This window comes from Jannaschia sp. W003, assembly GCF_025144335.1.
GTDB lineage: Bacteria > Pseudomonadota > Alphaproteobacteria > Rhodobacterales > Rhodobacteraceae > Jannaschia.
Genome location: NZ_CP083539.1, coordinates 2,406,275 through 2,517,645, shown reverse-complemented (window position 1 = coordinate 2,517,645; position 111,371 = coordinate 2,406,275). Strand labels below are relative to the sequence as shown.

Annotated in this window: 107 protein-coding genes and 4 tRNA genes (2 of these 111 running past the window's edge); 75 read left to right on the top strand and 36 right to left on the bottom strand. The window is 72.4% G+C overall.

Going from position 1 to position 111,371, the window contains the following annotated elements; all coding sequences use genetic code 11:
• From murC to K3554_RS12285, 11 genes are all read left to right on the top strand, one after another.
• Positions 1-806, top strand: the 3' portion of a protein-coding gene (gene murC / locus K3554_RS12335; RefSeq protein WP_259940655.1) for a UDP-N-acetylmuramate--L-alanine ligase. The gene continues 604 nt to the left of window position 1, outside the view; only the last 806 of its 1,410 coding nucleotides appear in the window; the start codon falls outside the window, past its left edge; it ends in the stop codon at positions 804-806.
• A 10-nt stretch (positions 807-816) separates the two neighbouring features.
• Entirely contained in the window at positions 817-1,059 is a 243-nt protein-coding gene (locus K3554_RS12330; RefSeq protein WP_259940653.1) for a DUF2484 family protein, read from the top strand.
• Positions 1,056-1,979 carry a UDP-N-acetylmuramate dehydrogenase gene (murB, locus tag K3554_RS12325; RefSeq protein WP_259940652.1) on the top strand — a complete coding sequence of 308 codons (924 nt, stop codon included), beginning with the start codon at positions 1,056-1,058 and terminating at the stop codon, positions 1,977-1,979. Before K3554_RS12330 ends, murB begins: the two co-directional genes overlap by 4 nt.
• A gap of 72 nt (positions 1,980-2,051) precedes the next feature.
• A complete protein-coding gene (locus K3554_RS12320; RefSeq protein WP_259940651.1) occupies positions 2,052-2,957 on the top strand; it encodes a D-alanine--D-alanine ligase in 906 nt (301 codons plus the stop codon).
• On the top strand, positions 2,945-3,835 hold the full coding sequence (locus tag K3554_RS12315; RefSeq protein ID WP_259940650.1) for a cell division protein FtsQ/DivIB: 891 nt from the start codon (positions 2,945-2,947) through the stop codon (positions 3,833-3,835). The genes K3554_RS12320 and K3554_RS12315 overlap by 13 nt, the downstream gene beginning before the upstream one ends.
• Positions 3,832-5,160 carry a cell division protein FtsA gene (gene ftsA, locus K3554_RS12310; protein WP_259940649.1) on the top strand — a complete coding sequence of 443 codons (1,329 nt, stop codon included), beginning with the start codon at positions 3,832-3,834 and terminating at the stop codon, positions 5,158-5,160. Before K3554_RS12315 ends, ftsA begins: the two co-directional genes overlap by 4 nt.
• Positions 5,161-5,297: 137 nt before the next feature.
• Positions 5,298-6,899 carry a cell division protein FtsZ gene (ftsZ, locus tag K3554_RS12305; RefSeq protein ID WP_259940648.1) on the top strand — a complete coding sequence of 534 codons (1,602 nt, stop codon included), beginning with the start codon at positions 5,298-5,300 and terminating at the stop codon, positions 6,897-6,899.
• 315 nt (positions 6,900-7,214) lie between these two features.
• Positions 7,215-8,129 carry a UDP-3-O-acyl-N-acetylglucosamine deacetylase gene (gene lpxC / locus K3554_RS12300; protein WP_259940647.1) on the top strand — a complete coding sequence of 305 codons (915 nt, stop codon included), beginning with the start codon at positions 7,215-7,217 and terminating at the stop codon, positions 8,127-8,129.
• A gap of 109 nt (positions 8,130-8,238) precedes the next feature.
• Positions 8,239-9,063 carry an outer membrane protein assembly factor BamD gene (locus K3554_RS12295; protein ID WP_259940646.1) on the top strand — a complete coding sequence of 275 codons (825 nt, stop codon included), beginning with the start codon at positions 8,239-8,241 and terminating at the stop codon, positions 9,061-9,063.
• A gap of 104 nt (positions 9,064-9,167) precedes the next feature.
• On the top strand, positions 9,168-10,814 hold the full coding sequence (gene recN / locus K3554_RS12290; protein WP_259940645.1) for a DNA repair protein RecN: 1,647 nt from the start codon (positions 9,168-9,170) through the stop codon (positions 10,812-10,814).
• A 76-nt stretch (positions 10,815-10,890) separates the two neighbouring features.
• Positions 10,891-12,567 (top strand): chloride channel protein, encoded by a 1,677-nt coding sequence (locus tag K3554_RS12285; protein WP_409197314.1) that lies wholly within the window; start codon positions 10,891-10,893, stop codon positions 12,565-12,567.
• A 33-nt stretch (positions 12,568-12,600) separates the two neighbouring features.
• Here the strand turns inward: K3554_RS12285 and K3554_RS12280 are convergent, their stop codons facing one another.
• The 5 genes from K3554_RS12280 to K3554_RS12260 form a co-directional block, all read right to left on the bottom strand.
• On the bottom strand, positions 12,601-13,989 hold the full coding sequence (locus K3554_RS12280; RefSeq protein ID WP_259940642.1) for a nucleotide disphospho-sugar-binding domain-containing protein: 1,389 nt from the start codon (positions 13,987-13,989) through the stop codon (positions 12,601-12,603).
• Positions 13,990-14,009: 20 nt separating this feature from the next.
• The gene (locus K3554_RS12275) at positions 14,010-14,537 is read right to left on the bottom strand and encodes a polymer-forming cytoskeletal protein (protein WP_259940641.1); all 528 of its coding nucleotides are present in this window, start codon (positions 14,535-14,537) and stop codon (positions 14,010-14,012) included.
• Positions 14,527-15,828, bottom strand: coding sequence for a DUF5930 domain-containing protein (locus tag K3554_RS12270; RefSeq protein ID WP_259945928.1), 1,302 nt, complete (start codon positions 15,826-15,828; stop codon positions 14,527-14,529). The genes K3554_RS12275 and K3554_RS12270 overlap by 11 nt, the downstream gene beginning before the upstream one ends.
• 193 nt (positions 15,829-16,021) lie before the next feature.
• Complete coding sequence (locus K3554_RS12265) at positions 16,022-16,810, bottom strand: ferritin-like domain-containing protein (RefSeq protein WP_259945926.1); 789 nt, start codon at positions 16,808-16,810, stop codon at positions 16,022-16,024.
• A gap of 17 nt (positions 16,811-16,827) precedes the next feature.
• Positions 16,828-17,295 carry a peroxiredoxin gene (locus K3554_RS12260; protein ID WP_259940640.1) on the bottom strand — a complete coding sequence of 156 codons (468 nt, stop codon included), beginning with the start codon at positions 17,293-17,295 and terminating at the stop codon, positions 16,828-16,830.
• 56 nt (positions 17,296-17,351) lie between these two features.
• On the opposite strand from K3554_RS12260, the gene K3554_RS12255 reads away from it, so the two are divergent.
• The 5 genes from K3554_RS12255 to lpdA all read left to right on the top strand — a co-directional run bounded on the left by K3554_RS12255 (position 17,352) and on the right by lpdA (position 25,174).
• Complete coding sequence (locus K3554_RS12255) at positions 17,352-20,570, top strand: DUF3971 domain-containing protein (RefSeq protein ID WP_259940639.1); 3,219 nt, start codon at positions 17,352-17,354, stop codon at positions 20,568-20,570.
• A 9-nt stretch (positions 20,571-20,579) separates the two neighbouring features.
• On the top strand, positions 20,580-21,644 hold the full coding sequence (gene queA / locus K3554_RS12250) for a tRNA preQ1(34) S-adenosylmethionine ribosyltransferase-isomerase QueA (protein ID WP_259940638.1): 1,065 nt from the start codon (positions 20,580-20,582) through the stop codon (positions 21,642-21,644).
• Between the two features lie 114 nt (positions 21,645-21,758).
• Positions 21,759-23,045, top strand: a complete 1,287-nt coding sequence (locus tag K3554_RS12245) for an MFS transporter (protein ID WP_259940637.1) — start codon at positions 21,759-21,761, stop codon at positions 23,043-23,045.
• A 53-nt stretch (positions 23,046-23,098) separates the two neighbouring features.
• Positions 23,099-23,677, top strand: coding sequence for a DUF924 family protein (locus tag K3554_RS12240; protein WP_259940636.1), 579 nt, complete (start codon positions 23,099-23,101; stop codon positions 23,675-23,677).
• 120 nt (positions 23,678-23,797) lie between these two features.
• Positions 23,798-25,174, top strand: a complete 1,377-nt coding sequence (gene lpdA / locus K3554_RS12235; RefSeq protein ID WP_259945924.1) for a dihydrolipoyl dehydrogenase — start codon at positions 23,798-23,800, stop codon at positions 25,172-25,174.
• A gap of 52 nt (positions 25,175-25,226) precedes the next feature.
• Here the strand turns inward: lpdA and K3554_RS12230 are convergent, their stop codons facing one another.
• Complete coding sequence (locus K3554_RS12230; RefSeq protein WP_259940635.1) at positions 25,227-25,529, bottom strand: hypothetical protein; 303 nt, start codon at positions 25,527-25,529, stop codon at positions 25,227-25,229.
• Between the two features lie 175 nt (positions 25,530-25,704).
• Here K3554_RS12230 and K3554_RS12225 point away from each other — a divergent pair, with 175 nt between their 5' ends.
• Entirely contained in the window at positions 25,705-26,865 is a 1,161-nt protein-coding gene (locus K3554_RS12225; protein WP_259940634.1) for an MFS transporter, read from the top strand.
• A 120-nt stretch (positions 26,866-26,985) separates the two neighbouring features.
• Complete coding sequence (gene uvrA / locus K3554_RS12220) at positions 26,986-29,844, top strand: excinuclease ABC subunit UvrA (RefSeq protein WP_259940633.1); 2,859 nt, start codon at positions 26,986-26,988, stop codon at positions 29,842-29,844.
• Between the two features lie 3 nt (positions 29,845-29,847).
• On the opposite strand, the gene K3554_RS12215 is transcribed toward uvrA, so the two are convergent.
• Positions 29,848-30,174 (bottom strand): hypothetical protein, encoded by a 327-nt coding sequence (locus K3554_RS12215; RefSeq protein WP_259940631.1) that lies wholly within the window; start codon positions 30,172-30,174, stop codon positions 29,848-29,850.
• Positions 30,175-30,288: 114 nt separating this feature from the next.
• Between K3554_RS12215 and K3554_RS12210 the strand changes: the two genes are divergently transcribed.
• The 5 genes from K3554_RS12210 (at position 30,289) to K3554_RS12190 (ending at position 37,350) form a co-directional block, all read left to right on the top strand.
• Positions 30,289-31,098 carry a PHB depolymerase family esterase gene (locus K3554_RS12210; protein ID WP_259940630.1) on the top strand — a complete coding sequence of 270 codons (810 nt, stop codon included), beginning with the start codon at positions 30,289-30,291 and terminating at the stop codon, positions 31,096-31,098.
• A gap of 251 nt (positions 31,099-31,349) precedes the next feature.
• Positions 31,350-31,997 (top strand): hypothetical protein, encoded by a 648-nt coding sequence (locus K3554_RS12205; RefSeq protein ID WP_259940628.1) that lies wholly within the window; start codon positions 31,350-31,352, stop codon positions 31,995-31,997.
• The gene (locus K3554_RS12200) at positions 31,945-33,420 is read left to right on the top strand and encodes a DNA polymerase Y family protein (RefSeq protein ID WP_259940627.1); all 1,476 of its coding nucleotides are present in this window, start codon (positions 31,945-31,947) and stop codon (positions 33,418-33,420) included. The genes K3554_RS12205 and K3554_RS12200 overlap by 53 nt, the downstream gene beginning before the upstream one ends.
• A complete protein-coding gene (locus tag K3554_RS12195; protein ID WP_259940625.1) occupies positions 33,417-33,983 on the top strand; it encodes a hypothetical protein in 567 nt (188 codons plus the stop codon). The genes K3554_RS12200 and K3554_RS12195 overlap by 4 nt, the downstream gene beginning before the upstream one ends.
• The gene (locus K3554_RS12190; protein ID WP_259940623.1) at positions 33,976-37,350 is read left to right on the top strand and encodes an error-prone DNA polymerase; all 3,375 of its coding nucleotides are present in this window, start codon (positions 33,976-33,978) and stop codon (positions 37,348-37,350) included. The genes K3554_RS12195 and K3554_RS12190 overlap by 8 nt, the downstream gene beginning before the upstream one ends.
• Before the next feature lie 69 nt (positions 37,351-37,419).
• Here K3554_RS12190 and K3554_RS12185 read toward each other — a convergent pair whose 3' ends face one another.
• The gene (locus tag K3554_RS12185) at positions 37,420-38,592 is read right to left on the bottom strand and encodes a cytochrome P450 (protein WP_259940621.1); all 1,173 of its coding nucleotides are present in this window, start codon (positions 38,590-38,592) and stop codon (positions 37,420-37,422) included.
• 121 nt (positions 38,593-38,713) lie between these two features.
• Between K3554_RS12185 and K3554_RS12180 the strand changes: the two genes are divergently transcribed.
• The 3 genes from K3554_RS12180 to K3554_RS12170 all read left to right on the top strand — a co-directional run bounded on the left by K3554_RS12180 (position 38,714) and on the right by K3554_RS12170 (position 41,980).
• The gene (locus K3554_RS12180) at positions 38,714-39,715 is read left to right on the top strand and encodes a DctP family TRAP transporter solute-binding subunit (RefSeq protein WP_259940619.1); all 1,002 of its coding nucleotides are present in this window, start codon (positions 38,714-38,716) and stop codon (positions 39,713-39,715) included.
• 69 nt (positions 39,716-39,784) lie between these two features.
• Positions 39,785-40,531 (top strand): TRAP transporter small permease, encoded by a 747-nt coding sequence (locus K3554_RS12175; RefSeq protein WP_259940617.1) that lies wholly within the window; start codon positions 39,785-39,787, stop codon positions 40,529-40,531.
• Between the two features lie 18 nt (positions 40,532-40,549).
• The gene (locus tag K3554_RS12170; protein ID WP_259940615.1) at positions 40,550-41,980 is read left to right on the top strand and encodes a TRAP transporter large permease; all 1,431 of its coding nucleotides are present in this window, start codon (positions 40,550-40,552) and stop codon (positions 41,978-41,980) included.
• Between the two features lie 32 nt (positions 41,981-42,012).
• Here the strand turns inward: K3554_RS12170 and tpiA are convergent, their stop codons facing one another.
• The 5 genes from tpiA to K3554_RS12145 form a co-directional block, all read right to left on the bottom strand.
• The gene (gene tpiA / locus K3554_RS12165) at positions 42,013-42,759 is read right to left on the bottom strand and encodes a triose-phosphate isomerase (protein ID WP_259940614.1); all 747 of its coding nucleotides are present in this window, start codon (positions 42,757-42,759) and stop codon (positions 42,013-42,015) included.
• Positions 42,760-42,796: 37 nt separating this feature from the next.
• A complete protein-coding gene (locus K3554_RS12160) occupies positions 42,797-43,177 on the bottom strand; it encodes an iron-sulfur cluster assembly accessory protein (protein WP_259940612.1) in 381 nt (126 codons plus the stop codon).
• A 62-nt stretch (positions 43,178-43,239) separates the two neighbouring features.
• Positions 43,240-44,937 carry a mechanosensitive ion channel family protein gene (locus K3554_RS12155; RefSeq protein WP_259940610.1) on the bottom strand — a complete coding sequence of 566 codons (1,698 nt, stop codon included), beginning with the start codon at positions 44,935-44,937 and terminating at the stop codon, positions 43,240-43,242.
• 35 nt (positions 44,938-44,972) lie between these two features.
• Entirely contained in the window at positions 44,973-45,332 is a 360-nt protein-coding gene (locus K3554_RS12150; protein WP_259940608.1) for an SUF system Fe-S cluster assembly protein, read from the bottom strand.
• 134 nt (positions 45,333-45,466) lie between these two features.
• Complete coding sequence (locus K3554_RS12145; RefSeq protein ID WP_259940606.1) at positions 45,467-46,231, bottom strand: LuxR family transcriptional regulator; 765 nt, start codon at positions 46,229-46,231, stop codon at positions 45,467-45,469.
• A gap of 231 nt (positions 46,232-46,462) precedes the next feature.
• Between K3554_RS12145 and tgt the strand changes: the two genes are divergently transcribed.
• Both tgt and lon read left to right on the top strand, forming a co-directional pair.
• Complete coding sequence (gene tgt / locus K3554_RS12140) at positions 46,463-47,599, top strand: tRNA guanosine(34) transglycosylase Tgt (protein ID WP_259940604.1); 1,137 nt, start codon at positions 46,463-46,465, stop codon at positions 47,597-47,599.
• A gap of 169 nt (positions 47,600-47,768) precedes the next feature.
• Complete coding sequence (gene lon, locus K3554_RS12135; RefSeq protein WP_259940603.1) at positions 47,769-50,168, top strand: endopeptidase La; 2,400 nt, start codon at positions 47,769-47,771, stop codon at positions 50,166-50,168.
• A gap of 43 nt (positions 50,169-50,211) precedes the next feature.
• On the opposite strand, the gene K3554_RS12130 is transcribed toward lon, so the two are convergent.
• The gene (locus K3554_RS12130) at positions 50,212-51,123 is read right to left on the bottom strand and encodes a glutaminase (protein ID WP_259940601.1); all 912 of its coding nucleotides are present in this window, start codon (positions 51,121-51,123) and stop codon (positions 50,212-50,214) included.
• Positions 51,124-51,227: 104 nt separating this feature from the next.
• Between K3554_RS12130 and K3554_RS12125 the strand changes: the two genes are divergently transcribed.
• From K3554_RS12125 to mmsB, 3 genes are read left to right on the top strand one after another with little or no spacing between them, the layout of a single operon-like run.
• The gene (locus K3554_RS12125) at positions 51,228-52,367 is read left to right on the top strand and encodes an acyl-CoA dehydrogenase family protein (RefSeq protein ID WP_259940599.1); all 1,140 of its coding nucleotides are present in this window, start codon (positions 51,228-51,230) and stop codon (positions 52,365-52,367) included.
• A gap of 60 nt (positions 52,368-52,427) precedes the next feature.
• Positions 52,428-53,471, top strand: coding sequence for an enoyl-CoA hydratase/isomerase family protein (locus K3554_RS12120; protein WP_259940598.1), 1,044 nt, complete (start codon positions 52,428-52,430; stop codon positions 53,469-53,471).
• Positions 53,468-54,340 (top strand): 3-hydroxyisobutyrate dehydrogenase, encoded by an 873-nt coding sequence (gene mmsB / locus K3554_RS12115; protein ID WP_259940597.1) that lies wholly within the window; start codon positions 53,468-53,470, stop codon positions 54,338-54,340. Before K3554_RS12120 ends, mmsB begins: the two co-directional genes overlap by 4 nt.
• An 80-nt stretch (positions 54,341-54,420) precedes the next feature.
• On the opposite strand, the gene K3554_RS12110 is transcribed toward mmsB, so the two are convergent.
• The 3 genes from K3554_RS12110 to K3554_RS12100 all read right to left on the bottom strand — a co-directional run bounded on the left by K3554_RS12110 (position 54,421) and on the right by K3554_RS12100 (position 54,950).
• A tRNA-Asp gene (locus K3554_RS12110) sits at positions 54,421-54,497 on the bottom strand.
• 26 nt (positions 54,498-54,523) lie between these two features.
• Positions 54,524-54,600, bottom strand: a tRNA-Asp gene (locus K3554_RS12105).
• An 89-nt stretch (positions 54,601-54,689) separates the two neighbouring features.
• On the bottom strand, positions 54,690-54,950 hold the full coding sequence (locus K3554_RS12100) for a hypothetical protein (RefSeq protein WP_259940596.1): 261 nt from the start codon (positions 54,948-54,950) through the stop codon (positions 54,690-54,692).
• 29 nt (positions 54,951-54,979) lie between these two features.
• Between K3554_RS12100 and K3554_RS12095 the strand changes: the two genes are divergently transcribed.
• On the top strand, positions 54,980-55,744 hold the full coding sequence (locus tag K3554_RS12095) for an SDR family NAD(P)-dependent oxidoreductase (protein WP_259940595.1): 765 nt from the start codon (positions 54,980-54,982) through the stop codon (positions 55,742-55,744).
• A gap of 108 nt (positions 55,745-55,852) precedes the next feature.
• Here K3554_RS12095 and K3554_RS12090 read toward each other — a convergent pair whose 3' ends face one another.
• Both K3554_RS12090 and K3554_RS12085 read right to left on the bottom strand, forming a co-directional pair.
• Positions 55,853-56,587, bottom strand: coding sequence for a LuxR family transcriptional regulator (locus K3554_RS12090; RefSeq protein ID WP_259940594.1), 735 nt, complete (start codon positions 56,585-56,587; stop codon positions 55,853-55,855).
• 26 nt (positions 56,588-56,613) lie between these two features.
• Positions 56,614-56,689, bottom strand: a tRNA-Val gene (locus tag K3554_RS12085).
• A 136-nt stretch (positions 56,690-56,825) separates the two neighbouring features.
• Here K3554_RS12085 and K3554_RS12080 point away from each other — a divergent pair.
• Both K3554_RS12080 and K3554_RS12075 read left to right on the top strand, forming a co-directional pair.
• Positions 56,826-57,887 carry a cysteine synthase A gene (locus K3554_RS12080; protein ID WP_409197354.1) on the top strand — a complete coding sequence of 354 codons (1,062 nt, stop codon included), beginning with the start codon at positions 56,826-56,828 and terminating at the stop codon, positions 57,885-57,887.
• Positions 57,884-58,591 carry an alanyl-tRNA editing protein gene (locus K3554_RS12075; protein WP_259940592.1) on the top strand — a complete coding sequence of 236 codons (708 nt, stop codon included), beginning with the start codon at positions 57,884-57,886 and terminating at the stop codon, positions 58,589-58,591. The genes K3554_RS12080 and K3554_RS12075 overlap by 4 nt, the downstream gene beginning before the upstream one ends.
• 17 nt (positions 58,592-58,608) lie before the next feature.
• Here the strand turns inward: K3554_RS12075 and K3554_RS12070 are convergent, their stop codons facing one another.
• A complete protein-coding gene (locus K3554_RS12070; RefSeq protein ID WP_259940591.1) occupies positions 58,609-59,058 on the bottom strand; it encodes an outer membrane protein assembly factor BamE in 450 nt (149 codons plus the stop codon).
• Between the two features lie 133 nt (positions 59,059-59,191).
• On the opposite strand from K3554_RS12070, the gene K3554_RS12065 reads away from it, so the two are divergent.
• From K3554_RS12065 to K3554_RS12030, 8 genes are all read left to right on the top strand, one after another.
• Positions 59,192-59,734, top strand: a complete 543-nt coding sequence (locus K3554_RS12065; RefSeq protein WP_259940590.1) for a DUF177 domain-containing protein — start codon at positions 59,192-59,194, stop codon at positions 59,732-59,734.
• Between the two features lie 189 nt (positions 59,735-59,923).
• A complete protein-coding gene (gene rpmF, locus K3554_RS12060) occupies positions 59,924-60,127 on the top strand; it encodes a 50S ribosomal protein L32 (protein WP_259940587.1) in 204 nt (67 codons plus the stop codon).
• A 50-nt stretch (positions 60,128-60,177) separates the two neighbouring features.
• On the top strand, positions 60,178-61,260 hold the full coding sequence (plsX, locus tag K3554_RS12055) for a phosphate acyltransferase PlsX (RefSeq protein WP_259940586.1): 1,083 nt from the start codon (positions 60,178-60,180) through the stop codon (positions 61,258-61,260).
• Positions 61,254-62,228, top strand: a complete 975-nt coding sequence (locus K3554_RS12050; protein ID WP_259945922.1) for a beta-ketoacyl-ACP synthase III — start codon at positions 61,254-61,256, stop codon at positions 62,226-62,228. The genes plsX and K3554_RS12050 overlap by 7 nt, the downstream gene beginning before the upstream one ends.
• 132 nt (positions 62,229-62,360) lie before the next feature.
• Positions 62,361-62,678 (top strand): integration host factor subunit alpha, encoded by a 318-nt coding sequence (ihfA, locus tag K3554_RS12045; protein ID WP_259940583.1) that lies wholly within the window; start codon positions 62,361-62,363, stop codon positions 62,676-62,678.
• Positions 62,675-63,652, top strand: a complete 978-nt coding sequence (locus K3554_RS12040) for a MerR family transcriptional regulator (RefSeq protein ID WP_259940580.1) — start codon at positions 62,675-62,677, stop codon at positions 63,650-63,652. Before ihfA ends, K3554_RS12040 begins: the two co-directional genes overlap by 4 nt.
• A gap of 44 nt (positions 63,653-63,696) precedes the next feature.
• Positions 63,697-63,773, top strand: a tRNA-Pro gene (locus K3554_RS12035).
• Between the two features lie 68 nt (positions 63,774-63,841).
• The gene (locus K3554_RS12030; RefSeq protein WP_259940578.1) at positions 63,842-64,912 is read left to right on the top strand and encodes a 2'-deoxycytidine 5'-triphosphate deaminase; all 1,071 of its coding nucleotides are present in this window, start codon (positions 63,842-63,844) and stop codon (positions 64,910-64,912) included.
• On the opposite strand, the gene K3554_RS12025 is transcribed toward K3554_RS12030, so the two are convergent.
• Positions 64,909-65,667, bottom strand: a complete 759-nt coding sequence (locus tag K3554_RS12025; protein ID WP_259940576.1) for a DUF3445 domain-containing protein — start codon at positions 65,665-65,667, stop codon at positions 64,909-64,911. The two genes, K3554_RS12030 and K3554_RS12025, sit on opposite strands and share 4 nt — an antisense overlap.
• Positions 65,668-65,738: 71 nt before the next feature.
• Between K3554_RS12025 and dddP the strand changes: the two genes are divergently transcribed.
• Entirely contained in the window at positions 65,739-67,079 is a 1,341-nt protein-coding gene (gene dddP, locus K3554_RS12020; protein ID WP_259940574.1) for a dimethylsulfonioproprionate lyase DddP, read from the top strand.
• Positions 67,080-67,237: 158 nt separating this feature from the next.
• Here the strand turns inward: dddP and msrB are convergent, their stop codons facing one another.
• Entirely contained in the window at positions 67,238-67,639 is a 402-nt protein-coding gene (gene msrB, locus K3554_RS12015) for a peptide-methionine (R)-S-oxide reductase MsrB (RefSeq protein WP_259940572.1), read from the bottom strand.
• 62 nt (positions 67,640-67,701) lie between these two features.
• Here msrB and K3554_RS12010 point away from each other — a divergent pair, with 62 nt between their 5' ends.
• On the top strand, positions 67,702-68,379 hold the full coding sequence (locus K3554_RS12010; protein ID WP_259940570.1) for a GNAT family N-acetyltransferase: 678 nt from the start codon (positions 67,702-67,704) through the stop codon (positions 68,377-68,379).
• 10 nt (positions 68,380-68,389) lie between these two features.
• Positions 68,390-70,201 carry an ABC-F family ATP-binding cassette domain-containing protein gene (locus K3554_RS12005; RefSeq protein ID WP_259940568.1) on the top strand — a complete coding sequence of 604 codons (1,812 nt, stop codon included), beginning with the start codon at positions 68,390-68,392 and terminating at the stop codon, positions 70,199-70,201.
• A 94-nt stretch (positions 70,202-70,295) separates the two neighbouring features.
• Here K3554_RS12005 and K3554_RS12000 read toward each other — a convergent pair whose 3' ends face one another.
• The 4 genes from K3554_RS12000 to parE form a co-directional block, all read right to left on the bottom strand.
• Positions 70,296-71,048 (bottom strand): hypothetical protein, encoded by a 753-nt coding sequence (locus tag K3554_RS12000; RefSeq protein WP_259940567.1) that lies wholly within the window; start codon positions 71,046-71,048, stop codon positions 70,296-70,298.
• Positions 71,049-71,752: 704 nt separating this feature from the next.
• Entirely contained in the window at positions 71,753-72,520 is a 768-nt protein-coding gene (locus K3554_RS11995) for a DUF1194 domain-containing protein (RefSeq protein ID WP_259940566.1), read from the bottom strand.
• A 95-nt stretch (positions 72,521-72,615) separates the two neighbouring features.
• Positions 72,616-73,407: a hypothetical protein gene (locus tag K3554_RS11990; RefSeq protein WP_259940565.1), complete on the bottom strand. Its 792-nt coding sequence runs from the start codon at positions 73,405-73,407 to the stop codon at positions 72,616-72,618.
• Positions 73,408-73,410: 3 nt separating this feature from the next.
• Positions 73,411-75,363, bottom strand: a complete 1,953-nt coding sequence (gene parE / locus K3554_RS11985) for a DNA topoisomerase IV subunit B (RefSeq protein ID WP_259940564.1) — start codon at positions 75,361-75,363, stop codon at positions 73,411-73,413.
• Between the two features lie 155 nt (positions 75,364-75,518).
• On the opposite strand from parE, the gene galE reads away from it, so the two are divergent.
• On the top strand, positions 75,519-76,541 hold the full coding sequence (galE, locus tag K3554_RS11980; protein ID WP_259940561.1) for a UDP-glucose 4-epimerase GalE: 1,023 nt from the start codon (positions 75,519-75,521) through the stop codon (positions 76,539-76,541).
• A 65-nt stretch (positions 76,542-76,606) separates the two neighbouring features.
• Positions 76,607-77,200, top strand: coding sequence for a 2-hydroxychromene-2-carboxylate isomerase (locus K3554_RS11975; RefSeq protein ID WP_259940558.1), 594 nt, complete (start codon positions 76,607-76,609; stop codon positions 77,198-77,200).
• 90 nt (positions 77,201-77,290) lie between these two features.
• On the opposite strand, the gene tkt is transcribed toward K3554_RS11975, so the two are convergent.
• Positions 77,291-79,318 carry a transketolase gene (gene tkt / locus K3554_RS11970; RefSeq protein ID WP_259940555.1) on the bottom strand — a complete coding sequence of 676 codons (2,028 nt, stop codon included), beginning with the start codon at positions 79,316-79,318 and terminating at the stop codon, positions 77,291-77,293.
• 123 nt (positions 79,319-79,441) lie between these two features.
• Here tkt and K3554_RS11965 point away from each other — a divergent pair, with 123 nt between their 5' ends.
• Entirely contained in the window at positions 79,442-79,978 is a 537-nt protein-coding gene (locus tag K3554_RS11965) for a hypothetical protein (RefSeq protein WP_259940553.1), read from the top strand.
• A complete protein-coding gene (locus tag K3554_RS11960) occupies positions 79,971-80,384 on the top strand; it encodes a cell division protein ZapA (protein ID WP_259940550.1) in 414 nt (137 codons plus the stop codon). Before K3554_RS11965 ends, K3554_RS11960 begins: the two co-directional genes overlap by 8 nt.
• A gap of 210 nt (positions 80,385-80,594) precedes the next feature.
• On the opposite strand, the gene purL is transcribed toward K3554_RS11960, so the two are convergent.
• From purL to K3554_RS11945, 3 genes are read right to left on the bottom strand one after another with little or no spacing between them, the layout of a single operon-like run.
• The gene (gene purL, locus K3554_RS11955) at positions 80,595-82,751 is read right to left on the bottom strand and encodes a phosphoribosylformylglycinamidine synthase subunit PurL (RefSeq protein ID WP_259940547.1); all 2,157 of its coding nucleotides are present in this window, start codon (positions 82,749-82,751) and stop codon (positions 80,595-80,597) included.
• Between the two features lie 29 nt (positions 82,752-82,780).
• Complete coding sequence (locus K3554_RS11950) at positions 82,781-83,530, bottom strand: DUF1638 domain-containing protein (protein ID WP_259940545.1); 750 nt, start codon at positions 83,528-83,530, stop codon at positions 82,781-82,783.
• A gap of 13 nt (positions 83,531-83,543) precedes the next feature.
• Complete coding sequence (locus K3554_RS11945) at positions 83,544-84,161, bottom strand: glutathione S-transferase family protein (protein ID WP_259940543.1); 618 nt, start codon at positions 84,159-84,161, stop codon at positions 83,544-83,546.
• A 115-nt stretch (positions 84,162-84,276) separates the two neighbouring features.
• Here K3554_RS11945 and K3554_RS11940 point away from each other — a divergent pair, with 115 nt between their 5' ends.
• The 7 genes from K3554_RS11940 (at position 84,277) to K3554_RS11910 (ending at position 90,353) form a co-directional block, all read left to right on the top strand.
• Positions 84,277-85,467 (top strand): ABC transporter substrate-binding protein, encoded by a 1,191-nt coding sequence (locus K3554_RS11940; RefSeq protein ID WP_259940540.1) that lies wholly within the window; start codon positions 84,277-84,279, stop codon positions 85,465-85,467.
• 65 nt (positions 85,468-85,532) lie between these two features.
• Positions 85,533-86,312, top strand: a complete 780-nt coding sequence (locus K3554_RS11935) for an ABC transporter ATP-binding protein (protein WP_259940539.1) — start codon at positions 85,533-85,535, stop codon at positions 86,310-86,312.
• Complete coding sequence (locus K3554_RS11930) at positions 86,309-87,145, top strand: ABC transporter ATP-binding protein (RefSeq protein WP_259940537.1); 837 nt, start codon at positions 86,309-86,311, stop codon at positions 87,143-87,145. The genes K3554_RS11935 and K3554_RS11930 overlap by 4 nt, the downstream gene beginning before the upstream one ends.
• Positions 87,138-87,626, top strand: coding sequence for a hypothetical protein (locus K3554_RS11925; RefSeq protein ID WP_259940534.1), 489 nt, complete (start codon positions 87,138-87,140; stop codon positions 87,624-87,626). Before K3554_RS11930 ends, K3554_RS11925 begins: the two co-directional genes overlap by 8 nt.
• Positions 87,626-88,045 (top strand): hypothetical protein, encoded by a 420-nt coding sequence (locus K3554_RS11920; protein WP_259940530.1) that lies wholly within the window; start codon positions 87,626-87,628, stop codon positions 88,043-88,045. The genes K3554_RS11925 and K3554_RS11920 overlap by 1 nt, the downstream gene beginning before the upstream one ends.
• A complete protein-coding gene (locus tag K3554_RS11915) occupies positions 88,045-89,055 on the top strand; it encodes a branched-chain amino acid ABC transporter permease (protein ID WP_259940528.1) in 1,011 nt (336 codons plus the stop codon). Before K3554_RS11920 ends, K3554_RS11915 begins: the two co-directional genes overlap by 1 nt.
• Complete coding sequence (locus K3554_RS11910; protein ID WP_259940525.1) at positions 89,052-90,353, top strand: branched-chain amino acid ABC transporter permease; 1,302 nt, start codon at positions 89,052-89,054, stop codon at positions 90,351-90,353. Before K3554_RS11915 ends, K3554_RS11910 begins: the two co-directional genes overlap by 4 nt.
• A gap of 238 nt (positions 90,354-90,591) precedes the next feature.
• Here the strand turns inward: K3554_RS11910 and K3554_RS11905 are convergent, their stop codons facing one another.
• Positions 90,592-91,245: an SDR family oxidoreductase gene (locus tag K3554_RS11905; protein ID WP_259940523.1), complete on the bottom strand. Its 654-nt coding sequence runs from the start codon at positions 91,243-91,245 to the stop codon at positions 90,592-90,594.
• Positions 91,246-91,346: 101 nt separating this feature from the next.
• Here K3554_RS11905 and K3554_RS11900 point away from each other — a divergent pair, with 101 nt between their 5' ends.
• Entirely contained in the window at positions 91,347-91,919 is a 573-nt protein-coding gene (locus tag K3554_RS11900) for a biotin transporter BioY (RefSeq protein ID WP_259940521.1), read from the top strand.
• A 55-nt stretch (positions 91,920-91,974) separates the two neighbouring features.
• On the opposite strand, the gene K3554_RS11895 is transcribed toward K3554_RS11900, so the two are convergent.
• Positions 91,975-92,376: a DUF1284 domain-containing protein gene (locus K3554_RS11895; protein WP_259940518.1), complete on the bottom strand. Its 402-nt coding sequence runs from the start codon at positions 92,374-92,376 to the stop codon at positions 91,975-91,977.
• A complete protein-coding gene (locus K3554_RS11890; RefSeq protein WP_259940515.1) occupies positions 92,373-93,551 on the bottom strand; it encodes a cytochrome b/b6 domain-containing protein in 1,179 nt (392 codons plus the stop codon). Before K3554_RS11890 ends, K3554_RS11895 begins: the two co-directional genes overlap by 4 nt.
• A 91-nt stretch (positions 93,552-93,642) precedes the next feature.
• Here K3554_RS11890 and K3554_RS11885 point away from each other — a divergent pair, with 91 nt between their 5' ends.
• The 8 genes from K3554_RS11885 (at position 93,643) to K3554_RS11850 (ending at position 100,639) form a co-directional block, all read left to right on the top strand.
• On the top strand, positions 93,643-94,458 hold the full coding sequence (locus K3554_RS11885; RefSeq protein WP_259940512.1) for a TIGR00282 family metallophosphoesterase: 816 nt from the start codon (positions 93,643-93,645) through the stop codon (positions 94,456-94,458).
• 13 nt (positions 94,459-94,471) lie between these two features.
• Positions 94,472-96,253, top strand: a complete 1,782-nt coding sequence (locus K3554_RS11880) for an SLC13 family permease (protein ID WP_259940510.1) — start codon at positions 94,472-94,474, stop codon at positions 96,251-96,253.
• 28 nt (positions 96,254-96,281) lie between these two features.
• A complete protein-coding gene (locus tag K3554_RS11875) occupies positions 96,282-96,809 on the top strand; it encodes a hypothetical protein (protein ID WP_259940508.1) in 528 nt (175 codons plus the stop codon).
• 79 nt (positions 96,810-96,888) lie between these two features.
• Positions 96,889-97,629 carry a YebC/PmpR family DNA-binding transcriptional regulator gene (locus K3554_RS11870; protein WP_259940505.1) on the top strand — a complete coding sequence of 247 codons (741 nt, stop codon included), beginning with the start codon at positions 96,889-96,891 and terminating at the stop codon, positions 97,627-97,629.
• Between the two features lie 73 nt (positions 97,630-97,702).
• Positions 97,703-98,362, top strand: coding sequence for a DUF998 domain-containing protein (locus K3554_RS11865; RefSeq protein ID WP_259940502.1), 660 nt, complete (start codon positions 97,703-97,705; stop codon positions 98,360-98,362).
• 31 nt (positions 98,363-98,393) lie between these two features.
• The gene (locus K3554_RS11860) at positions 98,394-98,990 is read left to right on the top strand and encodes a LysE/ArgO family amino acid transporter (protein WP_259940501.1); all 597 of its coding nucleotides are present in this window, start codon (positions 98,394-98,396) and stop codon (positions 98,988-98,990) included.
• Positions 98,991-99,021: 31 nt separating this feature from the next.
• Positions 99,022-99,918 (top strand): DMT family transporter, encoded by an 897-nt coding sequence (locus tag K3554_RS11855; protein ID WP_259940500.1) that lies wholly within the window; start codon positions 99,022-99,024, stop codon positions 99,916-99,918.
• A gap of 55 nt (positions 99,919-99,973) precedes the next feature.
• A complete protein-coding gene (locus K3554_RS11850) occupies positions 99,974-100,639 on the top strand; it encodes a thermonuclease family protein (protein ID WP_259940497.1) in 666 nt (221 codons plus the stop codon).
• A gap of 4 nt (positions 100,640-100,643) precedes the next feature.
• Here K3554_RS11850 and K3554_RS11845 read toward each other — a convergent pair whose 3' ends face one another.
• The gene (locus K3554_RS11845; protein WP_259940495.1) at positions 100,644-101,099 is read right to left on the bottom strand and encodes a CoxG family protein; all 456 of its coding nucleotides are present in this window, start codon (positions 101,097-101,099) and stop codon (positions 100,644-100,646) included.
• A gap of 72 nt (positions 101,100-101,171) precedes the next feature.
• Positions 101,172-102,389, bottom strand: coding sequence for a multidrug effflux MFS transporter (locus K3554_RS11840; protein ID WP_259940493.1), 1,218 nt, complete (start codon positions 102,387-102,389; stop codon positions 101,172-101,174).
• Positions 102,390-102,588: 199 nt separating this feature from the next.
• On the opposite strand from K3554_RS11840, the gene K3554_RS11835 reads away from it, so the two are divergent.
• The 8 genes from K3554_RS11835 (at position 102,589) to K3554_RS11800 (ending at position 108,706) form a co-directional block, all read left to right on the top strand.
• Positions 102,589-104,121 (top strand): acyl-CoA carboxylase subunit beta, encoded by a 1,533-nt coding sequence (locus K3554_RS11835; protein WP_259940492.1) that lies wholly within the window; start codon positions 102,589-102,591, stop codon positions 104,119-104,121.
• A gap of 50 nt (positions 104,122-104,171) precedes the next feature.
• Positions 104,172-104,327, top strand: a complete 156-nt coding sequence (locus tag K3554_RS11830) for a hypothetical protein (RefSeq protein WP_259940490.1) — start codon at positions 104,172-104,174, stop codon at positions 104,325-104,327.
• Between the two features lie 226 nt (positions 104,328-104,553).
• Entirely contained in the window at positions 104,554-104,685 is a 132-nt protein-coding gene (locus K3554_RS11825) for a hypothetical protein (protein WP_259940487.1), read from the top strand.
• A 204-nt stretch (positions 104,686-104,889) separates the two neighbouring features.
• Entirely contained in the window at positions 104,890-105,033 is a 144-nt protein-coding gene (locus K3554_RS11820; protein WP_259940485.1) for a hypothetical protein, read from the top strand.
• Positions 105,034-105,081: 48 nt separating this feature from the next.
• Positions 105,082-105,465: a hypothetical protein gene (locus K3554_RS11815; RefSeq protein WP_259940482.1), complete on the top strand. Its 384-nt coding sequence runs from the start codon at positions 105,082-105,084 to the stop codon at positions 105,463-105,465.
• A 307-nt stretch (positions 105,466-105,772) separates the two neighbouring features.
• On the top strand, positions 105,773-105,964 hold the full coding sequence (locus K3554_RS11810) for a hypothetical protein (RefSeq protein ID WP_259940480.1): 192 nt from the start codon (positions 105,773-105,775) through the stop codon (positions 105,962-105,964).
• A 99-nt stretch (positions 105,965-106,063) separates the two neighbouring features.
• Positions 106,064-108,082 (top strand): acetyl/propionyl/methylcrotonyl-CoA carboxylase subunit alpha, encoded by a 2,019-nt coding sequence (locus tag K3554_RS11805; protein WP_259940478.1) that lies wholly within the window; start codon positions 106,064-106,066, stop codon positions 108,080-108,082.
• A 3-nt stretch (positions 108,083-108,085) separates the two neighbouring features.
• Complete coding sequence (locus K3554_RS11800) at positions 108,086-108,706, top strand: hypothetical protein (protein ID WP_259940477.1); 621 nt, start codon at positions 108,086-108,088, stop codon at positions 108,704-108,706.
• 79 nt (positions 108,707-108,785) lie between these two features.
• Here K3554_RS11800 and K3554_RS11795 read toward each other — a convergent pair whose 3' ends face one another.
• Positions 108,786-109,259 (bottom strand): DUF4174 domain-containing protein, encoded by a 474-nt coding sequence (locus tag K3554_RS11795; protein WP_259940476.1) that lies wholly within the window; start codon positions 109,257-109,259, stop codon positions 108,786-108,788.
• A gap of 147 nt (positions 109,260-109,406) precedes the next feature.
• Here K3554_RS11795 and K3554_RS11790 point away from each other — a divergent pair, with 147 nt between their 5' ends.
• Both K3554_RS11790 and scpA read left to right on the top strand, forming a co-directional pair.
• Positions 109,407-110,348: a hypothetical protein gene (locus tag K3554_RS11790; RefSeq protein WP_259940475.1), complete on the top strand. Its 942-nt coding sequence runs from the start codon at positions 109,407-109,409 to the stop codon at positions 110,346-110,348.
• A protein-coding gene (gene scpA / locus K3554_RS11785; RefSeq protein ID WP_259940473.1) for a methylmalonyl-CoA mutase crosses the window boundary here: on the top strand, positions 110,290-111,371 show its 5' portion. It continues 1,063 nt past the right edge of the window; 1,082 of the gene's 2,145 nt are visible here — the first part of the coding sequence; it begins with the start codon at positions 110,290-110,292; its stop codon lies off the right edge, out of view. Before K3554_RS11790 ends, scpA begins: the two co-directional genes overlap by 59 nt.

Below are 111,371 nucleotides of genomic sequence, written 5' to 3'. Positions count from 1 at the left end.
GGGGCTTCACTGACTTCGTGTCGAACATTCCGTTCTACGGCCTGGCCGTGCTGTGCACCGACCACGCCGAGGTCCGCGCCCTCGTGCGCCGCGTCTCGGACCGCCGGGTCGTGACCTACGGGTTCAATGCCCAGGCCGACATCCGCGCCGTGAACCTGCACTACGAGGCGGGCATCGCGCGGTTCGACATAGCGCTGCAGGCCGAGGACGCGGTGATCGAGGGCTGCTCGCTGCCTATGCCGGGCGACCACAACGTCTCGAACGCGCTGGCCGCCGTGGCCGTGGCGCGCGAGCTGGGCGTGGCGCGCGACGTGATCCGCGAGGGGCTGGCGAGCTTCGGCGGGGTGGGGCGGCGCTTCACCCGCGTGGGCGAATGGCGCGGCGTGCCGATCATCGACGACTACGGCCACCATCCGGTGGAGATCGCCGCCGTGCTGAAGGCCGCGCGGCAGGCCATCGGCGACGGGGGCCGGGTGATCGCGGTGCACCAGCCGCACCGCTACTCGCGCCTCTCCACCCTCTTCGACGACTTCTGCGGCTGCTTCGCGGAGGCCGACGTGGTGGGCATCGCCCCGGTCTACGCGGCAGGCGAGGAGCCCATCGAGGGCGCCGACCAGGCGAGCCTCGTCGCCGGGCTGATCGGAACCGGTCACCGCCACGCCCGCGCGGTCGACGGCGAGGACGACCTCGAGCGCCTCGTGCGCGAGCAGGCGCGCCCCGGCGACATCGTGATCTGCCTCGGCGCCGGCACCATCTCGGCCTGGGCCACCGGCTTGGCCGATCGGCTCGCCAGGGTCGCCGCCTGAGCGGCCGCCCGTGGCCCTCGCCGCGCTCTGCCTCTGGGTCGTGCTGGCCTGGGTGCTGCAGTCGGTTCTGACCGCGCGGCAGTCCTGGCCCGCGGCCTACGGCCTCGTCGCGCTGCTCGTGCCGCTGATCGCATGGCTCGGCGCCGAGGCGGGGGCGGGCGGGGCGCTCGCCGGCCTCGCCGTCGCCGCTCTGGTGCTGCGCTGGCCGCTGCGCTACGGGCTGCGCTGGCTCAGGCGGAGGATCATCGGATGACCTACCCCGAGGTGCGCGGCACCCTGACCGAGGGGCGCGATCTGGCGTCGCTGACCTGGCTGCGCGTGGGCGGGCCGGCCGACGCGCTGTTCCAGCCGGCGGACCGCGCCGACCTCCAGGACTTCCTCGCCGCGCTGCCCCCGGAGGTGGACGTCTTCCCCATGGGCGTCGGCTCGAACCTCATCGTGCGCGACGGCGGCATCCGCGCCGTGGTGATCCGGCTGGGCCGCGGCTTCAACGAAATCGCCATCGACGACGGCCTCGTCCACGCCGGCGCCGCCGCGCTCGACGCCCATGTGGCGCGCCGCTGCGCGGGCGTGGGCCGCGACCTGACCTTCCTGCGCACCATCCCCGGCTCGATCGGCGGCGCGGTGCGGATGAACGCGGGATGCTACGGCGCCTACGTCTCTGACGTGCTGGTCGAGGTGGAGGCCGTCATGCGGGCGGGCGCCGCGGTGACGATCCCCGCCGCCGATCTGGATCTGCGCTACCGGTCCTCCGCGCTGCCCGACGGCTGCGTGATCACGCGAGCCACGTTCCGCCCGCCCGAGGACGACCCGGAGGCTCTGGAGCGGCGCATGCAGGAGCAGCTCGCCCGGCGCGACGCCTCGCAGCCCACGAAGGAGCGCAGCGCCGGCTCGACGTTCCGCAACCCGGCGGGCCACAGCTCCACGGGCCGGGCCGACGACGTGCACGATCTCAAGGCGTGGAAGGTGATCGACGACGCCGGCATGCGCGGCGCCCGCCACGGCGGCGCGGTGATGAGCGAGAAGCACCCCAACTTCCTCGTCAACGATGGTGGCGCCACGGCATCGGACCTCGAGACGTTGGGGGAAGAGGTCCGGAAAAGGGTTTTCCACAAGGCGGGAATACGCCTAGAGTGGGAAATCAGACGGGTCGGAGAACCCGCAAAGCCCTAGGCGGTCCAGCAGAGACCGCGGGCAGGTGACAAGGGGCCCACGAAGGCTCCGGGCAGAGGCGGTAGAACGGGCATGGCGGGCGAATCCCCCCAGCATATCGTCGTCCTCATGGGCGGCTGGTCGTCGGAGCGCGAGGTGTCGCTGTCGACGGGACGCGGCTGCGCTTCGGCGCTGCGCGGCGAGGGCTTCCGCGTCACCGAGGTCGATGCGGACCGGGACCTCGCCGCGCGCCTCGCCGAGCTGCGTCCCGACGTGTGCTTCAACGCGCTCCACGGCCGCTGGGGCGAGGACGGCACGGTGCAGGGCCTGCTGGACTGGATGGGCCTGCGCTACACCCATTCCGGCGTGCTGGCCTCTGCGCTGGCCATGGACAAGACCCGCACCAAGGACGTGCTGGCCGCGGCCGGACTGCCGGTCGCCCGGAGCGTGATCGTCCCCCGCGCGGAGGCGCAGGCGCGCCACGTGCTGCCGCCGCCCTACGTGGTCAAGCCCAACGACGAGGGCTCCTCGGTGGGCATCTACATCGTCGCCGAGGGTGCGAACAGGCCGCCCGCGCTGGCCGACACCATGCCGGACAGCGTGATGGTGGAGGCCTACGTCGCGGGCCGCGAGCTGACCTGCACCGTGCTGCGCGACCGCGCCCTAGCGGTGACCGAGATCGTCACCGACGGCTGGTACGACTACGAGGCGAAGTACGCCGAGGGCGGCTCGCGTCACGTGATCCCGGCCGAGATCCCCGCGGACGTGGCCGAGGCCTGCCGCGACTTCGCGCTGCGCGCCCATGCCGCGCTGGGCTGCCGCTCCGTCAGCCGCACCGACTTCCGCTGGGACGAGGGCGGCGCGGGCCTCGTGATCCTGGAGACCAACACCCAGCCCGGCATGACGCCGACCTCGCTGACCCCCGAGCAGGCCGCCGAGGCCGGCATCTCCTTCGGCGCGCTCTGCCGGATGCTGGTGGAGGACGCATGGCACGGGTGAGGGGCGCGGGCGATCCGGCGCCGTCGAAATGGTCCTACCGGCTGGAGCGGCTCTGGCTCACGCCGCTGTTCCGCGCGCTGATCCGTACCGGCATCCCGTCGTTCGGCTTCGTCTTCCTGTTCACATGGTACGTGAACGACGAGACCCGCATCGAGGCCATCGCCCAGGGCTGGACCGACGCCGTGAACGCCGTGCAGGACCGGCCCGAGTTCATGGTCGGGCTCCTGCGGATCGAGGGCGCCTCCGAGCAGCTCCAGGCGGACATCGGCGAGGCGCTGCCCATCGAGCTGCCCCTGAGCCAGTGGAAGATCGACACCGCCCAGGTGCGCGCCGCGCTCGAGCAGCTCGACCCGGTGCGACAGGCCGAGGTGCGGGTGCGGGCGGGCGGGGTGCTGCTGCTGCGCGTCACCGAGCGCACGCCTGCCGTCGCCTGGATCACGGAGCAGGGCGTTGACGTGCTCGACGCCACCGGAACGCGCGTCGCCACGCTCGAGGACGTCTCCTCGGCCGGCGCGCTGCCCCTCATCGCGGGCGAGGGCGCGGGCGACCACGTGCCCGAGGCCCTGGCGCTGATCGAGGCGGCCCGCCCGGTGCAGGACCGCTTCGTCGGGCTGGTGCGCGTCGGCGGGCGCCGCTGGGACGTCAAGATGACCGGCGGGCAGCGCATCCTCCTGCCCGAGGCCGCGCCCGCCGAGGCGCTGGACCGGGCGCTGGCCATGCACGCCGCGAAGGACGTGCTCGGCCGCGACGTCGCCGCGCTGGACCTGCGCCTGCGCCACCGCCCCACGCTGCGGCTCTCGGCCGCCGCACGCACCGAACTCGTGCGCCTCCAGGAGCTGGAGCGCCTGAGCTACGACACCGAGGGAGATCAGGAATGAGCCGACTGTACCATGCCCAGCGCGCCATGCGGCGCAAGCGCATGGCCGCACTGCAGCGAGGCGTGATCGCCATCCTCGACGTCGGCACCTACAAGACCGCCTGCCTCGTGCTGCGCTTCGAGGAGAACACGCCCCAGGGCGAGGGCGTGGGTCACATGGCGGGGCAGTCGAACTTCCGCGTGATCGGCGCCACCACCACCCGCTCGCGCGGGGTCGCCATGGGCGAGGTCGACTCCATGCCCGAGACCGAGCGCGCCATCCGCACCGCGGTGCAGGGCGCGCAGAAGATGGCCGGCGTGCGCGTGGATCACGTGATCGCCTGCTTCTCGGGCGGACGCCCCGGCTCCTACGGTCTGTCGGGCGAGGTGATGCTGGAGCATGGGCCTTGCACGGTTCACGACGTGGGCCGCGTGCTCGCCTCGATCGACACGCCTGACCTCGGACCGGGCCGCGAGGTGCTCCACGCGCAGCCCGTGAACTTCGGCCTCGACCACCGCACCACCCTGCGCGATCCGCGCGGCCAGACCGGCGAGATGCTCCGCGCCGACATGCACCTGCTGTCGGTCGACGACCACGCGATCGAGAACCTCCTGACCTGCCTGCACCGCTGCGACCTGGAGGTCGCGGGCCTCGCCTCCGCGCCGTATGCGGCCGCGACCTCGGCGCTGGTCGAGGACGAGAAGGAACTGGGCGCCGCCTGCATCGACCTCGGCGGGGGCACCACCGGCGTGTCGATCTTCTGCCGTCGCCACATGGTCTATGCGGACACCGTCCGCATGGGCGGCGAGCACGTCACCTCCGACATCAGCCAGGGCCTGCGCGTGCCGCGCGAGATGGCCGAGAGCATCAAGTGCCGCTTCGGCGGGGTCCACGCGACCGGCGTGGATGATCGCGAGGTCATCCCTCTGGAGGCCGAGACCGGCGACTGGCACCACGACCGTCGCTCGGTCACCCGCACGGAGCTGATCGGCATCATCCGCCCCCGGGTCGAGGAGATCCTCGAGGAGGCGCGCATGCGGCTCGACCGCGCGGGCTTCGGATCGCTGCCCGGCCAGCGCATCGTGCTCACCGGGGGGGCGAGTCAGCTGCCCGGGCTCGACGGGCTGGCCGCGCGCATCTTCGGCAACCAGGTGCGCCTCGGCCGCCCGCTGCGGGTCCAGGGCCTGCCCGAGGCCGCCAAGGGGCCGGCCTTCGCCGCCGCCGTGGGCCTTTGCATGCAGGGCGCCGAGCCGCAGGACGAGTTCTGGGACTTCGACGCGCAACCCGCACGCCACTCCCACCGGAGTCTTCGCCGCGCAGTGCGGTGGTTTCGCGACAACTGGTGAGGTTTTCGCAACACAGCGATTCGTTCCGGGGTGACGCGCCGCCTTAGGCGGGTTACGGTCTGGGGATAACAACGCGGAAAAGCGGTTAGGCAGTTGGACGCTAGGCGGTGTCCGGGACAACACAGGTGGATCGAGCGATGACATTGAACCTCTCCATGCCGGGCGGCGCGCCCGAGCACGACTTGCGTCCGCGCATCACGGTCTTCGGCGTCGGCGGCGCCGGCGGGAACGCGGTCAACAACATGATCGAGAAGGACCTGGAGGGGGTCGAGTTCGTCTGCGCGAACACCGATGCCCAGGCCCTGCAGCAGAACAAGGCGCCCGCGCGCATCCAGCTCGGCGTCCGCGTGACCGAGGGCCTCGGCGCGGGCGCCCGTCCGTCGGTCGGCGCCTCCGCCGCCGAGGAGACCATCGAGGAGATCGTGGACCGCCTCGCCGGCGCCCACATGTGCTTCATCACCGCCGGCATGGGCGGCGGCACCGGCACCGGCGCCGCGCCGATCATCGCCCAGGCCGCCCGCGAGCTGGGCATCCTCACCGTGGGCGTCGTGACCAAGCCGTTCGCCTTCGAGGGCTCCAAGCGCATGCGCCAGGCCGAGGAGGGCGTCGAGGCGCTCCAGAAGGTCGTGGACACCCTCATCATCATCCCGAACCAGAACCTGTTCCGCCTCGCCAACGAGCGCACCACCTTCACCGAGGCGTTCAGCCTCGCCGACGACGTGCTCTACCAGGGCGTGAAGGGCGTGACCGACCTCATGGTCCGGCCCGGCATGATCAACCTCGACTTCGCCGACGTGCGCTCGGTGATGGACGAGATGGGCAAGGCCATGATGGGCACCGGCGAGGCCGAGGGCGAGGACCGCGCCGTGCAGGCCGCCGAGAAGGCCATCGCCAACCCGCTGCTCGACGAGCTGTCGCTCAAGGGCGCGCAGGGCGTGCTGATCAACATCACCGGCGGCTACGACCTCACCCTCTTCGAGATGGACGAGGCCGCCAACGCCATCCGCGAGCAGGTCGACGAGGACGCCAACATCATCGTCGGCTCCACGCTCGATCCGTCGATGGAAGGCGTGATGCGCGTGTCCGTGGTCGCCACCGGCATCGACGCCGTGGCCTCCTCCGAGATGCCGCTGCCGCGCCGCCGCCTCGCCGGGTCCGCCGCGCCCGTCGCCGCCCCGGTGGCCGTCGAGGAGCCCGAGCCGGCCCCCGCGCCGATGCCCGCCGCGCCGCGCCCGATGGTCGAGGCCGGCCGCACGATGACCGCCCCCGAGGCGGTCGCCCCGGCCGCCGCCGGCGCCCCGGCCTCGTTCTTCGACGCGATGGAGGCCCAGCACGCCGCCGAGGAGGAAGCCACCGCGGCGTCCTTCTTCGACCGCGAGCCCCGCAGCGCCCCGGCCGAGGCTGCCGAGGCGCCCGCGCCCGCGCCGCAGGCCCCCGTGGCCGCGCCCCGGGCCGGCGTGCCCACCGCCGAGGCCATGGACCGCCTGCGCGCGGCCGTGCAGAAGGGCGAGGCGCGCGGCGACGCGCCCCGCGCCCCGGCAGCGCCCGAGGCCGCCCATCGCGGGCAGGACCCGGCGCGCTTCGGCATCGGCAGCCTCATCAACCGCATGACCGGCGCGCCCGATCACGGGCACGCGGCGCACCAGCCCGCCGCGCCGGCCCCCCGCGCGCCCGAATCGCGCGACGGCGACGAGGAGCGGATCGAGATCCCCGCCTTCCTGCGCCGCCAGGCGAACTGACGGCAGACGCGTTCTCCCTCGCGTCGCACGGCGGCGGCCTCCGGATCGGAGGCCGCCGCTTCGCGTTTCGGCCCATTCGCGCGTTCACGAATTGACCGGCGTCCGGCGGGACGCGCCGGCGCGTGTTGCCCGGCAAACCCCTTGATCCATTGGCGGAATCGGCCGTCGCGCCTTCGTACGCGCGATCTGGCCGAAGCGCCGGGCGCCAACGTTTCAACCCGTAACCGAGGTTGAATTGAGTGGAATGCCCCCTGCGCCTACCTGACCCTTGCAGCGACCCGGCGGGACGCTCGCACCCTACGGGAAGGCAGCACCATGCAGACCACGGTCAACGCTCCGATCCATCTCTCCGGCACCGGCCTCCACACCGGCCGCCCGGCGCGTCTGTCGATTCATCCCGCGGGTGCCCACCACGGCATCTGGTTCCGCCGCTCCGACATGTCGGGCAACACGATGATCCCCGCGCGCCACGACGCGGTGGTCCGCTCGCCGCTCTGCACGCTGCTCGTGAACGAGGCCGGCGTTTCGGTCTCCACCGTGGAGCACGTCATGGCCGCCCTCGCGGGCTGCGGCGTCCTCAACGCCATCGTCGAGGTCGACGGCCCCGAGGTTCCCATCCTCGACGGCTCTGCGGTCGGGTTCGTGCGCGCGATCCTCGCCGTTGGCGTCCGCCGCCTCGCGGCCCCGGTCCACGCCATCGAGGTGCTGCGCCGCGTGGCCGTGCACGAGAACGGCGCCTCCGCTGCGCTCATGCCCGCCGACGAGCTGGAGATCGACTTCTCGATCGACTTCGCGGACCGCGCCATCGGCCACCAGCACAAGGTGCTGCGCCTGTCGAACGGCACCTTCGTGCGCGAGCTGTGCGACAGCCGCACCTTCTGCCGCCAGGCCGACGTGGACGCCATGCGCGCCGCCGGCAAGGCGCTCGGCGGCACGCTGGCCAACGCGGTGGTGGTGGACGGCGACCGCGTCCTCAACCCCGGCGGCCTGCGCCACGGCGACGAGGCGGTGCGCCATAAGATGCTCGACGCCCTGGGCGACCTCGCGCTCGCCGGCGCGCCGATCCTCGGCCGCTACGAGGGCATCCGCGCGGGCCACGCCATGACCAACAAGCTGCTCCACGCCCTGTTCGCCGACCCGCTGGCCTACCGCATCCGCACGCTCTCGACCGAGGAATGCCGCATCCTTCCGGGCGCCGGGCTGGAGCACGACCGCTTCGCCCACGTCTGACGGGCATCAATCGGCCCCGGCCTTCGCGGACGTGACGCCACCCCGCTTCACACCCCCGGCGGGCGGGGCTAGGGTGCGCGCCGGGACGGACGGACGGGGGCCGGGACGCATGGCAACGATCAAGCTCGCCGCGGCGGGACTCGCGCTCGCCGCGCTCGCCGGATGCGGCGGCGGAGACGCCGACGTCGCGCTCGAGGACACCGCGCCCGACGTGATCTTCGTGCGCGCCGAGGCCGAGCTCGCACAGAACGACCCCGAGGGCGCGGCGCAGCTCTTCTCGGAAGTGGAGCGCCTCTATCCCTACTCGGACTTCGCCCGGCGCGCGCTGATCATGCAGGCCTTCGCCTACCACGAGGCGCGCGATTATGAGAGCGCCCGCGCCGCCGCCCAGCGCTTCCTCGACTTCTATCCCGCCGACGGGGACGCAGCCTACGCGCAGTACCTGCTCGCGCTCAGCTACTACGACCAGATAGACCTCGTCGGCCGCGACCAGGGCCTGACCTTCCAGGCGCTCCAGGGCCTGCGCGAGGTGATCGAGCGCTACCCGGACTCGGAATACGCCCGCTCGGCGATGCTGAAGTTCGACCTCGCCTTCGACCACCTCGCGGCGAAGGAGATGGAGATCGGGCGCTACTACCTGAAGCGCGGCCACCACGCGGCCGCCATCAACCGCTTCCGCGCCGTGGTCGAGGAGTTCGAGACGACCTCGCACACCCCCGAGGCGCTGATGCGGCTGGTGGAGGCGTACCTGTCGCTCGGCCTGAACGCCGAGGCGCAGACCGCGGGCGCGATCCTCGGCCACAACTTCCGCGGCTCGCCATTCTACCAGGACGCCTACGGGCAGCTCACCGGACGCGGGCTGCCGCTCGAGGCGCGCGGCTCGAACTGGCTGGCGGAGATCTATCGGCAGACCATCGCCGGCAACTGGCTCTAGCGGGGGGCCTATCGCCCCCGCCCGTGCATCCGCGCTCGCTTTCCGGGGCGCACGGATGCGCTCGGCGCTGGCAGCGGTGCCGCCGCGCCGCTATGTGGATGCCGATGCTCCGCTCCCTCGACATACGCGACATGCTCATCATCGACCGGCTCTCGCTGGAGCTCGGTCCAGGCCTCAACGTGCTCACGGGCGAGACCGGTGCGGGCAAGTCGATCCTTCTGGATTCGCTCGGCTTCGTGCTGGGCTGGCGGGGCCGTGCGGCCCTCGTGCGCGCTGGCGCCGCGCAGGGCGAGGTGACGGCGGGCTTCGACCTGCCCGAGGGCCACGCGGCGCGCGCGGTGTTGGCCGAGGCGGGCATCGAGGCCGAGGACGGCGAGCTGCTGCTGCGCCGGGTGAACACCGCCGAGGGACGCAAGACCGCCTGGGTCAACGGCACCCGCGTCACCGGCGAGGTGCTACGCCAGCTTTCCGACACGCTGCTGGAGCTGCACGGCCAGCACGACGATCGCGGGCTGCTCGATGCGGCTGGCCACCGCGCGCTGCTCGACGCCTTCGCGGGCGTGGACCTCGCTTCGGTGCGCGCCGCCTGGGCCGAGCTGTCCGCCGCCCGCAAGGCGCTCCGGGCCGCGCAGGCGCAGGTCGAGGCGACCCGCTCCGAGGAGGAGTTCCTGCGCCACGCGGTGGACGAGCTGGACGCGCTCGCCCCCGAGCCGGGCGAGGAGGGCACGCTCGATGCCCGTCGCCGCCTGATGCAGGGCGCCGAGAAGATCCGCGGCGACGTCGCGCGCGCGCTGGAGGCCATCGGCGGCAACGGGGCCGAGGGGCGCATGGTGGACGCCCTGCGCTGGATGGAGGGGGCAGGGGAGGCCGCCGACAGCCTCGCCCCGGCGATTGCCGCTCTGGAGCGCGCGCTCAACGAGCTGGGCGAGGCGCAAGCGGGCGTTGAGTCGACGCTCGATGCGCTCGACTTCGATCCCTCGGAGCTGGAGCGCACCGAGGAGAGGCTGTTCGCCATGCGCGGGCTCGCGCGCAAGCACGGCGTGGCCCCCGACGATCTCGCCGCGCTGGTTGAGGATCTGCGCGGGAAGCTCGACCTGCTCGATTCGTCGGGACCGGGGATGCGCAAGCTCTCCGAGGCGGTGGCCGCGGCCGAGGCGCGCTACGACGCCGCCGCCAGCGCGCTGACCGAGGCGCGTCGCGAGGCGGCGGGCCGGCTGGATGCGGCGATGGCCGGCGAGCTGGGGCCACTCAAGATGGAGCGCGCCGTCTTCGTCACGCGCGTCGCCCCCGGCACGCCCGGCCCCGAGGGGCGCGACGAGGTGGCCTTCGAGGTCGCCACCAACCCCGGCGCGCCCGCGGGCAAGCTCGACAAGATCGCGTCGGGGGGCGAGCTGTCGCGCTTCCTCCTGGCCCTGAAGGTCTGCCTCACGGGCGGCGACCGCTCCATGACGCTGATCTTCGACGAGATCGACCGCGGCGTCGGCGGCGCCACCGCCGACGCCGTGGGCCGCCGGCTCAAGGCGCTGGCCGAGGGCGGGCAGGTTCTGGTCGTGACCCACTCGCCGCAGGTGGCCGCATTGGGTGCGCGGCACTGGCGCGTCGAGAAGCGGGTGGAGGGCGAGGTGACCCTCAGCCGCGTGGTGCCCGTGGACCGGGCCGACCGCGTCGACGAGCTGGCGCGGATGCTGGCTGGCGACACGGTCACGGACGCCGCGCGCGCCGCCGCGCGCGCCCTGCTGCGCGCCGCCTGAGGTCCCGTCCCTGCGGGGGCGCCTTGTTCCCGCCCCGGCGCGCTCCTAGCATCGCCCGCGACCCGCGAGGCACCCCGTGACCGACCGCCCCGATTCCCAGCCCATCGCCGCGCGCATCTCGGCGCGGCTCCACCGCGCGTGGGCGGTGGTGCTGGAGAAGGGGCCGAGCCAGGTCCAGTTCTGGTTCATCGCCCTCGCGATCGGGGTCGCCTCGGGCTACATGGCCGTGGGCTTCATGCTTTCGATCGCCGCGCTCCAGTCGCTGTTCTACGGCTCCGGCGACGTGCGTGGCCTCCATAGCTTCGCCGAGACGATGCCGTGGTGGTGGGTGCTCACGTTGCCCTGCATGGGCGGTCTCGCGGTCGGCTTCATCCTCCAGCGCTTCACGCCCGACGCCCGCGTGCGCGGCGTGGCCGAGGTGATCGAGGCCGCCGCCCTGCGCGAGGGCCGGGTGGAGCGCCGCGCCGGCCTCGCCTCGATCGCCGCCTCGCTCATCACCTTGGGCTCCGGCGGATCCTCGGGGCGGGAGGGCCCCGTCGTCCACATGGTGGGACTGATCGCGGGTTGGGTCTCGAACCGCATCAACGCCGGCGGCGTGACCGGGCGCGAGCTTCTGGGCTGCGCCGTGGCCGCCGGCGTCGCCGCCTCGTTCAACGCGCCCCTCGCTGGCGCGCTCTTCGCGCTGGAGGTGGTGCTGCGGCACTTCGCCGTGCACGCCTTCGCGCCCATCACCATCGCCGCCGCCGCGGGGTCGGTGGTCAGCCGCGTCCACTTCGGCGACGTCACCGAGTTCGTGCTGCCCTCGACCTCGCACCTCGCGTTCTACGCCGAACTGCCGGCCTTCGTGCTCTTGGGTCTGACCTGCGGCGTGGTGGGCTACGCGCTCATGCGCTCGATCTTCCTGGCCGAGGATGTCGGAAGCTGGATCCAGCGCCGCCTGCGCCTGCCGGTGATCCTGCGGCCCGCCCTCGCGGGGCTGATGCTGGGGGCCATCGCCATCGCCTTCCCGCACATCATCGGCGTCGGCTACGAGACCACCTCGGCCGCGCTGTCGGGTACGCTGCTGCTGCACGAGGCCATCGTGTTCGCGGTCGTCAAGGTCGCCGCGGTGTCGATCACCGTGGGCGGACGCATGGGCGGGGGCGTGTTCTCGCCCGCGCTGATGACCGGGGCGCTCACGGGCCTCGCCTTCGGCATGATTGCGACCGCGGTGTTCCCCGAGGTGTCCGGCGCCGAGACGCTCTACGCGCTGGCCGGCATGGGCGCCGTGGCCGCCGCCGTGCTGGGCGCGCCGATCTCGACCACGCTGATCGTGTTCGAGCTGACGGGCGACTGGCAGACCGGCCTCGCCGTCATGGTCACGGTGTCGATCGCCTCCACGCTGGCCTCGCGGCTTGTGGCGCGCAGCTTCTTCCTCACGCAGCTCGAGCGGCGGGGCATCCACCTTGCCGACGGGCCGCAGCGCTACCTGCTCGCGACGATCCGCGTCTCGGCGGTGATGAAGGCCCCCGAGCACCCCCAGGCGCCCGGTTCAGAGCGGGTCCGCGCGGCGGTGCACGAGGCGCTGTTCGTCGGCGCCTCCGACACGCTGGAGCGGGCCATGCCGCTGTTCGAGCGGGGTGGCACGGATTTCCTTCCGGTGGTGCGCCTGCGCGACGACGGACCCGAGGTGGTGGGGGTGCTGCTGTTCGTGGACGCCCTGCGGGTCTTCAACCGGGCGCTCTCTGCGACCGCGGCCGAGGAGCACGCCTGACCCGGCACGCGTCCCCGCCCCGCGGCGGCGGCCTCAGGCGGCGGTGGCCGGGCGGCCCATCCGGCGGTCGCGCGAGGCGAGGGCGATGCGCGCGAGATGCAGCGCGGCCTCGCCGGCGCCGTTGCGGTCCGCGACCGCCTCGCCGAGCTTGGCGGCGGCGGCGTAGTCGAACCGCTCCAGCAGGTCGCCGAGCATCTGCTGCGCCCGCCGCACGCCGAAGCGGCGTACCGGCAGCACCGCGGCGAGGTCCATCCGCTCCAGCCGCGCGGCGTTGTCGGGCTGGTCGCCGCCCACGGGCAGCACCAGTTGCGGGCGCGCCGCGCGGACCGCCTCGGCGGTGGTGCCGATGCCGCCGTGGTGGACGATCGCGGCGGCTAGCGGGAACAGGCCGGAATGGGGGGCATAGGGCAGGGCGAGGACGTCGTCGCCCTCGGGCACCTCCGCCTGACCGTGTAGCAGCACGACCCTTAGTCCGAGGCTGCGCCCGAGGTCGACCGCGCGCTGCCAGAACTTCGGCCCGCCGAGCCCGTGGGCGATCGATCCCATCGTGACCACCAGCGGCGGCGGTCCTCCGGCGATCCAGCGGCGCACCTCGGGGTCCAGCATCCCCTCGGGGCGCGGCGGGAAGCCCACCGCGCGCAGGCCCTCAGGGGCATCGTCGGGGATCGGCGCGAAGTGCTCGTCCCACAGGGCGAGGCGCATGGGCACCTCGCCGCCGTGATCGAGCAGCGGCGTGCCCGGCTGCGGCGGCAGGGCCAGCCGGTCGCGCACGTCCGAGAGGTCCGAGGCGTGGCGCGAGCGCAGGACGGCGCGGGCGCAGGACAAGAGCGCGCGGTTCCAGACCTGCCCCGCGGTGCCGGGGTTCTGCCGCGCGAGCTTGAACAGGCGCCCCGTGGGCGGGTCGATGGCCGAGAACATCATCATCGGCTGCAGCAGCAGGGGTACGTAAGGCACACCCGCCTGCTCGGCCGCCAGCGGCGCGGCGAGCGCGAAGGTCGTGCCCGCGGCCACGGAGACGCCGGGCATCAGCGGGGCCATCTGCTCGATCAGGGCGGGCAGCATGGGGATCATCACGTCGCGCATCAGCGGGCCGGGATCGCGCAGGATCGAGGCGGCGATCTCGTCGCGCGAGACGCCGAGTCGCTCGCACAGCTCGGCCTGCGTGGGGCCGACGGGGGTCGCCAAGAGGCCCCAGGAGCGGGCGATCTCGCAGTCGTCGGGCGATAGGGCGAGGCGCGGCTCCAGTCCGGCCAGCTCGATCGCGCGGGCCACGGAGAGGACGGGGTAGAGGTCGCCGAGCGAGCCGATGGTCGACAGCAGCACGGCGCCCCGGTTCGGCAGGTGGATGCGCCCTTCGAGGCCGGGCAGGCGGCGCACGCCGCTCCAGGCGAGGGGAGGCGACGTGGTGTCGATCTCGGTCATGCGCCGCCTTCCCCCGGCCGTCAGGCCTTGGCCTGGCCCGCGGGCTTCGGCGCCGGGGCGGCGGACTTGCCGGTCCCGATCGGGTCTTCCTGCCGCTGAACGGCGCCCTCGAAGTGGGCCCCCGACTCTATGGCGATCGTCTTGTGGATGATGTCGCCCTCGACGCGCGCGGTCGAGGTGAGGCGGACCTTGATGCCGCGCACGCGCCCGATCACCCGGCCGTTGACGACGATGTCGTCGGCCACGATCTCGCCGCGCACCACGGCGCCCTCGCCGACGGTCAGCAGGTGGGCGTGGATGTTGCCCTCGATCTCGCCCTCGACGGTGATGTCGCCCGACGTCTTGATGTCGCCCTTGATCATCAGGTCCTGGCTCAGGACCGAGGCGGGCACCTTCTGCTTGGGCGCCGAGGACGGCTGCGGGCTGCTGTCCATGCCGGCGGGGCGGGACGGCGGGGTCTGGCCGCCGGAAGGGGGGCCGGCGGGCCGCGGCGGCGCTTCGCCCGGGGTCGGCTCGCCGTGGGGGTTCATCTTGTTCTTAGAAAACATCTTGCCCTGCCGTGATGAAGGTTGCCGGGTTGATGGCCGACCCGTTGCGCCGGACCTCGTAGTGCAGGTGAACGCCGGTCGACCGACCGGTGGTTCCCATATCACCGATGCGTTCGCCGCGCGAGACCCGTTGGCCCTTGGTCACCCGGATCTGATTGAGGTGCGCGTAGCGCGTCTCGAAGCCGAAGGCGTGCCGGATCTTGACCAGCTTGCCGTAGCCCGACTGCCAGCCGGCGTAGGTCACGACGCCGTCGGCGGTGGAGTGGATCGGCGTGCCCCGCGCGCCGGCGAAGTCCATGCCGGAATGCATCCGCCCCCAGCGCGGACCGAAGCCCGAGGTGCGGCGATGGGCGCCCCGGACCGGATGGTCGAGGGGCAGGCTCTCGGCGACGATGCGGTGGAGGTCGATCTCCTCCATCTCGTTCAGGAGCCGGTTGGCCCGCGAGGTGTCGCGGTCCATCACCGACGCGTCGCCGCGCGTCGAGATCGTGGGCTCCAGCGGGCCGCCCTGTCCGGAGTAGCCGCGGCGGACCTCCTGCAGCATGGAATCGGGCGAGACGCCGGAGCGCTCGAACACCTGCCGCAGGGGCTTCAGCGAGGTCTCCATCGCGTCCTCGAGCCGCCCGAAGATGCGGTCGTTCCGCTCGGCGACGCGCTCGGCGGCAGCGGCCATGCGGGCGATCTCGGCATCCGCGGAACGGGCCACGCCGATCGCCTCGTCGCGCTCCAGCGCAGTGTGCCCGAGCACCTCGGCGAGGGCGGTCGCGGTGTCCTCGGCGTCGGCGCGGGCGGCCTGCGCCGCGGCGGCGGCGGCGGGCGCGTTCTCGAGTTGGGCCAGCGCAACGCGGCGTTCCTCGCGGGCGGTGTCCCTCTCGGCCACGGCGCGGCGCAGGGTGCGCTGGATCACCTCGACGCCGGTCTCCAGCTCGCGCACGCGCTGCTCGGAGGCCAGCAGCGCCTCCTGCATCTTCGAGACCTCCTCGAGCGCGACGTAGAAGCGCTCCAGCGCCTGCTCGGCCTCGCCGGCCCGGGCGTCGCGCTCCTCGCTCAGGGCCTCGAGCCGGCCCTCGTAGGCCAGCTGCGCCCGCTCGGACTGGTCGCGCGAGTTCCCGGCGGCGATGTTGTCGAGGAGGAAGAACGCGGTGACGATCACCGACCAGCCCACGAGGAGGGCGCCGCCCATCAGGAGGCCGATCTGGGTGCCGGCGCGGAGGCGGAAGAACCGCGTGCCTTCGTCGGATTTGAGGTAAAGGCGCTGCTCGGGCAGCACGCGATCGAGGCGCAAGGCCATCTTCTCGGACAAGCGCGTCACGCGTGTCTCCCCGTTTCGCGGCACGCCGTGCTGCGGTTCCCCGTGATCGCCGGCCCCCTTCGTCCCACCGGGGCCCGAGGCGATAGCGAGTTTGATAGGGGGGCGGGGGGAAGGGGACAACCGGCCCCCCCCGTCCGCAGCCCCGAAATCGGCGTGATCCTGCCCGTTTCCGTCAGGGCTCGTCGGCCAGCGGCCAGTAGAAATCGGGTGGAAGCCCCGCCTCGGCGCGCTTCTCCTCGTTGAACGGCGGCTTCAGGGGGCCGCGGAAGTGCCGGCGCACGAGGTCGCGGAACGTGGGCGCCGGGTCGAGATCGTGGCGCCCGCACAGGAAGTGGAACCACTTCGAGCCGTAGGCGACGTGATGCACCTCCTCGGCGTAGATCGTCTCGAGCGCGGCCACGCTCTCGGCATCTTCGGCACGCTGAAACAGCGCGATCATGCCCGGCGTCACGTCGAGGCCGCGCGCCTCCAGCACCATCGGCACCACGGCGAGGCGGGCCATGAGGTCGTGCGCAGTGTCCTCGGCGGCGCGCCACATCCCGGCGTGGGCGGGCAGGGCGCCGTAGCGCGAGCCGCCGGCCTCGAGCCGGTCGCACAGGAGGCCGAAGTGCTTCGACTCCTCATCGGCCGCCTTCACCCAGTCGTCGAAGAAGCCCACTGGCAGGGGCACGTGGGCGAAGCGGGCGATCACGTCCCAGTGAAGGTCCACGGCGTTCAGCTCGATGTGGGCGACCGCATGGAGGATCGCCTGTCGGCCCTCGGGCGTGCCGGGGCGGCGGCGCGGCACGTCGCGGGGCGCGACCAACGGCGGCTCGGCGGGACGGGCGGGCCGGTCCGGGGGCGAGGCGGTGCCGACCGCCGCCTCACCGCTCGCGCGCATCTCGCGCCACCGGGCGGCGGAGGCGCGGCTGAGGGCGCACTTCTCGCGGCTGCCGGCGGTGCGCAGCACGGCCTCGGCCATGGCGGCGAGCGTGGCGGTCACGCCTCCACGGCGGCCAGCACCGCCTCGGCGTGGCCGTCGACGCGCACGCGGCGCCAGATCTCCGTGATCGTGCCGTCCGCGCCGACCAGCACCGTGGTGCGCTCGATCCTCATGGAGGTGCGGCCGTACATCGTCTTCTCGCGCCACACGCCGTAGGCCTCGCAGACCGCGCCGTCCTCGTCCGACAAGAGCGGCACCGCCAGATCGTGCTTGTCGCGGAACCGCTCGTGCTTCGCCACGGTGTCGCGCGAGATGCCGAGCACGCGGGCGCCCGCGGCCTCGAAGCGCGGCAGGAGCGCCGTGAAGGCGGTGGCCTCGCGGGTGCAGCCGGGCGTGTCGTCGCGGGGGTAGAAGAACAGCACGACGGGCGCGCCGCGCAGCGCGGACAGGCGCACCGTGTCGCCGCCGTCGCGGGGCAGCTCGAAGTCGGGGGCCGGCTGGCCGGGTGCGAGGGTCATGGGCATCTCCCGAAAGGTGGTGGCGGTCTTGGAACCCCGGCGGGCGGGCGTCAAGAAGGCGCATGGTCCGCCGCTCCGCCCTCCATCTGCTGCGCCTCGCGCTTCTGCTCGCGCTCGTGGCGGCGGGGCTGGCGGCGGGCACGGCGGTGCGGCTCGCCCACGCGCCCGCCGCGCTGCCGCGCTGGGCGGTGGAGCGGATCGAGGCGCGCGCGAACCGCGGGCTCGGCGACGCCTCCGTCAGCGTGGGTGGCGTTGCCCTAGCCTTCGACCGCGACGCGGCGGCGCTGCGGCTGGTGGTGCGCGGGGCGGTGTTGCAGCGCGGGGGCACGCCGGTGCTGGCGCTGCCGGCGCTGCGGGTTGCGCTGGACGGAGGCGCTCTGCTGCGGGGCCGGGTGCGGCCCCGCGCGGTGGTGATCGAGCGGCCCGAGGCGGCGCTCCGGCGCGGCGCGGACGGGCGGTGGTCGCTGGCCTTCGGGGGCGGCGGGGGGCGGCTGCCGGCGAACGGCGCGGAGGCGCTGGCAGCGCTGGACGCGGCGCTCGCCTCGCCGCTGGTGGAGGCGCTCGAGATGGTGCGGCTCGACGGAGCGCGCCTTCTCGTCGACGCTCCGGCCCTCGCGGGGGAGCAGATCGTCGCGCTCGACGCGGCGATCCGCCGGCGCGGCAGCACCGTGCAGCTGGAGGCGGAGGCCGAGTCGTCCGGCGCCGTCTTGCGATTGGATGCCACACGCGACGCCCGCGGCGTGCAGGCGCGGTTGGCGCTGGAGGAGACCGCTCTCGCGACGCTGATGGCGGCGCTACCCGGCTCGGGCACGCCTCCGGACATCGCGGGACGCGTACGGGTCGACGCGCGGATGCGCCTCGCGCCCGACGGCACGCTCCTGCCCGTGACGGCGCGGGCCGAGGCGAGAGACGTCGCCGCCGCGGGCCGCGTGCTCGACCGGACGCGACTGCGCATGCGGTGGATGCCGGGCGCCACCGCGGTCGAACTGCCGGAGATCGCCGCCCGGGGGCCGGGCCTTTCGCTCGACGCGTCGGGCCGGCTGATCCTGCCCGAGCGTCTCAACGGTCCCGTCTCGGCGCAGGCGCGGATCGGGGCGTTGCGGCTCGACCCCGACGGCCTGCTGAAGCAGGCCGCCCGGTTCGACGACGGCGCGCTGTCGCTGCGGATCACCCGCGCGCCGCTGCGGGTGGAGTTGGGCCGGGCGACCCTGTCCGGTCCGTCGGGCGCGCTCACCGCGCGCGGCACGGCGCGGCAGGAAGCGAATGGCTGGCACGTGGGCGGCGAGGCGGCGATCCCGCGCATGGCGGTGGAGCCGCTGCGCGCGCTCTGGCCCCCCGCGGTGGCACCGGGTGCGCGGCGGTGGTTCGCGGAGAACGTCGCCGAGGGCACCGCGCGCTACGTGCGCGCCTCGCTGCGGGCCGTGCCGGGCGCGAAGCCCGTGCTCGCGGCAAGCTTCGGGTTCGAGGATGCTACCGTCCGCTGGATGCGTACCATGCCCCCCGCCACGGGCGGGCGCGGCGCGTTGCAGCTCCAGGACGGACGCCTCGCGGTGCGTCTGGATAGCGGGACCGTGCAGGCCGACGAGGCGGGCGGTGTGCTCGACGTGGCGGGCACGCGGCTGGTGCTGCCCGATGTCGCCGTGAAACCGATCCGCGCCGAGATCGCGCTGCGCGCGTCGGGCGCCGTGGGCGACGTGCTGCGCGTGCTCGACCGCCCACCGTTCCGGCTGATGGAGCGGATCGGCCGCACCCCCGCGCTGGTGTCGGGCCGGGCCGAGGCCGCCGTCGCGATCGCTCTGCCGCTGCGGCCAGGCAATGCCCCCGCCGACGTCGCGTGGAACGCGGAGGTGCGCCTGGCGGATGTCGTGTCCGAGCGTCTGATCCCTGGCCGTCGCATCGAGGCCGACGCGCTGGACCTGCGGGCGAGCTGGGAGGCGGTGGAGATCGCGGGCGACGCGCGCTTCGAGGGCGTCCCGTTCCGGGGCACGTGGCGCCAGCCGTTGCCGCCGCCCCGCGCGACGCCCGGGCCGGGAACGCCCCCGCGGATGCCGCCCGGACGGCTGCGGGGCACGGCCACGGCCACGCCCGAGGGGCTGGCGCGGCTGGGGATCGCGCTCGATGCGGTGGCGCTGTCGGGGCGCACGGCGGTCGCGCTCGACGTCGCTCTGCCGCCCGGCGGGCCGCCCCGCCTGAGCGCGCGCAGCGACCTGCGCGGCATGGCCGCCCGCATCCCGGCGATCGGCTGGCGCAAGGCGGCGGGCACCGCCGCCACGCTGGAGGCCGAGGCGACCCTGGGGTCGGTGCCCGAAGTCACGCGCCTCTCGCTGGAAGCGCCGGGCCTGCGCGGCGCGGGGCGGGTCACCCTGCGCCCCGGCGGCGCGCTGGAAGCGGCGCGGTTCGAGGGGGTCCGCACGCCCTGGTTCCGCGGCGCGGTCGCGTTCCAGGGGCGCGGGCGGGGCAAGCCGCCCGAGATCCGCGCGAGCGGCGCGAGCGCGGACCTGCGCGGCGCGCTGGCCGCACTGGGCGAGGCAGGCGGCGGCGGGAGCGGCGAGGGAGCGCCCGTCGCCGTGACGCTGGACCGCCTCCAGATCACCGATGGAATCGCGCTGGGCGACCTGCGCGCGCGGCTGGGGGGCGGAAGCGGTGAGTTCTCGGGCCGTGTCAACGGCGGACCACTGGTTGCGGGGACGCTGGAGCCGGACGCGGGCGGCACGGTGGTCCGGGTGCGGTCCGACGACGCGGGCGCGGTGCTGCGGGCGGCGGGGCTGTTCCGCGACGCGCGCGGCGGCGCGATGCGCCTGACGCTGGCGCCGTCCGACACCGCGGGCGTGCTGCGAGGCCGCATCGTGGGCGGCGGCATCCGCGTGCGCGACGTGCCCGCGGTGGCCTCGCTGCTGCAGGCCCTCTCGGTGGTGGGGCTGGTGGAGCAGCTCGGCGGGCAGGGGCTCCCCTTCGAGACCGTGGAGGCGGACTTCACGCTCGGCCCCTCGCGGATCGACGTCCGCCGCGCCGCCGCCGTGGGGCCGAGCATGTCGATCACCGCCGACGGGGTGTTCGACATGGGCGCGAAGCGCATGGACATCCGCGGCGTGGTCTCGCCGATCTACTTCGTGAACGGCCTGTTCGGCGCCCTGTTCGCGCGGCGCGGCGAGGGCCTGTTCGGCTTCACCTACCGCCTCGCGGGGGCGACCGCCGCCCCGTCCGTCTCGGTCGACCCGCTGTCGATCCTGACGCCGGGACGGTTCCGCGACATCTTCCGCCGCGCCCCGCCTTCGCAGTAGGGGCGGGCCATGAAACTGAGCGACTTCGACTTCGCGCTGCCCGACGCGCTGATTGCCACCCGCCCCGCGCGGCCCCGCTCCGCGGCGCGGCTGCTGGTGGTGGAGCCGGACCGGCTGACGGACGGCCGGGTGACCGACCTCGTGGACTGGCTGCGCCCGGGCGACCGGCTGGTGCTGAACGACACGCGGGTGATCCCGGCGCGCCTGACGGGCGAGCGGGTGCGCGCGAGCCGCGACGGCTCGGGGCGGGCGAAGGTGGAGCTGACCCTGACCGAGGCGCGGCCCAATGGCGCATGGGAGGCGCTGGCCAAGCCCATGCGAAAGATGCGCGTGGGCGACCGGCTCGTGTTCGACGGGCTGGAGGCGGAGGTGCTGGAGACCGGCGCGCGCCTCGCGGTGCGCTTCGACGCCGAAGGCGAGGCGCTCGATCGGGCCATCGAGCGCGCCGGCGCCATGCCGCTGCCGCCCTACATCGCCTCGAAGCGCGCGCCCGACGCGGCGGACCGCGACGACTACCAGTCGGTCTGGGCGCGTCACGCGGGCGCGGTGGCCGCGCCCACCGCCTCGCTCCACTTCGACGAGCCGCTGCTGGAGGCGCTGCGCGTACGCGGAGTGCAGTTCACCGAGGTCACGCTCCACGTCGGCGCGGGCACCTTCCTGCCCGTCACGGTGGGGGACGTGGAGACCCACCGCATGCATGCCGAGTGGGGCGAGGTGCGCCCCGAGGCCGCCGAGGCCATCGCCGCCACGAAGGCGGCGGGAGGCCGCGTGATCCCCGTCGGGACCACAGCGCTGCGCCTCGTCGAGAGCGCCGCCGCGGACGGCGCCATCGCGCCGTTCCGGGGCACCACCGACATCTTCATCCGCCCCGGATACCGGTTCCGCGTGGCCGACGGACTGATCACCAACTTCCACCTGCCGCAGTCCACGCTGCTGATGCTGGTCAGCGCGATGATGGGGCGCGAGCGGATGCTGGCCGCCTACGCCCACGCCGTGCGGGAGGGCTACCGCTTCTTTTCCTACGGCGACGCCTCGCTGCTGCTGCCCGGCGGGGGTGCCCCCGAGGGGGCCTGAGGCGGGAAACCGCGCCTTTGCGACGGTGCCGTCCGGGGGGGCGTCGTTTCGGGGATGGCTGCGCGCCGGGGCGAGGCGTAGGGGCGGGCCGAGTCATCCCCGCGAGGCACCGCCATGCTCTCTGTCGTCCGATCCTCCTGGGCCCTGCTGCTCGGGATCCTGCTGATGATGATCGGCAACGGCATGCAGGGCACGCTGCTCGGCGTGCGCGGCGAGCTGGAGGGCTTCTCGACGCTGTCCATGTCGGTGGTCATGACCGGCTACTTCGCGGGCTTCCTGCTCGGCAGCCGCATCGTGCCCGAGTTGATCCGCACCGTGGGCCACGTGCGCGTGTTCGCGGCCCTCGGCAGCCTCGTTTCGGCGGGGCTGATCCTGTTCCCTCTCCTGCGCGACCCGATGGCCTGGACGGCGCTTCGCTTCGGCCTCGGCTTCTGCTTCTGCGGCGTCTACATCGTCGCCGAGAGCTGGCTGAACAACTCGACCACCAACGAGACGCGGGGCCGGGCCCTGTCACTCTACATCATCGCTCAGATGGTGGGGATCGTGATCGCGCAGGCGATCTTCGCCTTCGGCGACGCCTCGGGCTACACGCTGTTCGTGCTGATCTCGGTGCTTGTCAGCCTCGCCTTCACGCCGATCCTCTTGGCCGCCACCCCGGTGCCGCCCTTCGAGACCACCAAGCCCATGAGCTTCCGCGAGATCTACCGCGTCTCGCCCTTGGGCTGCGTGGGCATCTTCCTGCTCGGCGCGGTGTTCTCCGCGGTGTTCGGCATGGCCGGCGTGTTCGGCGCCATCGCCCGCCTCACGCCGTCCGAGATCGCCGCCTTCGTGTCGGCCATCTACACCGGCGGCATGCTGCTGCAGTACCCGATGGGCTGGGCCTCGGACCGCTACGACCGGCGCAAGCTGGTGATCGGCGGGGCCGTCATCGGCGTCGCGGGCTGCGCCCTGGGCTTCGCCGGCGTCGGCGGCTTCGGGGGCCTGCTGCTCGCGGCCTTCCTGATCGGCGGCATGGCCAACCCCCTCTACGCGCTGCTTCTGGCCTACACCAACGACTACCTGGAGCCCGAGGACATGGCCTCGGCCTCGGCGCGGCTGCTGTTCATCAACGGCCTCGGCGCGATCTCGGGGCCGTTGGTCACGGGCTGGGTGATGGGGCTGGTCGGCCCCGGCGGTTTCTTCCTGTTCATCGGCGTGCTGATGGCTGCGCTGGCCGCCTACGCCGCCTACCGCATGACCCAGCGTCCCGCCTACGAGGGCGATTTGGCGCCGGTTCTGCCGATGTCGGCCGCTGCCGCCACGCCCGTGACCATGACCGCCATGGCCGAGGAGTGGGAGGAGCAGGCGGCCGACGGGGACGGGACCGAGCCCGAGGGGGCGCCGGCGGCATCCGCGGCCTGAACGGGAACCGTCGGGCCGGCCCGGGGCGTTGGGAATGCAGGGGGAAGAACAGCATGACCGAGACCGCCGAGACCGTCTGCCGCTTCTGGCTCGAGGAGTGCGAGCCGAAGGACTGGTACGTCGCCGACGACGCGCTGGATGCGCGCATCCGCGAGCGCTTCCTGCCCACGTGGGAGGCGGCGATGGCGGGGGCGCTCGACGACTGGCCCGCCACCGCGCGCGGCGCGCTGGGCTTCCTGATCCTTACCGACCAGTTCCCGCGCAATATGTTCCGCGGCTCGGGACGGGCCTTCGCCTCGGACCCGCTCGCCCTCGCCGTCGCCAAGCAGGCGATCCGCGCGGGACAGGATCGCGAGATCCCGAACCCCGGGCGGCAGTTCTTCTACCTGCCCCTTGAGCATTCCGAGACCGGGCCCGATCAGCACCGCGCCGTGCGGCTGATCCTCGGGCGGATGGAGTCCACCGAGACGCTGCTCCACGCCCGCGCCCACCGCGAGGTGATCCGCCGCTACGGGCGCTTCCCCTACCGCAACGAGGCGCTTGGCCGCGAGAGCACCGAGGCCGAGCGCGCCATGGTCGAGGCCGGCGGCTACGGCGCCGTGCTGCGCGAGTTGCAGGCCCAGGCCGCCTGAGCCCACGCTTGCGCGCGGCGCATCGCCGCCTTGCCGTCCCGGACGCTGGCCTGACACGCGCTTTGCGGGTAGTTCGACGTTGAACGAGTTCGGGAGGATGCCGCAGTGGCTTCATACGACATGATCGTGATCGGCGCGGGCCCCGGCGGCTACGTGGCCGCCATCCGGGGCGCGCAACTGGGCCTGAAGGTCGCCTGCATTGAGCGCGAGCACCTCGGCGGCATCTGCCTCAACTGGGGCTGCATCCCGACCAAGGCCATGCTGCGCTCGTCCGAGGTGTTCCACCTCATGCACCGGGCCAAGGAGTTCGGGCTGAAGGCGGAAGGGATCGACTACGACCTCGATGCGGTGGTGAAGCGCTCGCGTGGCGTGGCCAAGCAGCTTTCGGGTGGCATCGGGCACCTGTTCAAGAAGAACAAGGTCACCTCGATCATGGGCGACGCGAAGCTGGTCGGGAAGGGCAAGGTCGAAGTCACCACCGACAAGGGCACCGAGACGCTGGAGGCCCCCGCCATCGTGGTCGCCACCGGTGCCCGCGCCCGCAACCTGCCCGGTCTGGAAGCCGACGGCGAGCGGGTCTGGAGCTACAAGCACGCGCTCCAGCCGCCGCACATGCCCAAGAAGCTGCTCGTGATCGGCTCGGGCGCCATCGGCATCGAGTTCGCCAGCTTCTACAACACGCTGGGCGCAGACACGACCGTGGTCGAGGTGATGGACCGGATCCTTCCCGTCGAGGACGAGGAGATCTCGAAGTTCGCCAAGAAGCAGTTCCAGAAGCAGGGCATGACCATCCTCGAGAAGGCCATCGTCAAGTCGCTGGACCGCTCCGCGGACAAGGTCGTCGCCACCATCGAGTCCAAGGGCAAGGCCGAGACCCACGAGTTCGACACCGTGATCTCCGCCGTGGGCATCGTCGGCAACGTCGAAGGCCTCGGGCTCGAGGAGGCGGGCGTGAAGATCGACCGCTCCCACGTGGTGGTCGACGAGTACTGCCGCACCGGCGTCGAGGGCGTCTATGCCATCGGCGACATCGCGGGCGCGCCGTGGCTCGCCCACAAGGCCTCCCACGAGGGCGTCATGGTGGCCGAGCTGGTCGCCGGCCGGAACGACGTGCACCCCGTGCGGCCCGAGAGCATCGCCGGCTGCACCTACTGCCACCCGCAGGTCGCCAGCGTCGGCCTGACCGAGGCGCAGGCCAAGGAGGCGGGCCACGACATCAAGGTCGGGCACTTCCCGTTCATCGGCAACGGAAAGGCCATCGCGCTCGGCGAGCCCGAGGGCATGGTCAAGACGATCTTCTCCAAGGAGACCGGCGAACTGCTGGGCGCGCACATGGTGGGCGCCGAGGTCACGGAGCTGATCCAGGGCTACGTGGTGGGCCGCCAGCTCGAGACCACCGAGGAGGATCTCGCGCACACGGTGTTCCCGCACCCGACCCTGTCGGAGATGATGCACGAGTCCGTGCTCGACGCGGACGGGCGCGCGATCCACTTCTGACCGGCCCGCACGGGGCAGGGGGCCACCGCCGGGAGGCGGTGGCCTTTCGCGTTCAGGCGTGGGCCTCGGCGGCCTGCCAGTCGTGGACGACCTCGTAGCCTTCGGGCTTGGGCATTGTCTCGAGGAAGTCCTTCAGCTCGCCCCAGAGGGCCTTCACCTTCTCCTTGTTCTTCTCGGAGATCTCGCGGCTTTCCACGAGGGACACGACGTAGCCCTTGCCGTCCTCGTCCATCGCTAGGGTGAAGTGCTTCATTCCCGGCAGGGCGAGGATGCGCGGGCGCATCTCCTCGGCCTTGCGCTTCGCTGCGTCGACCTTGTCGCGCTTCATCTTGAACGGCGTGATTCTCGCGTACATCGGGTGTCCTCCCTTGCGGGGCCTCGTCGCCCCGCCTCCGTCCGCCCCCCGCGTGCGGAGCGTATCACACCGGGCCCCGCGGCGGACGGGGAAGCCGCGCGCCGGTCGCAGCTGCGCAGCCGCCCCTGCGCGCGCGGGACTCGCCGCCGGGCGCGGGGGATGCCATGCGGGACGCATGGACCGCTCCGACCGCCCGCTGATCCTCCTCGTCTATCTCGGCGGCCTGCTCGCCGCCGCGCAGTTCGGCAAGGCGGCGCTCACGCTGCCCCTGCTGGCCGAGGCCTTCGGGCGCGACGTCGCCGGGGTCGCGGTGCTGGTCAGCCTCGTGGGGCTGATGGGGCTGGTGCTCGGGGCGATGGCGGGGGGCGTGGTGGCGGCGCTGGGGCCGGGGCGCAGCTACCTCGGCGGGCTGGCCCTCGGGGGCGCCGTGTCGCTCCTGCTGGCCTCGATGCCGCCGTTCCCCGTCTTCGCCGCCCTGCGCGCGGTGGAGGGAATCGCCCACCTCGCGCTGGTGGTGGCGGGGCCGCCGCTGATCGCCGCCGCCGCCTCGGACCGGGACCGCCCCCTCGCCATGGGGCTGTGGGGCACGTTCTTCGGCACCTCGCTTGCGCTCTCGGCGCTCGCGTTCCCCCGGCTCGTCGGGGCGGGGGGCTTGCCGCTCCTGTTCCTCGCCAACGGAGCGGCGATGCTGGCGCTGGCCGCGCTTCTCTGGCGCCGCGTGCCGCGCATCGCCCGCGCTCCGCTCGACCTGCGCCCCGTCGCGGTGCACCGCGCGGTCTATGGCCGCCTCGCCCAGGTCGCCCCGGCGCTGGGCTTCTTTCCCTACACCTTCCTGTTCCTCGCCGCGCTCACCTTCCTGCCCGAGGCGCTGGGCCGCCCAGTTGCGGCGGCGAGCGTCTGGTCTCTCGTCACCCTCGCCTCGACGCTCGCCGGGGGCGCCCTGTGCCGCCGTCTGCCGCCATGGTGGGTGACCGTCGCCGGCTTCATGGGCACGGCGCTGGGGGCGGGGGGCATCGCGCTGGGAGTCCCCCTCGCCGCCGAGGCGATGTTCGCCGCGATGGGCCTCGTCCCGGGCGCGTCCTTCGCCGCCATCGCCGCTTGGAACGCCGATCCCCGCAGCCGCGCCCGCGCCACCGGGGCGATCGCCCAGTTCGGCAACCTCGGGACGGTCACGGGCACGCCCGTGATGGCGCTGCTCTTCGCGGCGGGGGGGCGCGAGGCGCTATTGGCCCTCGTGCTGGCGGCCTGCGCCCTCGGCGCGGTGCTGGCGGCGTGGTCCGGCGCACGGGCCGAGGCCGGCCTCCGGGGGCTGGCGGCGGCCCCCGAAGACTGCTAGGCGTTCCCCCATTGTTCGCCCGCCACGGCCGGGAATTCCGGCATGGACCCGTTGCGGTCCGGGGGGCGTTCCCTACGTGAAGGAGCCGGCCCCGCCGTGGGGCGCGCAGGCGGGGGCAGCATGGCCGAGCAGAAGTTCATCGAGGTGCGCGGCGCGCGCGAGCACAACCTCAAGGGCATCGACGTCGACATTCCCCGCGACGAGCTGGTGGTGATCACCGGGCTCAGCGGCTCGGGCAAGTCGTCGCTCGCCTTCGACACGATCTACGCCGAAGGCCAGCGCCGCTACGTCGAGTCGCTGTCGGCCTACGCGCGCCAGTTCCTCGACATGATGCAGAAGCCCGACGTGGACCACATCTCGGGCCTCTCGCCGGCGATCTCGATCGAGCAGAAGACCACGTCCAAGAACCCGCGCTCCACGGTCGGCACCGTGACCGAGATCTACGACTACCTGCGCCTTCTCTTCGCCCGCGCCGGCACGCCCTACAGCCCCGCCACGGGCGAGCCGATCACGGCGCAGCAGGTGCAGGACATGGTGGACCGCGTGATGGCCATGGAGGAGGGCACGCGCGGCTACCTGCTCGCCCCCATCGTGCGCGACCGCAAGGGCGAGTACCGCAAGGAGATGCTGGAGCTGCGCAAGCAGGGCTTCCAGCGGGTCAAGGTCAACGGCGCGTTCCACGACCTCGACACGCCGCCGACCTTGGACAAGAAGTTCCGCCACGACATCGACGTCGTCGTGGACCGCATCGTGGTGCGCGAGGGGCTGGAGACGCGGCTGGCCGACTCGTTCCGCACCGCGCTCGACCTCGCCGACGGCATCGCCATCCTCGAGACGGCGCCCAAGGAGGGGGAGCCGGAGCGCATCACCTTCTCCGAGAAGTTCGCCTGCCCCGTGTCGGGGTTCACGATCCCCGAGATCGAGCCGCGCCTGTTCTCGTTCAACGCCCCCTTCGGCGCCTGCCCGGACTGCGACGGCCTCGGCGCCGAGCTGTTCTTCGACGAGCGGCTGGTGGTGCCCGACGCCGCCCTGACCCTCGCCAAGGGCGCCATCGCGCCGTGGTCCAAGACCAAGTCGCCGTACTTCCTGCAGACCATCGACGCGATCGCGAAGCACATGGGCTTCGACAAGAAGCTGGCGTGGAAGGACCTGCCCGAAGAGGCGCAGCAGGTGTTCCTGCGCGGGTCCGGCCGGCAGAAGATCAAGTTCCGCTACGACGAGGGCGGCCGGGTCTACGAGGTGACGCGCGTGTTCGAGGGCGTGATCCCGAACATGGAGCGCCGCTACCGCGAGACCGAGAGTTCCTGGGTCCGCGAGGAGTTCGAGCGCTACCAGAACTCGCGTCCCTGCCACACCTGCTCGGGCTACCGCCTGCGCCCCGAGGCGCTGGCCGTGAAGATCGCCGACCTCCACGTGGGCCAGGTCGTGCAGATGAGCATCCGCGAGGCGCTCGACTGGTGCGCCGCGGTGCCCGAGCGCTTGTCGAAGCAGAACAACGAGATCGCCCGCGCCATCCTCAAGGAGATCCGCGAGCGGCTGGGTTTTCTGAACAACGTCGGCCTGCAGTACCTGACCCTGTCGCGCAACGCCGGCACCCTGTCGGGCGGCGAGTCCCAGCGCATCCGCCTGGCCTCCCAGATCGGCTCGGGTCTCACGGGCGTGCTGTACGTGCTCGACGAGCCGTCGATCGGCCTGCACCAGCGCGACAACGACCGGCTGCTGACCACGCTCAAGAACCTGCGCGACCAGGGCAATACGGTGATCGTGGTTGAGCACGACGAGGAGGCCATCCGCGAGGCCGACTACGTGTTCGACATCGGCCCGGGCGCGGGCGTTCATGGCGGCACCGTGGTGGCGCGCGGCACCCCCGCCGAACTGGAGGCGAACCCGGCCTCCGTTACCGGCGACTACCTCGCCGGCCGCCGCGCCATCGCGGTTCCCGAAACGCGGCGGAAGGGGAACAGGAAGAAGGTGACGGTGGTCAAGGCCATCGGCAACAACCTCAAGGGCGTCACGGTCGACTACCCTCTGGCGAAGTTCGTAGCCGTGACCGGCGTGTCGGGCGGCGGCAAGTCCACGCTGACCATCGAGACGCTGTTCAAGACCGCCTCGATGAAGTTGAACGGCGCGCGCCAGACGCCCGCCCCGTGCGAGACCGTGAAGGGGCTGGAGCATCTCGACAAGGTGATCGACATCGATCAGCGCCCCATCGGGCGCACGCCGCGGTCCAACCCCGCGACCTACGTAGGCGCCTTCACGCCCATCCGCGACTGGTTCGCGGGGCTCCCCGAGGCCAAGGCGCGCGGCTACAAGCCGGGCCGCTTCTCGTTCAACGTGAAGGGCGGGCGCTGCGAAGCCTGCTGCGGCGACGGCGTCATCAAGATCGAGATGCACTTCCTGCCGGACGTCTACGTCGAGTGCGAGACCTGCAAGGGCAAGCGCTACAACCGCGAGACGCTGGAGGTACTGTTCAAGGGCAGGAGCATCGCCGACGTGCTCGACATGACCGTGGAGGACGCGCAGGGCTTCTTCCAAGCCGTCCCGTCGATCCGCGAGAAGATGGACGCGCTGATGCGGGTGGGCCTCGGCTACATCAAGGTCGGCCAGCAGGCGACCACGCTCTCGGGCGGCGAGGCGCAGCGGGTGAAGCTGTCCAAGGAGCTGTCGCGCCGGTCCACGGGCCGCACGCTCTACATCCTCGACGAGCCCACGACCGGTCTGCACTTCGAGGACGTGCGCAAGCTGCTCGAGGTGCTCCACGAGCTGGTGGATCAGGGCAACTCGGTGGTGGTAATCGAGCACAACCTCGACGTGGTGAAGACCGCCGACCACGTGATCGACATCGGTCCCGAGGGCGGCGACGGCGGCGGCGAAGTGGTCGCCACCGGCACCCCCGAGGAGATCGCCGCCCACGAGGGCAGCCACACCGGCCACTACCTCAAGCCGCTGCTGGAGGCGCGCCGCATCGCCGCCGAGTAGCCGTCAGTCCGGGGCGTCCTCCGCCCCTTCCACGTCGAGCACGTCGAGGATCGTGCGGTCCTCGATCCTGACCCGCATCAGCTTGCCCCCGTGCTCCGCGAAGCCCTCGCCGGACCGGAGCGGCGGCATGTCGGCGCGGTCCGCCGCCTCGACGGGGATCTCCTCCGACAGGCGGTCGCCGATCGCGTAGACCTGGGCGGCCAGCCCCGCCGCCGGCACGCACCGCGGGCTGTCGGCGGCCACGTCGGGCGGGCAGTCGTAGTCCTGCGCGGCGGCGGGCAGGGCGAGCAGGGCGAGGGCGGCGGCGGCGGCGAGGATCGGGCGTTGCATGGGGTGGCACCTCCTTGGGTCGGGGAACCAACGGCGGTGCCCGTGCGGCAGGTTCCCCGCGACGCTTGACCTGCGGCGCCGGGCGCGCGAGCCGTTCCGGGGGAGGGCGGACCCATGGGCAGGATCGGAACGGCGCTGGTGGCGCTCGCGCTGCTGGCGGCGGGCGCGGCGGGCGCGCAGGGCTGCGGCGGCGCGGACGCGCCCTGCGAGGTCGAGGTCGGCTCCTACCACCTGCGCCTGCCGGACGGCGCGGAGGGGCCCGTGCCGGTGCTGCTGTTCTTCCACGGGCACAACGCCTCGGGGCGCATGGTCTTCGGCGCCGGCGGGCTGGAGCGCGACTTCCTGGAGCAGGGCTATGCCATTGTCGCGCCGAACGGCCCCGCGCGCGCGAACGGGGTCCGGTCCTGGGCGGGGCAGGGGGCGCAGGGCGCGCGCGACGTGGCCTTCGTGCTCGCCGTGCTGGACGACGTGGGCGCGCGCGTCTCCCTTGGCCCGGTCTTCGCCGCGGGCTTCTCGGCGGGCGGGTCGATGGCCTGGCTGATGGGCTGCGCCGCGCCCGAGCGCATCGCCGGGGTCGCCGCCGTGGCGGGCGCCCTTCGCCGCCCCTTGCCGGAGCGCTGCGTCGGCGCGGTGCCCCTCTGGCACGTCCACGGCTTCGCGGACCGTCAGGTGCCGCTGGAGGGGCGCGCCATTGGCGGCTGGCACCAGGGCGACGTGGGCGAGGCGCTCGCGATCCGCCGCGCCGCCAACGGCTGCCGCTCCGAGCCCGACGTCATCGCGGTGGATGCGCCGTTCCGCTGCCGGACGTGGTCCTCCTGCGGGGGCGCACCCGTGCGACTGTGCCTCCACGACGGCGGCCACGGCCTGCCGCCGGGCTGGACCGCGCGCGCCCGGGCGTTCCTGGAGGCGGCCACCGCCGACTGACGCTTGCGTAGGGGGCCGATTCGGCCTCGGCGACGCGTTTGCGCCGGGGCGTCATCCGCTACCGAATCCAGCATGTTGCGTGCCCCGGCGCGTCGATCCCCCACCTCTTGGGGGCCGAATTTCGTCCACAGCGAAGCGTTTGACTCGCCCCCGGGGGTGACTAGAACAAACGTAGAACATCGCAAAGTTGGCTGCCGTGAATGACGCAGATTCTCCCCTTTCCGGACCCGTCCGGAGCGGACGGCCCCCCCATGCCTTCCGCCGTGCCCGCCGCGCCCCCGGACCCCTCGCGGGCCACGCTGTCCGAGGCGTGGGCCGCGGCCTCGGACGCCGCGCTCACGGGCTTCGCGCTGGCCGCCGTGACGCGGCCCGGCCCGGTGCTCTGGGTGCAGGACCGGCTCTCGGCGCTGGAGGCGGGGCGGCCCTACGCCACCGGCCTCGCGCGGCAGGTGATCCACGTGCAGGCGGGTCGCATCGCGGACCTGCTCGCGGCGATGGAGATGGGGCTGTCGTGCCCCTCGCTCGCGGCCGTCATGGGCGAGGTCTGGGGCGAGGCGCCGCGGCTCGACTTCACCGCCACCAAGCGGCTCGCCATGCGCGCGGAAGGCGCGGGCGTGCCGTGCTGGCTCCTGCGCCGGGGTGCCGAGCCGGGGCTGTCGGCGGCGCGCGAGCGCTGGCGCGTGGCCTCGCTGCCGTCGGCGCCCGCGCCCTTCGACGACCGCGCCCCCGGCGTGCCGCGCTGGCGGGCCGAGCTGTTCCGCTCGCGCTCCCGCGCGCCCGGCGCCTGGGTGGCAGGCCATGACGGCGCGGCGCAGGATCGTCTCGGTTTCGCTCCCCTCCTTGGCGATGGAGCGGTGGCGCAAGGTGCGGGCGCAGGCGCTCGACGCGCCGCCCGATGACCTGCCGGTGATCCTGGCGGCGGAAGGCTCCCACGGCCCCGTCATCCACGCCGTCTCGCGCGCGGCCGCCGCCCTGGGCGCGCGGGTGGGCGCTCGCGTGGTGGACGCCCGTGCCGCCGCGCCCGCGCTCGCGGTCGCGTGGTCCGACCCTGCCGGTGACGCTGCCTTCCTCCAGCGCCTCGCGCAGTGGGCGAAGCGCTGGAGCCCGTGGGTCGCCGTGGATGGCGACGGGCTGGTCATGGACACCACCGGCGTGGAGCACCTGTTCGGCGGCGAGGCGGCGCTGCTGCGCGACGTGGAGGCGCGGCTCGCCGGGCTGGGCCTGAGCGCGGCGCTCGCCGTCGCCCCCACCTGGGGCGCGGCCTGGGCGCTGGCCCGCTTCGGCCCGGTGCGCGCCACGTGCACCGACACCGCCGCGCTCGACCCGCTGCCCGTGGCCGCTCTGCGCCTGCCCGGGGATGCCGCGCTCGCGCTCTCGCGGTTGGGGCTCAAGACCGTCGGCCACCTGCGCGCCGTGCCGCGCCCCGCGCTGATGCGCCGCTTCGCGCGCGCCGCCCCCGGGGGCAACCCGCTGGTGCGGCTCGACCAGGCCACCGGCCTCCTGCCCGAGCCGCTGGCCCCCGTGGGCGACCCCGAGCCGCTGCGCGCCGTCCTGCGCCTGCCCGAGCCGGTGCAGGACGCGGCGCCCCTGGTGCCCGACCTCGCCCGCGCGCTCGCGGCCCGGCTGGACCGGGGCGGCCAGGGGTGCCGCCGCCTCGTCCTGCGCGTGTTCCGCACCGACGGCGAGGTGCGCGGCGTGGAGGCCGGCTTCGCGCGCCCCACCCGCGACCCCGCCCACATGGCCCGGCTCTTCGAGGGGCGGCTGGAGCGCATCGACCCCGGCTTCGGCTTCGACGCCCTCGTGCTGGAAGGATTGTCGCCCGAGCGGCTCGACGCCGCGCAGCCCGATCTCGCCGGGCAGGTCGACGAGCGCGAGGCCCTCGCGCATCTGATCGACCGCCTCTCGGCGCGCCTCGGCCCCGCCGCGGTGACGCGGCCCGTGCTGCGCCACAGCCACGTGCCCGAGCGGGCCGAGGTCTGGGCCGAGGCCCTGCGCGCCCCCGAGACCCCCGCTGCCGCCGCCCGTGCCGCGCGCCCGCCCGTGCTGCTCCGCCCGCCCGAGGAGGTGCGCGTGCTCTACGCCGTGCCCGAGGGGCCGCCGGTGCGGCTGGAGTGGCGCCGCCGCCGCCTCGACGTGGTGCGCTACGCGGGCCCCGAGCGCATCGCCCCCGAATGGTGGCGCGACCGTGCCGGCACCCGCCTGCGCGACTACTTCCGCATCGAGGACGCCGACGGCTGCCGCTACTGGCTGTTCCGCGAGGGCGTCGCCGGCGACGGCCGGGGCGGGGCGCCGCGCTGGTTCCTCCACGGCCTGTTCCCGTGACCCGTATCCTGCGCATCGGCGCCGCGCCGTTCCCCACCGACGACGGCGGATGGGCGAGCCGGGCCTTGCGGGCTGGGCACGCCGTCGAGGCGGTGCGCGCCTTCATGGGCTACGGCGAGGGGGCGGGGCTTCGGGACGCGCAGCTGCCCCGCCGCCTGCGGCCCCTGCGCCATCCCGTGCCCGACCTCTTCGCCACCCGCGCCGGGCTGCTGGTGGCCTCGGAGGCGGCGCGCGAGGTCATCGAGGCCCACGACCCCGGCCTCCACCGCTTCTGGCCGGTGGACGTGGGCGCCCCCCACCACGGCCTGATCGTGCGGGCCACGGGCGCGGCCATCACCGAGCGGGGCAGCCTGTGCCACGTGGAGCCGGCGCTGCCCCGCCTCGGCCTGCCGCGCCACGTCACGCTGCTGGCCCACGCCGCGCGCGTCGACGCGGCCCGCCTGCCGGCGGCGAACCTGTGGTGGGACCGGGCGCTGTCGCGGCCCTACCTGCTGGTCTCGGACTGCCTCGCCTTCGCGCTGGAGGCGCTGGATGCCATTCCGATGCGGTGCTGCGATGCCTGACGTCGAGGGCCCCGAGAAACGCACGCTCAGCGCCGCGAACGGCTTCCGCCCCAACGCCCGCGCGCCGTTCGTGGAGTTCGGGCTGGCCTCGGCCTTCTCGTTCCTGCGCGGGGCCTCCGACGCCTGCGACCTCATGGGCACCGCCAACGCCCTGGGCTACGACGCGCTCGGGATCGCCGACCGCAACACCCTGGCCGGCGTGGTGCGGATGCACGTCGAGGGCAAGACCGCCCACGTGCGGGCGCTGGTGGGCTGCCGCCTCGTGCTGACTTGCGGAGCGGAGCTGCTGGCCTATCCCGGCGACCGCGCCGCCTACGGACGCCTCGCCTCGCTGCTGTCGCGGGGCAAGATGCGCACCCCCGAGGGGGCGTGGCAGGGCAAGGACGTGACCGAGATCACGCCGGCCATGCTGGCCGAGCACGCCGAGGGGCTGCACCTCGTGGCGATGCCGGGAGCCGACCTCGACGCCTTCGCGCGCGCGCTGCCGGCCTTGCGCCGCGCGCTGCCGCTCTCGCACCTCGGCGCCGCGCGCCTGTGGCACGGCGACGACCGGGCGCGGATCAACCGGCTGGATGCCCTAGCCCGCGCGGAAGGCCTCGCGCTGCTGGCCACGGGCGACGTGCTCTACCACCACCCCGCGAGGCGACCCCTGCAGGACGTGATGAGCTGCATCCGCGAGGGCACCACCGTGGACGCCGCCGGCCCGCTGCTGGAGCGCAACGCCGAGCGGCACCTGCGTGCCCCCGCCGAGATGGCGCGCCTCTTCGCCGAGTGGCCCCACGCCGTGGCGGCCAACCGCGCGCTCGCGGATCGCATCGCCTTCACGCTCGATGATCTGCGCTACGAGTATCCCCACGAGGTCGTGCCTCGGGGCCGCACCCCCCAGGAGGAGCTGGAGCGCCTGACCTGGGAGGGCGCGCGCGGGCGCTACCCGGATGGCATCCCCGAGCACGTGGAGCGCACGATCCATAAGGAGTTCGCGCTGATCCGCTCGAAGCGCATCGCCACCTACTTCCTGACCATCCACGACATCGTCGATTTCGCCCGCCGCCGCGTCGACCCGCCCATCCTGTGCCAGGGGCGCGGCTCGGCGGCGAACTCGGCCGTGTGCTTCTGCCTCGGCGTCACCAGCGTGGATCCCGCCGAGCACGACGTCCTGTTCGAGCGCTTCCTGTCCGAGGACCGGGACGAGCCGCCCGACATCGACATCGACTTCGAGCACGAGCGCCGCGAGGAGGTGATCCAGTACGTCTACGCCAAGTACGGCCGCGCCCGCGCCGGCCTCTGCGCCACGGTGATCCACTACCGCCCGCGCTCCGCCATCCGCGAGGTGGGCAAGGCGATGGGGCTGACCGAGGACGTAACGTCTAAGCTCGCCTCCACGGTCTGGGGGCACTTCGGCAGCGGCGTGGGCGACGCGCGGGTGCGCGAGGCGGGGCTGGACCTCCACGACCCCTACCTGCGCCGGGTGCTGGCGCTGGCGCACGAGATGATCGGCATGCCGCGCCACCTGAGCCAGCACGTGGGCGGCTTCATCCTGACCGAGACGCCGCTGACCGAGATCGTGCCCGTGGGCAACGGCGCCATGCCCGACCGCTCGTTCATCGAGTGGGACAAGGACGACATCGACGCGCTCGGCATCTTCAAGGTCGACGTGCTGGCGCTGGGGATGCTGACCTGCCTCGCCAAGGGCTTCGCGCTCCTGCGCCGCCACTGCGGGATCGACCTCGACCTTGCCACCGTGCCCAAGGAGCACGACCGGCCCGACCGCCCCGGCAACCGGCCGACCTACGACATGCTATGCCGGGGCGAATCCCTGGGCGTGTTCCAGGTCGAGAGCCGGGCGCAGATGGCGATGCTGCCCAAGCTGCGCCCCCGCAGCTTCTACGACCTGGTGATCGAGGTCGCCATCGTGCGCCCCGGCCCGATCCAGGGCGACATGGTCCACCCCTACCTGCGCCGTCGCCAGGGACAGGAGAGCATCGTCTACCCGGCCCCCGGCGCGCAGCACCCGCAGGACGAACTGCAGCGGATCCTCGGTCGCACCCTGGGCGTGCCGATCTTCCAAGAGCAGGCCATGAAGATCGCCATGGTCGCCGCCGAGTTCTCGGGCCCCGAGGCCAACGCCCTGCGCAAGGCGATGGCCACGTTCCGCCACAAGGGCATGGTGTCGGGCCACAAGGAGATGATGATCGAGCGCATGACGGGGCGCGGCTACGACGCGGAGTTCGCGGCGCGCTGCTTCAGCCAGATCGAGGGTTTCGGCGAGTACGGCTTCCCCGAGAGCCACGCCGCCAGCTTCGCCAAGCTGGTCTACGTCTCCTCATGGATGAAGTGCCACCACCCCGCGATATTCGCCTGCGCGCTGCTCAACTCCCAGCCGATGGGCTTCTACGCGCCCGCCCAGATCGTGCGGGACGCCCGCGAGAACGGGGTCGAGGTGCGGGCCGTGGACATCCATGCCTCGGGCTGGGACTGCTCACTGGAGGGCGAGGGGCTGGCCCTGCGCCTCGGGCTGCGCCAGGTCGACGGCATGCGCGAGGACGCCGCCCGCCGCATCGTCGCGGCCCGCGCCGCGCGGCCCTTCGCGGATGCGGACGACCTGCGGCGCCGGGCGGAGCTGGACGCGGGCACCATGCGGCGGCTGGCCGAGGCGGACGCCATGGGCGCGCGCGGGCGGCGCGACGCCATGTGGGACGCGATGGGGCAGGGGCCGGCGGAGACGGCGGCGGTGTTCGACGCCGCGGGCGCCCCAGACCAGGGGGTGGACGTGCCGGTCACCCTGCCGCCCATGCCGCTGCCCGAGGCGGTGGTGGCCGACTACCAGACCACGCGCCTGTCGCTGAAGGCCCACCCCATGCGCTTCTTCCGCCGCTCGCTGGCCGCGCAGGGCTACGTGCCCGCGGCCGCGCTGCCCGGGCGCGGCCACGGCGCGCGGGTGCGCGTGGCGGGGCTGGTGCTGGTGCGCCAGAAGCCGGGCAGCGCCAAGGGAGTGTGCTTCGTGACGCTCGAGGACGAGACCGGGGTGATCAACCTCGTGATCTGGAAGGACGCCTTCGAGCGCTTCCGCCCCGTGATCATGCGCGCGCGGCTGATGGCGGTGGAGGGCACGGTGCAGACCGACGACCGGGTGATCCACGTGGTCGCGGCGCGCGTCGAGGACCGCTCCGACGCGCTGGGCCGGCTGGCCGACACCGAGGCCGGGGCTGCGCTGCCGCCGACCACGACGCGGGGCGACCATCCCACCAACCCAATCCCGCACCAGGTGGAGCGGCTGCCCGCGGGGCGCACGGTGGCGTGCACCGACAACGCCCGGCGCCATCCGCGCGACGTGCGCGTCGTGCCGCCGAGCCGCGATTTCCACTGAGGCGCCGGGAAACCCTTGGGCCAAGGGTTTCCGGAGGGAGCCTTCGCAAAGGCTCCCCGGGCGAAGTCTTCACGAAGACTTCGCGGTCTCCACGACCAGCCGTTCCAGCCCGTGGAAGTGGTAGATGTCCGCGTAGCGCGGCGGCTCCACCAATCGCAGCGGGACCGTCATCAGCGCCCGCAGGCCCTCCAGCAGCTCCAGCCGCGCGAGCGGGGCGCCGAGGCAGAAGTGCAGACCCGCGCCGAAGCCGACGGGCGGCGGGGCGTCCGGGAACCGCGCGGGGTCGAAGCGGTCCGGCTCCGCGTAGGCCGTCGGGTCGCGGTTCGCGGCGCCCAGCAGCAGCCCGACCTGCTGTCCCCGCCGCAGGGGGTGGCCGAACAGCTCCACGTCCTCCTGCGCGTAGCGCGTGAAGAGGTGCAGCGGCGCGTCGAAGCGCAGCACCTCCTCCACAAGGGCGGGGGTTGGTTCGGCGCCCCACAGCCCCGCCTCCACCAGCGCCCGCACGCCGTTGCCCAGCGTGTGCACGGTCGCTTCGTGGCCGGCGTTAAGGAGGAGGATGCAGGTGGCGTTGACCTCGGCGCGGCTCAGGGTGCCCTCGGCTTCGACCGCGAGCAACTGGCTGACCAGATCGTCGCCGGGGCGGCGGGTCCGTGCCGCGAACACGTCGCCGAGATAGGCGGTGAAGTCCCGCGCCGCCCCGGCGGCCGCCACCTCGTGGGCGCGGGTCCGGCCCGCCTGGTACATGCCCACCATCGCGTTCGACCAGCGCAGGAGGTCCGGCGCGTCCGCCTCGGGCACGCCGAGGAGCCGGGCGATCACGCGGACGGGCAGGGGGCGGGCGAAGGCGTCGAGCAGTTCGAACGGACCCGTGGGGAAGGCCGCCACCAGCTCGGCGGCGAGGGCGGCGATCTCGGGGGCCATGGCGGCGATGCGCCGCGAGGTGAAGGCGCGCAGCACCTGCCCGCGCAGGCGCGTGTGGCGGGGCGGCTCCAGCTCCAGCATGGAGTGGTCCTCGACCGCCCAGAAGCCCGCCTGATGCGCGGGCCGCGCGGGCGGGAACGGGTCCTCGCGCCCCAGCCGCCGGTCGCGCAGCAGCGCGTCGACGGCGGCGCGCGAGGCGGCGACGGGCATCGCGTAGTCCTCCCACCACGCAAGCGGACCCAGCGGGCGCAACCGGTCGTAGAACGTGTAGGGGTCCTGCACGAAGGCCGGATCGGTGGGGGACTGCCGGACGCGCTCCATGCCCCGCGGGTGCCCGCCCGCCCCGGCGCGGTCAAGCCGTGCAGCTTTCTCTTTGACCGCGCCGCAGGAGTCGCTAGCTACGGGGCAGCGCACCACAAGACTGCGCAAAGGGAGGAAATCGATGAAGCTCTTCACCACCGCCGCCACGGCGCTGGCGCTCGCCGCCGTTGCCGCCCCCGCCTTCGCGTCCTGCGAGGACGGGGAGGTCGTCGCCAAGTTCAGCCACGTCACCAACACCGACCGCCACCCCAAGGGCATCGCCGCGAACCTGCTGATGGAGCGGGTCAACGCCGAGATGGACGGCAAGATGTGCATGGAGGTCTATCCGAACTCCACGCTCTACGACGACGACGCCGTGCTCGAGGCCATGCTACAGGGCGACGTGCAGCTCGCCGCGCCCTCGCTGTCGAAGTTCGAGACCTTCTCGAAGACGTTCCAGATCTTCGACCTGCCGTTCCTGTTCCCCGACATCGCCGCGGTCGACAAGTTCCAGGCCGGCGAGCGCGGGCAGGAGCTCAAGGACTCCATGCAGCGCCGCGGCCTGCAGGGCCTCGCCTTCTGGCACAACGGCATGAAGCAGATGTCCGCCAACCGGCCGCTGGTCGAGCCGACGGATGCCCAGGGCGTGAAGTTCCGCGTCCAGCCCTCGGACGTGATCATCGCCCAGATCGAGCAGCTCGGCGCCTCGGCGCAGCCCATGGCCTTCTCCGAGGTCTACGGCGCGCTGCAGACCGGCGTCGTGGATGGCCAGGAGAACACCTGGTCCAACATTTACGGCCAGAAGTTCTTCGAGGTGCAGGACGGCTCGACCGAGACCAACCACGGCGTGCTCGACTACCTGGTCGTGACCTCGGTCGACTGGCTCGACGGCCTCGACCCCGAGGTCCGCGACCAGTTCATGACCATCCTCGACGAGGTGACCGCCGAGCGGAACGCGGCCGTGAACGACGTCGACGCCGAGGCGCGTCAGGCGATCCTCGACGCCGGCGGCACGATCCGCGAGCTGACGCCCGAGCAGCGCCAGGCCTGGGTCGATGCGATGCGTCCCGTCTGGGAGAAGTTCGCCGATGGCATCGGCCAGGAGAACATCGACGCCGCGCTCGCGGTGAGCGAAGGCTCCTGATCCGGCCATGATCCGGACCGGCCCGCCCTCGCGGCGGGCCGGGCCGCCACGCGCGCGGGAGGGGGAGCCATGAGCGCATCGAAGTACCGGCCCAAGGGGCGCGTGGGCAGGTTCGTCCACGGCTTCGAGGAGAACGCCATCGCGGTGCTCCTCGGGCTGATGACGCTCCTGACCTTCGTGAACGTGGTCCTGCGCTACGTGTTCGGCTCCTCGCTGATCTGGGGGCTGGAGGTTGTGCTGATCCTGTTCTCGTGGCTGGTGATCTTCGGCGTCAGCTACGGCTTCAAGGTCACCTCGCATCTCGGCGTGGACGCCCTGACGAACGTGATGTCGCCGCGGCTGCGCCGCGCCGCCGCGCTCGTGGCGTGCGCCGTGACGATCGCCTACGCCGCGCTGCTCCTGAAGGGCGCGTGGGACTACTGGGCGCCCTTCGCAGGCTTCGAGCGCACCACGGGCCGCTGGTTCCCCACCGGCTTCGACGAGCGCACCCGCGACCAGGCCTTCTACATGACCGACCAGGTGCCCATGCCCGGCGTGTTCCGCTGGCTCGAGGGCGCGATCAACATGGGCGAGGAATACGAGAAGCTGCCCCGCGTCATTCCCTACGTCATCCTGCCCGTGGGCTGTGCGCTGATCCTGTTCCGCGTGGTGCAGGCCACGGTGCGCATCGTGCGCGGCGACGCCGAGAGCCTGATCGTCAGTCACGAGGCCGAGGACGCCGTGGAGGAGGTCGCGCGCGCCCACCACGCGCCCGCCGGCGAGGCCGCGCGCGACGTCTACGAAGGCTCCCACATGCCGCCCCCCGCCGGGCGCTGAACGCGAAGGTCCGCCCCGATGGAAGTCGTCCTCCTCTTCGTGCTGATCGTCGGGCTGCTGCTACTCGGCGTGCCGATCGCCGTGGCCCTGGGCTTCAGCTCCACGGTGTTCCTGCTCGCCTTCTCGACCACCTCGCTCGCCTCGATCGCCCAGAGCTTCTACAACGCCATGGACGGGCACTACACGCTGCTCGCCATCCCGTTCTTTGTGCTGGCCAGCAGCTTCATGTCCACGGGCGGCGTGGCGCGGCGGATCATCCGCTTCTCGATCGCCTGCGTGGGCCACCTGCGCGGCGGCCTCGCCATCGCGGGCGTGTTCGCCTGCATGCTGTTCGCCGCCCTGTCCGGCTCCTCGCCCGCCACGGTAGTCGCCATCGGCTCGATCGTGATCGCCGCCATGACCCGCGCGGGCTACACCAAGGAGTTCGCGGCCGGCGTGATCTGCAACGCCGGCACGCTCGGCATCTTGATCCCCCCCTCGATCGTCATGGTGGTCTACGCCTCGGCCACCGACGTCAGCGTGGGCCGCATGTTCCTCGCAGGCGTCATTCCCGGGCTGCTGGCGGGCCTCATGCTGATGGTCACGATCTACGTCTTCGCGCGCATCCGGAACATGCCCGCGGGCGAGTTCGCCGGCTGGTCCGAGGTCTGGGAGAGCTTCCGCGACGCGTTCTGGGGCCTGATGCTGATCGCCATCATCATGGTCGGCATCTACGGCATCCCCGGCGTGACGGGGGCGATCTTCACGCCCACAGAGGCCGCCGCCGTCGCCTCGGTCTACGCCTTCATCGTGGCCATGTTCGTCTACCGCGACATCGGCCCGCTGGCGGCGAAGGCTGCGCGGCCCGCGGGCGCGATGGTCGCCGGCCCCGTCGAGGGCACGCCCCGCTCGCTCCTGCGCCGGCCTTGGGCGCTGCTGACGGCCTTCGTGCACCGCGACACCCGCGACACGCTGCTGGAGGCGGGCAAGCTGACAGTGATGCTGATGTTCATCATCGCCAACGCGCTGATCCTCAAGCACGTGCTGACCGACGAGCAGATCCCCCAGCACATCGCGGGCGCGATGCTGTCGGCGGGCCTTGGGCCGATCACCTTCCTGATCGTCGTGAACGTGATCCTCCTGATCGGCGGCCAGTTCATGGAGCCGAGCGGATTGCTGGTCATCGTCGCCCCGCTGGTGTTCCCGATCGCGATCGAGCTGGGCATCGACCCGATCCACCTCGGCATCATCATGGTGGTGAACATGGAGATCGGAATGATCACGCCGCCCGTGGGTCTGAACCTCTTCGTGACCTCCGGGGTCGCGGGCATGTCGATGATGGGCGTGGTCCGCGCGGCGCTGCCGTTCCTGGCGGTGCTGTTCGTGTTCCTGATCATGGTCACCTACATCCCGGCGATCTCGACATGGTTGCCGACACTGGTGATGGGACCAGAGATCATCGTCCGGTAGCGTGGCGGGGGCGCGAGGCCCCCGCCGGCGCCTCAACTGGCGGCGAGCGCCTTCACGATCGGCACGAAGTCGTCGGCCTTCAGGCTCGCCCCGCCGACGAGCGCGCCGTCGGCGTTCTCGAGTGCGAACAGCTCGGCCGCGTTGGCGGCCTTCACCGAGCCGCCATAGAGCAGCGACACCCCCGCGCCGTCCTTCATGCGCGCGCGCAGGCGGGCGCGCAGGGCATCGTGAACCTCGGCCACCTGCTCGGGCGAGGCGACGCGCCCCGTTCCGATGGCCCAGACCGGCTCGTAGGCGACCACAGTGTTCGCGGCCGTGGCGCGCGCGGGCAGGGAGCCGTCGAGCTGGGCGGCGAGCACGTCCAGCGTCTCGCCCGCCTCGCGCTGCGCGAGCGTCTCGCCGATGCACATGATTGCGGTCATGCCCGCGGCCCAGATCGCCTCGCACTGGCGCGCCACGTCCGCGTCGGTCTCGCCATGGTCGGCGCGGCGCTCGGAGTGGCCGGCGATGCAGAAGGTGGCGCCCGCCGAGGCCAGCATCGGCGCGGAGACGTCGCCCGTATGCGCGCCCTTCGCCGCCGGGTGGCAGCACTGCCCGCCGAGCTTGAGCGCCGAGCCGGGCACCTCCGCGGCGAGCTGGGAGATCAGCGTGGCGGGCGGGCAGAGCACCGTGACCCCGGCCCAGGCGGCGGCGGCCTCGGCGATGCCGTGCGCCTCGGGGATGTCGGCGGGCGTGCCGTTCATCTTCCAGTTGCCGGCGGCGATCTTGCGAGGCTGCATGGGGGTCCCTCCTGCTGTTGCGGAGGGGATAGCCGCCTCAGCCGGGCGTGCCCAGAGCGGCGTCGAACTTGATCGACTCGCCGCAGCCGCAGGCGTCCACCACGTTCGGGTTGCGGAAGCGGAAGCCCGACTCCAGCAGCCCGGTCTCGTAGTCAATCTCGGTGCCGAACAGGAACATCTGCGCCATCGGCGCGATCAGCACCCGCGCCGCGCCGCCGTCGGGCGTATCCACGGCGATCACCTCGTCGTGGGGCTGCGCCTCGGGCACGTAGTCCATGGTGTACTCCATGCCCGCGCAGCCGCCCTTCTTGACCCCGAGCCGCAGGCCGAAGGCGTCGGACTTCGCCATCAGCCGCGCGATCTGGCGGGCGGCGGCGGGGGTCACGGTAACGGGGGACTGGCCGGGGATCGAGAACATGGGCGCGCTCCTTCGCCCTCGAACCTATGGCCCGCGGGGCGCGGTCTCAAGGGGCGGGGCCGTCACGCCCCCTCGGCCGGGGTCGCCTCGGGGAAGATCGGCCGGCCCCGCGCCTCGGCCATGCGCTGGATCGCCTTCACCAGCCGCTCGCGCGCCTCGCAGGCCACTGTCCAAGAGTTGTTGGGATCGGTGCAGGGGGCGTAGAACCACACGTCGAGGCCGAACACGTCCTGCCCGGTAATGTTCATCTTCACGTCGTCGAGATCGGCGATCCAGGGGCCGACCTCGTCGCCGTCCTTCAGCTCGCGCATGATGTCGGCGAAGGCTTCGTTCAGCGCATCGAGGTCCGCGTCGGGCAGGATCTTGAACTTCAGGATGCGCAGCATCGCCGGGTCCTGGATTGACCAGTTGGTGAAGGTCTCGGACACGAACTCCTCCACGGGCACGATCACGCGGGTGTCGTCCCAGTCGCGCAGCTGCACGAAGGTGAGGTGGATGCGCTCCACGTAACACAGGTGCTCCTTCCAGACGATCCGGTCGCCCACCCGCGCCGACTGGTTCAGGGCGATCTGGAGCGACGCCATGATGTTGCCGAGCACGTTGCGCGCCGCGAAGCCGACCACGAGGGTCAAGGCGCCGGCAGAAGCGAGGAGGCTGAGGCCCAGGCCGCGGAACACGTCGGCGGTGCTCAGCACGATGCCGGCGCCCACGAGGAAGATCACGATGGCCGCGATGCGCTTGATGGCGTTGAGGCGCGTGGCCGTCGAGCGGGCCTCGTCGCGCTCCGCCGTCGTGAGGTCCACGCCCTCGCCGGGGGCGATGGTGTTGTCGAGCACGGCGTCGATCACGTTCATCACGATCATCAGCACGGCGAGCACGTACCCAATGGCGACGAGCGGCGAGATGAAGGCGTCGATGCGCCCCGAGAACACGAAGATCGTGCCCGCGCTCCAGCCCACGAAGGCGGTGACGCCGGCGATCACGGCGGGAGTGCTGAGCGCGTCCATCACGCCGCGCACCATCGCCTGGTCCGAGCTGCGCCGCACGGTGTCGAACGCCCGGTGGATCGCCCAGGCGAGCGCGATCGCGGCGAGGATCATGATCGGCAGCCCGAGGATCTCCCACCACATCAGCCCCCAGAACCCCTCCTGCAGCAGGACTTCCGGCAGGCGGCTCTCGAACTCGGACGGCCCGTAGAGGCGGTAGAGGGCCGGCACGTCGGCCACCGTCTCCTGCGGGAACACCCAGACGGGATCGGCGTCCTCGCCCGGCTTCACGCGGTTCAGGAGGATCGCGGCGGGGGCGAAGTCGAGATCCAGCTCGCGGATCAGCAGCGAGCGGCGCGGCTCGCCCGCCTGCGCCTGCTGCGAGCCGCCCAGCGCCTGCAGCGCGTCGGGGCGCTGGCGCAGGTCGGCCCAGTCCAACACCGCCTTTCGGTCCAGCACGACGTGAAGCTGGCGGGCCAGGATCGGCCCCTCGCGGGCCTGATCGGCCTCGGGCACGTCGCGCAGGTCGAGGAGGTGCGCGGCGGCATCCCAGTCCTTGCGGGCGGCGGATTCCAAGAAGCTGCCGATGGCGGTGCGCGGGGTGCGGCGGTCGACGCGATCGGGCACCGCGCCGAGGCCGGCATTCAGACCGTCGACCTCGAAGACCGCGTCCTCCTGCGCGCGCAGGGGACCGGCGAGGAGCAGCAGCGCGGCGAGGAGGAGGGGGAGAAGGGCGGCGAGCGGGGCGGGCGGGCGGCGGCGGGCATGCGTCATCCGGCCCAACCGCGTCCAGGGGGGAGGGTTCCGCCCTACATGAAGCCGAGCTCGAGGCGTGCCTCGTCGCTCATCATCTCCATGCCCCAGGGCGGATCCCAGACCAGCTCTACGTCGACCGAGCGCACGCCGGGCAGGGGCTCCACGGCGTCGGCCACCCAGCCGGGCATCTCGCCGGCCACGGGGCAGCCCGGCGCGGTCAGCGTCATCACCACGGTCACGTCGCCCGCGGCGTCGATGTCGATCGTGTAGATCAGCCCGAGGTCGTAGATGTTGACGGGAATCTCGGGGTCGTAGACCGAGCGGCACGCTTCCACGATGCTCTCGTGGAGGGGGTGGTCGGTCGAGGACGGCCGGATCAGCGGCGCGCCTTCCATCGGGGTCTGGTCGGTCATGGCTCGGCTCCGCCGGTGCGAATGGTCGACCGTTACAGTAGGAATTGCGCGCCCCGCCGTCCAGTGCGGGACGCCCGCGCCGCGCGGGGGCGGACATTCGCCGCGCATCGCCGACTCGTCGCGGCCGCGCTTGCCTAGCGCTCCGACCAGAGAAGCTGCGCCGCCTCCATGCGGTTGCTGACGCCAAGCTTGCGGTAGGCCTTCGCGGTGTACTCGGCGACCGTGTGGGGCGAGATCGCGCAGATGCGGGCGACCTCCTTGCGCTTCAGGCCCTGCATCTGCAGCAGCAGCACCTCCTTCTCGCGCGGCGAGAGGGGGGCCGACGCTTCGGGATGCAGCTCGGCGGGGCGCAGGGCGGGCGGCGTGAAGCTCGCGGGGTCGTCGGAGACGCAGGGCATCCGCGCGGGCGCGCGCTCGAAGCCCAGCTCGGTCAGGCGGCGGTGCACCACGAGGCAGAACAGGCGGAACGTCTCGCGGAACGGCAGGATGCGTCGCTCGAACTCCGCGCGTGGCAGCGGGGTGCCGAGGTTGAACCCGCCGAAGCGTCCCGCCCCCTGCATCCGGACGGGGATCGCCAGCCCCGAGCGGAAGCCGAGGGTCGCCGCGCGATCGATGAACGCGCGGTCGTCCTCGCCGAGATAGTCGTACTCGCAGCCGAACTCAGCGCCGGTGGGCATGATCGCGTAGCTGCGGCAGCAGTGGTCGAGGAACGGATCGCGCGCCGCGTCCCAGCCCTCGTAGATTGCGGGGACGTTCGTGAGGACCCGGACGTCGCGGTGCGACGGATCGGACGACAGGAGGATGACAACGTCGATCCCCTCCGCGGCGAACGCCTGGATCGCGAGGTCCCAAACGGCTTCGATCGTGTCCGCGGCCTCGACCCGGGCACATGCGTTCATGAGCATCGTCGGACGTTCCCCTTCCACCGCCTCCCCCCCCCCACCGGGGGGATTGGGCCAAACTCGTTAACTGTGTAGCTCCTAGCACATTGCAAAAGGGTATTTTAGCCCACGTGGGGCGGTTCCATCTGACCCTTCGAGCGGAGACGCGAGGTGAGTGGCGCGTCTCCGCGACCCCCCCACGATCGGCACGCCCTTGCGTTCGAGCCCCGGCCGGTCCACCCCCGCGCGATGACCGCGACCGACCGCTTCCGCTTCACGCTCGCCGCGACCGACGGGCGCGCCCGGACGGGCCGCATCGACACGCCGCGCGGCGCGATCCGCACCCCCGCCTTCATGCCCGTGGGCACGGCCGCGACCGTAAAGGCGATGCTGCCCGCGCAGGTGCGCGAGACCGGGGCGGACGTGATCCTCGGCAACACCTACCACTTGATGCTTCGCCCAGGCGCCGAGCGGATCGACCGACTCGGCGGGCTGCACCGGTTCATGGACTGGGAGCGCCCGATCCTCACCGATTCGGGGGGCTATCAGGTGATGAGCCTTGCCGAGCTGCGTAAACTGGATGAAGACGGCGTGACCTTCCGCTCTCATGTGGACGGGTCCAGGCACCGCCTGACGCCGGAGCGGTCGATGGAGATCCAGCGCCTCCTCGGCTCGGACATCGTGATGGCCTTCGACGAGTGCCCCGCGCTGCCCGCGCCCCGCGAGCGCGTCGCCGCCTCGATGCGCCTGTCGATGCGCTGGGCGGAGCGCTCGCGCACGGCGTTCGGCGATCGCCCCGGCCACGCGCTGTTCGGCATCCAGCAGGGCGGGCTCGACGAAGACCTGCGCGGCGAGAGCGCCGAGGCGCTGCGGGGCATCGGCTTCGAGGGCTACGCCGTGGGCGGGCTGGCCGTGGGCGAGGGGCAGGAGGCCATGTTCCGCGTGCTCGACTTCGCGCCCGCGCAGCTGCCCGAGGACCGGCCCCGCTACCTGATGGGGGTGGGCAAGCCCGCCGACATCGTGGGCGCCGTGGCGCGCGGCATCGACATGATGGACTGCGTGCTGCCCACGCGCTCGGGGCGCACGGGGCAGGCGTGGACGCGGCGCGGGCAGGTGAACCTGCGCAACGCCCGCCACCGCGACGACCCCCGGCCCCTCGACGAGGACTGCACCTGCCCGGCCTGCGCCCGCTACAGCCGCGCCTACCTCCACCACGTAGTGCGCGCGAAGGAAATGATCGCGGCCACGCTGCTGAGCTGGCACAACCTCCACTACTACGGGGCGTTGATGGCCGGGATGCGCGACGCGATCGTCGACGGTGGTTTCGAGGCGTGGCGCCGGGACTTCGAGGCCGACGAGGCGCTGGGCGACGTCGAACCCATCTGATTCCGGCGATACCCGCTCTTGCGCCGCGCCGTCCGGCACGGTTGAAGGGCATCCGACCCGCGCCGCGTTGAACGGGCGCCGCGCCGTCCCCAACTGATGCGTGACAACACGGAAGGCCCGCACCGCCGCCGACGATCGGGGCCCGCGGCCTTCGCGAAAGGGACCAGACATGACCGCCACCACCACCCATCCCGTCCTGCCGCTGCGCGACATCGTGGTGTTTCCGCACATGATCGTGCCGCTCTTCGTCGGCCGCGAGAAGTCCGTGCGCGCCCTCGAGGAGGTGATGCAGGACGACAAGCAGATCCTGCTCTCCAGCCAGGTCGACCCGGCCGTGGACGAGCCCGACGCCGACGGCATCTACCGCATCGGCGTGCTCGCGAACGTGCTGCAACTGCTCAAGCTGCCCGACGGCACCGTGAAGGTGCTGGTCGAGGGCCGCTCGCGCGTGAACATCGTGAGCTTCAACGAGAACGACCGCTTCTTCGAGGCCGAGGCCGCCGCGCTGACCGAGACCGAGGGCGACCCCGACGCCGTGCGCGCGCTGATGCGCTCCGTGGCCGAGGAGTTCGAGCGTTACGCCAAGGTCAAGAAGAACATTCCCGAGGAGGCGCTGGGCGCCGTGGCCGAGGCGCAGGATCCGGCCAAGCTGGTCGACCTCGTGGCCGGCCACCTCGGCGTCGAGGTCGCGCAGAAGCAGGAGCTTCTGGAGGTGCTCGTGGTGTCGGAGCGTCTGGAGAAGGCGTTCGGCCTGATGCAGGGCGAGATGTCCGTGCTGCAGGTCGAGAAGCGCATCAAGAGCCGCGTGAAGTCCCAGATGGAGCGCACGCAGCGCGAGTACTATCTCAACGAGCAAATGAAGGCGATCCAGAAGGAGCTGGGCGACGGCGAGGAGTCCAACGAGGTCGCCGAGCTCGAGAAGCGCATCGCCGAGACCAAGCTGTCCAAGGAAGCGCGCGAGAAGGCCGAGGGCGAGCTCAAGAAGCTCAAGGCTATGTCGCCCATGTCCGCCGAGGCGACGGTCGTGCGCAACTACCTCGACTGGATGCTGTCGATCCCGTGGGGCACGAAGTCCCGCGTCAAGAAGGACATCGGCAAGGCGCAGGAAGTGCTCGACCGCGACCACTACGGCCTCGAGAAGGTCAAGGAGCGTATCGTCGAGTACCTCGCCGTGCAGGCGCGCTCGGCCAAGCTGAAGGGGCCGATCCTGTGCCTCGTCGGCCCGCCGGGCGTGGGCAAGACGTCGCTCGGCAAGTCGGTCGCCAAGGCCACGGGGCGCGAGTTCATCCGCATCTCGCTCGGCGGCGTGCGCGACGAGTCCGAGATTCGCGGCCACCGCCGGACCTACATCGGCTCCATGCCCGGCAAGATCATCCAGGCACTGAAGAAGGCCAAGACAACCAATCCCCTCATCCTGCTCGACGAGATCGACAAGATGGGCCAGGACTTCCGCGGCGATCCGGCGTCGGCGATGCTCGAGGTGCTCGACCCCGAGCAGAACTCGACCTTCTCGGACCACTACCTGGAGGTCGAGTACGACCTGTCGGACGTGATGTTCCTGACCACGGCGAACTCCTACAACATGCCCGGCCCGCTGCTGGACCGGATGGAGATCATTCCGCTGGCCGGCTACACCGAGGACGAGAAGGTGGAGATCGCCAAGCAGCACCTCTTGCCGAAGCAGGTCAAGAACCACGGCCTGCGCAAGGGCGAGTTCGAGATCGGCGACGATGCCCTGCAGGAGATGGTGCGCACCTACACCCGCGAGGCGGGCGTGCGGAACCTCGAGCGCGAGCTGGCCAAGCTGGCGCGCAAGGCGGTCACGCGCATCGTCGGCAAGAAGCAGGACGCGGTGCGGATCGACGCGGGCAACCTCGACGACTTTCTCGGGCCGAAGAAGTACCGCTACGGCTTGACCGAGAAGGACGACCAGATCGGCGTCGTGACGGGCCTCGCCTACACCTCCGTTGGCGGCGACCTCCTGCAGATCGAGGCGCTGCGCCTGCCGGGCAAGGGCCGGATGAAGACCACCGGCAAGTTGGGCGACGTGATGAAGGAGTCGATCGATGCGGCGAGCAGCTACGTGCGCTCGGTCGCGCCGCAGATCGGGGTGAAGCCGCCCAAGTTCGACAAGCTCGACATCCACGTCCACGTGCCCGACGGGGCGACGCCCAAGGACGGGCCGTCGGCGGGCCTTGCGATGGTCACCTCGATCGTCTCGGTACTGACGCAGATTCCGGTCCGCAAGGACATCGCCATGACCGGCGAGGTCAGCTTGCGCGGCAACGCCATGCCGATCGGGGGCCTCAAGGAGAAGCTGCTCGCAGCCCTGCGCGGCGGCGTGAAGACGGTGCTGATTCCCGAGGAGAACGTGAAGGACCTCGCCGAGATCCCCGACAACGTGAAGGAGGGGCTGGAGATCGTGCCTGTCACCCACGTGTCCGAAGTGCTGAAGCTGGCTCTCGTCGAGGCGCCCCAGCCCATCGAGTGGGACGAGGCCGCCGAGGAGGAGGCCGCCGCCTTGGCGGCCAAGGCCAAGGACAGCGGCGAGGGTGCCACCGCGCACTGACACGGAATGGGGCGCCCCTCGGGGCGCCCCTTTGCGTTTGCGCCTACTCGAACACCGACCAGCCGGTTTCCCGCGCGAGGCGCTCCACCGCGCGCGTGCCCAGTGCCGAGTTGCCGTTGCGGTTGAGCCCAGGCGACCACACCGCCACCGAGGCCCGCCCCGGCGCGATCACGAGGATGCCGCCGCCCACGCCCGACTTGCCCGGAAGGCCCACGCGGTAGGCGAAGTCGCCCGACGCATCGTAGTGCCCGCAGGTCATCATCAGCGCCAGGATGCGCCGCATCCGCGGGGGCGCCACTAAGTGCGGCCCGTCGCCGGCGCCCACCAGGAACCGCCCGGCGAGGGCGAGCTGCACGCATGTCATCTCGATCGCGCACTGGTGGAAGTAGGTGCCGCAGGTCAGCGCCACCGGGTTCACCATGTTGCCGTGCGCGGCCATGAACTCCGCGAGCGCCGTGTTGCGGTGGCCGGTCCGCTGCTCGGAGGCCGCCACCGCCTCGTCGATGTGGATCGCCTCGTCGCCCGAGGCCGCGCGCACGAAGCGCAGCAACTCGCCCAGTACCTCGCGTGGCTGGTGTCCTTCCAGGATCGTATCGGTGACCACCAGCGCGCCCGCGTTGATGAACGGGTTCCGGGGGAGCCCCGCCTCGTGCTCGAGCTGCAGGATCGAGTTGAAGGCGTGCCCCGACGGCTCACGCCCCACCCGCCGCCAGAGCGCGTCGCCTCGCTGCCCGAGCGCGAGGGCGAGCGTGAACACCTTCGACACCGATTGGATCGAGAAGGGCACGCGCGCGTCGCCAGCCGCGTAGAGGCCGCCGTCCGCCGTGGCGACGGCGATGCCGAACCGCGCCGGGTCCACCTTCGCGAGCTCGGGAATGTAGCGCGCCACCGCGCCGCGATCCGTCTCCCCCGCCATCGCGTCCGCGATGGCGTCCACAGTGCCTTGCATGTCCATGGCGCGCCTGTGGGGCGCCGGGGCGCCGGCGGCAAGCCCCCCACTGGCGCGCCCCCGCGGGAGGCGCTATCAATTGAACGACCGTTCAGTTCCGGGGAGGGATCATGGACTTCGCGCTTTCCGAGGAATCCGTCGCCATCTTCGACATGGCCCGCGAGGTCGGCCGCGCCGAGATCGCCCCCCACGCCCGCGAGTGGGAAGCGGCGGGTGACATTCCCCGCGCGCTCTGGCCCAAGCTGGCCGAGCTGGGCTTCGCCGGCCTCTACGTGTCCGAGGAGTCGGGCGGCTCGGGTCTATCGCGGCTGGACGCCACGCTGGTGTTCGAGGCGCTGTCCATGGCGTGCCCCTCAACGGCGGCCTTCCTGTCGATCCACAACATGTGCGCCAAGATGATCGACGGCTTCGGCTCCCCGGGGCTAAAGGACCGCTACCTCGCCAAGGCGCTCACGGCCGAGACGTTCCTGTCCTACTGCCTGACCGAGCCCGGCTCGGGCTCGGACGCCGCCGCTCTCAAGACCCGGGCCGAGCGCACCAACGAGGGCTGGCGCCTCACGGGCACCAAGGCGTTCATCTCGGGCGGCGGTTATTCCGACGCCTACGTCGTCATGGCCCGCTCCGGCGAGGCGGGGCCGAAGGGCATCTCGGCCTTCGTGGTCGAGGACGGCACCGACGGCCTCAGCTTCGGCGGGCTGGAGGACAAGATGGGCTGGCGCTCGCAGCCCACCCGGCAGGTGCAGCTCGACGGCGCGCCGATCCCCGCGGGCAACCTGCTGGGCGAGGAGGGCCATGGCTTCCGCTACGCCATGGCCGGCCTCGACGGCGGGCGGCTCAACATCGCGGCCTGCTCGCTGGGCGCCGCGCAGCAGGCCATGGACCAGACCGTCGCCTACATGCGCGAGCGGCAGGCCTTCGGGCGCCCCATCGCCGAGTTCCAAGCGCTCCAGTTCCGCCTCGCGGACATGGAGATCGAGCTGGAGGCGGCGCGCGTGTTCCTGCGCCAGGCGGCGTGGAAGCTGGACCACGGCGCGCCCGATGCGACGAAGCACTGCGCCATGGCCAAGAAGATGGTGACCGAGGTCGGCTCGCGCGTCGTGGACGGCTGCCTCCAGCTGCATGGCGGCTACGGGTATCTGGCCGACTACGGGATCGAGAAGCTGAGCCGCGACTTGCGGGTGCACCAGATCCTGGAGGGCACGAACGAGATCATGCGGATGATCGTGGCGCGGCAGATGCTGGCGGCGTGACGTCCCGGGGGCTCTGCCCCCGGACCCCCGAGATATTTACGGCCAGAGGAAGAACGGACCTTGAGCGACGAGATACACGTGCGCGTCGAGGGGCGCGCGGGGCGGATCACGCTGGATCGGCCGAAGGCGCTCAACGCGCTGACCCACGCGATGTGCCTGGCGATAGAGCAGGCGCTCGATGCATGGCGCGACGACGACGCGGTGGCCGCGGTGGTGATCGACGGGGCCGGGGACCGGGCCTTCTGTGCGGGCGGCGACATCACCGCGATGCACGCCGCCGGGCTGCGGGGCGAGTGGCGCTACGGGCAGGACTTCTGGCGCGACGAATACCGGATGAACCGCAAGCTGTTCCACTTCCCCAAGCCCGTGGTCGCGTTCCTCCACGGCTTCACAATGGGCGGCGGCGTCGGCGTCGGCTGCCACGCCTCGCACCGGGTGGTGAACGACACGAGCCGCATCGCGATGCCGGAATGCGGCATCGGGCTGGTGCCGGACGTCGGCGGCTCGCTCTGGCTCGCGCGCGCGCCGGGACGGCTGGGCGAGTTCCTCGGGGTCACGGGCTATCGCATGGGACCGGGCGACGCGATCCACGCGGGGTTCGCGGACTTCAACGCGCCCGGCGACTGGGAGGCGCTGAAGGCACGGCTGTGCGAGACGGGCGACCCGTCGGTGGTGGATGCCGCCTCCGCCGCGCCGCCCGAGGCGCCCCTCGCCGCGTGGCAGGCGGAGATCGACCGGCTCTTCGCGGGCGAGACGCTGGGCGACATCGCTCGCGGGCTGGCGGGCGAGGAGGGTCCTGCGGCTACCCATGCGCGCGAGGCGATGGCGCGGAACGCGCCGCTCTCGATGGCCTGCGCGGTGGAGATCATCCACCGGCTCGGCGACGACCCCACCATCGAGCGCGCGCTGGCGCAGGAGTTTCGCTTCACCTACCGCGCGCTGGAGCACGGCGACTTCGTCGAGGGCATCCGCGCGCAGGTGATCGACAAGGACCGCGACCCGAAGTGGCGCCACGACGGCCCCGAGGCCGTCGCCCGTGCCGAGGTCGTGCGGATGCTGATGCCGCTGGGCGCGGACGGACTGAACTGGGAGGACGAGGCATGAAGGTCGGTTTCATCGGTCTGGGCAACATGGGCGGCCCCATGGCCCGCAACCTCGCGCGCGAGGGCCACGCGGTGCGCGGCTTCGACCTCGCCGCGCCAATGCCCAAGGGGGTGGAGAAGGCCGCGTCGGCGGCCGAGGTGGCGCAGGGCGCGGAGGTGGTCATCACCATGCTGCCGAACGGCGACATCCTGCGGAAGGTCGCGGACGAAGTGGTGCCCGCGATGGAGGCGGGGGCGATCCTGCTGGACTGCTCCACCGTCGACGTGGAGAGCGCGCGCGCCGTGGCCGCGCAGTGCGAGGAACGGGGCTGCGGCTTCCTCGACGCCCCCGTCTCGGGCGGGATCGGCGGCGCCGACGCGGGCACGCTGACCTTCATGGTCGGCGGCGCGGCGGACGCGCTGGAGCGGGCGAGGCCGCTGCTCGACATCATGGGCGGGCGCACCGTGCACTGCGGCGACGCGGGGAACGGGCAGGCGGCCAAGATCTGCAACAACATGATCCTCGGCGCGACCATGGCCGTGACTTGCGAGGCCTTCGCGCTGGCCGACAAGCTGGGGCTCGACCGGCAGGCGATGTACGACGTCGCGTCCACTTCGTCGGGGCAGTCCTGGTCGCTAACCACCTACTGTCCGGCGCCCGGCGTGGGGCCGAAGTCGCCCTCAGACAACGACTACCGACCGGGCTTCGCGGCGGAGTTGATGCTCAAGGATCTCGGACTCGCGATCCGGGCCGCCGAGGCGGCCGGGGCGGTCGTGCCGGTGGGCGAGGAGGCCATGCGCCAGTATCGCCAGTTCGTCGAGGACGAGGACGGGCGGGGCCGGGACTTCTCGGCGATGCTGCCGCGACTGGCGGCGAAGGCGCTCGGCTGACGGCGTGGGGGGCGGCGAACGACGTCGCCCCCCGCGCGGACGCACCGCGCCGAAGCGCATCATCCGGAATGGGGGGTGAGTGGCGCGGTTGACGGGGCTCGAACCCGCGACCCCCGGCGTGACAGGCCGGTACTCTAACCAACTGAGCTACAACCGCGCATCACGGCGGGAACGGGTGGGCGGTGGCGCGGTTGACGGGGCTCGAACCCGCGACCCCCGGCGTGACAGGCCGGTACTCTAACCAACTGAGCTACAACCGCGCAGCGCCCGCCGTTCCCGGCGTGGGGGCGGGATAGGGAACGGGCCGGGGCGCGTCAAGCGGCAAAGGCGCCGCCAAGCACCGCCGCCCTCACTCCGCGGCGCCGGCGTCGCGCAGCGCCGCCGTGGCGGCCGCGAGGGCCTCGCGCTGGGCGCGCGGCGCGTCCGGTCCGAGTGCCTCCTCGGCCAGCGCGACGAGTTGCGCCGCGCAGTCGATAGCCAGCCACCCGGCGGACGTGCCGCCGCCCCCCACGGCGCGGACCGCATCGAGCACCGCGACGCCCAGCAGCGTTCCGCCACGTGGATCGACGGCGCGGGCAAGCGTCCGCGCTTGCGGCTCGGGCGCGTTCACGAGACGCTCCGCGCCGGGAGGGACGGCTCATGGAATCGGAACGCATCGCCGTGGTCACGGGCGCGGCGCGGGGCATCGGCCTCGCCACCGCGCGGCTGCTCGCGGCGGACGGAGCGCGCGTGCGGATGCTCGACATCGACGGCGAGGAACTGGCCCGCGCCGTGGGCGAGGTGCCCGGCGCGACCGCGCATGCGTGCGACGTCGGCGACCCCGACGCCGTGGCCGCGTTCGCCGCGGACTGCCCGCGGGTCGACGCGCTGGTGAACAACGCCGGCCTCGCGGACTTCGGCCCGATCGAGGACACGACGTTCGAGCGCTGGCGCGCGGTGATGCGCACCAACCTCGACGGCCCGTTCCTCGTGACCCAGGCCCTCCTGCCGGCGCTGAAGGCCGCGCGGGGCGCGGTGGTCAACATCGCCTCGATCTCGGCGCTGCGGGCCTCGACGCTGCGGGTGGCCTACGGCACCTCGAAGGCGGGCATCGCCCATCTCGCCGCGCAGCAGGCCGTGGAGCTGGGCGAGCACGGCATCCGGGTCAACTGCGTCTGCCCCGGACCGGTGCGCACCAAGCTGGCGATGGCGGTGCACACCCCGGACATCATCGACGCCTACCACGACGCGATCCCGCTGGGCCGCTACGGCAACGAGACCGAGATCGCCGAGGCGATCCGCTGGCTTCTCTCGCCGGCGGCGTCCTTCGTGACGGGGCAGCGACTGGCGGTGGACGGGGGCTTCGAGGCGACCGGGATCGGGCTTCCCGCGTTGCGGGACGGACGGCGGGGCGCGACGGACTGAACGAATTCGCATCGGGGCATACAACCGTAAGGGAACGGCGAGACCCATAGAGGATGCGCCCCGCCGCGTCTGTCACGCGGATGGGGGACATTCGCGAGAAACCTCGCCTCAACCGGAGCGGACCAGTCCCGCCTCCACGGCGCGCACCGCCGCGGTGGTGCGGTCCCGCACGCCGAGCTTGGCGAAGATGCGCCGGACCAGCGTGTCGACGGTGTGGGCGGACACGCCGATCTCGCGGGCGATGGCGGCGTTGCTGAGCCCGCGCACGAGCCATTGCAGGACCTCGCGCTCGCGGGCCGACAGGTCGCCGAGCGGCTCGCGCGTGTCGGGCACCAGCTCCAGCAGGCGCAGGTGCGCCATCTGTGCGGCCGCGTAGATCTCGAAGATCTCGCCCGGTTCGGGCTGACGCGGCTCCGCGCCGAAGCCGAGGCCCACGTAGCCGTGGCGCCCGCGCGGGCCGTGCACGCGGAAGCTAAGGCCGTCGCGCACGCCGACGGCGGCGGCCCCCTCGATCACCGCGCGCTGGGCGCGGGTGAGGTCCGTCAGCGCGGGGATGTCGCGCCACAGGAACGGCCGGCCGAGGGCGGTGGCCAGCGGGACCGAGGGATCGTCGCGGTCCCAGCGGTTGCGGTAGAAGGCGATCGCCCAGGCGCGCGGGTAGCCGTGGTTCCGGTGCGCGTGCCCGCGGCGGTTCAGGAGAGCGTCGGCCCAGCCGCCCACGGCGCGGTAGTGCACGAAGGGAACGTCCCGGCTCGCGGCGAAGCGCAGGGCCGCGCGCCAGAGATGCCCCACGCTTTGCGCCCCCGCGCAGGCGTCGAGGAAGTGGCCGATCGGCTCTCTCATGGCGTGCACCCGGGTAGGGCTGTGCATGGTGGGTGGTGAGGGGTTCGAACCCCCGACATCCTCGGTGTAAACGAGACGCTCTACCAGCTGAGCTAACCACCCCTCCGGCGCATTCTACCGCCGCCGGCGGCACGGCGGCAAGCGGGGCGTGCGCCTTGCGGGGTCGGGGGGCGGCCGCTATCCCCGGTGCGTCTCCTCCCCGGCCGAAGGCGTAGTCCCCGTGTCCCAATCCGACCGCATCGTTCCCGCCACGCGCCCCGTCGAGGTCGCGCCCGGCCCACGCCATCCCGACCTCGCCGCCGCCATCGGCAACACGCCCCTGATCCGCCTCCGGGGGGCGTCCGAGGCGACCGGCTGCGAGATCCTGGGCAAGTGCGAGTTCCTGAACCCCGGCCAGTCGGTGAAGGACCGCGCGGCCCTCTTCATCATCCGCGACGCGGTGGCGCGCGGCGCGCTGCGCCCCGGCGGCACGATCGTGGAAGGCACCGCCGGCAACACCGGCATCGGGCTGGCACTGGTGGGCGCGTCGATGGGCTTCCGCTCGGTGGTGGTGATCCCCGAGACGCAGAGCCGTGAGAAGAAGGACATGATCCGCCTCGCCGGGGCGGAGCTGGTCGAGGTGCCCGCGGTGCCCTACCGCGACCCGAACAACTACGTGAAGTACTCGGGCCGCCTGGCCGAGCGGCTGGCCCAGTCCGAGCCGGGCGGCGCGATCTGGGCCAACCAGTTCGACAACACCGCCAACCGCCAGGCCCACGTCGAGACCACGGGGCCGGAGATCTGGGCGCAGACCGATGGCCAGGTGGACGGGTTCATCTGCGCCGTCGGCTCGGGCGGAACGCTCGCGGGCGTGGGCATGGCGCTGCAGCCCAACGGCGTGAAGGTCGGGCTGTCGGACCCCTACGGCTCGGCGCTGTGGAAGTACTACACCCAAGGCGAGCTGGGCGCCGAGGGCGGCTCGATCACGGAAGGCATCGGGCAGGGGCGCATCACCGCCAACCTCGAGGGCTTCATGCCGGACTTCGCCTGCCGCGTGGACGACCGCACCGCAGTGGAGATCGTTTTCGACCTGCTGGAGAACGAGGGGCTGTGCCTCGGCGGCTCGTCGGGGATCAACGTCGGCGGCGCCATGACCATGGCCCGCGAGATGGGGCCGGGGCACACGATCGTGACGATCCTGTGCGACTACGGCACGCGCTACCAGTCCAAGCTGTTCGATCCGGCGTTCCTGCGGTCCAAGGACCTGCCGGTGCCGCGGTGGCTGGAAGGCGGGCGGTCGGTTCCGGAGGTCTTCGCGTGACCGACGCCCTCTACGTGGCGGACCCCTACCTCAAGACCGCCCCGGCCCGCGTCGAGGCGATCACCGAGGAGGGCGGCGTGGTCCTGGACCGCACCATCTTCTACGCGCGCGGCGGCGGGCAGCCGGGCGATTCGGGGCGCATCGCCTGGGAGGGCGGCGTGTGCGAGGTCGGCAGCGCCGTGCGCGGCGCGGACGGGCGCATCGCCCACGTGCCCGCGGAGCCGGTGGTACTGCCGCCCGTGGGCGCGGACGTGGAGATGCGCCTCGACTGGGAACGGCGGCACCGCCACATGCGGATGCACACCGCGCTGCACCTCCTGTCGGTGGTCGTGCCGCTGCCCGTCACCGGCGGCCAGATCGGCGCCGAGAAGTCGCGGCTCGACTTCGACATGCCCGAGCCGACCATCACGCCCGAGTTCGTGCAGGCCAAGCTCACCACGCTGATCGCGCAGGACCATCCCGTCACCGCGGAGTGGATCGACGAGGCGGAGCTGGACCGCAATCCGGGGCTGGTGAAGACGCTGCGGGTGCAGCCGCCCCGGGGCGCGGGGCGCATCCGGCTGGTGCGCATCGGGGACGGCGTCGACCTGCAGCCCTGCGGCGGAACCCACGTGCGCTCGACGGCCGAGATCGGCATCCTGCGCGTCGGCAAGTTCGCCAGCAAGGGCCGCGGCAACCGCCGCATCCCCATCACGCTCGCCTGAGGGGGGGCAGGGGGCGCTCAGTTGGCGTCGGCCAGCGCCTCGCCCACGTCCACCCGCCCGAGGTTGCGCAGCAGCTGCTGCAGGAGGCCGAAGTCGCGGATCGTGCTCGTGGTCACGCGCCGCGAGAGGGGGACCACGCGCCCCGCCTCCAGGCCGAACCGCTCCACGTTCCGCAGCCGCCCGTCGGGCGCGAACGAGATCGCCACCACCTCGCGCCGGATCGGCACGGGCGCCGAGGGCCCGAACTGCCGCCGCCGCTCCTCGACGTAGTACCAGGTGTCCGCGCCCAGCACGCCGGCGGCCGAGGGACGGCCCACCGCGCCCTCCACAGTCTCGCGCGTGTCGGCCCCGATCCGCAGCCGCGCGAGCTGGTCCGGGTCGGGCGCGTAGCCGTGGTTGCGGAACGTGGGCGCGCACGCGGCGAGGGCGGCGAGCGCGAGCGCGGCGGCGATGGTCCTCGGGTGCATGGGCGACCCTTCCGTTTCCCCCGCCCGTTGCGGGCGGCCTCGATTTCCCGCATGGCTTACGCGGGCGGCCGGAGCGGGTCCAGACCGTGCCGCCGCCGCCATCGCCCGAGACCACCCAGAGCCGGACCCCACCATGAAATCCGTCGTCTCCCATCCGCTCCGCCTCGCCGACCTGCCGAACCGCCGCCCCACGGCGTTCCGCCTCGTGCCCGAGGGCGCCGAGCTCGCGGCGCTGGCCGAACGCCTCGGCGTGGACGCCATCCGGAAGGTGCGTCTCGAGGGCACGCTGGCGCCCGGGCCGGGCCGCGACTGGACGCTTGATGCGCAGCTCGGCGCCACGGTGGTGCAGCCCTGCCGCGTCACCACCGAGCCCGTGGTCACGCGCATCGAGGAGCGCATCGCGCGCCGCTACGCCGCGGACTGGCAGGAGCCGGGCGAGGGCGAGACCGAGACCCCCGACGAGGACGTGGAGCCGGTGCCGGCTGTGCTCGACCTGGGCCTCGTGCTGGAGGAGGAGATCGCCCTCGGCGTGCCCGACTTCCCGCGCGCCCCCGAGGCCGACGCCCTCGACCTGGAGGCGCGCCCGGCCGGGGCGGAGCCGATCGAGGCGGAGCGCCGCAGGCCCTTCGCGGGTCTCGCCGACCTGCGCCGCCGCATGGACGGCGAGGAGGAGTAGCGTGCGGGCGCGCGGCCTTTCCGCAGGGCGTTCGCCTTGCGCCCGGCGGGAATCGGTGTATGACGCGCGCTTCGCCGTGGGCCCCGTCCCGCGGCCCGAAATCGCTGGACCCTGCGGCACCGCGCCACTAGGGAACCCGGAACGCAGCATCGAGGCCGGACGCCGGCCGCCCAGCCCGAGGACATCGACATGGCCGTCCCGCAGAACAAGGTCACCCGCTCGCGCCGCAACATGCGCCGCGCCCACGATCACCTGGTGCCCGGCAACCCCGCCGAGTGCCCGAACTGCGGCGAGCTCAAGCGCCCGCACCATGTGTGCGGCGCCTGTGGCCACTACGCGGATCGCGAGGTCGTCGCCGCCGACACGGTCGAGCTGGACGACGACGCGGCCTGAGGCCGCAGGGTCGATGACCCACGCACGCACACCCATCGGGGCGCCGCGCGATGACCGCTGACGGCGCCCCTTCCGTCTCCGGCGAAGGCCGCCGCGGCGTGCTGTCGGTCGACGCCATGGGCGGCGACCTCGGCCCCGAGGCGGTGGTGGCCGGACTGGCGAAGGCCGTGCGCGCGAATCCCGCGATGCGCGTCCTCCTCCACGGCCCCGAGGACGAACTGCGCCGCCTCGTGGCGCGCCGCCGGGGCCTGTCCGATCACGTGACCTTCCGCGACGCGCAGGGCGTCGTCTCCATGACGGACAAGCCTGGGCAGGTGCTGCGCAACGGCAAGGACACCTCGATGTGGTCCGCCGTGGAGGCCGTGCGCGCCGGCGAGGCCGAGGTCTGCGTGTCCTGCGGCAACACCGGCGCCCTCATGGCCATCAGCACGATCCGCCTGCGCAAGCTGCCCGGCGTGGCGCGCCCCGCGATCGCCTGCCTCTGGCCGTCGCGGAACCCCGCGGGCTTCAACGTGGTGCTCGACGTGGGCGCCGACATCCGCGCCGACGCCGAGGACCTCCTGCGCTACGCCCTCATGGGCATGAGCTACGCCCGCAACGGCCTCGGCCTCGAGCGCCCGCGCGTCGGGCTGCTCAACGTCGGCACCGAGGAGCACAAAGGCCGCCCCGAGCTGCGCGAGGCCCACGACCGCATCGAGGCCCTGGCCGAGGCCAACGACTTCGCCTTCGTCGGCTTCGTGGAGGGCGGCGACATCCCCTCGGATGGCGTGGACGTGATCGTGACCGACGGCTTCACCGGCAACGTCGCCCTCAAGACCGGCGAGGGCACGGCGCGCTTCGTGCGCGACATGGTGGGCGAGGCGTTCCGCGCGGGCCCGCTCTCGAAGCTGGGCGCGCTCCTGTCGATGCGCGGGCTGAACGCCATGCGCGCCCGGATCGACCCGCGCCGCGTGAACGGCGGCGTATTCCTTGGGCTGAACGGCACGGTGGTCAAATCCCACGGCTCCTCGGACGAGACCGGCGTGGCCGCGGCCGTGGGCCTTGCCTGGGACCTGAGTTGCTCGGAGTTCTCGGACCGCCTGCGCGCCCGCGTGACGCAGGCGACCGGCACCATGGCCGAGGCCGAATCGTGATCCGCGCCCGCGTCGCCGGGGTCGGGCACTACCTGCCCGAGCGGGTCGTCCCGAACGACTGGTTCGCGACCTTCCTGCCCACCTCCGACGAGTGGATCCGCTCGCGCACCGGCATCGAGCGCCGCCACTTCGCCGCTGAGGGCGAGCACACCTCGGACCTCGCCGCCGCCGCGGCCCGCGCCACGCTGGAGGACGCGGGGATGGACGTGGACGCCGTCGACGCGATCGTGGTGGCGACCTCCACCCCCGACCTCACCTTCCCGGCCACCGCCACCATCGTGCAGCAAAAGCTCGGCATGACCCGCGGCTTCGCCTTCGACGTGCAGGCGGTCTGCGCGGGCTTCATCTACGCGCTCGCGAACGCCTCCGCCCTGATCGCCTCGGGGCAGGCGGAGCGGGTGCTGGTGATCGGCGCGGAGACCTTCAGCCGCATCCTCAACTGGGAGGACCGCACCACCTGCGTGCTGTTCGGCGACGGCGCCGGCGCGGTGGTGATGGAGGCGTACGAGGGGGAGGGCACCAGCGCCGACCGCGGCATCCTCGCCACCGACCTGCACAGCGACGGGCGCTACCGCGAGATCCTGCAGGTCTCGGGCGGCGTGTCCGCCTCGCGCACCACCGGCCACCTGATGATGGCCGGCAAGGAGGTGTTCCGCCACGCCGTCGAGAAGCTGTCGGCCTCGACCCTCGCGGTGCTGGACAAGGCCGGCGTCGGCATCGACGAGGTCGACCGCGTGGTGCCGCACCAGGCGAACATCCGCATCATCCGGCGCACCGCCGAGAAGCTGAACCTGCCGATGGACCGCGTGGTGGTCACCGTGCATGACCACGGCAACACCTCGGCCGCCTCGATCCCCCTGGCCATGTCGGTGGCCGCGGCCCGCGGCGAGCTGCGCCGGGGCGAGATGGTCGTGACCGAGGCGATCGGCGGCGGCCTCGCCTGGGGCGCGGTGGCGCTGCGCTGGTAGGCGCGCGCCGGGAGGCCCCGAAACACGCCGACGGGGAGGATCGGGGTGACGCCCGGCGTTGACATGCGCTAGGAGCGCGCCGATCAAGGTCGCGAGACACTGCCACGATCGACTGCATCTAGGAGAGTTGCGATGGCCGGCAAGACACTCACGCGGATGGACCTGACCGAAGCCGTGTTCCGGGAGGTCGGTCTCTCGCGCAACGAGAGCGCCTCGCTGGTCGCATCGGTTCTGGATCACGTCTCCGATGCCCTCGTGGAGGGCGAGCAGGTCAAGATCAGCTCCTTCGGGACCTTCTCGACCCGCGACAAGTCGGCCCGCGTCGGCCGCAACCCCAAGACCGGCGAGGAGGCGCCCATCCCGCCCCGCCGCGTGCTGACCTTCCGCCCCAGCCACCTGATGAAGGATCGCGTGGCGGCCGGGAACGCGGAAGACAAGAGCCAGGCTTGAGCCGCGCTCCCGAGAAGTCCGACGGCGCGTTCCGCACCATCCGCGAGGTCGCGGACTGGCTCGGCGTGCCCACCCACGTGCTGCGGTTCTGGGAATCGAAGTTCGAGCACGTCTCGCCCGTGAAGGGCGCGGGCGGGCGCCGCTACTACCGTCCCGAGGACATGCGCCTGCTCGGCGGGATCAAGGTGCTGCTGCACGACCAGGGCCAGACCATTCGCGGCGTCGCGCAGAAGATCGTGGACGAGGGGGTGGAGCCGGTTATGGCCCTCGCGCCCTCGCTCGACGGACCCGAGGCCGCGCAACGCACCCGCCGCGTGATCCGCGAGGGCGACCGCGACGTGGCTCGGGACGGGGGCCGCGTGGTGCCGTTCGGACGCCCGCCCGCCGCGCCCGTGGACGAGGCGCAGCCCGACGTGCCCGCCGATCTCGACGCGGCGCCCGGCCCGGCGCCGGGCGAGGTGCCCGAGCCCGCGCCCGCGCCCGTGCCGCCCGAGATGCCCGACGCCCCGCCGCAGCCCGACGCGCTGCCCGAGGAACCGGACGTCGCGGAGCGCGCGCCCGCCGACGTGTCCGTCGCGCCGCAGCCCGAGGACGTCTCCTCGCCGGAGGACGGTATCGCGCCACCCCAGCCCGTCGATCCCGCGGAGACCGACGGCGAGGGTGGGCCGCCGCAACCCCAGGACCCTTCCGAGATCGAGGGCGACGCCGGCCCGCCCCAGCCCGTGGACCTGCCGGACGAGGCGCTCGAACCCGCGCCGGCGCCCGAGCCGTTCGAGGCCGACCCTCCCGCGCCGCCCCCCGTAGACGCGGTCGCAGAACCTGCTCCGCGCCCCATCCGCGAGGTCGCGCCGACGGCCGCCGCGCTGATGCTCGTGCGCGGGGCCGCGGGCTGTCGCGATCCCCGCCGCCTTCGCCGCATCGCGCGCCGCTTGCGCGGGCTGGCCGAGGAAATCGCGGAGGACATCGACGCCTGAACGGGGTTGCGCCCGCCGCGCGAGCGGGTAAGTAGCCCCCCAGTCGGGCTATGGCGCAGCCTGGTAGCGCGTCCGTCTGGGGGACGGAAGGTCGCAGGTTCGAGTCCTGCTAGCCCGACCAACGCAACGCCTCTCCCCTGCCGGGGCGGGGCGTTTCGCGTATCCGGGGCAGGGCTTCGGAGGCCCTTCGTGACCGATCACCCGACCGGCGTTCTCGCCTCCCAGCAGATCGAGGCCCTCGTCGCCTCCGGTGCCATCGCGATGCCCGAGGCCGACGCGGGACAGGTCCAGCCCGCCTCGCTGGACCTGCGCCTCGGCGACGTGGCCTACCGGGTGCGCGCCTCGTTCCTGCCCGGCGAGGGGCGGCGGCTCGTGGATCGCCTGCCGGAGTTCGAGATGCACCGCTTCGCGCTCGAAGGCGGCGCGGTGCTGGAGAAGGGCTGCGTCTACCTCGTGCCCCTGCGCGAGGGGCTGGCGCTGCCCGGCACCCTATCGGCCGTGGCCAACGCCAAGTCGTCCACTGGCCGGCTCGACCTCCTGACGCGGACGGTGACCGACGGCGGCACCGAGTTCGACCGCGTGCCCGCCGGCTATCACGGCCCGCTCTACGCCGAGATCTGCCCCCGGAGCTTCTCGGTGCTCGTGCGCCCCGGCATGCGCCTCAACCAGATCCGCTTCCGCGCCGGCCGCGCGGCGCTCGACGACGTGGAGCTGCGCGCGCTCCACGCCGAGACCCCTTTGGTGGACGGCACGCCGGTGATCGACGGCGGGCTGGGCTTCTCGGTCGACCTCGAGGCCCCCGATGGGCTCGTGGGGTGGCGCGCCAAGCCCCATGCGGGGGTCGTCGACCTCGACCGGATCGGGCACTACCCGCCCGCCGACTTTTGGGAGCCGGTGCGCGCCCAGGGGGGCACGGTGGTACTGGACCCGGGCGCCTTCTACATCCTCGTCAGCCGCGAGGCCGTCGCGATCCCGCCGACGCACGCCGCCGAGATGGCGCCCTACCTCGCCATGGTGGGCGAGTTCCGCGTCCACTACGCCGGCTTCTTCGACCCCGGCTTCGGGTACGGGGCCCCCGCGCGGGGCGTCCTGGAGGTGCGATGCCACGAGGCGCCCTTCGCGCTGGAGCACGGGCAGGTCGTGGGGCGGCTCGTCTACGAGCGCATGAGCGCCGTGCCCCGCGCGCTCTACGGCGAGGGGATCGCCTCGAACTACCAGGGGCAGGGGCTGAAGCTGTCGAAGCACTTCGCCGCGCCCTAGGCCGCGAAGCGCACCGGGCACCCCTCGCGCTGCGCGGGCGTCAGCGCCTCGGGCCGCACGACCCAGGTGTGGACCGCGAACAGGATCGCGCCCGTTCGGGGCAGCTTCAGCACGGTCTGCCGCTCGCAGCGCAGGAACGGCACGCTGCCTTCCCGCTTCGGCGCGGCCTCGGTGCGCGGCTGATGCAGCGCCGCGTCGCGATATCCCAGCGCGTTGGCCCGCCACATGGGCCGCCCAGGCGGCGCGCGGTCGAACAGGCGCGCGACCTTCGCGGCCAGCGCCGCGTCGTACGACGGCACGGGGGCGTGGATGCGCCCCATCGGGCGGCCGATCTTCTCGGCCAGCGTCCACGACGCGGGAAAGCACAGGAGGCCGGCGCGCAGCACCCATTCGGCCGCGTCCCGCTCCAGCACGAGCATGTCCTCCTGCACCAGCGCCGCGAACGTGGGCAGCGGCGCGCCCACGGCCACGGTCCGCCCGTCCGGGCAATGCACCCGGTCCCTCTCGCGCACGAACCCCTCCGGCAGCGCCGCGAGCACCGCCTCCAGCGCCTCGGCCTGCGCCGCCTCGGAGCCGGGCAGACCGGCCATCACCGCCGCGGGCCGCTCCGCCACCAGCCGCGCGCGCTCCGCCATTTGCGCGGCGTAGGCTTCGTCCACCACCACCCACGGCCCCTCCACGGGCAGCATCCCCGGCATCCGGGCGAGGGCCGGGTCGCTCCACGGGGTGAAGGGCAGGCGGGTCTGCAGGATCACGGGGCCTCTCGTGTCGCTTCCGGGCGAGACGTGGCGCGGCGATGCCGCGACGCTGCCCCCGGGAGGCACCCATGAAGGACCACCACGCGGACCGCCGCAAGATCGACCCCTCGCGCGGGCCGCGCCTCGGGGACGGCTCGCCGAACCTGAACGACCGGATGGAGATCGGCCCGACGCCGCTGGCCTTTCGCGAATGGGAGGCGGCGGGCCTCGCGCTGCCCGACCTGAATGCGATGCGCCGCTTCCGGCTCGACCGCCTCGTCGCCCACGTGGTCGCGCGCGACTACGGCGGGGTGCTGATGTTCGACCCCCTGAACATCCGCTACGCGACCGACTCCACCAACATGCAGCTCTGGAACGCCCACAACCCGTTCCGCGCCGTGCTCGTCTGCGCCGACGGCTACATGGTGATCTGGGACTACCGGCAGGCGATGTTCCTGTCGTCGTTCAACCCCCTCGTGCGCGAGGCGCGTTCGGGCGCGGACCTGTTCTACTTCGACCGCGGCGACCGGCTGCCCGAGGCCGCCGCCCGCTTCGCCGGCGAGGTCGTGGACCTGCTGCGCGAGCACGGCGGCGGCAACCTCGCGCTCGGCTGCGACAAGCCCATGCTTCACGGCCTGCGCGCGCTCGAGGCGGCGGGCTGCACCGTGCTGCCGGGCGAGGAGCTGACCGAGAAGGCCCGCAGCGTGAAGGGCCCCGACGAGATCCGCGCCATGCGTTGCGCCATCCACGCCTGCGAGACGGCCTGCGCGGCGATGGAAGCCTTCGCCCGCGACGCCATCCCCCGCGGCGGCGTGACCGAGAACGACGTCTGGGCGGTGCTCCACGCCGAGAACGTGCGCCGGGGCGGCGAGTGGATCGAAACGCGGCTGCTCACGTCCGGCCCACGCACCAACCCCTGGTTCCAGGAATGCGGCCCGCGCGAGATCGCCGAGAACGAGATCCTCGCCTTCGACACCGACCTCGTCGGCCCCTACGGCATGTGCTGCGACATCTCGCGCACGTGGTGGATCGGGAACCACGCGCCGCCCCGTGCGGACATGATCGACGCCATGCGCCACGCCCACGAACACATTCTACACAACATGGAGCTGATCCGCCCCAACATCACCGTCCCCGAGCTTACCGCCGGCGCCCACCGGCTGCGCCCCGAGTTCCAGGCGCTGAAGTACGGCTGCCTCATGCACGGCGTCGGTCTGTGCGACGAGTGGCCCCTCGTGGCCTACCCGGACTCCGCCGTGGAAGGTGCCTTCGACTACGCGCTCGAGCCGGGCATGACGCTCTGCGTCGAGGCGCTGGTGGGGGAAGAGGGCGGCGATTTCTCGATCAAGCTGGAGGATCAGGTGCTCGTGACCGAGGACGGGTACGAGAACCTCACGCGCTACCCGTTCGATCCGCGGCTGATGGGGTGAGCGCCGTCCACACGCCCCGGCCTTGCGCCGGGGCCCGTGGGTTGAGTTGGCGACACTCGAACGGGCGGAGCGGACCGGTCCCGAAGAGCGCACCGCCGAACCGGCCCACGTACCTCCCCGAGGCCCCGGTTCGGGGGCCGGGGCGAGCCCTCGGGCCTTCAGCCCTCGGGCTCGAACTCCAGCGCCACCCCATTGATGCAGTAGCGCAGGCCCGTGGGCTTCGGCCCGTCCGGGAACACGTGGCCCAGATGGCCTTCGCAGCGCGCGCAGTGCACCTCGGTGCGCTTCATGAACCACGAGTTGTCCTCGCTCTCGTCCACCCGCTCGCCGTCCGTGCCGTCGACGGGCTGGTAGAACGAGGGCCAGCCCGTGCCGCTGTCGAACTTGTGCGCCTGCGCGAAGAGCGGGGCGCCGCAACCCTTGCAGACGTAGGTGCCCGGGCCCTTCGGGAAATCCTCGTGGGTGCCCGCGCGCTCGGTGCCATGCTTTCGCAGCACCTTGTAGGCTTCCGCCCCGAGCTGCTCGCGCCATTCCTCGTCCGACTTGACGACCTTGTCCATGCGCCCTCCTTCGGCAGTATGAGGGGAATGTATGACCGGGGCGCCGCCCCGCAAGGTGAGCGATGGACTTGAGCTTCGGCCAGTGGCGCGTGCGCCTGCGTCCCGACGGGCCGGCGCTGGCCTCCGCGCACGCCCTGCGCGCCGCCATGTTCCGAGGCGGGCGGCCCGACCGCGATCGCTTCGACGCGGGGGCCGAGCACCTGACGATCCACGCCGGCGACCGCCTCGCCGCCTGCGCGCGCCTGATGCCGCAGGACCGCGCGGGCATGCTGCTCGGCTATGCGGCCGAACGCTACGACCTGCGTCCCCTCGTGCCCGCTCACGCGCGCGCGGTGGAGCTGGGACGCGTGTGCCTCGCCTTGCCGGACCCAGAGCTGCCCCGCGTCCTCTTGGCTGCCTTAGGTCGCGTCGTGGCCGCGCGGCGCGCGACGCTCCTCTACGGTTGCGCTTCGTTCGGACCGTCGGAGCGCGCCGCGCTCGGGCGCATGCGCCCCCACGTGGCCCGCACCGGACCGGGCCGGGCGTCGCCCGACGCGGTGCCACTGCCCCTCTCCGGCACCGGCACGCTACCCCCGCTCCTGCGCCTCTACCTCGCCTTCGGGGCCACCGTCTCGGACCATGCGGTCCAAGATCCCGACCTCGGCACGGTCCACGTCCTTGCCATGCTCGACCGCGCCGCCATCCCGCCCGCCCGCCTGCGCTCCTTGCGCGCGCTTGCCCCGGAGGGCGTCCCCGGCTAGGGCCGCGGCCATGGCCCGTGCCCCTCTCCTGCAGCTTTCCGACATCGCCCTGACCTTCGGCGGCGCCCCCGTGTTCGCGGACCTCGACCTCGTGGTGCAACCCGGCGACCGGGTCGCGCTGGTGGGGCGCAACGGCTCGGGAAAATCCACGCTGATGAAGGTGATGGCCGGGCTGGTGGAGCCCGACCGCGGCCGCCGCGTCACCGCGCAGGGCGTGCGCGTGGGCTACATGGAGCAGGAGCCGACGATGGAGGGCTTCGCCACCTTGGGCGACTACGCCATCGAGACCCTCGGCCCGGCCGAGGCCTGGCGCGTGGAGGCCGCCGCCGAGGGGCTGAAGCTGCGCCTCGACGCCGACCCCGCCCGCGCCTCGGGCGGCGAGCGCCGCCGCGCCGCTCTGGCCCGCCTGCTGGCGGAGGCGCCCGAGCTGATGCTGCTCGACGAGCCCACCAACCACCTCGACATCGAGGCCATCGGCTGGCTCGAGGAGGAGCTGCGCGCCGCCCGCGCCGCCTTCGTGCTCATCTCTCACGACCGCGCCTTCCTGCGCGCGCTCACGCGGGCCACGCTCTGGATCGACCGGGGCGCGGTGCGGCGTCAGGAGAAGGGGTTCGACGCCTTCGAGACCTGGCGCGACAAGGTGTGGGAGGAGGAGGACGCCGCCGCCCACAAGCTGAACCGCAAGATCGCCGCCGCGGCCAAGTGGGCGGTGGAGGGCATCTCGGCCCGCCGCACGCGCAACCAGGGCCGGGTGCGCGAGCTGGCCAAGCTGCGGGAGACGCGGGACAATTCGATCCGCCGGCAGGGCGCGGCGGCGATGGAACTGGAGGCAGCGCCCGGTGCAGGCAAGCGCGTGATCGAGGCGCGGAACATCGCGAAGGCGTATGCCGGCGAGCCCATCGTCGAGGGCTTCGACCTGCGCGTGATGCGCGGCGACCGAGTGGCGTTCGTGGGGCCGAACGGCGCGGGAAAGACCACGCTCGTCAAGCTGTTGACGGGCGAAGTTGAACCGGACGAGGGGTCCGTGAAGCACGGTACTAACCTCGAGGTCGCCGTGTTCGACCAGGCCCGCGCCCGGCTCGACCCCGAGGCGACGCTGTGGGACTCGCTCACGCTCGACCCACAGCTCGGCGTCTCGGGCGCCTCTGACCAGGTCATGGTGCGCGGCAGCCCGCAGCATGTGGCGGGCTACCTGAAGGACTTCCTGTTCGATGAGCGTCGCCTCAAGGCGCCGGTCAAGTCGTTGAGCGGCGGAGAAAAAGCTCGGCTCCTGCTGGCCCGGATCATGGCCCTGCCGAGCAACCTGCTGGTCCTCGACGAGCCGACCAACGACCTCGACGTGGAGACGCTGGACCTTCTGCAGGAGGTGCTCGACGGGTTCGACGGGACGGTGCTGCTGGTCAGCCACGACCGCGACTTCATCGACCGCATCGCCCACCGCACCGTGGCGCCGGTGGGCGGGGGGCGCTGGGGGGTGTTTGCGGGGGGGTGGACGGACCTGCAGGCGCAGCGATCGATCGCTCCGCCGGAACCGGAGAAATCGAAGCCGAAACAGACCGTTGCGGAGCGAACTTCACCTGCTCCGAAGGCCGCCGCGCTCTCCTTCACGGAGTCTCACCGACTGGAGGAGCTTCCGGGTGTGATCACGCGGTTGGAGGCGGAGATTGCCAAGCTGAACGACCTCCTCGCGGACGCCGATCTCTACGCGCGGGAGCCGGCGAAGTTCGCGAAGGCGACCGAGATGCTGGGCGAGCGGCAGGCGGCGCTGGAGGCGGCCGAGGGTGAGTGGCTGGCGCTTGCGGAGCGGGCCGAGGCGGGCTGAATCGGGGGGGCGCCCCCCGTGCACCCCGCGTACACCCCGCGTGCATACGCGGAGGCACCCCGGCCGCGGCCCGGTAACGGAATCTCAACACCCCTCAGCTACAGATTCCGCCGAGCTCCCGGCCGTAGGGAACGGAGACGCGGCGCGGGAAGGTCTCGGGACGGGCGGCGGGCATGACCTGGCGGAGGAGGGCGTGGAGACGGGAGGTTCGGGCACCGGAGGGGTCGAGGGTCGCGCAGCAGAGGTATTCTTCGACCAGCGAGGCCTGCGCCTCGAAGCCGTAGTCGAGAAAGCGCGGCATGCCCTCCTCGAAGAGGTAGGGGTCGTCCACGGTCGCCTGCTCCAGAAAGGCGCGAGCAGGGTGGTAGCCGGTGAGGCGGCGGTTCTGCCACTGCCAGACATGGGTCATCTCGTGGACGAAGAACATGGCGAGGGGCAGGGGCAGCGCGCCGGTGTCGTCCTCGGCGGCGTAGTCGGGCAGGGCAAGGTCGGGCGACACGAAGAGCCGCTGGAATAGCACGATCCCTGCGGTCCTCGCGGTGATGCGCGGGCGCGGGTCGAGCGGGGCGATGCGCTCGCGGCAGGTGGTGCGGGGACGCGCGTCGTAGGTGATCGGGAAGGCGTCGATCCCGGGGGTGCGGTGGATGCGGACGGGCGCCGGGTTGAAGGTCGGGCCGTGGAGAGGTGCGAGCAGGGCCACCTCGGCCCCGGTAAGCGGGCGGGCGCAGGCGGCCAGCAGCGCGAGAAGCGCCAGCGGTGCGGCCCGACATGCGGGGCGTAGCGTGGAGCCGGCCACGGCTAGGATGGTGCGGAGGTGGCGGCGCAGGGGGCGGAGGTCGCGGAGCATGGGGCACACCTAGCGCCCCGCGCGCGCGGGGTCAGGGGGCGGCGAACGAGCGGGCCACCGTTCGTGCCGCTCAGGCTCGGGTTGCAGCGATGCCGGCGTTTCGGTCGCCGCGACTTGGATCGGCCACTGGCAAGGCCCTGAAGGAGGAGGGTCGATCGTGCTGCCGGCGCCCCGGTCACCATGAACTTTGGCCGTGACGCGTCTCGGTCCGGCTGCCACGAGAGCTTCGGTGCGCGTCGTAGCCGCCAATATGCGGGCGGGATCGGGGTTCGGTTCGGTTCTCGCAACCCTCCTGCCGTTACCCTCAGGGTCGTGAAGTTAGGATGGCGCCCAGTGGGGCGGAGGCGGGACGTGCTTGGCGGGTGAGACGGGGGTGATCCGTGTCAGCGTCGGGAGGGAGGGTCTGTCGGAATGCTGTCCGGGAGGACGGTGCGCCGCCGTCGGTCGCGCGATCATATACTCCGACGTCCATGGCGGATGGCATGTCTCGGTTGGCGGGGGAGCGACCTGCGATCGCCCGTACCGGCGGGGAGGACGGCTCGGTGCGGTTCCCGGTTGAACAAAGTGTTTCGACAGGGGCGGGCGCGGAGGGTGGCGCGCCGGATCGCCGGGCGGGCGACCTCGCATGGCCGGGGCGGAGCCGGAGGGTTGCTGGCGATGCTCGCGGGTCCAGTTGCGGGACGCGAACGGCGCGCGCAGGCGCTTCAGCGGGCGGCGGCGTGGCGGCGGGGGAGGGTTCCGGCGATCTCGAGGATGAGCTTGCGCTTCACGGCGTCGGCGAAGTCGGCGCGGGTGGCGGCCTCGACCACGAAGGCGCCGTCGCCGCCGATGATGCGCCGCTCGTAGATGCCGCGCAGGTCGGGGCGGCGGGACTCGGCGGTCACGGCGAGCGCGTTGATGGTGATGCCCGAGGCGACCACGGCGTCGCGGGCCTCCTCGATTGGGGGGCCGTAGGTGTTGCCGTCGGTATCGCCCGAGAAGTCGATCACGCGGCGCCAGCCGTCGATGTCGTTCGTCTCGATCAGCGTCTGTCCGAACAGCAGCGCCGAGCCGATGGCGTTGCGCCCCGACGCGCCGCGCGGGGGGCCGACGAGGGCGGCGGCGAAGCCCTCGGCCTGCGCGGCGGTGGCGATGCGGGTCCAGGGGACGACGACGCCCTGGTCGGTGGCCCATTCCACGTAGGTGACGGCGATGGAGCCGTAGGCGGTGTCCGAGATGGCGGCGAGCACGGCCGGGTCCGTGATGGCCTCGGCGTAGGAGAGGCGCTGGAAGAGCAGCTCGGACTGGCTGATGGACCCGGAGGCGTCGGCGAGGAGGACCAGTTCGAGGTCGGTGTCCTGAGCGGCGGCGGGGGCTCCGAGCGCCAGGAAAACGATCCAGTGGATCGTTTTCAGCGAGGAGCGGGCGAAGCCCCGGGAGGCGAGCGCGAGAGCCGTGAGGGCGGCAGCGGCGAGGCGGCGAAGGGGGCGCATCGGGGGGAGGTAGGGCGTGGGGTGGGGCGGGGTAGGGTTTCACCCTGCCGTTGTGGGCGGTGGGGTGCGGGTGGGTGGTGGGGTGGAACCCCATCCTACCTTGATGGCTTGGAATTCATCCAATCAAACAAGCGAGTTTGGAGTTCTTGGTAGTCGGTGCGAATCGCCGGCGAATATATGTCTTTTGGTCTAAGAAGGATGCCACGATCCAAGGGATACATAGAACCCGGAACGCGTCTTGCCCAAATAATCCGCTTGAGGGCTCGCATCAAAGTCTTTCCCACGACATCATTTTGAGGCTCATTCACTGCGTATCTGAAAGAGCCGACGCAAATATCGCAAATGCTCGTCAAGTGGGAACATCCATCGGTTGTCGATGCGATCATGTCAATATTCGCCAACCGATGCCCTCTCTTCGCGTGCTCCAACCTCATTTGAAACGAATTTTTCAGATAGCGATTTGGTCGGGCAATCGGCAAAGTGTCGAAAAATGCAAGGCCTCTACTATCGCCTTGCTCTTCCAAAAACTGTTGAAATTTTATAAGAAGCGCATCAGCGCCCCATGTTACAAGCTCTTCGCTCGTCCGAGTGCGGGCGAGCGCGTGAAGAACGGCATATCCTATAAATTGAACAGCTTCTTTCGCGACTAAGCTTAGCACCATTTGCTTGGCTTCGAGAAATCTTTCCCGCGATACTTGCTTTGGTCTATCGTTCGGAGAAAACTTGAGAGAATCTCCAGGAAGAAAACCATACTTCGATCGAATATGCTCGATGCCCAGCGTCAAGCTAGAAACTTTATCTACGGGAACGATAATTCCGCCGTAGATAAAGAATTTTGTTGGGTCGGTTTGCTGATGAACAGCTTCGTCTGCGACTAAAAAGTACACCTGCTACACATCCAACTCCCCCGCAAACCGCGCGTTCTCCGAGATATACTCGAAGCGCAGCTCCGGTTTCTTGCCCATCAGCCGCTCCACCAGGTCGCCCGTCTCGCCCGGGGCGTCCTCGTCGACCGTGACGCGGATCAGCTTGCGGGAGGCCGGGTCCATCGTGGTCTCCTTGAGGTCCTTGGCGTCCATCTCGCCGAGGCCCTTGAAGCGGGAGACGTCGATCTTGCCCTTGCCGCCGAGGCCCCGCGCCATCCACGCGTCGCGCTCGGCCTCGTCGAGGCAGTAGACGCGGCGGGCGCCTTGGGTCAGCCGGAACAGGGGCGGGCAGGCGAGGTAGAGGTGGCCCGCGTCGATCATGGGGCGCATCTGGGTGAAGAAGAACGTCATCAGCAGCGAGGCGATGTGGGCGCCGTCGACGTCGGCGTCGGTCATGATGACGATCTTGTCGTAGCGCAGGTCGGAGAGGTCGAAGCGCGTTCCCAGTCCGACGCCGAGGGCTTGGGCGAGGTCGTTGATCTCGGCGTTCTGGCCGAGCTTCGCGGAGGCGGCGCCGAGCACGTTGAGGATCTTGCCGCGCAGGGGCAGGAGGGCCTGGGTCTTGCGGTCGCGGGCCATCTTGGCGGAGCCGCCGGCCGAGTCGCCCTCGACGATGAAGAGCTCGGTGCCGTCGCGGGTGGCGGCGGTGCAGTCCACCAGCTTGCCGGGGAGGCGCAGCTTCTTGGTGGCGGACTTGCGGGCGGTCTCCTTCTCCTGGCGGCGGCGCAGGCGCTCCTCGGCGCGCAGGACCAGGAAGTCGAGGATGGCGCCGGCACTCTTGGTGTCCTGGCCGAGCCAGGTGTCGAAGCGGTCGCGCACCGCCTGCTCCACGAGGCGCGCGGCCTCGGTGGTGGCGAGGCGGTCCTTGGTCTGGCCGACGAACTCGGGCTCGGCGATGAAGCAGGAGACGAGGGCGCAGCCGCCGGCGCCGAGGTCCTCGCGGGTGATCTGGGCGGCCTTGCGGTTGTTGGCGAGCTCGCCGTAGGCCTTGATGCCCTTGAGGACGGCGGCCCAGAAGCCGCTCTCGTGGGTGCCGCCCTCGGGGGTGGGCACGGTGTTGCAGTAGCTCTGGATGAAGCCGTCGCGGGACGGGGTCCAGTTGACCGCCCACTCGACCTTGCCGGGCACGCCGAAGCGTTCCTGGAAGTCGACGGTGCCGGCGAAGGGCTGTTCGGCGTAGGTGGCGGCGGTGCCGAGGGTCTCGGCGAGGTAGTCGGCGAGGCCGCCGGGGAAGTGGAAGCGCGCCTCGGTCGGGGTCTCGCCGTCGTCGATGGCGGACTTCCAGCGGATCTCGACGCCCGAGAAGAGGTAGGCCTTGGAGCGGATCGAGCGGAACAGGCGCGCGGGCTTCAGGCGGTGGGTCCCGAAGATCTCGGGGTCGGCGTGGAAGGTCACGGTGGTGCCGCGGCGGTTCGGGGCGGCGCCGACCTTCTCGACGGGGCCCAGCGGGATGCCGCGCGAGAAGCGCTGCTCGTGCAGCTCGCGGTCGCGGGCGACCTGCACGACCATGGAATCCGACAGCGCGTTGACCACAGAGGCGCCGACGCCGTGGAGGCCGCCCGAGGTCTGGTAGGCCTTGCCCGAGAACTTGCCGCCCGCGTGGAGCGTGCAGAGGATCACCTCGAGCGCGGACTTGTCGGGAAACTTGGGGTGCGGATCGACGGGGATGCCGCGGCCGTTGTCGCGGATGGTGATCGAGCCGTCGGCGTTCAGCTCCACCTCGATGCGGTTGGCGTGGCCGGCCACGGCCTCGTCCATGGAGTTGTCGAGCACCTCGGCCACCATGTGGTGCAGCGCCCGCTCGTCGGTGCCGCCGATGTACATGCCGGGGCGCTTGCGGACGGGCTCCAGCCCCTCGAGCACCTCGATGGACGACGCGTCGTAGGCCTGCGCGGCGGGGGCGAAGTCTTCGGGCATGGGGGGCATCCGTCTGCTCTGTCTCGTTTTGTTCCACATAGGGCACCGGGGCCGATTCCGGAAGCCGGGCGTGCAAGTGGGCCGCGGGGCGGCGCGGCGGGGCAACAGGCGCGGGACGTCTTTCGCGCCGCATCCGGGCGCGGTAGGGCGGGGCCATGGCATGCATTCTCCTGACCGGCGGTGCCGGGTACATCGGCTCGCACACCTTCGTGGCGCTCGCGGAGGCGGGGCACGACGTGGTGATCCTGGACGACTTTTCGAACAGCGATCCGGGCGTCGTGGCGCGCATGGGCCGCGTGGCGGGGCGCGAGCCGACCGTGGTGCGCGGCTCGGTGCTCGACGAGGCGCTGCTGGGGCGGGTGTTCGCGGAGCACCGCATCGACGGGATCATCCACTTCGCGGCCCTCAAGGCCGTGGGCGAGAGCGTGGAGCGCCCCCTCGATTACTTCTCCACCAACATCGGCGGGCTGATGACGCTGATGCGGGCGGCGCGGGCGGCGGGGGTGTGGCGGCTGGTGTTCTCGTCGACTGCCACGGTGTACGGCGATCCCGGCGACCGGGCGGTGCCCGAGACGGCGCCGCGCTCGCACACCAACCCTTACGCGTTCACCAAGCTCACCTGCGAGCAGATGCTGGAGCAGGCCGCCGCCGCCGAGCCGTGGTGCGTGGGCGTGCTGCGCTACTTCAACCCGGTGGGCGCGCACCCGTCGGGGCTGATCGGCGAGGACCCGCGGGGCCTTCCGAACAACCTGATGCCCTACGTGGCCAAGGTCGCCATCGGCGCGCTGCCGGAGCTGCAGGTGTTCGGCGACGACTACGCCACGCCCGACGGCACGGGGATGCGGGACTACGTGCACGTGGTGGACCTGGCGCGGGCGCACGTGGCGTCGGTGGAGGCGCTGCTGGACGGGCGGGCGCACACGCTGAACATCGGCACGGGGCGGGCCAACTCGGTGCTGGAGCTGGTGGAAGCCTATGGCCGCGCCGCGGGGCGCGCGCTGCCCTACCGGGTGGTGGGCCGCCGCGCGGGCGACGTGGCGATCACCTACGCGGACCCGTCGCGGGCGCGGGCGGAGCTGGGCTTCGAGGCGACGCTCGACCTCGACGCCATGTGCCGCGACTCGTGGCGCTGGATGCGGGCGCAGGCGAGCGGGTTCCGGTTGAACGACCCGGAGTAGGGCCGGACGTCGGTCGTGCGGCGCGGCGGGATTCGCGCTATCCTCGGGCGCGGGAGGACCGGCGCATGGACCTGTGGATCTCGATCGGCAGCACCTACACCTACCTGACGGCGATGCGGGCGGCAGCGCTGGCGAACGCCGAGGGGGTGCGCTTCCGCTGGCGGCCCTTCGACACCCGGCACGTGATGACGCTGCAGGGCAACCTGCCGTTCAAGGACAAGCCCGCCAAGACCGCCTACATGTGGCGCGACATCGAGCGGCGGGCGGGCCGATACGGCCTCGCGCCGCGCCTGCCCGCCGCCTATCCGGTGGCCGACCTCCCGCGTGCGAACCGCGTAGCGCTGGTGGGCGTGGACGAGGGCTGGGTCGCGGACTACGCCCGCGCCGCCTACCGCCTCTGGTTCCACGACCATCTGCCCGTGGGCGAGGAGCCGAACCTCTCGCGCGCCGTGGCCGAGGCCGGGGGCGATCCGGCGGCGGCGCTCGCGGCGGCCGATGGGGACGCGATGGGCGCCCGTCTGATGGCGGAGACCGAGGAGGCGATGCGCCTCGGCGTGTTCGGCACGCCAACGGTGTTCGTGGACGGCGAGATGTTCTGGGGCGACGACCGCCTCGAGGACGCGATCGAGTGGTCGCGGAAGGGGCGCCTCGGGGACTGAACGCGCCGAGCTCCCCCCCTCATCTTGCCATCAATACCTCGGGGGAGCGCCCGGAGGGCGCGGGGGCAGAGCCCCCACCACCCGAACGGATCAGAGCAGCGCCCGGACCCGGCGCGCCACCTCCTCGGCGGTGATGCCGAAGTGCTCGAACAGCTCGGGCGCCGGGGCCGAGGCGCCGAAGCCCTCCATGCCCACGAAGTCCGCCTTGTTGGCGCGCCCGCGCTCGCCGCAGAGCCAGCGGTCCCAGCCCATGCGGGCGGCGGCCTCGACGCCCACGCGCACGGCGCCCGCGGGCAGCACCTTCTTGCGGATGCGCTCCTCCTGGGCCTCGAACAGCTCCCAGCAGGGCATGGAGACGACGCGCGTGCCGATGCCGTCCTCCTGCAGCAGGTCGCGGGCGGCGAGCGCCACCTGCACCTCGGAGCCGGTGGCGAGGATGATCGCCATGCGCTTGTCGGTCGCCTCGGCCAGCACGTAGGCGCCCTGGGCGACCATGTTCTTGTTGGTGTGCTCGCGGCGCAGCGTCGGCACGCCCTGGCGAGTGAGCGACAGCACCGAGGGGGTGCGCTGCGAGGTGAGCGCCAGCTCCCACGCCTCGGCGGTCTCCACGGTGTCGCAGGGGCGGAACACGTTCATGTTCGGCGTGGCGCGCAGCATGGCGAGGTGCTCGACGGGCTGGTGGGTGGGGCCGTCCTCGCCGAGGCCGATGGAGTCGTGGGTCATCACGAAGGTGGTGGGCGCGCCCATGAGGGCGGCGAGGCGCATGGCGGGGCGGGCGTAGTCCGAGAAGGTCATGAACGTGCCGCCGTAGGCGCGCACGCCGCCGTGGAGCGTCATGCCGTTCAGGGCCGCGGCCATGCCGTGCTCGCGGATGCCGAAGTAGACGTAGCGGCCCTTGCGGTCGTCGGGCGAGAACACCCCCATGTCCTCGGTCAGGGTGTTGTTGGAGCCGGTGAGGTCGGCCGAGCCGCCCATGGTCTCGGGCATGATCGGGTTCACGACCTCGAGCACCATCTCCGAGGACTTGCGGGTGGCGACCTTGGGGGCGCTCTCGGCGACCTGGCGCTTGAGCGCCTTGATGGTGGCCGACAGGCGCCGCGGGGCCTCGCCCTTCAGGGTGCGCTCGAACTCGGCGCGGCGGGACTGGGACAGCTCGGCGAGGCGGGTCTCCCACTCGGCGCGCTCCTGGGCGCCGCGCGAGCCGATCTCCTCCCATTCGCGCTTGAGGTCGGCGGGGATCTCGAAGGGCGCGCCCTCCCAGCCGTAGGCGCGCTTGGTGGCGGCGATCAGCTCCGGGTCGGTGAGGGCGCCGTGGCCCTTGGCGGTGTCCTGCGCCGAGGAGCCGATGGCGATGTGGGTGCGGCAGGCGATCATGGTCGGCTTCTTGCCGGTCTTGGCCTTCTCCATCGCCGCGTCGATCTCGGCGGGGTCGTGGCCGTCGCATTCCAGCACCTGCCAGCCGCAGGCCTTGAAGCGGGCGCGCTGGTCGGTGACGTCCGAGAGCGAGACCTCGCCGTCGATGGTGATGCGGTTGTCGTCGAAGAGGACCACGAGGCGGGAGAGTTCCAGCTTGCCGGCGAGCGCGATGGCCTCGTGGCTGATGCCCTCCATCAGGCAGCCGTCGCCGGCGGTGACCCAGGTGCGGTGGTCGACGACCTTGCGGCCGTAGCGGGCGCGCAGGCGCTCCTCGGCGATGGCCATGCCCACGGCGGTGGCGAGGCCCTGGCCGAGCGGGCCGGTGGTGGTCTCGATCCCCGGCGCGTGGCCGTATTCGGGGTGGCCGGCGGTGGGGGCGCCGAGCTGGCGGAAGTTGCGCAGATCGTCCAGCGAGGTGCCCGGCGTGCCGGTGAGGTAGAGCAGCGCGTAGAGCAGCATGGAGCCGTGGCCGTTCGAGAGCACGAAGCGGTCGCGGTCGGGCCAGTCGGGGCGGGCGGCGTCGAACTTGAGGTGCCGCTCCCACAGCACGGTGGCCACGTCGGCCATGCCCATGGGGGCGCCGGAGTGGCCCGAGTTGGCGGCGGCCACGGCGTCGAGGGCGAGCGTGCGGATCGCCGCGGCGCGGCGCCAGTGCGCGGGGTTGGCGGCGCGCAGGGCGTCGAGATCGGGCGTGTCGCTCATGGCGGTGTCCTCCGGGCCGGGTCGGGCGGGCTTGGGCAAGGTCGGGCCGGTGCTTGGCAAGGATCGGGCGCCTGCGCAAGGCGCGGGGCGCCGGCGTTGACCTTCCGGGGCCTTTGGGGTCCCTTGCGCCGCAACGAGGGGCAGGAGTTGCACATGGCGGACGAGGCGGATCTGGAACGCGAGGCGGCGCGGCTCGAGCGGGCGCTCGCGGCGCTGGAGGCGGCGACGCGCCCGCCCGCGGAGGATCTCGGGTCGGCGCTCGCCGAGGCGCGCGGGGCGGCGGACGCGGCGCGCTCCGAGGCCGACGCGGCGCGGTCCGAGGCGGAGACCGCCCGCGCGGCGCAGGCCGAGGCCGAGGCGGCGCGGGGCGAGGCGGAGGCCGCGCGCGAGGCGGCCGAGGCGCGGCTGCGCGAGCTGGAGGCGCGGGCGCCCGAGTCCGCGGCCGAGCCCGCCGATCCCGAGGAGACGGCGCGGATGCGCGCGGCGATCGAGGCGCTGACGGCCTCGGCGCAGCAGCTGCGCGAGCAGCAGGGTGGGGCGGCGGACGCGAGCCTGCGCGCCGAGCTGGACGCGCTGCGCGCGGCGCGGGCGATGGACCTGGCCGAGATGCGCGCGATCCTGAGCGAGCTGGAGCCGATGATGGAGGCGCGCAGTGCCTGAGCTGACCGTGACCGTGGGCGGCAAGCCCTTCACCGTGGCCTGCGAGGAGGGGCAGGAGCCGTTCCTGCGCGCGGCCGCCGACATGCTGGACCGCGAGGCGCAGTCGCTGCTGGGCACCGGCGCGCGGCTGACGACGGACCGGATGCTGCTGATGGCCGGGCTGATGCTGGCCGACCGCGCCGGCAGCGCCGACGAGGAGCTGCGGGCGATGGACCGCCGGCTCGCGCAGCAGACCAAGCTGCTCGACGAGATGCAGGAGCGCGCCGAGGCGCCGCGGCCCGCGCCGGAGCGGGTCGAGGTGACGCGGGAGGTGCCCGTGGAGGTGCCGGTGGTGCCGGATGCGGCGGTGAGCCGGCTGCGGGCGCTGGCGGAGCGGGCCGAGGCGGTGGCGGCGAAGGCGGGGTAGCGCCACGCCACGCCCCGGCCTTGCGCCGGGGCCCGTGGGCGCCGGTGGCGTCTCGCTTCGGGGCGTCGCGCGAGTCGGGGGCCGAGGCTCCGGATCGGGTCCGGGGCGTGCCGTTTGCCGGGCGGGGCGCTCCGCTTCGTTACGTTCCGCGATCTGCTGGCAGAGGCCCCGGCGCAAGGCCGGGGCGTTCTGTAGTTAGGGGTGGTTCGCCTACCCGAACAACTCCGCGAACCGGCCGCGGAACAGCTTCGAGAGCGGAGCGAGGGGGGCGGAGTCCGCCCCCAGCGTCACCGCGTCGCCGCCGAACTGGCCGACCATGACGAGGGGGACGTCGGCCTCGCCGGCGTGCTCCATTAGCGTCTCGGCGGCCTCCAGCGTCGCGGCGATGAGGTAGCGGCCCTGGTCCTCGCCGAAGAGCGCGGGGATGCCCTCGACGTCGAGGGCGACGCCGACGCCGTGGGCCTCGGCCAGCGTGAAGGCGGCGAGGGCGAGGCCGCCGTCGGAGAGGTCGGTGCAGGCCGAGACGAGGGCGCGGTTCTCGAGCAGCCACTCGCCGTGGGCGCGCTCGGCGGCGAGGTCCACGGGCGGTGCGTCGCCGGCTTCCACCCCCAGCTCTTCGAGCAGCGCGGAGCGGCCCATGTGCGTGCCCTCGGCGCCGAGCAGGAGGGCCACCATGCCGTCGCGCACGGGCGCGTCGATGCGCGCCGCCAACGGCTCCACGATGCCTACGGCGCCGATGGTGGGCGTGGGGTCGATGCCCGTGCCGTCGGTCTCGTTGTAGAGCGAGACGTTGCCCGAGACGACCGGGGTGCCGAGCGCGCGGCAGGCCTCGCCGATGCCCTCGATGGCGCCCACGAACTGGCCCATGATGCGGGGCTTCTCGGGGTTGCCGAAGTTGAGGTTGTCGGTCACCGCGAGCGGGCGCGCGCCGCGGGCGACGAGGTTGCGGTAGGCCTCGGCCACGGCTTGGCGTCCGCCCTCGCGGGGGTTCGCGAGCACGTAGCGGGGCGTGACGTCCGCGGTGAAGGCGAGGCCGGTGTCGGTGCCGTGGACGCGCACGACGCCGGCGTCGCGGCCCGGCAGCACCACGGTGTCGGCGCCGACCTGGGTGTCGTACTGGCGGATCACCCAGTCGCGCGCGCAGTGGTTCGGGCTGCCCACGAGGGTGCGGAGGGCCTCGATGGCGCCGATCTCGGGCACCTCGACGTGGGCGTCCGCCGCCGGCGTCGGCTCCCACGGGCGGTCGTACTCGGGGGCCGAGGAGGCGAGGGTGGAGAGGGGCAGGTCGGCGACCGTCTCCCCCCGGTGGACGATGAGGAACCGGTCCTCGGCGATCGTCTCGCCCACCACGGCGAAGTCGAGGTCCCACTTCTCGAACACCGCGCGGGCCTCGGCCTCCAAGCTGGGGTCGAGCACCATGAGCATGCGCTCCTGGCTCTCCGACAGCATCATCTCGTAGGCGGTCATGTCGCGCTCGCGCTGGGGCACGGCGTCGAGGTCGAGGCGGATCCCGAGACCCCCTTTGTCGCCCATCTCGACGGCGGAGCAGGTGAGGCCCGCGGCGCCCATGTCCTGGATCGAGACCACGGCGCCGGTCTCCATCAGCTCCAGCGTGGCCTCCATCAGGCGCTTCTCGGTGAACGGGTCGCCCACCTGCACCGTGGGGCGCTTCTCCTCGATGGTGTCGTCGAACTCGGCCGAGGCCATGGTGGCGCCGCCGACGCCGTCGCGGCCCGTCTTGGCGCCGAGGTAGACCACGGGACGGCCCACGCCCGAGGCGGCGGAGTAGAAGATGGCGTCCGCGCGGGCGATGCCGGCGGCGAAGGCGTTCACGAGGCAGTTGCCGTCGTAGGACGCGTGGAAGCGCACCTCGCCGCCCACGGTGGGCACGCCGAAGCAGTTGCCGTAGCCGCCCACGCCCTCGACCACGCCATGGACGAGGGAGGGGGTCTTGGGATGCTCGGGGCGCCCGAAGCTGAGCGCGTTCATGGCGGCGACGGGGCGCGCGCCCATGGTGAACACGTCGCGCAGGATGCCGCCCACGCCGGTGGCGGCGCCCTGGTAGGGCTCGATGTAGGAGGGGTGGTTGTGGCTCTCCATCTTGAAGACGCAGGCCAGCCCGTTCCCGATGTCCACGATCCCTGCGTTCTCGCCGGGGCCGCAGATAACCTGCGGTCCTTCCGTGGGCAGGGTGCGGAGCCACTTCTTCGAGGACTTGTAGGAGCAGTGCTCGTTCCACATGGCCGAGAAGATGCCCAGCTCCGTGAACGAGGGCTCGCGGCCCATGATCTCTAGGATGCGGTCGTACTCGCTCGGCGAGAGGCCGTGGGCGGCGACGAGCTCGGGGGTGATGGCGGGGTCGGACATGGGTGCGGCTCCGGTGGGTCGGCGCCCCCTTACGCGTCGTCCGCGCCGGGGTCCACGGGCAGGGCCTCGCGCAGGGCGACGTCGAAGGGCGCGAGGCCGGTGGGGCGGCGCTCGTAGCGCAGTCCCAGCGCGTCGGCGGCGGCGCGCGCCTTCGCGTCCAGCGCGGCGTCGTCGGTCTGGGCGAGGTAGACCAGCCGGCGGTAGTGGCCGAAGTAGGTGCCCCGCAGCTCCGGGTGGCGGTCGAGGCCGAGGGGCTTCGTGACGAAGGCGTCGAACTGCCGGGCCAGGAAGTCGGTGAGGTAGAAGGCGTCGATCTCGCCCCGGGCGGCGAAGGCGTCCACGCCCTCGAAGAAGGCGTAGCAATGGGCGCCGGGCAGCATCCGGGCGCCGATGCGGGCGCATAAGGCTTCCAAAGCGCCGCCGGTGCCGCAGTCCGCGTAGGCCACCACCACGGCGCCGTAGCCCGCCGCACGCTCGGCCACCGCGCGCTCCACCGCGGGGGCGATGCGTTCGGGGTGGTTGTGGAGGATCGCGGGGAGGCAGTGGAGGTCGACGTGGCCGAGGCCGGGCTGGGCGGTGAGGGCGAGGATCTCGCGCGCGAGGGCGCCGCAGGCGATGGCGAGGACGCGGCCCGCGCGGTCGACGGCCGGCGCCACCTCCAGCCCGCGCCCGGTTAGCGCCTCATCCGAGAGGGCGGGCGCGTCGGGGGGGGAACCCGGCCCGGGGCGCGCGGCGGCGGCGAGGCGCGCCGCGCGTCCGCCGCGCCGCGGGGCGCTCATGCCGCCCCGCCGGTCATGCCGCTCCGTGGTGGGCGAGGGCGCGCGCGGCGGCGGGCCGGGCGGCCACGGCCCGTCCGTGTGCGGCGAGGCGGGGGAAGCGCGCGAGGTCGACGCCGTCGCCGGGCAGCCAGCGCGCGATCGCATAAAGGTGGAGGTCGGCCACCGAGAACGCGCCGTGGAGCCACGGGCATTCGCCGAGCCGCTCCTCCGCCTCGGCGGCGGCGGCGCCCATGGTCTCGGGCACCTTGGCCTGCATGGAGGCGTGGGCGGCCGGATCGTCGCTCCAGCGGTGGCCGCGCATGCGGTGGGCGTGGGCGACGTGCACCGTGGAGGCGAGCCACGCCATCGTCTCGCGCACGCGGGCGCGGGGCCACGCGCCGTCGGGCATCAGCGCCGCCTCCGGGGCGAGGGCGGCCACGTGCTCAAGGATCGCGGGCGTCTCGGTCAGCGCGCCCTCGGGCGTCTCCAGGACAGGGACGCGACCCTTGGGGTTGAGGGCCAGGAACGCCGGCCCGCGCTGGGCGGCGGCGGCGAAGTCGACCCAGGCGAGGCGGTGGGGAAGCGCGGCCTCCTCGAGGGCCATGTGGGCGGCGAGCGCGACCGTGCCGCGGGCGAGGTGGAGCGTCAGCATGGCCGCAGGTGGCCGCGCGGGGGTGCCCGAAGCAAGCCCGGAATCGCGCTTTTCAAACGATGCGCCCCGTGCGTAGGGTCCGCGCAGGACAACGTTCCGACCAGGGAGACACGACATGAAGAAGTTCCTCTTGGCCTCCGCGGCCACCGTCGCGGCCACGGCCGCCTTCGCCGACGCCCACTCGCCCGTGAAGGTCGGCGTGATCCTCGGCTTCACCGGCCCGCTCGAATCGCTGGCGCCCACGATGGCCGCCGGCGCCGAGCTGGCGATGAGCGAGGTGACGGACTCGGGCATGCTGCTCGACGGCGTCGCGATCGAGCCCGTGCGCGGCGACTCCACCTGCATCGACGCCGCCGCCGCCACCACCGCCGCCGAGCGGATGGTCACGTCGGACGGCGTGAAGGGCATCATGGGCGCGGACTGCTCGGGCGTGACCGGCGCGATCCTCGCCAACGTGGCCGTGCCCAACGGCATCGTGCAGATCTCGCCCTCGGCCACGAGCCCGGGCCTGTCCACGGCCGAGGACAACGGCCTGTTCTTCCGCACCGCCCCCTCGGACGCGCGCCAGGGCGTGATCATGTCCGAGATCCTCATGGAGGAGGGCATCGAGTCGGTGGCGCTGACCTACACCAACAACGACTACGGCAAGGGCCTCGCGGACGCGTTCCAGTCGGCCTTCGAGGAGGCCGGCGGCGAGGTCACGATCTCGGCGGCGCACACCGACGGCAAGGCGGACTACTCGTCCGAGGTCGGCGCGCTCTCGGCGGGCGGCGGCGACATCCTCGTGGTGGCCGGCTACGTCGACCAGGGCGGCTCGGGCATCGTGCGCGCGGCGCTCGATTCGGGCGCGTTCGACCGGTTCTACTTCCCGGACGGCATGATCGCCCAGGCGCTGGAGGACAACTTCGGCACCGAGATCGACGGCTCGCTCGGCGCCAACCCCGGCACCGACAGCCCCGGCGCCAAGCGCTACCAGGAGATGGCCACCGAGGCCGGCTACGACGGCACCCAGCCCTTCTCGGCCGAGAGCTACGACGCCGCGGCCCTGATCATGCTGTCCATGCAGGCCGCCGGATCGTCGGACCCGCAGGTCTACAAGGACCACGTGATGGACGTGGCCAACGCGCCGGGCGAGGAGATCCTGCCGGGCGAGCTGGAGAAGGCGCTGCAGATCCTCAAGGACGGCGGCGAGATCGACTACGTGGGCGCCACGGCCGTGGAGCTGATCGGACCGGGCGAGTCGGCCGGCAACTACCGCCAGGTGACCTTCACCGACGGCGCGCTGGAGGTGGTCGGCTACCGCTGATCGCCACCGCCCGAAGGCAGCGGCCCCGGCACCCGCCGGGGCCGTTCGCGCAAGGAGGATTCCCGATGATCGAGGTCCACGACCTCCACAAGCACTTCGGCGGCTTCCGCGCCGTGGACGGCGCCTCGCTGCGGATCGAGGAGGGCTCGATCACGGGGCTGATCGGACCCAACGGCGCCGGGAAGACCACGCTCTTCAACGTGATCGCCGGGCGGCTGCCGCCCACTTCGGGACGCGTCACGATGGGCGGCGAGGACATCACCGGCCTGCCGCCGCACGACCTGTTCCACCTCGGCCTCCTGCGCACCTTCCAGATCGCCCACGAGTTCGGCTCGATGACGGTGCGCGAGAACCTGATGATGGTGCCCGGCGGGCAGACCGGCGAGAGCATCTGGAGCACTTGGACCAAGCGCCGCGCCATCCGCGAGGAGGAGCGGGCGCTGGCCCGCAAGGCCGACGAGGTCCTCGACTTCCTGACCGTCTCGCACCTCGCGGACGAGAAGGCGGGCAACCTTTCGGGCGGGCAGAAGAAGCTCTTGGAGCTGGGCCGCACCATGATGGTGGACGCCCGGATCGTGTTCCTCGACGAGGTCGGCGCGGGCGTGAACCGCACGCTTCTGAACACCATCGGCGACGCGATCCTGCGGCTGAACGCGGAGCGCGGCTACACCTTCGTGGTGATCGAGCACGACATGGATTTCATCGGCCGCATCTGCGACCCGGTCATCTGCATGGCCGAGGGCCACGTGCTGGCCGAAGGCTCGCTGGCCGAGATCAAGGCCGACGAGCGGGTGATCGAGGCGTATCTCGGCACCGGCCTCAAGAACAAGGATCAGGTCGCATGAGCGACGAGAACCCCTGGGCCGAGGACAGGGGCAACAACGACGCCTCGATCACGCGCAAGGGCGGCGGGAGCGGGCAGCTCCACCGCGGCTCGATCCCCGCCGAGGCCGACCGGCCCCACGAGCAGGACGCGTTCCTGATCGGCGAGGGGATGACGGGCGGCTACGGCACCGGCGCCGACATCCTCCATAGCTGCACCATAGCGGTGGACCCGGGCGAGATCGCCGTGATCGTAGGCCCGAACGGGGCCGGCAAGTCGACGGCCATGAAGGCCGTGTTCGGGATGCTGAACCTGCGCCAGGGCGGCGTGCGGCTGGATGGTGAGGACATCACCGCGCTCTCGCCCCAAGACCGGGTGGCGAAGGGCATGGGCTTCGTGCCCCAGACCTCGAACATCTTTACCACGATGACCGTGGAAGAGAACCTGGAGATGGGCGCCTTCATCCGGCGCGACGACTACCGCGAGACCATGGAACAGGTGTACGACCTGTTCCCGATCCTGCGCGAGAAGCGCCGCCAGCCGGCGGGCGAGCTGTCGGGCGGCCAGCGCCAGCAGGTCGCCGTGGGCCGGGCGCTGATGACGAAGCCCAAGGTGCTCATGCTCGACGAGCCGACGGCCGGCGTCTCGCCGATCGTGATGGACGAGCTGTTCGACCGCATCATCGAGGTGGCCCGCACCGGCATCCCGATCCTCATGGTCGAGCAGAACGCCCGGCAGGCGCTGAACATCGCCGACAAGGGCTACGTGCTGGTGCAGGGGCGGAATGCGTTCACGGGGACGGGAAAGGCGCTGATGGAGGACGACGAGGTCCGCCGGAGCTTCCTCGGTGGGTAGGGCGGGGCTCGCGCACCGCGCCCCGGACCTGCTCCGGGGCCTCCGGGGGACGCTTGCGGCCGCTTCGGCATCGCTCGCGCTTCTTCTGGGAACGGCCACCCCCACCCTCGCCGAGGGCTTCTCCGAGCGCTGCACCGCCGCCACCGTTTGCTCGCTGGAGGGCTGCGCGGCCGAGGCGCTGGAGTTCGCAATGGAGACGATCCTGCCGCCCGAGGTGGAGGGCGAGGACGCCGACGGGGCCGAGGGCGGCGCCGAGGCGCGGTTCGTCCACTGGGAGGGCACGAAGCTGCCCGTGCTCTCGACCGACCTATCGGCCCGGCTGTGGGTCTCCGAGGACGGGGCCGAGAGCTTCGCCCTGAGCTACATCTTCAACGCGACGCTCGAGCCGCTCGACTACGCCGAGTTCGCGCTCATGCGGACCCCGCTCGCGGGTCGCATGGGCGACGTGCGCGTCCACTACGGAATCTGCGAGCCTGCCTGATGGAACCACTCAACGCCCTCGTGACCCTCGCCAACTTCGTGCTGATCCCGGCCACCGCCTACGGTGCCTTGCTGTTGACTGCCGAACCTGCGCTCGCAGGACCAGTCAGCTACGTCTGCGAATTCTATGAAGAGTGCAGCCGGGCTACATGCGAACAAAAGCAGATGAACCTAACATTCTTCATCGAAGCTAGCGGTGCAGGTGACGCCTACATGCAGGGAAATGTAGGCTTGGTTCGGGTGTTCCCGGTCGCTGGTGATTCTGGCATTTCGTTCATCGAGCCCCTGACTGCTGGATCGGTACAATCGACCACAATTCTCACGGACGGCGCGGCCATCCATTCTAGACATACCCAGCTACTTGGCGAGTTCGTCCCGTCGCAATGGTTCGGGACCTGCAACTTTTTCGGGGGAAACTGATGGAACCCCTCAACGCCCTCGTGACCCTCGCCAACTTCGTGCTGATCCCGGCCACCGCCTACGGTGCGCAGCTGGCCCTCGGCGCGCTGGGGGTCACGCTGATCTACGGCATCCTGCGCTTCTCGAACTTCGCCCACGGCGACACCATGGCCTTCGGCACCATGGGGGTGATCCTGCCCACCTGGGCCATGCAGTCCGCTGGCATCGGCCTCGGACCGCTGCCCACCGCCCTCCTCGCGCTGCCCATCGGCATCGCCGTGGCGGCGGCCCTCGTGCTGGGCACCGACCGGCTGGTGTACCGGTTCTACCGGCGCAAGCGCGCGGCGCCCGTGATCTTCGTGATCGCCTCGCTGGGGGTCATGTTCGTCTACAACGGCCTGACCCGCTTCGTCATTGGCCCCGACGACCAGCAGTTCGCGGACGGCGAGCGGTTTCTGATGACCGCGCGCGACTTCCGGACGCTCACCGGGCTCGACGAGGGGCTGGCGCTGAAGACCACGCAGGTCATCACCATCGTGGTAGCGGTGATCGTGGTGATCGCCCTGTTCTGGTTCCTGAACCGCACCCGCACCGGCAAGTCCATGCGCGCCTACTCGGACAACGAGGACCTGGCCCTCCTGTCCGGCATCAACCCCGAGCGCGTCGTGGTCATCACCTGGCTGATCGTGGCCGGGCTGGCGACGGTGGCGGGCACGCTCTACGGCCTCGACAAGACGTTCAAGCCGTTCACCTACTTCCAGCTCCTCCTGCCCATCTTCGCGGCCGCCATCGTCGGCGGCCTGGGGAGCCCGCTGGGGGCCATCGCCGGGGGCTTCGTGATCGCCTTCGCGGAGATCACGATCACCTACCCGCTCAAGAAGGTGCTGGGCTACGCGCTGCCCGAGGCGCTGGAGCCGGACGGCTTGGTGCAGCTCCTGTCGACCGACTACAAGTTCGCGGTCTCGTTCGTGATCCTGCTGATCGTCCTCCTCATCAAGCCGACCGGCCTCTTCGCGGGGAAATCCGTATGAGCACCATTCGTCCGCGCGACCTCGCGCTCTTCGCCTTCGTGGCCGTGCTGTTCGTCGGCACCGGCCTCGTGCAGTCCTGGAACGTCTCGCTGACCGTCCTGAACATGGGGCTGATCTCGGCCATCATGGCGCTGGGCGTGAACATGCAGTGGGGCTACGCGGGGCTCTTCAACGTGGGCGTGATGGGCTTCGTGGCCCTCGGCGGCCTCGGCGCGGTGCTGGTGTCCATGCCGCCCGTGGGCGAGGCCTGGGCGGCGGGCGGCCTGCGCGTCGTAGGCGGCCTCCTGATGGGGGCGGCCACGGTGGTGGCGGCGATCATGGCGTGGCGGCACCTCCGGCGCTTCCGCACGCTGGCGGTGCTGGCGATCCTCGTGGTCGGCTTCATCCTGTTCCGCGCCGTGTTCGATCCGGGCGTTGCCGCCGTGGAGGCGGTCAGCCCCGCGACCACGGGGTATCTCGGCGGCCTCGGCCTGCCGATCATCCTCGGCTGGCCCGTGGGCGGGCTGCTGGCGGCCGGGGCTGCCTGGATCGTGGGCAAGACGGCGCTGGGCCTGCGCTCGGACTACCTGGCCATCGCCACGCTGGGGATCGCGGAGATCGTGATCCAGATCATGTGGAACGAGGACTGGCTGGCGCGCGGCGTGAAGAACGTGATCGGCCTGCCGCGCCCCGTGCCTTACGAGATCGACCTGCAGTCCTCGCGCGCGTTCAACGAGTTCGTCACCGAGTGGGGCTGGGACCCCGTAACCGCCTCCACCATTGCGGTGAAGCTGGCCTATGCGGGGCTGTTCGCGGTGGTGCTGGCGGTGCTGATCTGGCTTGCGCAGGCGGCGCTGGCCTCGCCCTGGGGGCGGATGATGCGGGCGATCCGCGACAACGAGGTGGCCGCCGAGGCCATGGGCAAGGACGTCACGCGCCGGCACCTGCAGGTGTTCATCCTAGGGAGCGCCGTGTGCGGGCTGGCGGGGGCGATGATGACCACGCTGGACGGGCAGCTGACGCCGTCGAGCTATCAGCCGCTGCGCTTCACGTTCCTGGTCTGGGTGATGGTGATCGTGGGCGGGTCCGGCAACAACTGGGGCGCCGTGCTGGGCGGCTTCCTGATCTGGTGGCTCTGGGTTCAGGTGGAGCCGCTGGGCGCGCTCCTGATGCAGGCGGTGACGGCCGGAATGGCGGACGGCTCGTGGCTGAAGGGGCATCTGCTGGATGCCGCGGCGCACATGCGGCTGCTGACGATGGGGCTGATTCTGCTGCTGGTGCTCAGGTTCTCGCCGCGGGGGCTGATTCCGGAGCGGTAAGCACCGGTCCGGCCGCAGGCCGGACGGATCGGTCCAGTGGACCGATCCGAGGCGCGAACGCGGCCCCGCACCGGCGGGGTCGCCGGATTTGGAGCTCCCCGGCGTTGCGCCGGGGTCTCTGCGTCGAGCGTGCGCCACGCTCCGAAGCGGCAGCGACAAGGTTCGGGCCGAGGCCCCGGCGCAAGGCCGGAGCGTGGTGCGCCGCGGTGGCAGTCGGTTACAGCTCCACAGGGCGGCCCTAAAGCCCGACGCTCTCCAGCAGCCGCGCCGCCTCGTCGTCGGGGGAGGCGAGCGCCGAGCGGTCCTCGCCGGGGTGGAAGCGCGCGCGGGTCGCGGTGGCGGTGGGGCGCGGCTGGAGGAGGTGGATCGCGGGCGATCCGGGGGTGACGGCCTCGGCCTGCCACGCCTCCACGGCCGCCCGCTGCGCCCACTTGGTGGCGAGGTAGGCGGAGGCGAACTTCGGCGGGCGGGGGTCGTCGAAGAACACCGCGTGCCCGCCGCCGCCCGCGCGCAGGAGGGGGGCGACGTAAGGAATGAGCCGCAGCGTGGCGGCGACGTTGGTGTCGATGGCCTTCTTGGCATCCCGCTCGTCCACCATCTCGGCCGGGGACAGGGGCGGCACGTGGACCGCGGCGTGGACCCATACGTTGATCCCCCCCCAGCGGTCGTGGATCGAGCGGCAGAGGTGCTGCATGGCGCCCACGTCCGTCACGTCCATCGGCGCGAGGGTGGCCGAGCTGCCCGCCGCCTGGATGCGGTCGTCGAGCGCTTCGAGCCCGCCTTGGGTGCGCGCCACGGCGACGACGTGGTGGCCGCGGGCGGCGAGGCGCAGGGCGGCGGCGGCGCCGAGGCCGCGCGAGGCGCCTGTGACGAGGGCGAGAGGTTCGGTCATGGGGCGGGGCCGTGCCACGGGGCGCGCCGGGCCGCAAGCGCCGCAAGCGTTGACACCCCCCGGCGGCGGGCGGAAAAGGACGCGACGTCTTGGAGGTGGATATGACGCTGACTTCGATGGCCCTCGGGCAGATGAACTGGACGAAGCGCGCCGCGCTCGCGGTCGCCGGCTCGGTGCTGATCGCGCTGGCCGCGCAGGTCTCCGTGCCCTTCTACCCGGTGCCCATGACGCTGCAGACGCTGGCCGTGCTGTTCGTCGGCCTCGCCTTCGGCGCGCGCATGGGCGCGGCCACGGTGGCGCTGTACCTCGCGGAAGGCCTCGCGGGCCTGCCGGTGTTCGCGAACGGCATGAACGGCGTGGCCTTCGCCGGCCCGACCGCGGGCTTCCTCGTGGGCTTCGTGGCGATGGCCGCGATCGCGGGCCTCGCCGCCGGGCGCGGGCTGGCCGCGATGATCGGCGCGGCGCTGGTGGCGTCGGCCGTGCTGTATGTGTTCGGCCTCGCCTGGCCGATGGGCGTGGCGGGCGCGCTGGGCGTGGGCGTCTGGGGGCAGGACCTGGCGACGGGCGAGTTGCTGGGCGCGTTCATGACGCCGTTCCTGCTCGGGGATGCGATCAAGGCGGTGCTGGCGGCGGTGATCGTCGCGGGCGGCGTGAAGGCGCTGCACCGCGCCTGATCGGACCTGACGGAATCGGAGGGGGCGGTGCCGCGAGGCGCGGCCCCTCTTCGTTTCAGCGCGCGCGCAGCTCGGCCAACGCGCCCCGGCAGAGGCCGAGGGGGAGCCAGCGGCAGCCCTCGCAGAGCCGGTCCAGGTCCTCGGGGACGACGCGCTCGGCGGCGCGGCGTTCCAGCGCGGTCCAGTCGTGGCGTTCACCCGGCGCGATGCCGAGCGCCTCTGAGTGGGCGGCGTCGAGACGCGCGATGGCGGCATCCGCCTCGCAGCCGGCGCCGCGGCGGCGGGGGCAGGGGGCGCAGATGGCGTCAGCCTCGCCGGTGATCCACACGCGGGCGCCCGCGCGCAGGCCGCCCACCACGCGTGCCATGTTGCCGACGAAGCCGTCGTCGTAGCCGCGGCCCCGGAAGCCGATGGCGCAGAGCACGTGGTGGGGACGCAGGGCGATGTCTTCGGTCACGGGGCCTCCCGGGTGGCGACCAGGGCGAAGCGCAGGCGCACGGCGTGGCCCACGTTCGCGTCCTCGGGGTAGGACGCGCCGATGCCGAAGGCCAGCCGGTCGAGCGTCGCCTCGCCGTTGGCGGTGGCGCGGTCCCCGTCCAGGTGGAGCGCGAAGGGCAGGGCGAGGGGCAGCACGACGCCGCGCAGGGCGAGGGTGCCGTCGGCGACCAGCCCCGCGCCCTCGGGGCGGATCGTGGCGCGGAACGTGGCGGTGGGATGGGCAGCGGCGTCGAGGAACTCGGGCGCGGCGGCCTCCGTGGACACGGCGCCGACGCGGAGCGAAGCCACGTCGACGCGGACGTCCACCGTGCCGGTGCGGGCCTCGGGGTCGTAGTCGATCGCCGCCGTCCAGCGGTCGAACGTGCCCTCCACCTCCGCGCCCATCTGGCGGACCACGATGCCGAGCGTGCCGCTCTCGACCTGCCACCCGCTGGCGGGGGCCGGGGCGATGGCGGCGACCGGCGCGCGGGTGGGCGCGAGGGCGAGGCCGGCGACGACGGCGACGGCCCAGACGGCGATGGCGGCGAGGAGGGGGGCGCGGTCGCGGGGCGGCGGGGGCGGCTCGGGGGGCGCCCAGCCGTTCCACATCCGCGCGAGGGTGCCGTCGCGCTCGAGCGCGTGGCGCAGGGCGCCGGCGACGTGGAGCGCGACCGCCGCGAGGAGGACGCGGCCCGCCACCACGTGCAGCGCGGCCAGACGCTCGGGCCACGGCGCGGGCAGGGCGAGGGACTGGGGCACGGGCAAGAGGATCGGCGCGAAGCCCGGCATCGCGGCGTGGGCGAGCCAGCCGGACAGGGGGACCAGGACTAGCGCGCCGTAGAGCGTCCCGTGCACGGCGCGGGCGAGGCGCGTCTCCCACCGGCGCTCGGGGTGGAGGGGACGGGGGCGGGGCTGCGCGGCAGCCCAGGCGATGCGGGCGAGGGCGACGGCGAAGGCGGCGACGCCCACCGTCTTGTGCAGGCTGAAGAGCCGCGCCTTCCACGCCCACGCGGCGTCCGAGGCCAGCGGCGCCCACTGCGCGGCGAGGCCGAGCCCGACCGCGGAGGCGATCAGCAGCGCGACGCTCCAGTGGAAGGCGCGCTCCACGCGGCCGTAGGTGGCGGCGGTGTTTCCAGCAGTGCGCAGGTGCGGCATGGTGGCTCCTCTGGGCACGACGTAGCGCGTGGGGGAACGTGGCGCACGGGGGGCCTTCCGCCTCCGCGCCCCCTCGCGTATCGCACTCCTCATGCGCATCCTCTTCCTCGGCGACGTCATGGGCCGCGCGGGCCGCACCGCGCTCACCGCGGGCCTGCCCGCGCTGCGGGCCGAGCTGCGCCTCGACGCGGTGGTGGTGAACGCCGAGAACGCCTCGTCGGGGCGGGGGCTGAACGCGGCGCAGGCCAAGGCGATCCTGGAGTCCGGGGCCGACGCGATCACGTTGGGCGACCATGCCTTCGACCAGCGCGACATGATGCAGTTCATCGAGACCGAGCCGCGCGTGATCTGCCCCCTGAACTACGCCAAGGCCGCGCCGGGCCGGGGTGCGCGGGTGCTGGAGATCGCGGGTCGCCGCCTCCTGGTCGCGCAGGTGCTGGGGCAGGTGTTCATGTCGCGCACCTACGATGACCCGTTCTCGGCCGTGGACGCCGTGCTGCGCGCGGCCCCGCTGGGGGGCGCGGTGCAGGCCGCCCTGGTGGACGTGCACTGCGAGGCGACCAGCGAGAAGATGGCGATGGGGCACTTCTGCGACGGGCGCGCGAGCGTCGTCGTGGGCACGCACACCCACGTGCCCACGGCGGACGCGATGATCCTGCCGGGCGGCACCGCCTACCTGACCGACGCGGGCATGTGCGGCGACTACCACTCCGTGATCGGCATGGAGAAGACCGAGCCGCTGCGCCGCTTCGTGACCGGGATGACCAAGGCGCGCTTCGAGCCGGCGGGCGGCGAGGCGACGCTCTGCGGCCTCTTCGTGGAGACCGACGACGCCACCGGAAAGGCCCTGCACGCCGAGCCGGTGCGCCGGGGCGGGCGGCTGGCCCCCGCCGGGCCTGCGGCGTGAGGGGCGTCGGCGCGTGAACTGGCTCGACCTGCCGCAGGCGGCCGAGGCGTGGGTGGCGCTCGCCACCGTGGCGGCGATGTTCCTGCTGTTCCTGCGCGAGGTCTATCCCACCGAGGTGGTCGCGCTGGCAGGCGTGGCGTTCCTGCTGGCCACGGGCGTGCTGCCCTACGACGCGGCGCTCGGAGTGCTCTCCAACCCCGCGCCCTGGACCATCGGAGCGATGTTCCTCCTGATGGGCGCCCTCGTGCGCACCGGGGCGCTCGACGCGTTCACGCGCATGGCTGAGGGGCGGGCGCGCTCGCAGCCCAAGATGGCGATGGCGATGATCCTGGGCTTCGTGGTGCTGGCCTCGGGCTTCGTCGCCAACACGCCCGTGGTGGTGGTGATGATCCCGGTGATGGTGCAGCTCTCGGGCGTGCTGGGCACGGTGCCCTCGCGGCTGCTGATCCCGCTGAGCTACGCCTCGATCCTCGGCGGCATGCTGACGCTGATCGGCACGTCCACGAACCTGCTGGTCGACGGCGTGGCGCGGGCCGAGGGGCTGGAGCCGTTCACGATCTTCGAGGTGACGCCGCTGGCCGCCGTGCTGTGCGTCTGGGGCGTGCTCTACCTTTGGTTCATCGCGCCCCGCCTGATCCCGGAGCGCACCTCGATGGCGGCGATGCTGGGGGGCGACCGCAAGCGCTCAAAGTACTTCGCCGAGGCGGTGATCCCGCCCGATTCCAACCTGATCGGCCGCGACGTGAACGGGGTGCAGCTGTTCAAGCGACCCGGCGTGCGGCTGGTCGACGTGATCCGGGGCGACGTGAGCCTGCGGCGCACGCTCGACGACGTGCGGCTGCAGATGGGCGACCGGGTGGTGCTGCGCACCGAGATCGCCGAGCTCCTGAGCCTTCAGCGCGACCCCTCGCTCCGCCGCATCGACCAGCTCGGCGCCGTGGAGACGCGCACCGTGGAGGTGCTGGTGACGCCCGGCGCGCGTCTGGTTGGGCGCACCCTGGGCGTGCTGCGCCTGCGCCGCCGCTACGGGGTCTACCCGCTGGCCGTGCACCGGCGCGACCGCAACCTGCAGGGGCAGCTCGACGAGGTGGAGCTGCAGGTGGGCGACACGCTGCTGGTGGAGGGCGCCGAGGCCGACATCCACCGCTTCGCCGAGGACATGCGCCTGCAGGACATCGCCAATCCCGCCGCCGAGGCGTTCCGGCGCGAGAAGTTCTGGGTGCCCGTGGGCGCCATCGCCGCGCTGGTGACGCTGTCGGCCTTCGGCGCGGCGCCGATCCTGGCGCTGGCGGTGCTGGCCGTGGCGGTGGTGCTGCTGACCCGCTGCGTCGATGCCGAGGAGGCGTTCGGCTACGTGGAGGGGCGCTTGCTGGCGATGATCTTCGCGATGCTCGCCGTGGGCGCGGCGCTGCAGGCCTCGGGGGCCGTGACGATGATCGTGGACGCGGTGGCGCCCTGGCTGGGCACGCTGCCGGCGCCGCTGCTGATCTGGTCGATCTTCCTGCTGACCTCGGTGCTGACCGAGCTGGTCACCAACAACGCGGTGGCGGTGGTGATCACGCCCGTCGCCATCGGCCTCGCCGGGGCGCTGGGCATCGACCCGCGCCCCCTCGTGGTGGCCGTGATGGTGGCCGCCTCGGCTTCGTTCTCGACGCCGATCGGCTACCAGACGAACATGCTGGTCTACGGCCCGGGCGGATACCGGTTTACCGACTTCCTCCGCGCGGGTATCCCGCTGAACCTGAGCGTCGGCGTGCTGAGCGCGCTCGTCATCCCGCTGATCTGGCCCCTGTAGGGGCCCGCCGAACCGAAAGACCGCCCGCTTGAGACCGATCTCCGCCCTCCTCCTCGCCCCGCTCGCGCTCTCGGCCTGCATCGAGAGCCCCCTCACCGGCATGATGGACGGCACGCCGCGAATGCCCGAAGCCGGGCCTTCGGCGGAAACCCGCGTGGCCGACGTCCGCGTCACCGCGGCGCGCGCGACCTTCCTGATGTCCGACGGCGCGCGCTGCGTGGCGTTCCGCCCCGAGGGCGCGGAGTCGGGCTGGTCGGGCGTCACCTCGGAGTGCGGCTACTCGCTGCCCTTCGACGTGGTGTTCGCGATCGGCGGCGATCCGGGGCGGTTCACGCTCGAGGACGGCTTCGGCGTGGTCGGACCCGCCGGCGAGCCCGGCGCGCGGGCCGAGGTCTACGTCACCGACGTCGACGGCATCCGCAAGCTGTTCGTGCGGCCCATGCCCGAGGCCCTGTTCGAGGTGCCCGAGGCGGCCCCGGCGGCGGAGACGTCGGACGACTTCGTGGCGCCGGCGGACGGCACGTTCACGTCGGGCGTGCTCGAGATCGAAGGCTGACGACCCGCGCCGCGCGGGCCTTGCGGGGCCGGCGCCGCCCGCCCTATATCGCGCCGTCGCAGCAACGGGGGAGGGCGCCATGGCGGGCCACAGCAAATGGGCGAACATCCAGCACCGCAAGGGCCGGCAGGACAAGCTCAAGGCCAAGGTCTTCTCGCGCCTGTCGAAGGAGATCACCGTGGCCGCCAAGATGGGCGACCCGGACCCCGACAAGAACCCGCGCCTGCGCCTCGCCGTGAAGGAGGCCAAGTCCAACTCGATGCCCAAGGACAACATCGAGCGGGCGATCGCCAAGGCCACCGGGGGCGACGCCGAGAACTACGACGAGATCCGCTACGAGGGCTACGGCCCCAACGGCGTCGCGATCATCGTCGAGGCCATGACCGACAACCGCAACCGCACCGCCTCGTCGGTGCGCTCCACGTTCTCGAAGAACGGCGGCAACCTCGGTGAGACCGGCTCCGTGGGCTTCATGTTCGACCGCAAGGGGCAGGTGGTCTACCCGGCCTCGGTGGGCGACGAGGACACGGTGATGATGGCCGCCATCGAGGCGGGCGCCGAGGACGTGGAATCCGACGAGGAGTCCCACGTCGTGTGGTGCGCCGACACCGACCTGAACGCCGTCTCCACGGCGCTGGAGAAGCAGCTCGGCGAATCGGAGTCGACCAAGCTGGTCTGGCGCCCCCAGACTACCACGGAGCTGGACCTAGACGGCATGCAGCAGCTCATGAAGTTGATCGAGGCGCTCGAGGACGACGACGACGTGCAGAACGTCACCGCCAACTTCGAGGCGTCCGACGAGGTGATGGCGCAACTCTGAGGGGAGGGGCGGGGGAACCGCCCCTCATCCGGGCGGTTGGCATGGCGAACCCCAGCCCCGGAGACCCCCGCCCATGCACCACGCGAAGCCCGCCACGCCCGCCGCGCCGATTCCCGAGAACCCGGGGTTCCTGCGCGGCCTCGCGTGGCTCGCCATCGCGGGCTGCGCGATCTTCACCGCCGCGCTGCTGATCGGCGACGTGGTGGTCCCCGACCACGACTGGATCGCGGACACGATCTCGGATCTCGGCGCGGGCGAGTACGAGTGGATCGCCGACATCGGCATCTACGGCTTCAGCCTCGGGCTGATCGCCCTGGCGGCGGCGGCCTCGCACGCGCACCTGGGCGGGAAGGGCTGGACGCTGGGCGTCTACGGCCTGCTCGTCACCGGCCTGATCGTGTTCCTGGTGGGCGCGCGCAACGAGTACGGCGACGCCGACCAGGACGGCACGGTGATCCACATCTACCTCGTCTACGCGCTCGGCGTCACCTTCGCGGTGATGCCTTGGGCCATGTCCGAGGGCGCGGCGCGCATGGGCGACCGCTACGGCTGGGCCTGCAAGGCCGCCACGGTGCTGTGGGTCGTGATGGCGCCGATCTTCTTCTTCCTGCCCACCGACATCGACGGGCTCTACGAGCGCGTGCTGGGCGGCGTGACGTTCATCTTCGTGATCGCCGTGGCCCTGGCGCTCCTGAAGCGGGCTCGGGCGGTCTCGGCGTTCGGCACCGGTTGAAGCGGCGCGCCGGGGCGGGCAGGGGGCGCCCATGCTCGCCTCCGCCCTCTCCGGCTTCGCCCTCGGTCTCTCGCTGATCCTCGCCATCGGGGCGCAGAATGCCTTCGTGCTGCGGCAGGGCTTGCGGGGCGAGCACGTCGGCGCCGTGGTCCTGTGCTGCGCCGTCTCGGACGCGCTGCTGATCGCCGCCGGGGTGCTGGGAGCGGGCGCGCTGGTCGAGGCGGCGCCGTGGCTGCTCGGGGCGATGCGCTGGGGCGGAGCGGCGTTCCTGCTGGCCTACGCGGCCCGCGCCGCCGTGGCCGCGTGGCGGGGGGAGGGGGCGTTGCGGGCCGAAGGGCAGGGCGCGGGTCTGCGACGGACGGTTCTGACGGCGCTGGCCCTGACCTGGCTGAACCCGCACGTCTACCTCGACACCGTGGCGCTGCTGGGCACGATCTCCACGCAGGCCGCCATCCCGACAGCGTTCGGGGCCGGGGCGGTGACGGCGTCCTTCGCGTTCTTCGCCGCCTTGGGCTACGGCGCGCGGCTGCTGCGGCCCGTGTTCGCGCGGCCGGGCGCGTGGCGGGTGCTCGATGCCCTCATCGCCGCAATCATGGCCGCCATCGCGCTCGGGCTGATCCTCGATTGACACCCCGGGCCCCGGCCCGCAGGCCACGGGCATGACGACACCCTCCCGGCCCGTGCAGGGCATCCTGTGGATGATCGTGACGGGCCTGTGCTTCGTGGCCGTGACCGGCATCGTAAAGCACTCGGCGCAAGACCTGCCCGCCGCCGAGGCCGCGTTCCTGCGCTACCTGCTGGGTCTCGTGTTCCTCCTGCCGATGCTCCGCGCCCTGCGCAGCACGCCGATCACGCGCGGCGACCTCGTGCTCTTCGCGGGGCGGGGGGCGGCGCACACGCTGGCGGTGTCGCTGTGGTTCTTCGCCATGACGCAGATCCCGATCGCCGAGGTCACGGCGATGAACTACCTCTCGCCGGTCTACGTGACCCTGGGCGCCGCGCTGTTCCTCGGCGAGCCGCTGGCCCTGCGGCGCATGGCGGCGATCGGCGCCGCCCTCGTGGGCGCCGTGGTGATCCTCCGTCCCGGCTTCCGCGCGATCGAGCCAGGGCACGTCGCCATGCTGGGGACGGCCGTGCTGTTCGGGGCGTCCTACCTCTTCGCCAAGCGCCTGTCGGACCGCCTGCCCGCCGAGACCGTGGTGGCGGGGCTGTCGGTCGCCGTCACCATCGGCCTGGCGCCGCTGGCGGCGATGGACTGGGTCGCGCCGACCGTGCGGGACCTCGGGTGGATGCTGCTGGTGGCGGCCTTCGCCACGGCGGGGCACTACACCATGACGCGGGCCTTCGCCGCCGCGCCGGTCGCGGTCACGCAGCCGGCGACGTTCCTTCAGCTCATCTGGGCGGTTCTGCTGGGCTGGTCGCTGTTCGACGAGCCGCCCGACCTCTTCGTGATCGGGGGCGGCACGATCATCGTCGCCTCGGTCTGCTTCATCGCCTGGCGCGAGGCGCGGGCGCGGCGGGAGATCACGCCGGTGAGCCATGCCGTGAAGCATTAGGCATGCTCCCCCGCCGCGGGTTGCAACCCGCGGGCAACGCTCGCAGTTGGGGGGCATGTTAAGACTTTGTTCACTCTTCGTCGCGCTCGCCGCCGCGCTTCCCGCGGGCGCCCAGACCCTGAGCGGGACCGTCCGCGTCGTCGACGCCGACACCTTCGACATCGGCGCCCCCGAGACCATCCGCCTCGTCGGCATCGACGCGCCCGAGGCGGCGCAGGGCTGCCGGGACGGGGCGCGCGAGCTGCCCTGCGGCCGGATGGCGACGGAGTGGGCGCGCGCGATGTTCGAGGGCCGCACCGCCGTCTGCCGGGTCGAGGACGTGGACCGCTACGACCGCTACCTCGCCGTGTGCGAGGTGGGCGGGCGGGACGCCAACGCCGCGCTCGTGCGCGAGGGCGTGGCGCTGCGCTACCGCGACGATCCGCGCTACGCGGAGGAGGAGAAGGAGGCGATCCTCCTGGGGCGCGGGGTGTGGGCCTACGACATGCTGAACCCCGCCGCCTGGCGCGACGCGCAGCGCGCCGAGCGAGCCGAGGCGAATGCGCCCGACGCGGGCGACTGCCCGATCAAGGGCAACATCTCGGGCAACGGCAAGCTCTACCACGTCCCCGGCACCGGCAGCTACGGGCCGACCCGCATCGACGAGACGAAGGGCGAGCGGTGGTTCTGCACCGAGGCCGAGGCCGAGAAGGCGGGCTGGACGCGGGCCGGGGGGCGCTGACGGCTCAGGCCGTGTCGCGCGCGCCCTCGACCTGCGTCTTGAAGTTCTCGAAGAAGGCATCCGCCATCTTGGCGGCGAAGCTGTCCACGATGCGGCTGCCGAGCTGGGCGATCTTGCCGCCCACCTTGGCGTCCACGTCGTAGCTCAGCTCCGTGCCTTCGGGCACTTCCGCCAGTCGCACGTCGGCGCCGCCCTTGGCGAAGCCGGCCACGCCGCCCTTGCCCTCGCCGGCGATGCGGTAGCTCTCGGGCGCGCGCACGTCCGAGAGCTGCACCGCGCCGTGGAACGTCGCCTTCACGGGGCCGACCTTCTGCGTCACGGTCGCCTCGAAGCCCTCCTCGGGCGAGCCGCTGAGCGCGGTGCAGCCGGGGATCGAGGCGCGCAGCACCTCGGGGTCGTTGAGCGCGGCCCAGACGGCCTCGCGCGGGGCGGCGATGGTGCGGGTGCCTGACAGTTCCATGGCGGCGGTCCTCCTGATGGCGCGCCCCTTGCATGGGGCGGCGCCGCGGGGCGGGCAACCGGGCCGATGGTCCTAGGCGAGCGGGCCGAGGCGCCGGTTGCGGCGGATCGTCAACGCGATCGCCGTGACCGAAGCCAGCCCCGAGACCACCATCAGCGTGGTGAGGGGCAGCGAGCCGCCGCCGAAGCCCAGCAGCCAGCCGGCCAGCGACGACAGCGCCGCGCCGCCGCCGATCATGATCGAGCCGCCGAGGCCCGAGGCGGTGCCCGCCAGGCGCGGCTTCACCGACAGCATGCCCGCGGTGGCGTTCGGGATCACGAGGCCGTTGCCCAGGCCCACGAAGGTGATGAAGCCGAAGAACAGCCACGGCGAGGTGAAGCCGAGGAGGGTCAGCACCAGCAGCACGCCGAGGCCCGACACCTGTCCCAGCGCGCCCCACAGGATCATGCGGTCCACGCCGAAGCGCTGCGAGAAGCGCCCCGAGATCCCGTTGCCGACCATGTAGCCCAGGGCGGGTGCGCCGAAGAAGAAGCCCAGCTCCGCGGGCGTCATGCCGTAGACTTCCGTGCCGACGTAAGGAGCGCCGCCGAGATAGGCGAAGAACGCGCCCGAGGCGAAGGCCGAGGTTAGGCAGTAGCCCCAGAAGCGGCGCGAGCGCAGCAGTTCGGGATACTCGCGGGTCTGCTCGCGGAACGTGCCGCCCGTGCGCGGTGCGGTCTCGCCGAGGTCGGCGTAGGCGAGGAGCCACAGCGCGGCGCCGGCGGCGAGCAGCAGCCAGAAATTGGAATGCCATCCGAACGACGCCTCCAGTGCGCCGCCGAGGGCGGGGCCGATCATCGGCACAACGGACATGCCCATGGTGACGTAGCCCAGCATCGAGGCGGCCTGGTCCTGCGGGTAGAGGTCGCGCACCACGGCGCGGCTGAGCACCATCGCGGTGACGATCGCGGCCTGGCTCATGCGGAACACGAGGAAGATCTCGATCGTGGGCGCCCAGAGGCAGCCAATCGTGGCGAGCATGAAGAGCGCGATGCCGGTCAGGATCACGGGGCGGCGTCCCCAGCGGTCCGACATGGGGCCGACGACGAGTTGCAGCGCGGCGTTCACGGCGAGGTAGGCCCCGACGGAGAGCTGCACGAGCGCGTAGTCCGCCTCGAACCAGCGGGCCATCGCGGGGAGCGAGGGCAGGAACACGTTCATGGACAGCGTCGAGACGCCGACCAGGGCGACGAGCGTCAGGATGTGGGGGGGCGAGCGATGCGCGCCCGGCTGCTCGGATAGGATGGCCATGGGCGGGGAGATACGTCGCCTGCGGGCGCCCGCCCAGCCGCGCGGGCGCACAGGCGCCTGTGCGGTCCGGGCGGGAACGACGCGCCGGCGCGCGGATCGGTGCGTCGGCGCTAACATCACGCGGGGCCTTTTCGCCGCCCCGCGGGGCGCGCTAGACCTCTGCGACGCGGCCGGCGCACGGCCCACGGGGAGGAACGCGATGAAGGACATCCTGGAGGAGCTCGACGCCCGCCGCGCCGACGCCCGCGCCGGCGGGGGCGAGCGCCGGGTCGAGGCTCAGCACGCCAAGGGCAAGCTCACCGCGCGCGAGCGGATCGAGCTGCTGCTGGACGCGGACAGCTTCGAGGAGTTCGACATGTTCGTGCGTCACCGCTGCACCGACTTCGGGATGGAGGACGAGCGGCCCGCGGGCGACGGGGTGGTCACGGGCTGGGGCACCATCAACGGGCGCCTCGTCTACGTGTTCTCCCAGGACTTCACGGTGTTCGGCGGCTCGCTGTCCGAGACCCACGCCCAGAAGATCTGCAAGATCCAGGACATGGCGCTGCAGAACGGCGCCCCGGTCATCGGGCTCAACGACTCGGGGGGCGCGCGCATCCAGGAGGGCGTGGCCTCGCTCGCCGGCTATGCCGAGGTGTTCCAGCGCAACATCGACGCGAGTGGCGTGATCCCCCAGATCAGCGTCATCATGGGGCCCTGCGCGGGCGGCGCGGTCTACTCGCCGGCGATGACCGACTTCATCTTCATGGTGAAGGACTCCTCCTACATGTTCGTGACCGGCCCCGACGTGGTGAAGACCGTTACCAACGAGGTCGTCACCGCCGAGGAGCTGGGCGGCGCCGTCACCCACACCCGCAAGTCCGGCGTGGCGGACGGAGCGTTCGAGAACGACGTCGAGGCGCTGGCTGAGATCCGGCGCCTGTTCGACTTCCTGCCCCTGTCGAACCGCGAGATTCCCCCCGTCCGCCCCTTCTTCGACGACCCCCAGCGCCTCGACATGTCGCTCGACACGCTGATCCCCGACAACCCGAACCAGCCCTACGACATGAAGGAGCTGATCCATAAGGTCGCCGACGAGGGCGACTTCTACGAGATCGCGGCCGACTTCGCGGGCAACATCGTGACCGGCTTCATCCGCCTCGAGGGGCGCACCGTGGGGGTGGTGGCGAACCAGCCGACGGTGCTGGCCGGGTGCCTCGACATCGACAGCTCTCGCAAGGGCGCGAAGTTCGTGCGCTTCTGCGACGCCTTCTCGATCCCGATCCTGACCTTCGTGGACGTGCCCGGCTTCCTGCCCGGCACGGCGCAGGAGTACGGCGGCGTGATCAAGCACGGCGCCAAGCTCCTGTTCGCCTACGGCGAGGCCACGGTGCCGAAGGTGACGGTGATCACCCGCAAGGCCTACGGGGGCGCCTACGACGTGATGGCGTCGAAGCATCTGAAGGGCGACTTCAACTACGCCTGGCCGACGGCCGAGATCGCCGTCATGGGGGCCAAGGGCGCGGTGGAGATCCTCTACCGCAAGGAACTGGGCGAGCCGGAGCGGATCGCGGCGCGCACGAAGGACTACGAGGACCGGTTCGCGAATCCCTTCGTGGCCGCCGAACGCGGCTTCGTGGACGAGGTGATCCAGCCGCACGGCACCCGCCGGCGCGTGGCGCGGGCCTTCGCGTCGCTCCGCGGCAAGCGCCAGGACCGACCCTGGCGCAAGCACTCCACGATCCCGCTCTGAGATGGGGCCACGCGAGGGAACGGCCGGCGCGCGGAGCGCGTTGCGGCGCCATGGACACCACCGATCTGATTCCGCCCGTCGCCGCCAAGGGCAACTGCGCGGCCCCCTACACCTGGACCGAGCTGGGCGCCGCCGCGAAGGCGCGGCGCCTCGTGGGCTGGTCCGGCCTCAGCCGTTCGCAGCTGCAGCGGCTGCTGGAAGACTAGGCCGCGGAGAGGGCGCCGGGGGCGGACGGTGGGTCCCAGCGGGCGGGGCGGGCCTTTCGCGTTCCCTGCGCGCCGACCCTCCCGTGGCCCCGGCGCATCACCGCGGGTGGCCCTGTTGGCATGCGCTCACGAAAATGTTGGAACGAATTTCCCCTTCGAGTCTTGAGGGGGAGGGGGATCATGCACCTACGCACCGCGATCCACTCACTGAAGTCAGGAGAAAGAAATGCAAAAGCTCGTCAAGGCCGTCGCCGTCCTGGGACTCACCGCCGCCATCGCCGCGTGCACCGCGGCCGTCGAGGATGACGTGGTCATCATCGAGCCGGTCACCATGGACCCGGTCAGCACGAAGTTCTGAGGCGCGGCGCGCGGGGGCGATCGCCGCCCCCCGCACCCGTCCTGTCGCCGCCGCGCCACAAGCATGGGGCGCGGTGGCGGCGCTTCGGGGGCAGGCGTGTTCCCGCCCCCATCCTCCTGCTAGGGAATCGGAAGGCCGCCACGGGGCGGTTCCGCACGCGGACGGTGCCTGCATGGCCCGCCCCGCGCCCATCAGGAGATCGTCATGTCGACCATCGCGAAGTTCACCGTCCTCCTCGGCGCCGCCGCGGCCCTGTCCGGCTGCCTGCTGCCCAACCCGACGCCCGAGGAGATCGTCATCGTCGAGCCCGCGCCCGTCGTGGTCGAGCCGAGCAGCGGCAAGTTCTGATCCCGTGCGGGCCGCCGGCCCGCACGCCCCCGTCCGGGAGGGCGCCCGATGCTGAAGCACCGCGGCTTTCCCGGACGGATGCCCTCCTCCGATCACCAGTTCACAATCCGCCGCGCCAACCCGCGCGGCGTGACCCCGCTGAAGGCGCGCGAGCGGTTCCGCGACCGCCGCGCCGTGGACCGCGCCGCCGACGCGGCGTTCCTCGCCGCACTGGTGGAGCACTTCGGCGACGCGCCCTTCGAGCGCGGCAACCTCGACGCGGGTCGCCTGTCCTGGCTGTTCGGCCGGGAGGTGGTGCCCGCCGAGGATCCGTTCGATCCCGCCAGCTACGAGGCGCTGCTGCGCGTCGACCTTGACCGCGCCCGCGCGAGCTTTCCCCAAGCCTTCGAGGCCCAGGCGCCCGAGCCCCCCGAGGACGAATGGGACGACTAGGCGCGAATCCGCGCGGCGCGTGCCGTGTTCGGCAGGGTTGCGCCGATGGGCCGCCGGTCGCGAAATGCGCTGTTGTTTCGAGCAGAAGGCGCCGCACGGTGGCCCCGTGGCGAACGCTCGCTAGCGTCGCTGTGTGGAACCGCGCCTCTTACTGGGCCGGATGGCGCGTGGCCCCTCGCGGGTTGCCGCCGTCCGGCCCTCTTTCTTCCGGCCTTCCGGCGGAGCCGCGGACCCGGTCGGCGCGACGCACCGAAACTTCGGTGGGGGGACCGGCGTTGAAGCCGTGCCACAACCAAGGATGTTCCCCATGCCCCGTTTCCTCGTGCCCGCCCTCGGCCTCGTTGCCTTCCTCGCCGCCTGCCAGCAGGGCTCCGACCTGGAGCGTGCCGCGATCGGCGGAGCCGTCGGCTGTGCCGCCGGCGAGATCCTCAGCGACGGCGACTGCATCGCCGGCGGCGCGATCGGCGCCGCTGCCGGCGCCCTCGCCAACGACATCTGATCGCGCGCCCCTCGGGGCCGCCGACGACCATCGGGCTGCGCGGCTTCGCCGCGCGGCCCTTTCTTTTGCGCCCCGCGCAAGACGGGGAACGGGGGGACCATGTTCAAGAAGATCCTGATCGCCAACCGCGGCGAGATCGCCTGCCGCGTCATCAAGACGGCCCGCCGCATGGGCATCGCGACCGTGGCCGTCTACTCCGACGCCGACCGGAACGCGCTGCACGTCGCGATGGCGGACGAGGCGGTGCACGTCGGGCCGCCTCCCGCGAACCAGAGCTACATCGTGATCGACCGGATCATGGACGCCATCCGCCAGACCGGCGCCGAGGCGGTCCATCCCGGCTACGGCTTCCTGAGCGAGAACCCGAAGTTCGCCGAGGCGCTGGAGGTGGAGGGCGTCGCCTTCATCGGCCCGCCCAAAGGCGCGATCGAGGCCATGGGCGACAAGATCACCTCCAAGAAGATCGCGGCCGAGGCCGGCGTCAGCACCGTGCCCGGCCACATGGGCCTGATCGCCGACGCCGACGAGGCGCTGCGCATCTCCGAGGAGATCGGCTTTCCGGTGATGCTCAAGGCCTCGGCGGGCGGCGGCGGCAAGGGGATGCGGATCGCCTGGAGCGCGGACGAGGTGCGCGAGGGCTTCCAGGCGTCGAAGAACGAGGCAGCCAGCAGCTTCGGCGACGACCGCATGTTCATCGAGAAGTTCGTGACCCAGCCGCGGCACATCGAGATCCAGGTCCTGTGCGACCGGCACGGCAACGGCGTGTACCTCGGCGAGCGGGAATGCTCGATCCAGCGGCGCAACCAGAAGGTCGTGGAGGAGGCGCCGAGCCCGTTCCTCGATGCCGCCACCCGCAAGGCGATGGGCGAGCAGTCCCTCAGCCTCGCGCAGGCGGTGGGCTACAGCAGCGCCGGCACCGTGGAGTTCATCGTCGACGGCGACCGCAACTTCTACTTCCTGGAGATGAACACGCGGCTGCAGGTCGAGCACCCCGTCACGGAGCTGATCACCGGCGTGGACCTCGTGGAGCACATGATCCGCGTGGCGGCGGGCGAGGAGCTGTCGATCCGGCAGGAGGACGTCCAGCTGAACGGATGGGCAATCGAGTCGCGCCTCTACGCCGAGGACCCCTACCGCGGGTTCCTGCCCTCGATCGGCCGCCTCACCCGCTACCGCCCGCCCGCCGAGACCGAGGAGTACCGCCCCGGCGTGGTGCCCTCGGAGTCGGTCATCCGCAACGACACCGGCGTGTTCGAGGGCGGCGAGATCTCGATGTTCTACGACCCCATGATCGCCAAGCTCTGCACCTGGGCGCCCGAGCGCTTGGCCGCCATCGACGCCATGTCGGACGCGCTGGACCGCTTCGAGGTCGAGGGCATCGGGCACAACCTGCCGTTCCTGTCCGCCGTCATGGCGCACCCGAAGTTCCGCGCCGGCGAGATGACCACCGCGTTCATTGCCGAGGAGTATCCCGACGGCTTCGAGGGCGTGGACCTGCCCGACGAGACGATGGAGCGCATCGCGGCGGCGGCGGCGGCCATGCACCGCGTGGCCGAGATCCGGCGCACCCGCGTGTCGGGGCGCATGGACAACCACGAGCGCGTGGTGGGCGACGACTGGGCGGTCACCATGGCCAGCCGGCGCTTCGACACCCGCATCCGCGCCGATCGCGGGGGCGCCACGGTGGAGGTGGGCGGCCGCGAGATGCGCGTGGAGAGCCTCTGGACCCCCGGCGACAGCCTCGCCTTGGTCCACGTGGACGGGCGCGAGATCGCGCTGAAGGTCGACAAGCAGACCCAGGGCTTCCGCATCCGCCACGGCGGCGCCGACCTGCGCCTGCACATCCGCACGCCCCGGCAGGCGGAGCTGGCGGGCCGCATGATCGAGAAGGTCCCGCCCGACACCTCGAAGCTGCTGCTCTGCCCGATGCCGGGCCTCGTGGTGCGCGTGGACGTGGCCAAGGGCGACGTGGTCGAGGAGGGACAGGCCCTCGCCGTGGTGGAGGCCATGAAGATGGAGAACATCCTGCGGGCCGAGCGCCGGGGCACCGTCTCGAAGGTCAACGCGGGCGCGGGCGACAGCCTCGCCGTGGACGACGTGATCCTCGAGTTCGAGTAGCGCGTGGAGCCGCAGACCGTCGGCCTCGACGCGCGCATCGCGCAGGCGCTGATCGCCGGCGCGGTGGTGGCGGCCGGCTGGCTGGTGAACGGCTGGCGCAACCGCGCCGACGCCCGCCGCCTGCGGGCCGAGCGCCTGCGCGACGCCCACAAGGCGCTGTTCGCCGAGATCCGCGACGTCTGCGCCGCCTACTGGCTGGAGGGCCGGGCCGAGGAGCACGCCGCCGGACTCGTCGCGCGCATGGAGGCCGATCCCGCCTTCGTGCCGTTCGTCCCGCGCGAGGTGCACGGACCCATCTACGCCGCGATGATCCCGCAGATCGACATCCTGCCGCGCCAGACCATCGACTGGATCGTGGCGTTCTATGCGCTCCTGCGCTCCGTGGAGGCGATGGCCGAGGACATGCGCGGCGAACGCTTCGCCACGCTGGAGCCGGACCGACGGATCGCGATCTACCGGGACTACATCGCCATGCGCATCCGCGCCTTCGGCTACGGGCAGCGCGCGCTCAAGCTGATCGAGGCCTACGCGCGGGGCGGGCCGGAGGCCGCGGAGCGCGTGCTCGCGAAGGTCAGTAGCCCGGTGCGGGGCCGTTCTGACCCGGAACGTCCGGGTGCGGATTGAGCGGAATGTCGAAGTCGCGTTCCATGATCGCTCCTCGCGTTCTCACAGGACATATGGGCCCGCACGGGGCCCCGCGCAACTATTCCTCGCGCAGTTCGCGGCGACGCATCGGCATCTTGTCGATGGAGCGCGACAGCTCGCGCACGGTCCAGGGCAGGGGCTTGCGCAGCTTCACCTGCCCGTCCTTGCCGATCAGAACCAGCATGAAGCCCCGGGGCCGCAGCTTGCGGCGCAGCGCGGTGTTGGCGCCCGGATCGGTGTCGGTGACGATCACCACGTCGCGATCCGCCAGCACGTCGAGCTCGGCGAACAGCTCCTCCATCTGCTCCGCGAAGGCCGGGTCGCGCTCGGAGTTGGCGAACACCACCACGGGCCGGGCGATCCACTGGAACGCGTCGAGATCCACCTCGGCGGCGTCGAGGACCACGCCGCGGTCCGCCTCCCACGCCGCGACCGGATCGACCGGAACCGCATCGGTGGCGCCCGCGCCCGCCGGAAGCATCGCCGCCGCCGCCGCCGCGGCGGCCATCATCGTGGGGAACAGTCTGTGCATCTCGCCTCCTCGCCTCGTGAGGGATATAGGTATTCATGGGTCCGCGGCGAAGGGCGGCGCGGTGAGGGTTGACGATATAGTAACCCTGCGGCGCGCATGCCTCGCCCGCGTGCAGGCGAGCACGCGCGGATACCGGCGGAGACCGACATGGAACTGATCCTTCACCTGGGCGCGCACCGCACCGCCACCTCGTCGCTCCAGCGACTCCTGGACCTGAACGAGGCAGCGCTTGCCGCCGCCGGCGTCGCGGCTTGGACCCCGCGGCTGACGCGCTCGGGCGTGATGGCGGGACTGATGGGCGATCCCGGCCGCCGCGACGCGCGCCGCGACCTCGCCGCCTTCCGCTCGGCGGGGCGGGTCAGCCTGCGGCAGGAGGCGTTGGCCGCGCGCGGCGTGCGGCGGCTGGTCATCTCCGACGAGAACATGCTCGGCGGCCTGCGCGAGAACCGCGCGCTCGCCAAGCTCTACCCCACCGCCGCCGCGCGGCTTGAGCGGGTGACCGCCGCGCTCGGCGCGCCGGCGCGCGTGCATCTGGCGATCCGCGCGCCGGATGCCTGGTGGACCTCGGCCTTCGTCCACCTGATGCTGCGCGGTCACCGGCCGCCCGACGCCGACACGCTCGCCGCCGCCGTGCGCGCGCGGCGGGGCTGGCGGCAGGTCGTCGAGGACGTGGCGGCGGCCTTTCCGGGCGCGGCGCTCTCGGTCTGGAGCTACGAAGACTGGGGCGCCCGGCCGGGCGAGACCTTCGAGCACGTCACCGGCGTGGCGCCGGCGCGCGCCGGCGTGCCCGTGGTCAACGGATCGCCCACCGCCGCCGCGCTCCAGCAGCGCCTCGGCGAGGAGGGGCACGCCGCGTCGCTGCCCGCGCTCGCCGGCGCCTACGCCCCCTTCACCCCCGACCAGCGCGCCGAGCTGCGCGCCCGCCACGCCGACGACCTGGCGTGGCTGGCGGACGGCGCGGACGGTCTGGCAGAATACCGGTCCCGCGGGGCTCTGATCCCCCGGGCGAGCGACAGGAAAGGATCGCCTCATGGCAGACGGAGGCACGCGGAAGGCGAGAGCCGAATGGGACCGGCTGGCCGCCGCTGAACTGCGAGGCCGCGCGCCGGCCGACCTGCGCTGGCGCACGCTGGAGGGCATCGAGGTCGAGCCGGTCTACACCGCCGACGACCTCGCCGGCGTGGACCACTTGGGCAGCCTGCCGGGCGAGGCGCCTTACGTGCGCGGCCCCAAGGCCACCATGTACGCGGGCCGTCCCTGGACGATCCGTCAGTATGCCGGCTTCTCCACGGCCGAGGAATCGAACGCCTTCTACCGCCGCGCGCTTGCGGCCGGGCAGCAGGGCGTGTCGGTGGCCTTCGACCTCGCCACCCACCGCGGCTACGACAGCGACCACCCTCGTGTGGTGGGCGACGTGGGCAAGGCTGGCGTCGCCATCGACTCGGTCGAGGACATGAAGATCCTGTTCGACGGCATCCCGCTGGGCGACGTCTCGGTGTCGATGACCATGAACGGCGCCGTGATCCCCATCCTCGCCGGCTTCATCGTCGCTGGCGAGGAGCAGGGCGTGGACCGCGCCAAGCTCTCGGGGACGATCCAGAACGACATCCTCAAGGAGTTCATGGTCCGGAACACCTACATCTACCCGCCCGAGCCGAGCATGCGGATCGTGGCCGACATCATTGCCTACACCGCCGACCACATGCCGCGGTTCAACTCGATCTCGATCTCGGGCTACCACATGCAGGAGGCGGGCGCCGACCTCGTGCAGGAGCTGGCCTTCACGCTGGCCGACGGGCGCGAGTACGTGCGCGCGGCCATCGCGCGGGGCATGGACGTGGACCGCTTCGCCGGGCGCCTCAGCTTCTTCTTCGCGATCGGCATGAACTTCTTCATGGAGGCCGCCAAGCTGCGCGCCGCGCGGCTGCTGTGGCACCGCATCATGCAGGAGTTCGAGCCGAAGAATCCGAAGTCCTCGATCCTGCGCACCCACTGCCAGACCTCGGGCGTCTCGTTGCAGGAGCAGGATCCCTACAACAACGTGGTCCGCACCGCCTTCGAGGCCATGAGCGCGGTGCTGGGCGGCACGCAGTCCTTACATACCAACAGCTT

What these genes read in the sequence shown, in the direction of transcription:
- K3554_RS12125 (WP_259940599.1), top strand. Translation starts at nt 51,228, where the DNA reads ATGGACTTCGCGCTTTCCGAGGAATCCGTCGCCATCTTCGACATGGCC.
- K3554_RS11805 (WP_259940478.1), top strand. Translation starts at nt 106,064, where the DNA reads ATGTTCAAGAAGATCCTGATCGCCAACCGCGGCGAGATCGCCTGCCGC.
- K3554_RS12185 (WP_259940621.1), bottom strand. Translation starts at nt 38,592, where the DNA reads ATGGAGCGCGTCCGGCAGTCCCCCACCGATCCGGCCTTCGTGCAGGAC.
- K3554_RS12295 (WP_259940646.1), top strand. Translation starts at nt 8,239, where the DNA reads ATGGCAACGATCAAGCTCGCCGCGGCGGGACTCGCGCTCGCCGCGCTC.
- K3554_RS11850 (WP_259940497.1), top strand. Translation starts at nt 99,974, where the DNA reads ATGTTAAGACTTTGTTCACTCTTCGTCGCGCTCGCCGCCGCGCTTCCC.
- K3554_RS11885 (WP_259940512.1), top strand. Translation starts at nt 93,643, where the DNA reads ATGCGCATCCTCTTCCTCGGCGACGTCATGGGCCGCGCGGGCCGCACC.
- K3554_RS11935 (WP_259940539.1), top strand. Translation starts at nt 85,533, where the DNA reads ATGATCGAGGTCCACGACCTCCACAAGCACTTCGGCGGCTTCCGCGCC.
- K3554_RS12180 (WP_259940619.1), top strand. Translation starts at nt 38,714, where the DNA reads ATGAAGCTCTTCACCACCGCCGCCACGGCGCTGGCGCTCGCCGCCGTT.
- K3554_RS11855 (WP_259940500.1), top strand. Translation starts at nt 99,022, where the DNA reads ATGACGACACCCTCCCGGCCCGTGCAGGGCATCCTGTGGATGATCGTG.
- K3554_RS12150 (WP_259940608.1), bottom strand. Translation starts at nt 45,332, where the DNA reads ATGACCGACCAGACCCCGATGGAAGGCGCGCCGCTGATCCGGCCGTCC.
- K3554_RS12155 (WP_259940610.1), bottom strand. Translation starts at nt 44,937, where the DNA reads ATGACGCATGCCCGCCGCCGCCCGCCCGCCCCGCTCGCCGCCCTTCTC.
- K3554_RS12130 (WP_259940601.1), bottom strand. Translation starts at nt 51,123, where the DNA reads ATGGACATGCAAGGCACTGTGGACGCCATCGCGGACGCGATGGCGGGG.
- plsX (WP_259940586.1), top strand. Translation starts at nt 60,178, where the DNA reads ATGACCGCTGACGGCGCCCCTTCCGTCTCCGGCGAAGGCCGCCGCGGC.
- rpmF (WP_259940587.1), top strand. Translation starts at nt 59,924, where the DNA reads ATGGCCGTCCCGCAGAACAAGGTCACCCGCTCGCGCCGCAACATGCGC.
- ftsZ (WP_259940648.1), top strand. Translation starts at nt 5,298, where the DNA reads ATGACATTGAACCTCTCCATGCCGGGCGGCGCGCCCGAGCACGACTTG.
- dddP (WP_259940574.1), top strand. Translation starts at nt 65,739, where the DNA reads ATGAAGGACCACCACGCGGACCGCCGCAAGATCGACCCCTCGCGCGGG.
- uvrA (WP_259940633.1), top strand. Translation starts at nt 26,986, where the DNA reads ATGGCCGAGCAGAAGTTCATCGAGGTGCGCGGCGCGCGCGAGCACAAC.
- lon (WP_259940603.1), top strand. Translation starts at nt 47,769, where the DNA reads ATGACCGCCACCACCACCCATCCCGTCCTGCCGCTGCGCGACATCGTG.
- ftsA (WP_259940649.1), top strand. Translation starts at nt 3,832, where the DNA reads ATGAGCCGACTGTACCATGCCCAGCGCGCCATGCGGCGCAAGCGCATG.
- K3554_RS11860 (WP_259940501.1), top strand. Translation starts at nt 98,394, where the DNA reads ATGCTCGCCTCCGCCCTCTCCGGCTTCGCCCTCGGTCTCTCGCTGATC.
- queA (WP_259940638.1), top strand. Translation starts at nt 20,580, where the DNA reads ATGAAACTGAGCGACTTCGACTTCGCGCTGCCCGACGCGCTGATTGCC.
- K3554_RS12260 (WP_259940640.1), bottom strand. Translation starts at nt 17,295, where the DNA reads ATGCCCATGACCCTCGCACCCGGCCAGCCGGCCCCCGACTTCGAGCTG.
- K3554_RS12255 (WP_259940639.1), top strand. Translation starts at nt 17,352, where the DNA reads ATGGTCCGCCGCTCCGCCCTCCATCTGCTGCGCCTCGCGCTTCTGCTC.
- K3554_RS12230 (WP_259940635.1), bottom strand. Translation starts at nt 25,529, where the DNA reads ATGTACGCGAGAATCACGCCGTTCAAGATGAAGCGCGACAAGGTCGAC.
- K3554_RS12215 (WP_259940631.1), bottom strand. Translation starts at nt 30,174, where the DNA reads ATGCAACGCCCGATCCTCGCCGCCGCCGCCGCCCTCGCCCTGCTCGCC.
- K3554_RS11835 (WP_259940492.1), top strand. Translation starts at nt 102,589, where the DNA reads ATGAAGGACATCCTGGAGGAGCTCGACGCCCGCCGCGCCGACGCCCGC.
- K3554_RS12200 (WP_259940627.1), top strand. Translation starts at nt 31,945, where the DNA reads ATGGAGCGGTGGCGCAAGGTGCGGGCGCAGGCGCTCGACGCGCCGCCC.
- K3554_RS12240 (WP_259940636.1), top strand. Translation starts at nt 23,099, where the DNA reads ATGACCGAGACCGCCGAGACCGTCTGCCGCTTCTGGCTCGAGGAGTGC.
- K3554_RS12070 (WP_259940591.1), bottom strand. Translation starts at nt 59,058, where the DNA reads ATGCACCCGAGGACCATCGCCGCCGCGCTCGCGCTCGCCGCCCTCGCC.
- tpiA (WP_259940614.1), bottom strand. Translation starts at nt 42,759, where the DNA reads ATGCAGCCTCGCAAGATCGCCGCCGGCAACTGGAAGATGAACGGCACG.
- K3554_RS12145 (WP_259940606.1), bottom strand. Translation starts at nt 46,231, where the DNA reads ATGAACGCATGTGCCCGGGTCGAGGCCGCGGACACGATCGAAGCCGTT.
- mmsB (WP_259940597.1), top strand. Translation starts at nt 53,468, where the DNA reads ATGAAGGTCGGTTTCATCGGTCTGGGCAACATGGGCGGCCCCATGGCC.
- K3554_RS11890 (WP_259940515.1), bottom strand. Translation starts at nt 93,551, where the DNA reads ATGCCGCACCTGCGCACTGCTGGAAACACCGCCGCCACCTACGGCCGC.
- K3554_RS11920 (WP_259940530.1), top strand. Translation starts at nt 87,626, where the DNA reads ATGGAACCACTCAACGCCCTCGTGACCCTCGCCAACTTCGTGCTGATC.
- K3554_RS11950 (WP_259940545.1), bottom strand. Translation starts at nt 83,530, where the DNA reads ATGAGCGCCCCGCGGCGCGGCGGACGCGCGGCGCGCCTCGCCGCCGCC.
- K3554_RS12245 (WP_259940637.1), top strand. Translation starts at nt 21,759, where the DNA reads ATGCTCTCTGTCGTCCGATCCTCCTGGGCCCTGCTGCTCGGGATCCTG.
- K3554_RS11900 (WP_259940521.1), top strand. Translation starts at nt 91,347, where the DNA reads ATGACGCTGACTTCGATGGCCCTCGGGCAGATGAACTGGACGAAGCGC.
- purL (WP_259940547.1), bottom strand. Translation starts at nt 82,751, where the DNA reads ATGTCCGACCCCGCCATCACCCCCGAGCTCGTCGCCGCCCACGGCCTC.
- K3554_RS12175 (WP_259940617.1), top strand. Translation starts at nt 39,785, where the DNA reads ATGAGCGCATCGAAGTACCGGCCCAAGGGGCGCGTGGGCAGGTTCGTC.
- K3554_RS12315 (WP_259940650.1), top strand. Translation starts at nt 2,945, where the DNA reads ATGGCACGGGTGAGGGGCGCGGGCGATCCGGCGCCGTCGAAATGGTCC.
- K3554_RS12010 (WP_259940570.1), top strand. Translation starts at nt 67,702, where the DNA reads ATGGACTTGAGCTTCGGCCAGTGGCGCGTGCGCCTGCGTCCCGACGGG.
- K3554_RS11870 (WP_259940505.1), top strand. Translation starts at nt 96,889, where the DNA reads ATGGCGGGCCACAGCAAATGGGCGAACATCCAGCACCGCAAGGGCCGG.
- K3554_RS12065 (WP_259940590.1), top strand. Translation starts at nt 59,192, where the DNA reads ATGAAATCCGTCGTCTCCCATCCGCTCCGCCTCGCCGACCTGCCGAAC.
- K3554_RS11910 (WP_259940525.1), top strand. Translation starts at nt 89,052, where the DNA reads ATGAGCACCATTCGTCCGCGCGACCTCGCGCTCTTCGCCTTCGTGGCC.
- K3554_RS11945 (WP_259940543.1), bottom strand. Translation starts at nt 84,161, where the DNA reads ATGCTGACGCTCCACCTCGCCCGCGGCACGGTCGCGCTCGCCGCCCAC.
- K3554_RS12205 (WP_259940628.1), top strand. Translation starts at nt 31,350, where the DNA reads ATGCCTTCCGCCGTGCCCGCCGCGCCCCCGGACCCCTCGCGGGCCACG.
- K3554_RS12005 (WP_259940568.1), top strand. Translation starts at nt 68,390, where the DNA reads ATGGCCCGTGCCCCTCTCCTGCAGCTTTCCGACATCGCCCTGACCTTC.
- ihfA (WP_259940583.1), top strand. Translation starts at nt 62,361, where the DNA reads ATGGCCGGCAAGACACTCACGCGGATGGACCTGACCGAAGCCGTGTTC.
- K3554_RS11915 (WP_259940528.1), top strand. Translation starts at nt 88,045, where the DNA reads ATGGAACCCCTCAACGCCCTCGTGACCCTCGCCAACTTCGTGCTGATC.
- K3554_RS11865 (WP_259940502.1), top strand. Translation starts at nt 97,703, where the DNA reads ATGCACCACGCGAAGCCCGCCACGCCCGCCGCGCCGATTCCCGAGAAC.
- K3554_RS12000 (WP_259940567.1), bottom strand. Translation starts at nt 71,048, where the DNA reads ATGCTCCGCGACCTCCGCCCCCTGCGCCGCCACCTCCGCACCATCCTA.
- K3554_RS11975 (WP_259940558.1), top strand. Translation starts at nt 76,607, where the DNA reads ATGGACCTGTGGATCTCGATCGGCAGCACCTACACCTACCTGACGGCG.
- K3554_RS12095 (WP_259940595.1), top strand. Translation starts at nt 54,980, where the DNA reads ATGGAATCGGAACGCATCGCCGTGGTCACGGGCGCGGCGCGGGGCATC.
- K3554_RS12090 (WP_259940594.1), bottom strand. Translation starts at nt 56,587, where the DNA reads ATGAGAGAGCCGATCGGCCACTTCCTCGACGCCTGCGCGGGGGCGCAA.
- K3554_RS11845 (WP_259940495.1), bottom strand. Translation starts at nt 101,099, where the DNA reads ATGGAACTGTCAGGCACCCGCACCATCGCCGCCCCGCGCGAGGCCGTC.
- K3554_RS12320 (WP_259940651.1), top strand. Translation starts at nt 2,052, where the DNA reads ATGGCGGGCGAATCCCCCCAGCATATCGTCGTCCTCATGGGCGGCTGG.
- K3554_RS11840 (WP_259940493.1), bottom strand. Translation starts at nt 102,389, where the DNA reads ATGGCCATCCTATCCGAGCAGCCGGGCGCGCATCGCTCGCCCCCCCAC.
- K3554_RS11810 (WP_259940480.1), top strand. Translation starts at nt 105,773, where the DNA reads ATGCCCCGTTTCCTCGTGCCCGCCCTCGGCCTCGTTGCCTTCCTCGCC.
- lpdA (WP_259945924.1), top strand. Translation starts at nt 23,798, where the DNA reads ATGATCGTGATCGGCGCGGGCCCCGGCGGCTACGTGGCCGCCATCCGG.
- K3554_RS12160 (WP_259940612.1), bottom strand. Translation starts at nt 43,177, where the DNA reads ATGTTCTCGATCCCCGGCCAGTCCCCCGTTACCGTGACCCCCGCCGCC.
- K3554_RS12190 (WP_259940623.1), top strand. Translation starts at nt 33,976, where the DNA reads ATGCCTGACGTCGAGGGCCCCGAGAAACGCACGCTCAGCGCCGCGAAC.
- K3554_RS12210 (WP_259940630.1), top strand. Translation starts at nt 30,289, where the DNA reads ATGGGCAGGATCGGAACGGCGCTGGTGGCGCTCGCGCTGCTGGCGGCG.
- K3554_RS11830 (WP_259940490.1), top strand. Translation starts at nt 104,172, where the DNA reads ATGGACACCACCGATCTGATTCCGCCCGTCGCCGCCAAGGGCAACTGC.
- K3554_RS12275 (WP_259940641.1), bottom strand. Translation starts at nt 14,537, where the DNA reads ATGTTTTCTAAGAACAAGATGAACCCCCACGGCGAGCCGACCCCGGGC.
- K3554_RS11815 (WP_259940482.1), top strand. Translation starts at nt 105,082, where the DNA reads ATGCTGAAGCACCGCGGCTTTCCCGGACGGATGCCCTCCTCCGATCAC.
- recN (WP_259940645.1), top strand. Translation starts at nt 9,168, where the DNA reads ATGCTCCGCTCCCTCGACATACGCGACATGCTCATCATCGACCGGCTC.
- K3554_RS11825 (WP_259940487.1), top strand. Translation starts at nt 104,554, where the DNA reads ATGCAAAAGCTCGTCAAGGCCGTCGCCGTCCTGGGACTCACCGCCGCC.
- K3554_RS11820 (WP_259940485.1), top strand. Translation starts at nt 104,890, where the DNA reads ATGTCGACCATCGCGAAGTTCACCGTCCTCCTCGGCGCCGCCGCGGCC.
- K3554_RS12170 (WP_259940615.1), top strand. Translation starts at nt 40,550, where the DNA reads ATGGAAGTCGTCCTCCTCTTCGTGCTGATCGTCGGGCTGCTGCTACTC.
- K3554_RS11930 (WP_259940537.1), top strand. Translation starts at nt 86,309, where the DNA reads ATGAGCGACGAGAACCCCTGGGCCGAGGACAGGGGCAACAACGACGCC.
- galE (WP_259940561.1), top strand. Translation starts at nt 75,519, where the DNA reads ATGGCATGCATTCTCCTGACCGGCGGTGCCGGGTACATCGGCTCGCAC.
- tgt (WP_259940604.1), top strand. Translation starts at nt 46,463, where the DNA reads ATGACCGCGACCGACCGCTTCCGCTTCACGCTCGCCGCGACCGACGGG.
- K3554_RS12270 (WP_259945928.1), bottom strand. Translation starts at nt 15,828, where the DNA reads ATGGCCTTGCGCCTCGATCGCGTGCTGCCCGAGCAGCGCCTTTACCTC.
- msrB (WP_259940572.1), bottom strand. Translation starts at nt 67,639, where the DNA reads ATGGACAAGGTCGTCAAGTCGGACGAGGAATGGCGCGAGCAGCTCGGG.
- parE (WP_259940564.1), bottom strand. Translation starts at nt 75,363, where the DNA reads ATGCCCGAAGACTTCGCCCCCGCCGCGCAGGCCTACGACGCGTCGTCC.
- lpxC (WP_259940647.1), top strand. Translation starts at nt 7,215, where the DNA reads ATGCAGACCACGGTCAACGCTCCGATCCATCTCTCCGGCACCGGCCTC.
- K3554_RS12280 (WP_259940642.1), bottom strand. Translation starts at nt 13,989, where the DNA reads ATGACCGAGATCGACACCACGTCGCCTCCCCTCGCCTGGAGCGGCGTG.
- murB (WP_259940652.1), top strand. Translation starts at nt 1,056, where the DNA reads ATGACCTACCCCGAGGTGCGCGGCACCCTGACCGAGGGGCGCGATCTG.
- tkt (WP_259940555.1), bottom strand. Translation starts at nt 79,318, where the DNA reads ATGAGCGACACGCCCGATCTCGACGCCCTGCGCGCCGCCAACCCCGCG.
- K3554_RS11790 (WP_259940475.1), top strand. Translation starts at nt 109,407, where the DNA reads ATGGAACTGATCCTTCACCTGGGCGCGCACCGCACCGCCACCTCGTCG.
- K3554_RS11940 (WP_259940540.1), top strand. Translation starts at nt 84,277, where the DNA reads ATGAAGAAGTTCCTCTTGGCCTCCGCGGCCACCGTCGCGGCCACGGCC.
- K3554_RS11995 (WP_259940566.1), bottom strand. Translation starts at nt 72,520, where the DNA reads ATGCGCCCCCTTCGCCGCCTCGCCGCTGCCGCCCTCACGGCTCTCGCG.
- K3554_RS12225 (WP_259940634.1), top strand. Translation starts at nt 25,705, where the DNA reads ATGGACCGCTCCGACCGCCCGCTGATCCTCCTCGTCTATCTCGGCGGC.
- K3554_RS12265 (WP_259945926.1), bottom strand. Translation starts at nt 16,810, where the DNA reads ATGGCCGAGGCCGTGCTGCGCACCGCCGGCAGCCGCGAGAAGTGCGCC.
- K3554_RS11905 (WP_259940523.1), bottom strand. Translation starts at nt 91,245, where the DNA reads ATGACCGAACCTCTCGCCCTCGTCACAGGCGCCTCGCGCGGCCTCGGC.
- K3554_RS11795 (WP_259940476.1), bottom strand. Translation starts at nt 109,259, where the DNA reads ATGCACAGACTGTTCCCCACGATGATGGCCGCCGCGGCGGCGGCGGCG.